Source organism: Pedobacter insulae (genome assembly GCF_900113525.1).
GTDB lineage: Bacteria > Bacteroidota > Bacteroidia > Sphingobacteriales > Sphingobacteriaceae > Pedobacter > Pedobacter insulae.
This window is the reverse complement of sequence record NZ_FOPP01000003.1, coordinates 115,343-230,685: the sequence shown is the minus strand read 5'-3', so window position 1 is coordinate 230,685 and position 115,343 is coordinate 115,343. Positions and strand designations below refer to the sequence as shown.

The 115,343-nt window shown below is 37.0% G+C and carries 104 protein-coding genes (2 of these 104 running past the window's edge); 56 read left to right on the top strand and 48 right to left on the bottom strand.

Annotated features, from left to right (window positions below):
- Together BM207_RS06315 and BM207_RS06310 are read left to right on the top strand one after the other, a co-directional pair.
- Positions 1–339: the end of an alpha-L-fucosidase gene (locus BM207_RS06315; RefSeq protein ID WP_090992727.1), read on the top strand. 1,140 nt of this gene lie to the left of the window's left edge; only the last 339 of its 1,479 coding nucleotides appear in the window; the start codon falls outside the window, past its left edge; it ends in the stop codon at positions 337–339.
- A 31-nt stretch (positions 340–370) separates the two neighbouring features.
- Positions 371–2,419, top strand: a complete 2,049-nt coding sequence (locus tag BM207_RS06310) for a glycoside hydrolase family 2 protein (RefSeq protein WP_090992960.1) — start codon at positions 371–373, stop codon at positions 2,417–2,419.
- A 209-nt stretch (positions 2,420–2,628) separates the two neighbouring features.
- Here the strand turns inward: BM207_RS06310 and BM207_RS06305 are convergent, their stop codons facing one another.
- Positions 2,629–3,195, bottom strand: coding sequence for an RNA polymerase sigma-70 factor (locus BM207_RS06305; RefSeq protein ID WP_090992726.1), 567 nt, complete (start codon positions 3,193–3,195; stop codon positions 2,629–2,631).
- A gap of 139 nt (positions 3,196–3,334) precedes the next feature.
- Here BM207_RS06305 and BM207_RS06300 point away from each other — a divergent pair, with 139 nt between their 5' ends.
- On the top strand, positions 3,335–5,704 hold the full coding sequence (locus BM207_RS06300) for a sensor histidine kinase (RefSeq protein WP_090992725.1): 2,370 nt from the start codon (positions 3,335–3,337) through the stop codon (positions 5,702–5,704).
- 2 nt (positions 5,705–5,706) lie between these two features.
- Positions 5,707–6,675 (top strand): GAF domain-containing sensor histidine kinase, encoded by a 969-nt coding sequence (locus BM207_RS06295; protein ID WP_090992724.1) that lies wholly within the window; start codon positions 5,707–5,709, stop codon positions 6,673–6,675.
- 5 nt (positions 6,676–6,680) lie between these two features.
- Here the strand turns inward: BM207_RS06295 and BM207_RS06290 are convergent, their stop codons facing one another.
- A complete protein-coding gene (locus tag BM207_RS06290; RefSeq protein WP_090992723.1) occupies positions 6,681–6,902 on the bottom strand; it encodes a hypothetical protein in 222 nt (73 codons plus the stop codon).
- Between the two features lie 506 nt (positions 6,903–7,408).
- Here BM207_RS06290 and BM207_RS06285 point away from each other — a divergent pair.
- Complete coding sequence (locus tag BM207_RS06285) at positions 7,409–7,939, top strand: hypothetical protein (RefSeq protein WP_090992722.1); 531 nt, start codon at positions 7,409–7,411, stop codon at positions 7,937–7,939.
- Positions 7,940–8,427: 488 nt separating this feature from the next.
- Here the strand turns inward: BM207_RS06285 and gap are convergent, their stop codons facing one another.
- From gap to pfkA, 3 genes are read right to left on the bottom strand one after another with little or no spacing between them, the layout of a single operon-like run.
- Positions 8,428–9,432 (bottom strand): type I glyceraldehyde-3-phosphate dehydrogenase, encoded by a 1,005-nt coding sequence (gene gap / locus BM207_RS06280; protein ID WP_090992721.1) that lies wholly within the window; start codon positions 9,430–9,432, stop codon positions 8,428–8,430.
- Between the two features lie 5 nt (positions 9,433–9,437).
- Positions 9,438–10,280: a hypothetical protein gene (locus BM207_RS06275; protein WP_090992720.1), complete on the bottom strand. Its 843-nt coding sequence runs from the start codon at positions 10,278–10,280 to the stop codon at positions 9,438–9,440.
- Entirely contained in the window at positions 10,277–11,263 is a 987-nt protein-coding gene (gene pfkA / locus BM207_RS06270) for a 6-phosphofructokinase (RefSeq protein WP_090992719.1), read from the bottom strand. The genes BM207_RS06275 and pfkA overlap by 4 nt, the downstream gene beginning before the upstream one ends.
- A 126-nt stretch (positions 11,264–11,389) precedes the next feature.
- Here pfkA and BM207_RS06265 point away from each other — a divergent pair, with 126 nt between their 5' ends.
- Positions 11,390–12,079 (top strand): NUDIX hydrolase, encoded by a 690-nt coding sequence (locus BM207_RS06265; RefSeq protein ID WP_090992718.1) that lies wholly within the window; start codon positions 11,390–11,392, stop codon positions 12,077–12,079.
- Positions 12,080–12,120: 41 nt separating this feature from the next.
- Here the strand turns inward: BM207_RS06265 and BM207_RS06260 are convergent, their stop codons facing one another.
- The 5 genes from BM207_RS06260 to BM207_RS06240 form a co-directional block, all read right to left on the bottom strand.
- Positions 12,121–12,972, bottom strand: a complete 852-nt coding sequence (locus BM207_RS06260; protein WP_090992717.1) for an N-acetylglucosamine kinase — start codon at positions 12,970–12,972, stop codon at positions 12,121–12,123.
- Positions 12,973–13,253: 281 nt separating this feature from the next.
- Positions 13,254–14,261, bottom strand: coding sequence for a SusE domain-containing protein (locus BM207_RS06255; RefSeq protein WP_090992716.1), 1,008 nt, complete (start codon positions 14,259–14,261; stop codon positions 13,254–13,256).
- A gap of 19 nt (positions 14,262–14,280) precedes the next feature.
- Entirely contained in the window at positions 14,281–15,864 is a 1,584-nt protein-coding gene (locus tag BM207_RS06250) for a RagB/SusD family nutrient uptake outer membrane protein (RefSeq protein ID WP_245768046.1), read from the bottom strand.
- 13 nt (positions 15,865–15,877) lie between these two features.
- Positions 15,878–18,835 carry a SusC/RagA family TonB-linked outer membrane protein gene (locus BM207_RS06245; protein ID WP_090992714.1) on the bottom strand — a complete coding sequence of 986 codons (2,958 nt, stop codon included), beginning with the start codon at positions 18,833–18,835 and terminating at the stop codon, positions 15,878–15,880.
- A 439-nt stretch (positions 18,836–19,274) separates the two neighbouring features.
- Positions 19,275–20,291, bottom strand: a complete 1,017-nt coding sequence (locus BM207_RS06240) for a LacI family DNA-binding transcriptional regulator (protein WP_090992713.1) — start codon at positions 20,289–20,291, stop codon at positions 19,275–19,277.
- A gap of 255 nt (positions 20,292–20,546) precedes the next feature.
- Between BM207_RS06240 and BM207_RS06235 the strand changes: the two genes are divergently transcribed.
- From BM207_RS06235 to BM207_RS06225, 3 genes are read left to right on the top strand one after another with little or no spacing between them, the layout of a single operon-like run.
- Positions 20,547–21,572: a threonine aldolase family protein gene (locus tag BM207_RS06235; protein ID WP_090992712.1), complete on the top strand. Its 1,026-nt coding sequence runs from the start codon at positions 20,547–20,549 to the stop codon at positions 21,570–21,572.
- 6 nt (positions 21,573–21,578) lie between these two features.
- On the top strand, positions 21,579–23,093 hold the full coding sequence (accC, locus tag BM207_RS06230; RefSeq protein ID WP_090992711.1) for an acetyl-CoA carboxylase biotin carboxylase subunit: 1,515 nt from the start codon (positions 21,579–21,581) through the stop codon (positions 23,091–23,093).
- Entirely contained in the window at positions 23,093–23,683 is a 591-nt protein-coding gene (locus tag BM207_RS06225) for a riboflavin synthase (protein WP_090992710.1), read from the top strand. Before accC ends, BM207_RS06225 begins: the two co-directional genes overlap by 1 nt.
- A gap of 40 nt (positions 23,684–23,723) precedes the next feature.
- On the opposite strand, the gene BM207_RS06220 is transcribed toward BM207_RS06225, so the two are convergent.
- Entirely contained in the window at positions 23,724–24,869 is a 1,146-nt protein-coding gene (locus tag BM207_RS06220; protein ID WP_090992709.1) for a tetratricopeptide repeat protein, read from the bottom strand.
- Between the two features lie 125 nt (positions 24,870–24,994).
- Here BM207_RS06220 and BM207_RS06215 point away from each other — a divergent pair, with 125 nt between their 5' ends.
- On the top strand, positions 24,995–25,303 hold the full coding sequence (locus BM207_RS06215) for a hypothetical protein (protein ID WP_090992708.1): 309 nt from the start codon (positions 24,995–24,997) through the stop codon (positions 25,301–25,303).
- On the opposite strand, the gene BM207_RS06210 is transcribed toward BM207_RS06215, so the two are convergent.
- Both BM207_RS06210 and BM207_RS06205 read right to left on the bottom strand, forming a co-directional pair.
- Positions 25,296–27,071, bottom strand: coding sequence for a sensor histidine kinase (locus BM207_RS06210; protein WP_090992707.1), 1,776 nt, complete (start codon positions 27,069–27,071; stop codon positions 25,296–25,298). The two genes, BM207_RS06215 and BM207_RS06210, sit on opposite strands and share 8 nt — an antisense overlap.
- Positions 27,072–27,162: 91 nt before the next feature.
- On the bottom strand, positions 27,163–28,932 hold the full coding sequence (locus tag BM207_RS06205) for a sensor histidine kinase (RefSeq protein ID WP_090992706.1): 1,770 nt from the start codon (positions 28,930–28,932) through the stop codon (positions 27,163–27,165).
- A 113-nt stretch (positions 28,933–29,045) separates the two neighbouring features.
- Between BM207_RS06205 and BM207_RS06200 the strand changes: the two genes are divergently transcribed.
- Positions 29,046–29,636, top strand: coding sequence for a porin family protein (locus tag BM207_RS06200; RefSeq protein WP_090992705.1), 591 nt, complete (start codon positions 29,046–29,048; stop codon positions 29,634–29,636).
- Positions 29,637–29,769: 133 nt separating this feature from the next.
- Positions 29,770–30,048: a hypothetical protein gene (locus tag BM207_RS06195; RefSeq protein WP_090992704.1), complete on the top strand. Its 279-nt coding sequence runs from the start codon at positions 29,770–29,772 to the stop codon at positions 30,046–30,048.
- Here the strand turns inward: BM207_RS06195 and BM207_RS06190 are convergent.
- From BM207_RS06190 to BM207_RS06180, 3 genes are all read right to left on the bottom strand, one after another.
- Positions 30,045–30,920, bottom strand: a complete 876-nt coding sequence (locus BM207_RS06190) for a YihY/virulence factor BrkB family protein (protein WP_245768045.1) — start codon at positions 30,918–30,920, stop codon at positions 30,045–30,047. The genes BM207_RS06195 and BM207_RS06190 overlap by 4 nt on opposite strands.
- A 367-nt stretch (positions 30,921–31,287) precedes the next feature.
- Positions 31,288–32,418, bottom strand: coding sequence for a 4-hydroxyphenylpyruvate dioxygenase (hppD, locus tag BM207_RS06185; RefSeq protein ID WP_090992702.1), 1,131 nt, complete (start codon positions 32,416–32,418; stop codon positions 31,288–31,290).
- 42 nt (positions 32,419–32,460) lie between these two features.
- A complete protein-coding gene (locus tag BM207_RS06180) occupies positions 32,461–33,627 on the bottom strand; it encodes a homogentisate 1,2-dioxygenase (RefSeq protein ID WP_090992701.1) in 1,167 nt (388 codons plus the stop codon).
- Positions 33,628–33,927: 300 nt separating this feature from the next.
- Here BM207_RS06180 and BM207_RS06175 point away from each other — a divergent pair, with 300 nt between their 5' ends.
- Both BM207_RS06175 and BM207_RS06170 read left to right on the top strand, forming a co-directional pair.
- The gene (locus BM207_RS06175; RefSeq protein ID WP_090992700.1) at positions 33,928–34,926 is read left to right on the top strand and encodes a fumarylacetoacetate hydrolase family protein; all 999 of its coding nucleotides are present in this window, start codon (positions 33,928–33,930) and stop codon (positions 34,924–34,926) included.
- Position 34,927: 1 nt separating this feature from the next.
- Positions 34,928–35,815, top strand: a complete 888-nt coding sequence (locus tag BM207_RS06170; protein ID WP_090992699.1) for a flavin reductase family protein — start codon at positions 34,928–34,930, stop codon at positions 35,813–35,815.
- Positions 35,816–35,821: 6 nt separating this feature from the next.
- Here the strand turns inward: BM207_RS06170 and BM207_RS06165 are convergent, their stop codons facing one another.
- The 6 genes from BM207_RS06165 to BM207_RS06140 form a co-directional block, all read right to left on the bottom strand.
- Complete coding sequence (locus tag BM207_RS06165; protein ID WP_090992698.1) at positions 35,822–36,352, bottom strand: C40 family peptidase; 531 nt, start codon at positions 36,350–36,352, stop codon at positions 35,822–35,824.
- Between the two features lie 54 nt (positions 36,353–36,406).
- Positions 36,407–37,108, bottom strand: a complete 702-nt coding sequence (locus tag BM207_RS06160; protein WP_090992697.1) for an SDR family NAD(P)-dependent oxidoreductase — start codon at positions 37,106–37,108, stop codon at positions 36,407–36,409.
- Between the two features lie 43 nt (positions 37,109–37,151).
- Positions 37,152–38,936, bottom strand: coding sequence for an aromatic amino acid hydroxylase (locus BM207_RS06155; protein WP_090992696.1), 1,785 nt, complete (start codon positions 38,934–38,936; stop codon positions 37,152–37,154).
- 94 nt (positions 38,937–39,030) lie between these two features.
- The gene (locus tag BM207_RS06150; RefSeq protein WP_090992695.1) at positions 39,031–39,357 is read right to left on the bottom strand and encodes a DMT family transporter; all 327 of its coding nucleotides are present in this window, start codon (positions 39,355–39,357) and stop codon (positions 39,031–39,033) included.
- Position 39,358: 1 nt separating this feature from the next.
- Entirely contained in the window at positions 39,359–39,844 is a 486-nt protein-coding gene (locus BM207_RS06145; RefSeq protein ID WP_090992694.1) for a GtrA family protein, read from the bottom strand.
- 2 nt (positions 39,845–39,846) lie between these two features.
- Entirely contained in the window at positions 39,847–41,778 is a 1,932-nt protein-coding gene (locus BM207_RS06140; protein ID WP_090992693.1) for an LTA synthase family protein, read from the bottom strand.
- A gap of 150 nt (positions 41,779–41,928) precedes the next feature.
- On the opposite strand from BM207_RS06140, the gene BM207_RS06135 reads away from it, so the two are divergent.
- Together BM207_RS06135 and BM207_RS06130 are read left to right on the top strand one after the other, a co-directional pair.
- Entirely contained in the window at positions 41,929–43,131 is a 1,203-nt protein-coding gene (locus BM207_RS06135; RefSeq protein WP_090992692.1) for a C40 family peptidase, read from the top strand.
- Entirely contained in the window at positions 43,124–43,498 is a 375-nt protein-coding gene (locus BM207_RS06130; protein ID WP_090992959.1) for an arsenate reductase family protein, read from the top strand. Before BM207_RS06135 ends, BM207_RS06130 begins: the two co-directional genes overlap by 8 nt.
- Here the strand turns inward: BM207_RS06130 and BM207_RS06125 are convergent.
- The 3 genes from BM207_RS06125 to BM207_RS06115 form a co-directional block, all read right to left on the bottom strand.
- Positions 43,471–43,833, bottom strand: coding sequence for a VOC family protein (locus BM207_RS06125; RefSeq protein ID WP_090992691.1), 363 nt, complete (start codon positions 43,831–43,833; stop codon positions 43,471–43,473). The genes BM207_RS06130 and BM207_RS06125 overlap by 28 nt on opposite strands.
- 87 nt (positions 43,834–43,920) lie before the next feature.
- A complete protein-coding gene (locus BM207_RS06120) occupies positions 43,921–45,750 on the bottom strand; it encodes an alpha-L-fucosidase (RefSeq protein ID WP_090992690.1) in 1,830 nt (609 codons plus the stop codon).
- A 66-nt stretch (positions 45,751–45,816) separates the two neighbouring features.
- Positions 45,817–47,295 (bottom strand): glycine--tRNA ligase, encoded by a 1,479-nt coding sequence (locus BM207_RS06115; RefSeq protein ID WP_090992689.1) that lies wholly within the window; start codon positions 47,293–47,295, stop codon positions 45,817–45,819.
- Between the two features lie 98 nt (positions 47,296–47,393).
- On the opposite strand from BM207_RS06115, the gene BM207_RS06110 reads away from it, so the two are divergent.
- The 7 genes from BM207_RS06110 to BM207_RS06080 all read left to right on the top strand — a co-directional run bounded on the left by BM207_RS06110 (position 47,394) and on the right by BM207_RS06080 (position 53,666).
- On the top strand, positions 47,394–48,104 hold the full coding sequence (locus BM207_RS06110; protein ID WP_090992688.1) for an ATP-binding cassette domain-containing protein: 711 nt from the start codon (positions 47,394–47,396) through the stop codon (positions 48,102–48,104).
- Position 48,105: 1 nt separating this feature from the next.
- A complete protein-coding gene (locus tag BM207_RS06105) occupies positions 48,106–48,645 on the top strand; it encodes a hypothetical protein (RefSeq protein ID WP_090992687.1) in 540 nt (179 codons plus the stop codon).
- Positions 48,646–48,662: 17 nt separating this feature from the next.
- Complete coding sequence (locus BM207_RS06100; protein ID WP_090992686.1) at positions 48,663–49,208, top strand: outer membrane beta-barrel protein; 546 nt, start codon at positions 48,663–48,665, stop codon at positions 49,206–49,208.
- Between the two features lie 47 nt (positions 49,209–49,255).
- Entirely contained in the window at positions 49,256–49,984 is a 729-nt protein-coding gene (gene gldF / locus BM207_RS06095; RefSeq protein WP_090992685.1) for a gliding motility-associated ABC transporter permease subunit GldF, read from the top strand.
- Positions 49,978–51,687 (top strand): gliding motility-associated ABC transporter substrate-binding protein GldG, encoded by a 1,710-nt coding sequence (gene gldG / locus BM207_RS06090; RefSeq protein ID WP_090992684.1) that lies wholly within the window; start codon positions 49,978–49,980, stop codon positions 51,685–51,687. The genes gldF and gldG overlap by 7 nt, the downstream gene beginning before the upstream one ends.
- A gap of 33 nt (positions 51,688–51,720) precedes the next feature.
- The gene (gene dnaN / locus BM207_RS06085) at positions 51,721–52,845 is read left to right on the top strand and encodes a DNA polymerase III subunit beta (RefSeq protein ID WP_090992683.1); all 1,125 of its coding nucleotides are present in this window, start codon (positions 51,721–51,723) and stop codon (positions 52,843–52,845) included.
- A 143-nt stretch (positions 52,846–52,988) separates the two neighbouring features.
- Entirely contained in the window at positions 52,989–53,666 is a 678-nt protein-coding gene (locus BM207_RS06080) for a DedA family protein (protein WP_090992682.1), read from the top strand.
- Here the strand turns inward: BM207_RS06080 and BM207_RS06075 are convergent.
- Both BM207_RS06075 and mazG read right to left on the bottom strand, forming a co-directional pair.
- Entirely contained in the window at positions 53,663–54,619 is a 957-nt protein-coding gene (locus tag BM207_RS06075; RefSeq protein WP_090992681.1) for a zinc dependent phospholipase C family protein, read from the bottom strand. The two genes, BM207_RS06080 and BM207_RS06075, sit on opposite strands and share 4 nt — an antisense overlap.
- Before the next feature lie 17 nt (positions 54,620–54,636).
- Positions 54,637–55,446, bottom strand: coding sequence for a nucleoside triphosphate pyrophosphohydrolase (gene mazG, locus BM207_RS06070; protein WP_090992680.1), 810 nt, complete (start codon positions 55,444–55,446; stop codon positions 54,637–54,639).
- Between the two features lie 190 nt (positions 55,447–55,636).
- Here mazG and BM207_RS06065 point away from each other — a divergent pair, with 190 nt between their 5' ends.
- The 5 genes from BM207_RS06065 (at position 55,637) to BM207_RS06045 (ending at position 63,893) form a co-directional block, all read left to right on the top strand.
- On the top strand, positions 55,637–56,170 hold the full coding sequence (locus BM207_RS06065) for an RNA polymerase sigma-70 factor (protein ID WP_090992679.1): 534 nt from the start codon (positions 55,637–55,639) through the stop codon (positions 56,168–56,170).
- A gap of 32 nt (positions 56,171–56,202) precedes the next feature.
- On the top strand, positions 56,203–57,264 hold the full coding sequence (locus tag BM207_RS06060) for a FecR family protein (protein WP_090992678.1): 1,062 nt from the start codon (positions 56,203–56,205) through the stop codon (positions 57,262–57,264).
- Between the two features lie 67 nt (positions 57,265–57,331).
- Complete coding sequence (locus tag BM207_RS06055) at positions 57,332–60,580, top strand: TonB-dependent receptor (protein ID WP_090992677.1); 3,249 nt, start codon at positions 57,332–57,334, stop codon at positions 60,578–60,580.
- A gap of 33 nt (positions 60,581–60,613) precedes the next feature.
- Positions 60,614–61,990, top strand: a complete 1,377-nt coding sequence (locus BM207_RS06050) for a RagB/SusD family nutrient uptake outer membrane protein (RefSeq protein WP_177217069.1) — start codon at positions 60,614–60,616, stop codon at positions 61,988–61,990.
- Entirely contained in the window at positions 61,983–63,893 is a 1,911-nt protein-coding gene (locus BM207_RS06045) for a TlpA disulfide reductase family protein (protein ID WP_090992675.1), read from the top strand. The genes BM207_RS06050 and BM207_RS06045 overlap by 8 nt, the downstream gene beginning before the upstream one ends.
- 55 nt (positions 63,894–63,948) lie before the next feature.
- Here the strand turns inward: BM207_RS06045 and mnmD are convergent, their stop codons facing one another.
- Complete coding sequence (gene mnmD, locus BM207_RS06040; RefSeq protein ID WP_090992674.1) at positions 63,949–64,620, bottom strand: tRNA (5-methylaminomethyl-2-thiouridine)(34)-methyltransferase MnmC2; 672 nt, start codon at positions 64,618–64,620, stop codon at positions 63,949–63,951.
- Between the two features lie 83 nt (positions 64,621–64,703).
- On the opposite strand from mnmD, the gene BM207_RS06035 reads away from it, so the two are divergent.
- A complete protein-coding gene (locus BM207_RS06035; protein WP_090992673.1) occupies positions 64,704–65,042 on the top strand; it encodes an MmcQ/YjbR family DNA-binding protein in 339 nt (112 codons plus the stop codon).
- 22 nt (positions 65,043–65,064) lie between these two features.
- Here BM207_RS06035 and BM207_RS06030 read toward each other — a convergent pair whose 3' ends face one another.
- Entirely contained in the window at positions 65,065–67,098 is a 2,034-nt protein-coding gene (locus BM207_RS06030) for a M13 family metallopeptidase (RefSeq protein WP_090992672.1), read from the bottom strand.
- Between the two features lie 258 nt (positions 67,099–67,356).
- Between BM207_RS06030 and BM207_RS06025 the strand changes: the two genes are divergently transcribed.
- From BM207_RS06025 to BM207_RS06005, 5 genes are all read left to right on the top strand, one after another.
- Positions 67,357–70,044, top strand: coding sequence for a valine--tRNA ligase (locus BM207_RS06025; protein ID WP_090992671.1), 2,688 nt, complete (start codon positions 67,357–67,359; stop codon positions 70,042–70,044).
- A 2-nt stretch (positions 70,045–70,046) separates the two neighbouring features.
- A complete protein-coding gene (locus BM207_RS06020) occupies positions 70,047–70,580 on the top strand; it encodes a hypothetical protein (protein ID WP_090992670.1) in 534 nt (177 codons plus the stop codon).
- 133 nt (positions 70,581–70,713) lie between these two features.
- Positions 70,714–72,069 carry a Gfo/Idh/MocA family protein gene (locus BM207_RS06015; RefSeq protein ID WP_090992669.1) on the top strand — a complete coding sequence of 452 codons (1,356 nt, stop codon included), beginning with the start codon at positions 70,714–70,716 and terminating at the stop codon, positions 72,067–72,069.
- Between the two features lie 21 nt (positions 72,070–72,090).
- Positions 72,091–73,461 (top strand): 3-keto-disaccharide hydrolase, encoded by a 1,371-nt coding sequence (locus tag BM207_RS06010; protein ID WP_090992668.1) that lies wholly within the window; start codon positions 72,091–72,093, stop codon positions 73,459–73,461.
- The gene (locus tag BM207_RS06005) at positions 73,461–74,648 is read left to right on the top strand and encodes a Gfo/Idh/MocA family protein (protein ID WP_090992667.1); all 1,188 of its coding nucleotides are present in this window, start codon (positions 73,461–73,463) and stop codon (positions 74,646–74,648) included. Before BM207_RS06010 ends, BM207_RS06005 begins: the two co-directional genes overlap by 1 nt.
- 1 nt (position 74,649) lies before the next feature.
- Here BM207_RS06005 and BM207_RS06000 read toward each other — a convergent pair whose 3' ends face one another.
- A complete protein-coding gene (locus BM207_RS06000) occupies positions 74,650–75,108 on the bottom strand; it encodes a type I restriction enzyme HsdR N-terminal domain-containing protein (RefSeq protein ID WP_090992666.1) in 459 nt (152 codons plus the stop codon).
- 57 nt (positions 75,109–75,165) lie between these two features.
- On the opposite strand from BM207_RS06000, the gene holA reads away from it, so the two are divergent.
- From holA to ychF, 3 genes are all read left to right on the top strand, one after another.
- A complete protein-coding gene (gene holA / locus BM207_RS05995) occupies positions 75,166–76,191 on the top strand; it encodes a DNA polymerase III subunit delta (RefSeq protein WP_090992665.1) in 1,026 nt (341 codons plus the stop codon).
- A gap of 129 nt (positions 76,192–76,320) precedes the next feature.
- Complete coding sequence (locus BM207_RS05990; RefSeq protein ID WP_090992664.1) at positions 76,321–78,873, top strand: zinc-dependent metalloprotease; 2,553 nt, start codon at positions 76,321–76,323, stop codon at positions 78,871–78,873.
- Positions 78,874–79,117: 244 nt separating this feature from the next.
- Positions 79,118–80,212: a redox-regulated ATPase YchF gene (gene ychF / locus BM207_RS05985; protein WP_090992663.1), complete on the top strand. Its 1,095-nt coding sequence runs from the start codon at positions 79,118–79,120 to the stop codon at positions 80,210–80,212.
- A gap of 54 nt (positions 80,213–80,266) precedes the next feature.
- Here the strand turns inward: ychF and hscA are convergent, their stop codons facing one another.
- The 5 genes from hscA to BM207_RS05960 all read right to left on the bottom strand — a co-directional run bounded on the left by hscA (position 80,267) and on the right by BM207_RS05960 (position 88,770).
- The gene (gene hscA / locus BM207_RS05980; RefSeq protein ID WP_090992662.1) at positions 80,267–82,129 is read right to left on the bottom strand and encodes a Fe-S protein assembly chaperone HscA; all 1,863 of its coding nucleotides are present in this window, start codon (positions 82,127–82,129) and stop codon (positions 80,267–80,269) included.
- A gap of 68 nt (positions 82,130–82,197) precedes the next feature.
- Positions 82,198–83,607: an efflux transporter outer membrane subunit gene (locus tag BM207_RS05975; protein WP_090992958.1), complete on the bottom strand. Its 1,410-nt coding sequence runs from the start codon at positions 83,605–83,607 to the stop codon at positions 82,198–82,200.
- Between the two features lie 102 nt (positions 83,608–83,709).
- Positions 83,710–86,853, bottom strand: coding sequence for an efflux RND transporter permease subunit (locus tag BM207_RS05970; RefSeq protein ID WP_090992661.1), 3,144 nt, complete (start codon positions 86,851–86,853; stop codon positions 83,710–83,712).
- 3 nt (positions 86,854–86,856) lie between these two features.
- Positions 86,857–88,050 (bottom strand): efflux RND transporter periplasmic adaptor subunit, encoded by a 1,194-nt coding sequence (locus BM207_RS05965; RefSeq protein WP_090992660.1) that lies wholly within the window; start codon positions 88,048–88,050, stop codon positions 86,857–86,859.
- Positions 88,051–88,170: 120 nt separating this feature from the next.
- Complete coding sequence (locus tag BM207_RS05960) at positions 88,171–88,770, bottom strand: TetR/AcrR family transcriptional regulator (protein ID WP_090992659.1); 600 nt, start codon at positions 88,768–88,770, stop codon at positions 88,171–88,173.
- Positions 88,771–88,978: 208 nt separating this feature from the next.
- Between BM207_RS05960 and miaE the strand changes: the two genes are divergently transcribed.
- Entirely contained in the window at positions 88,979–89,560 is a 582-nt protein-coding gene (gene miaE / locus BM207_RS05955) for a MiaE family protein (RefSeq protein ID WP_090992658.1), read from the top strand.
- Here miaE and BM207_RS05950 read toward each other — a convergent pair.
- Both BM207_RS05950 and BM207_RS05945 read right to left on the bottom strand, forming a co-directional pair.
- Positions 89,547–90,635 (bottom strand): DUF3810 domain-containing protein, encoded by a 1,089-nt coding sequence (locus BM207_RS05950; RefSeq protein WP_090992657.1) that lies wholly within the window; start codon positions 90,633–90,635, stop codon positions 89,547–89,549. The two genes, miaE and BM207_RS05950, sit on opposite strands and share 14 nt — an antisense overlap.
- Positions 90,636–90,658: 23 nt before the next feature.
- Positions 90,659–91,993 (bottom strand): dihydroorotase, encoded by a 1,335-nt coding sequence (locus BM207_RS05945; RefSeq protein ID WP_090992656.1) that lies wholly within the window; start codon positions 91,991–91,993, stop codon positions 90,659–90,661.
- 100 nt (positions 91,994–92,093) lie between these two features.
- Here BM207_RS05945 and BM207_RS05940 point away from each other — a divergent pair, with 100 nt between their 5' ends.
- From BM207_RS05940 to BM207_RS05925, 3 genes are all read left to right on the top strand, one after another.
- Positions 92,094–93,437 (top strand): DEAD/DEAH box helicase, encoded by a 1,344-nt coding sequence (locus BM207_RS05940; protein WP_090992655.1) that lies wholly within the window; start codon positions 92,094–92,096, stop codon positions 93,435–93,437.
- A gap of 397 nt (positions 93,438–93,834) precedes the next feature.
- Complete coding sequence (gene gldC / locus BM207_RS05930) at positions 93,835–94,170, top strand: gliding motility protein GldC (protein WP_090992653.1); 336 nt, start codon at positions 93,835–93,837, stop codon at positions 94,168–94,170.
- Between the two features lie 123 nt (positions 94,171–94,293).
- Positions 94,294–94,620: a hypothetical protein gene (locus BM207_RS05925; RefSeq protein WP_245768044.1), complete on the top strand. Its 327-nt coding sequence runs from the start codon at positions 94,294–94,296 to the stop codon at positions 94,618–94,620.
- A gap of 14 nt (positions 94,621–94,634) precedes the next feature.
- Here the strand turns inward: BM207_RS05925 and BM207_RS05920 are convergent, their stop codons facing one another.
- Complete coding sequence (locus BM207_RS05920) at positions 94,635–95,117, bottom strand: methylated-DNA--[protein]-cysteine S-methyltransferase (RefSeq protein WP_177217068.1); 483 nt, start codon at positions 95,115–95,117, stop codon at positions 94,635–94,637.
- A gap of 347 nt (positions 95,118–95,464) precedes the next feature.
- Between BM207_RS05920 and BM207_RS05910 the strand changes: the two genes are divergently transcribed.
- From BM207_RS05910 to BM207_RS05850, 13 genes are all read left to right on the top strand, one after another.
- On the top strand, positions 95,465–96,130 hold the full coding sequence (locus BM207_RS05910; protein ID WP_090992650.1) for a heme exporter protein CcmB: 666 nt from the start codon (positions 95,465–95,467) through the stop codon (positions 96,128–96,130).
- A 7-nt stretch (positions 96,131–96,137) separates the two neighbouring features.
- A complete protein-coding gene (gene ccsA / locus BM207_RS05905; protein WP_090992649.1) occupies positions 96,138–96,794 on the top strand; it encodes a cytochrome c biogenesis protein CcsA in 657 nt (218 codons plus the stop codon).
- A gap of 2 nt (positions 96,795–96,796) precedes the next feature.
- A complete protein-coding gene (locus BM207_RS05900) occupies positions 96,797–97,015 on the top strand; it encodes a CcmD family protein (RefSeq protein ID WP_090992648.1) in 219 nt (72 codons plus the stop codon).
- A gap of 144 nt (positions 97,016–97,159) precedes the next feature.
- Positions 97,160–98,581 carry a Glu/Leu/Phe/Val family dehydrogenase gene (locus tag BM207_RS05895; RefSeq protein ID WP_090992956.1) on the top strand — a complete coding sequence of 474 codons (1,422 nt, stop codon included), beginning with the start codon at positions 97,160–97,162 and terminating at the stop codon, positions 98,579–98,581.
- A 126-nt stretch (positions 98,582–98,707) separates the two neighbouring features.
- Positions 98,708–99,346, top strand: a complete 639-nt coding sequence (msrA, locus tag BM207_RS05890; RefSeq protein WP_090992647.1) for a peptide-methionine (S)-S-oxide reductase MsrA — start codon at positions 98,708–98,710, stop codon at positions 99,344–99,346.
- Positions 99,347–99,466: 120 nt separating this feature from the next.
- On the top strand, positions 99,467–99,883 hold the full coding sequence (locus BM207_RS05885) for a cytochrome c maturation protein CcmE domain-containing protein (protein ID WP_090992646.1): 417 nt from the start codon (positions 99,467–99,469) through the stop codon (positions 99,881–99,883).
- Positions 99,883–102,357, top strand: coding sequence for a heme lyase CcmF/NrfE family subunit (locus tag BM207_RS05880; protein ID WP_090992645.1), 2,475 nt, complete (start codon positions 99,883–99,885; stop codon positions 102,355–102,357). Before BM207_RS05885 ends, BM207_RS05880 begins: the two co-directional genes overlap by 1 nt.
- Positions 102,358–103,119 (top strand): Rossmann-like and DUF2520 domain-containing protein, encoded by a 762-nt coding sequence (locus BM207_RS05875; RefSeq protein WP_090992644.1) that lies wholly within the window; start codon positions 102,358–102,360, stop codon positions 103,117–103,119.
- A 39-nt stretch (positions 103,120–103,158) separates the two neighbouring features.
- Positions 103,159–103,491, top strand: coding sequence for a 2Fe-2S iron-sulfur cluster-binding protein (locus BM207_RS05870; RefSeq protein ID WP_090992643.1), 333 nt, complete (start codon positions 103,159–103,161; stop codon positions 103,489–103,491).
- A gap of 48 nt (positions 103,492–103,539) precedes the next feature.
- Complete coding sequence (gene iscX, locus BM207_RS05865) at positions 103,540–103,782, top strand: Fe-S cluster assembly protein IscX (RefSeq protein WP_090992642.1); 243 nt, start codon at positions 103,540–103,542, stop codon at positions 103,780–103,782.
- 3 nt (positions 103,783–103,785) lie between these two features.
- Positions 103,786–104,310, top strand: coding sequence for a KdsC family phosphatase (locus BM207_RS05860; protein ID WP_090992641.1), 525 nt, complete (start codon positions 103,786–103,788; stop codon positions 104,308–104,310).
- A 149-nt stretch (positions 104,311–104,459) separates the two neighbouring features.
- Positions 104,460–104,870 (top strand): Spy/CpxP family protein refolding chaperone, encoded by a 411-nt coding sequence (locus tag BM207_RS05855; protein WP_090992640.1) that lies wholly within the window; start codon positions 104,460–104,462, stop codon positions 104,868–104,870.
- A 93-nt stretch (positions 104,871–104,963) separates the two neighbouring features.
- The gene (locus tag BM207_RS05850; protein ID WP_090992639.1) at positions 104,964–105,533 is read left to right on the top strand and encodes a Maf family protein; all 570 of its coding nucleotides are present in this window, start codon (positions 104,964–104,966) and stop codon (positions 105,531–105,533) included.
- Positions 105,534–105,541: 8 nt separating this feature from the next.
- Here BM207_RS05850 and BM207_RS05845 read toward each other — a convergent pair whose 3' ends face one another.
- From BM207_RS05845 to BM207_RS05835, 3 genes are read right to left on the bottom strand one after another with little or no spacing between them, the layout of a single operon-like run.
- On the bottom strand, positions 105,542–106,441 hold the full coding sequence (locus BM207_RS05845; protein ID WP_090992638.1) for a Ppx/GppA phosphatase family protein: 900 nt from the start codon (positions 106,439–106,441) through the stop codon (positions 105,542–105,544).
- A 5-nt stretch (positions 106,442–106,446) separates the two neighbouring features.
- Positions 106,447–107,787 carry an ABC transporter permease gene (locus BM207_RS05840; protein WP_090992637.1) on the bottom strand — a complete coding sequence of 447 codons (1,341 nt, stop codon included), beginning with the start codon at positions 107,785–107,787 and terminating at the stop codon, positions 106,447–106,449.
- Positions 107,780–108,691, bottom strand: a complete 912-nt coding sequence (locus tag BM207_RS05835; RefSeq protein WP_090992636.1) for an ABC transporter ATP-binding protein — start codon at positions 108,689–108,691, stop codon at positions 107,780–107,782. The genes BM207_RS05840 and BM207_RS05835 overlap by 8 nt, the downstream gene beginning before the upstream one ends.
- Positions 108,692–108,843: 152 nt before the next feature.
- Here BM207_RS05835 and BM207_RS05830 point away from each other — a divergent pair, with 152 nt between their 5' ends.
- A complete protein-coding gene (locus BM207_RS05830; protein WP_090992635.1) occupies positions 108,844–109,350 on the top strand; it encodes a hypothetical protein in 507 nt (168 codons plus the stop codon).
- Between the two features lie 69 nt (positions 109,351–109,419).
- On the opposite strand, the gene dnaJ is transcribed toward BM207_RS05830, so the two are convergent.
- The 6 genes from dnaJ to BM207_RS05800 form a co-directional block, all read right to left on the bottom strand.
- Positions 109,420–110,589 carry a molecular chaperone DnaJ gene (gene dnaJ, locus BM207_RS05825; protein WP_090992634.1) on the bottom strand — a complete coding sequence of 390 codons (1,170 nt, stop codon included), beginning with the start codon at positions 110,587–110,589 and terminating at the stop codon, positions 109,420–109,422.
- 4 nt (positions 110,590–110,593) lie between these two features.
- Complete coding sequence (locus tag BM207_RS05820; protein WP_394332964.1) at positions 110,594–111,175, bottom strand: nucleotide exchange factor GrpE; 582 nt, start codon at positions 111,173–111,175, stop codon at positions 110,594–110,596.
- Positions 111,176–111,350: 175 nt separating this feature from the next.
- The gene (locus BM207_RS05815; RefSeq protein WP_090992633.1) at positions 111,351–112,034 is read right to left on the bottom strand and encodes a cell division ATP-binding protein FtsE; all 684 of its coding nucleotides are present in this window, start codon (positions 112,032–112,034) and stop codon (positions 111,351–111,353) included.
- 3 nt (positions 112,035–112,037) lie between these two features.
- Entirely contained in the window at positions 112,038–112,241 is a 204-nt protein-coding gene (locus tag BM207_RS05810; protein ID WP_090992632.1) for a fructose-6-phosphate aldolase, read from the bottom strand.
- A 21-nt stretch (positions 112,242–112,262) separates the two neighbouring features.
- The gene (locus BM207_RS05805) at positions 112,263–113,660 is read right to left on the bottom strand and encodes a T9SS type B sorting domain-containing protein (protein ID WP_090992631.1); all 1,398 of its coding nucleotides are present in this window, start codon (positions 113,658–113,660) and stop codon (positions 112,263–112,265) included.
- An 86-nt stretch (positions 113,661–113,746) separates the two neighbouring features.
- Complete coding sequence (locus BM207_RS05800) at positions 113,747–114,772, bottom strand: acyl-CoA reductase (protein WP_090992630.1); 1,026 nt, start codon at positions 114,770–114,772, stop codon at positions 113,747–113,749.
- Positions 114,773–114,850: 78 nt separating this feature from the next.
- Here BM207_RS05800 and BM207_RS05795 point away from each other — a divergent pair, with 78 nt between their 5' ends.
- Positions 114,851–115,201: a 4Fe-4S dicluster domain-containing protein gene (locus BM207_RS05795; protein WP_090992629.1), complete on the top strand. Its 351-nt coding sequence runs from the start codon at positions 114,851–114,853 to the stop codon at positions 115,199–115,201.
- 69 nt (positions 115,202–115,270) lie between these two features.
- Here the strand turns inward: BM207_RS05795 and BM207_RS05790 are convergent, their stop codons facing one another.
- Positions 115,271–115,343, bottom strand: the end of a protein-coding gene (locus tag BM207_RS05790; RefSeq protein ID WP_090992628.1) for a universal stress protein. It continues 371 nt past the right edge of the window; 73 of the gene's 444 nt are visible here — the last part of the coding sequence; its start codon lies beyond the right edge, outside the window; the stop codon is at positions 115,271–115,273.

The window sequence follows — 115,343 nt, the reverse complement described above, 5'->3', positions numbered from 1 at the left end:
TATGGTGCGAAATATGCAGGCCTTCCAAAGCCAGATTACGGCTATTATACCAAAAAAGACAATAAACTATTCCTTACGGTAATAAACAAACCTGTAAATGGAACGTTACGGCTAGCTATTCCCAGAAGTTATAAGCAAAAGCCAGCCAATGCAGTTTTGCTAATTGGAAATATAAAGCTTAATATAACCACTGTTGATATGGGTATGAGCGGAGATGGAAATATTTACTATGATATTCAGTTGCCAGCTAATTTAAATGCGACGTCGCCATTTGTGGTAAGCATCGAATTGATCAATGCAACAGGTAGAAGCAACAATTTTGGAGAGGCAAAAACCTAATCCGCACTTTAAGACACAACAACACATACGAATGAACACACGAATAATATATTCCACTTTTAGCCTTTTATTTATTTTGAACTGGCGTGCAAACACGGTTCTTGCACAATCGTTGCGACAAAACCTCGCTTTTAATACTGGGTGGACCTTTAAGAAGACGAATGATGCAAGCGCTCAGAAAGAATGGGAAAAAGTAACGCTGCCACACACATGGAATGCCACAGATATGCAGCTATCGAAGGACTTTTATGAAGGAGAGGGGCAATATAAAAAGGAAATCACCTTTGGGAACGAGTATAAAGATAAGCGCTTGTTCTTGCGTTTTGAGGGGGTGGGTCAGGTAGCTCAAGTATATGTAAACAATAAATTGATAGGCACCCATAAAGGAGGTTATAGTGCATTCTGTTTTGATATTACCTATGCAGTGCAATTAGGTAAAATGAATACCATCTTAGTTAAGGCAAACAATAAGGCCCGAAAAGATGTGATCCCAGTAAATCATTTTCTTTTTGGTATATATGGAGGTATTTATAGACCTGTTAGTTTAATTGTAACTGATAAGATTAATATTACTACCACCGACTACGCATCGCCAGGTATTTATATTTCTCAAAAAAACGTAAGTGCCAGCAGCGCCGATGTGAGCATTGCGGTGAAAGTAGAAAACGTAAGTAAACAAGCTGAAAACATAATCATTAGTAGCACTATTTACAATAAAAAAGGAGAAAAGATTTTAGAGAAGCTAAGTACACATCATGTCACCACGCAAGGTAGGCAACAGTTTGTACAAGATCTCAAAGTGGTTGATCCTATACTGTGGGACGGTTTTAACAATCCTTATTTATATAAGGTAGTAACCAGGCTCATTAAAGCTGATGTGGTGATAGATGAAGTTACACAACCTTTAGGCTTGCGCAAGTTCGAATTGGTAGCGGGTAAAGGGATGATGTTGAACGACAAACCCTATACCATGAATGGAGTATGCAGGCATCAGGATAGGTGGGGCTATGGCAGCGCACTAAGTGATAGTCAGCATCAAGAAGATCTAGGGATTATTAAAGAAATGGGTGCCACTACCATTCGTTTTGCCCATTACCAGCAAGCGGAATATTTGTATGCACAATGTGATACCATGGGTTTTGTAATCTGGGCCGAGATTCCGTTTGTAAATGCCTATACAGGGGAAGAGGCAGACAATGCCAAGCAACAATTGGAAGAATTGATTAAACAGAACTACAACCACCCTGCAATTTATGTGTGGGGCTTACACAATGAAGTATATGGAAAAACACCTGCAGATTTCCCTGCAGTGTTAACGCGTGAGTTAAATGATTTAGCAAAAACGTTAGATCCCTATCGTTATACCGTAGCTGTAAGCGGTTATGGCGAAATGGATAGACCAACCAATCTAAATGCAGATATCCAGGGTATGAATCGTTATTACGGCTGGTATGAGGGTAAAATTGGAGACCTCGAAAAGTGGGCCACTGGTTTGGAACAAAAATATCCTAACAATTTAATCATGCTCTCTGAGTACGGTGCTGATGCCAATATATTTCAACAACAAGAACAGGCTACCCTAAAAGAAAGCTGGAATTACACTTTACCACAATATCCAGAGAATTTTGCGACTAAAACCCATGAAATTCAATGGCCGATCATAGCAAAAAATCCAATCATAGCAGCATCTTACCTTTGGAATACATTCGATTTTGCCACGCCCATGTGGAATAGGGGAAGTATGCCTGCCAGAAATATGAAGGGTTTGGTTACTTTTGACCGTAAAATAAAAAAAGATAGTTTTTATTGGTACAAAGCGAATTGGAGTAAAGAACCAGTGTTATATCTTACAGAGCGCCGGACTACGGAGCGTGTAAACGCAGTGACACCAGTAACAGTTTATTCCAATGTTGGTGAACCCATTCTCTATGTAAATGGGAAAAAAATTGCAGCTAAACCGTCGGTAGTAAGTGTTCCTGTTCATTACGTTTTTGAGAACATTCAACTGAAAAAGGGGAAGAACGTGCTTAAAGTGGTTTCTAAAAATTACAGTGATGAAATTACCTGGAACCTAAAATAACGTAGGAAGTTTCATTGCGAGCGCAGCCCCTCCAAACGAAGTAGCCCCTCCAAACGAAGTAGCCCGTCATTGCGAGCGCAGCGAAGCAATCTCTAATCAGATTGCTTCGTGCCTCGCAATGACGCTTCCTACCTCGCAATGACGCTTCGTGCCTCGCAATGACGCTTCGTGCCTCGCAATGACGCTTTCTACCTTCTTTCACAAAATTCTTAAAAACTTAGAAAAAGCATGGTGCCTAACTTTACGCGTAATATTTTCAACGCGTTGTTAACCTGCTTTTTCACTGTTTGTTCTGAGAGGTTGAGCTTTTCGGCAATTTCTTTATGCGTTAACTTATGTTTGCGACTTAGTTCAAAAACTTCTTTCATTTTCGGCGGTAAGTCTGCAATTCCTCTTTCAATAAGGGCAGCTAATTGCTTTTCACGGATTCCATGATCGGTAATGCAAAAACCCTGCGTCATATAATTCTGCAAGGAACTCATGTATTTTGATTCAACCTGTTGATGGGAAATTAAATCGAGGACCTTATTGCGTACTGCGCTATACAAATAGGATGCGAGGCTAGTTTTGATTTCAATTATGTCTCTTTTTGTCCATAATTGCGTAAAAAGCTCATGAATAACATCTTGTGCTTCCTCTTTATGATTTAGTTTTCGGTAAGCGTGTATATAAAGCACATCAAAATAACGGTTATAAATGATGGTATATGCCGCAGCATCGCCACTTTTTAATAACTCAGTTAATTCAACATCAGAGAGTGTGCCATAAGAGAACATTGTTCAAATTGTTAATTTGCTTGACACTACCAAAACTAACACAATTCAACTAATAATCAAACATCTATTGTAGTCAACCGTTTTAGTTTTAATCAATTTTACTATATTTATAGCACTCATTTCCTTAATCAATATTTTCTTGGCTCATTCAAAGGTTACGAAAGATTTCAATAACACGGCTAACTGGTTTTTAACAAAGCCAAGAATAACTGGTTTTTTGTTTTTTTTATTTCTACTCACCTTTGTGGCATTAATTGTTTATCAGCGTTATGAACTGTACATCGAAGATCAAAACAAGGAAGTTACGGGGATATTGAATGAGTTAGAAGAAAATATTGAGCAGTCCCTTAAAAATAATTATACTGTTTCCCTTACATTGGCATTAACCATTGATGACAAAGGAGAACCTAAAAATTTTAACACAGTTGCAGAAAAGCTGATTCAATCAAATCCACATTTGCAGGCTGTACAATTAGTTCCAAATGGGGTAATCAAATATATATATCCTTTAAAAGGCAACGAGGGGGCATTAAACTTAGATCTTTTTAAGAGCGTTCCCAGAACAGTTTCGGAAGCCAAAAAAGCCATTGAGACTAAGAAAATGTATTACCAGGGCCCTGTAAAACTTCATCAAGGAGGTGTGGGTCTGGTTGGTCGCTTACCTGTGTTTATCAATGATCAATTTTGGGGCTTTTCAGCAATAGTCATAAAATTAGATACTTTCTTTAAGAGTTCAGGAATTAACAATAACAAGTATAAGAATTACAGGTTTCAGTTCTCTAAGATCAATTCGGAAAGTAAACAAGAAGAGTTCTTTCTTGACTCAAAGGAAGCATATGATTTTGATCAGTCGAAGTCCATTATTTTTCCTGATGGTGATTGGAAGTTATATGTAACCTATCTCAATAAATCTGACGTATGGGTTCAATTAATCAGTACGATACTTTTTGGATTGAGTTTGGCGATCTTATCAAGCTACCTGCTTACAAGATTGATCATTAAACAAGCCGATTTGCAACAGATGTTCACTAAGCAGGGGGAAATGCTTATAAATACCGAAAGTAAATTTAAAGGAATTTTTGACAATGCGGCCGTTGGCATAGCCAGAGTAAACACTAAAACCGGGGCTTTATTGGAGGTTAACAAATATTTATGTGATTTTTTAGAGTTTACGGAAGAAGAGCTTATCGACAAGAAAATAAAGTCGTTAATCCACCCAGATGATGTAGTTGAAGACTCCCGGTTGTTTAAATTGTTTTTGAACGGCGACGTTCGACAAGTTAATACCGAAAAAAGGTATATCGGTAAAAGTGGCCAAGTTAAGTGGGGTAACGTAACGATAACTGCTCTTTGGAATGTTGGTGAAGAGCCTACCAACCATATTGTTATTCTAGAAGATTCGACCGAAAGAAAGGCCGCTGCTCTTGTACTAATCGAATCAGAACAGCGGATACAATCGCTGATCAATACTATTGATGGCATTGTGTGGGAAAGCTATATGGAAGAACATATTCCCATTTTTGTAAGCCAAAAAGTAAAGGATATTTTGGGCTATACCGTTAAAGAATGGATGAGTAGTAACAGTTTTTGGTTCGACCACTTACATCCTGATGATAAAACGAGGCTGGTTGAGTATTTGGAACTAAATCTGCAGAAAAAGAAACAGCTTGATGCCTCTTATAGGATGATTGCAAAAGACGGTTCGATTGTATGGATCCGCGATATTGTGACGGTAATTGAAGAACAAGGACAGCCCTTGAAACTTAGAGGGATCATGATTGATATCACTACTCAGAAGCAAGCAGAGGTTGCGCTCAATAACTCCTTTAACTTGGTAACAGAACAAAATAAACGGTTGCTGAATTTTTCATATATAGTTTCTCATAATTTGAGATCCCATGCCAGTAACATGCAAGGTATTATTAGCCTGATAGAAAATGCAAGTACGGCGGATGAAAGAAATGAGATGGTTCAATTATTGAAAACAGTGGCAGAAAATCTTAACGAAACGTTGCTTAATTTAAATAACGTAGTTAATATTCAAAGCAGCCTTAATATCATTGTAGAGGCCCTAAATTTAAATGATTATATCGAAAGGACTTTAGCTAATTTAAATGCGCATATTTTAAATAAGCAGGTGTCAATTATCAATAAAGTGCCCGAAAACGTGCTGGTTAATTATAATCGTGCCTATTTGGAAAGTGTTTTGTTAAACCTTATTTCCAATGCAATTCGCTATAGCCGTCACGATACGCCACCCATCATAACTTTAACCTGCACAGCTGAAAACGGGCAGCAGGTGCTTGCCGTTGCTGACAATGGCATTGGCATAGATTTGAAAAAATACGGCGATAAAATATTTGGTATGCATCAAACTTTTAACGGTAATCCCGACGCAAGGGGCTATGGGTTATTTATTACCAAAAATCAGATCGAAGCTTTGGGTGGGAAAATTGAAGTAACAAGCCAACTTAATCAAGGAACGACCTTTAAAGTGTATTTTAAGTAGCAATGATGGGTAGCCAAAGCGAAGGAATTAACCAAAATAATTTAGCCGCTATGCTAACAGCAATTGGCAAAGCCACCGGTATGGGTTTTGCTGCCATTGTGCAGTTAACCAACAATCGTAATATCCTATATCTGGTTAAAGATGACATTCAATTAGGTTTATTGCCGGGTGATGAAATGGTGGGTGAGGCTGGTTTTGCGAGCTATTTAGCTACTCCTATTGTTAAAAAAGACGGACAAGTGTTCGGATCCCTCTGTGTTATAGATTCAAAGCCTGTTGCCCATAACAAAACCGCGATTACCCATATGCTCGAGCTATTTGCAGCGCTCATTGCTTATCATTTACAGGAACAACACGAGCTAGAACTGGCAGCACGGAGAGACAAGTTTATCGCAGCTATGGGGCACGATATACGAAACCCTGTTGCGGCTGTATTAAATGTTGCAGAGCTCTTATTAAGGTTGCCGGGCGAAGAAAGAGTTCAAAAAATGGGTACGATTATTCAGCGTTCAACAAATAGGATGAAGGGGCTAATTGAAAATATGCTCGATTTTGCAAGAGGGCATCTGGGAAATGGTATTAAATTAGAATGGAGTGAAGAACCATTAGCTGAAAGCTTTACAAAGCTCGTTGAAGAACTCCGGGCCTCCTCACCAAGTTATCAAATTGAATTTGCAATTAATTTAGAAACGACTTTTAGCTGTGATGGACGACGTATGGTTCAGCTTTTAAGCAATTTAATAAGTAACGCAATACGTCATGGTATAGACGGTGAACCCGTTCAAGTACAGGTTAGCGCTGATGCGAAAGAGTTTTTAATGCGCATAACCAGTAAGGGTGAAAAAATTGATGTTGATCTTTTAAGCTTAGATTTATACGTAGCTTCTCAGATTGCAGAGGCACACCAAGGTCAACTCGAAGTAACTTCAACTGATGAATTTATTTGTTTTACCTTTAAGATGCCTATCTAGAACTTTTAAGTTTCTACGTGGTTTTCCCAATCGTCGGCCTTTTGATGTTCTTCTTTACGATAATTTTCAGCCTCCTGGTGAATTGGGGGCTTCGCCACACTGTTTGGCATCATATCTAAATTTTCGGCAGCTGGCTTAGCCTCGCTCTGTTTTTTTGCGATATCATGGTCACGGGCTGCTTGGTCATGATTCTTACCAAGTCCGGCAATGTTTTCTTCAATGTCCATAGTCTTAGCTTTAAAATTTAAACTATAAACAAGGTTAGATGGAAAAAGGTTTTTAATCCGCTTTTTTTGTATCTTTGGTACTGTTCACAACGCAGCTAGTCATGGTATCTTGCCGGGAATAAATACTTCCTTAGCTCACTCTCTTATCTTTTGTTTTAGGTGTTTTCGTACCACATTATTACCAGCGCTGGGATTGATCAACCATGTTTAACAGGTGTGGCTGAGTAACATCCCGATAGAGTCCCAGTTTTTTGGCCAAAAGTGGGTGTCAACTGGGACTCAAGTGGGACTCAACTGGGACTCACCCTTTTTAAAGTACCTGTAAGGGTAGGAGTGGATACCTCGTTTTACCGAAGGATTACCGAAAAAATTAAATTAAAATGTTTTTGGTGGTTTTATTGCGCCAGATAAAGTGCAACGCTCGAACTCAAATTTAATTAAATTAGTTGACAGATGCAAAACTCATATGATGAATAATGGGTATATTGTGGCATTGAATTCATGAGATGAACAGTCAAGAATTTATAAACGAAATTGCGAAATTGAAACCTTCTGCAGAAGAATTAAGTCCAACTCATAGTGATGAGCTGGTAAACCTTTTGTTAAATTCTTTTGTCATTCAACATAATTCTTTACAAGGAAGTTCTGATAACCCAATTATAGACCTTATTAAAGCAAATGATATTAGTTTATTGAATATTAATGATATAACATTTGACCCAGATTTATATGAAGATGAAGAATTTATATTTTTTGGATGGGATATTAATGACCGATTGGGGATATTGAAATCAAATGGGAAAATAGTTGCTTATGATGGTTTTTCAGGGAGAATAATGTTCTGGTGCGCTGATAACTCAAGTAAATTTCTCGATGCTCTGGTTGAAATCATGAAGTTCTTTAGAGAAATGATTGTTAAAGATTACGAAGAAGATGAGAGAGATAAACGTGCTGTAGATGTTGCCTATATTGCTGCTTTAAAAGCTGGTGGAGAACAATATGAGGATTATTATAAATCTGTTCTCGGAATAGATTAAAAATTATCCTAAAGTAGAATTCCTCTTTAAACAAGAAAAGAGATCATCCATCCAGACTGATCTCTTTTTCTAACCAAATATAAACCTGTATGAACGGGTTATTCTTTTATTCCTTAAAGCGGAATGTATTTTCTTTCTTTTAGCGCCTCATTGCTTTAGCACAATTTGATGATGCAAATATATAAATAATATCTAATGGTGTATAATTTACACTAAGTATTTTTTAAAATATTTTTATTTTCTGTTATTCAAATGACAAAACTGCTTTTATGATGCTTAAAACTGTTATTTACAAACGTAAAGGTAAGCTGATTGTTTTAACTAGTTTGATTTTTTCTGTTAAATTTTTGTTAAATAAATGTTTTTCCGACTATTATCTTTATGAATACTAATAAATTTTGAATTTATATATGAATTAATTTGGCGTAGACATAAAAAAAGCTACGGGTAATTTACCTGTAGCTTTTTAGCAAATATTTTACGCTTACCTATTTTAATGTGCCATAATATTCAACAAATTTGGCTAGTGCTGATGAATAGCCCCACTCATTATCGTACCATGAAACAACTTTCACAAAGTTATCGTTCAATGAAATACCAGCACCAGCATCAAAGATTGAAGCGTGGTCATTGCCGATAAAGTCTGAAGAAACAACCTCATCCTCAGTATAGCCTAAAACACCTTTTAGATCGCCTTCTTCTGAAGCTGCTTTCATCGCTGCTTTAATTTGCTCGTATGTAGCTGGTTTTTCTAAACGTGCGGTTAAATCTACCACAGATACATCGGCTACCGGAACACGGAACGACATACCGGTTAGTTTACCTTTCAACTCAGGGAGCACCATACCTACTGCTTTTGCAGCACCTGTTGACGAAGGGATGATGTTAGAGAAACCACCACGGCCACCTCTCCAATCTTTAGCCGAAGGGCCATCAACTGTTTTTTGAGTTGCTGTTACCGCATGGATAGTACTCATTAACCCTTCAACAATACCAAAATTGTCGTTTAATACTTTAGCGATAGGAGCCAGGCAGTTTGTAGTACATGATGCGTTGGAAACGATCGTTTGATCTGCGGTTAGTTTGTGATGGTTAACACCCATTACATAAGTAGGGATGTCGCTGTCCTTAGCAGGGGCAGAAAATACCACTTTTTTAGCCCCAGCTGCGATGTGTTTTTCTGCATCAGCACGGGTTAAAAATAAACCGGTCGACTCGATTACAATTTCTACACCGGCCTCATTCCATTTTAAGTTAGCCGGATCACGCTCTGCCGTGATGCGAATCGTTTTTCCGTTAACAACCAAATGTCCGTCTTTTACTTCGATAGTACCATCGAAACGGCCATGGGTAGTATCATATTTAAGCATATATGCCATGTAATCTGGCTCAATTAAATCATTGATCGCAACAATATCAAGTCCTCTTTTCAATGCAGCTCTAAATACTAGTCTGCCAATACGGCCAAAACCGTTTATTCCTACTTTAGTCATTTTATTTAATTTGAATAATAATTTAGTAAATTATAGATGGGTTCTTTCGTTATTGATATAATATTAACATCATGCTTTTGCGCAGTGTTTCTCAATCTGTCTTGAAAAGTTCCAGCAACAGTACCTACAAAATGAACTTCTTGGTCGGGGTGTTTTGTAGTGGTTGGTAGCAAGTAGATTTTGAAATAACTCTCAAAAGCCTGGTCAATTAGTTGTATAATATATTTGTCTGTTCTGTTTTCGATGTAAAAATCTAGGAAGGAACTCAAATACTGTTGTACTCCTGGCTTTTTATAAACTTTTTCTAATACAAACGGACGATCAACATTATATTTCTCTTCCAATTTTAGCTTCAGGTTGGTTGGCAATTTATCTTCCAGATACTTCTTTAATAGTAGTCTTCCCAAGTGGTTTGCCGAGCCTTCATCGCCCAGAATAAAACCTAAGCCATAATTATTTTGCATTGGATTTTTACCATCGTAATAAGCACAGTTTGATCCACTTCCTAAAATACCTACAATTCCGGTTTCGTTATAACAAGCGGCAATAGAAGCTCCATATAGATCGTCTTTTACAGTGATTTTACTGTTCTTGAAAAAGATCCCCAAGGTATCAGCTAATTCTTTTTGCTTAGCGGAAGCAGATGCGCCGGCGGCAAAAACATAGATTCGCTTAACTTGTTCTGCGTAATTTATAAGCGCAATATTTTTACCTAACAGGTAAAGTATATGTTTTGGATCATTAAAGCATGGGTTGATGCCAGGCATGGTACACTCGGCAACTGTTTTCCCATTACTGGCAATCTTCCAAAAAGCACTCTTCGAACCACTGTAAACTACGGCTATCATATGGATAATACTTTAGTCATTTCTAATAAATCGTCTTCCAATTTGTAGCTATGCATATGCAAAGCAACATCTAAGCTAGTCAATTTAATCTCATTACCGCGCAAACCAACCATTTGCATCGTTGCTCCTTTTAGCATTTCATTTACTGCGGCAAAACCTAAACGACTTCCTAAAATGCGATCAAAGCCACTCGGACTCCCACCTCGTTGTAAATGTCCTAAAATAGTAACCTTGGTATCGTAATGGTTAAACTTACGTTTTACGCTTTTCGCAATATCCCAAGCTCCACCATATTTATTTCCTTCGGAGACTATCACAATACTCGATGATTTTTTGGTGTTAACACCTTCCTTTAACTTAATGATCAAATCCTTAAGCGACGTTTCTTTTTCGGGTAATAAAACTGCTTCGGCACCACTTGCAACTGCAGTACGCAAAGCGATGCAACCCGAATCACGACCCATCACTTCAATAAAGAACAAACGATCATGTGAATCGGCCGTATCTCTAATCTTGTCTATGGCTTCGATAATGGTATTTACAGCGGTATCATAACCTAGTGTAAAATCAGACCCATACAAATCATTATCAATTGTGCCTGGGATACCCATGACATTAACACCGTATTTTTTGCCAAAACGTTGCGCTCCAGTAAAGGTTCCATCGCCACCAATTACAATTAAGCCATCGATTTCTTTTTCCTTTAAATTTTTGAAGGCTTTTTCCATACCCTCGTCTTCTTTAAATTCTAAACAACGAGCCGTTTTTAAGATAGTGCCTCCTAAATGTAAAATATTACTTACAGAGCGGGCGTTCATAGGGATAATGTGGTTATTGATCAATCCTTGATAACCCTGCATTACCCCAAACATATTTTTACCGTGATAAATTCCAGTACGAACAACAGCCCTGATGCATGCATTCATGCCCGGAGCGTCTCCTCCTGAAGTTAATACGGCAATATTTCTAATATTTGGTTCCATTTTGCTATACGAATATAGTGTGTATTTTTTACACTAAGTAATTTTTTTTCATTATTTTTACGAAATAAGAGCATAAGTGTATTTATTTTGTTCTAAAATTGTAAATATTTTAAAAACGATATTGTTTTGAAAGAAGTATTACCTGTGTTTAATTCTGCAGTTTCGATAGATTGTGTATTATTTGGCTTTGACGGCGGAGAACTGAAAATTTTGTTAATAGAACGAAATGAAGAACCGTTTAAAGATTGGTGGGCCTTACCGGGTAATTTGGTAGGAGAGGATGAGAGCGTAGATCAGTCGGCCTCACGTATTTTGCACGAGCTTACCGGTTTGAGCGATGTGTATATGGAGCAATATTATACGTTCGGTGACGTAGGCAGGCACCCACAAGGAAGAGTAATATCAGTTGCTTATTACGCGATGTTGCGTTTAGGGGGAGATAAAGCGCTTAAACCGCTTACTACTTATGCTAAAAAAGCACAGTGGATCAATGTTCGCGAATTACCCAAATTAGGCTTTGATCACCAACACATTTTCGATAAAGGTTTAGAGAAAATTAAACGTCGCATTAAGCATTTGCCGATCGCTTTTGAATTATTGCCGGAAAAATTTACGTTAACTCAAGTACAAAATGTGTACGAGTTAATTTTAGGAAAAAAACTAGATAAAAGAAACTTCCGTAAAAAGATATTGAGTTTCGGTGTGCTTAAAGAACTTGATGAAAAACAAAAAGGTGTTTCGTTCAGAGCAGCAACACTTTATAAATTCGACAAAAGAAAATATGCCAAGTTGTTTGGTAAGGAGATCTCCTTTTAACTTTGACAAAGTTTAGAACTTTGTCAAAGTAAGATTAAGTATTATTTTTTGCTTAAATGATAATCTACCAGGTCATCTATTGGTGAACGGATAATTTTTCCAACACCCATTTCATATCTGTCTGCTACTAAACTTAAAATATCTCTGAAGCTATACCCAACTGAGCCAACGCAATTTAGCTCATAATTTTTATAGTTAGGGTAATGGACAACCAAATTTTCAAAGAATGCGGTAAAGCCATAATCTACTACCGAATTGGTGTAGTCCTCATAGTTCTCCTTAAAATCGTAAATGAATTTGCTAAAGCTTGCGCAGAAACGGTTTGGTAATGGCTTATTATAGATATGGTCTAGAATATCTTCATTGGTGAGGGCATAATTGTCATAAAAGCTTTCTCTTAAACCTTTAGGCATATAACCTTTCATATAATCGGCCAATATCCTTTTACCCATAAAACCTCCACTACCTTCATCACCTAAAAAGTAACCTAATGAATCGATATTAAGGGTAATATCGTTACCGTCATATAAACAAGTGTTGGTTCCGGTTCCTAAAATGGCAGCAAAGCCTTCGTTGTCGCCTAATAAAGCACGACAAGATGCTAAAAGATCGTGTCCAATATTAATTTTAGCGTTCACAAATACTCTTTGCATTGCATCTTCCACAATTTTGCGCTTTGCATCTGTTGAACAACCTGCACCATAATAATAAACTTCAGTTAATTTATCAGCCTCCAGATGATCTGGTAGCGAACTCTTCAACGAGCTTTCTATATAGTCACTATCCGAAAAATATGGATTATATCCCTCTGTATTAAAATGGATTTTTCTGCCTGCCTCATTTATGAGGCACCAGTTTGTTTTAGTTGATCCACCATCTGCAATAACAATCATTTTTGGTTTTTTATTTAGGTTTTAATTAAAAAGTCCACCAATATATGTGGGTTTTTTCAAATAAAAAATTAATTTTCAGTTTTTTATTGCTTAACATCCAATTTATATCAGACAATAAGATAAACGTAGAAAAACATAAGTTTTTAGAAAGTGTATTTTATACACCAAGAGGGAAGAAATAAGACCAATTAGACAATCGGTATAGGAAGATTGTATGAGATAAAAATATCCTCACCGGAAGCGCGTGATTTTCTTGAATGCTTCCGGTGAGGAGTTTAGTTTTAATTTTTTACCATGATGTATTTGTTGTTTGGAATATCTAAAGTGATGGTGTAATTACCTGCTGTACTTACATTAATGTCATCGCCTGTTAACGTTCCACTTGCATTGCCCCCGAAGTTAGTTCCCCAATCGTGGTTTTTCCTGAACTTGAATGCGCCCGGTACCATATTGATCGTTATTTTCCAAGTCCCCTTTCCGTCGTTGATAAATTTCATATCCGAGTCTACCGACCAGTTACTGCCTGGAATTGAATTTCCAATAAGGCCCCAAACCAGCGGAGTGATGGTAATGGTGTTGGCATTTAGATCAACAACTAATTCTTTCGAACCTGCAGAGATTGAACTAATGTCACCACCCGACGTACTGATCTTTCCACCCCCAGCGTCTCCATAAGCGATATCCCATTTTTTAGCAGGAGTTACTTTAAAGTTGCCTCCGTCAAACGCGATAACACCGGTGTAAACACCATTTCCTGTTAACGAAACCAAACTATCTGCTGTTGCAGGATTCCAGCCCTGATAATTACCTGGTACGTATATCCAGGCAGTGAGGGGGAATGGTTTAGCGCTTAATGAAACTACATTGCTAAATACCGGAGGTACCGCAGTAGAAATGGAAGATTTAACACGTATTTCTACATCAGAATTTGCGGTGGTGGGTAAATTTAATGACAATAAAAGGTTGTTGAAATCTAAGCCGTTATAGGCTTTGGCAGTTGCATTGGCGGGTAAAATAGCTTCTTTGGGATTAGCAAAGTTTGTTCCCTTAACAGCCAATTGAAGCACATTGGTTACCGCTGCTGCATAACCAAAATCTGCGTTAGTTAAGTTAAAAGTGATGACGTTACTGGTAAGCATCGACTTATCTAACACTACGCTAGTTGCCGATGAGCTTAAGGTGCCCCCAGTGCCCGAATTTGCAACTGACCGGGTTTCGTCTTTTTTGCAAGACCATAGCGATAAAGCAATAAAGCCTATAGCTAATGATTTTAAAAGTATTGCTTTCATTCTTTATATATCTTAATGATTAATAACCTGTGTTTTGTTTTAAGTTAGGGTTAGCAATTAAATCTGCTGCCGGAATTGGAAAGATATTTCTGAAAGTAGGGATTGCCGTTCCTGCTTTAACTCCACCTTTAAATGGCCATAAGTAAGTGCCTTCAGTAAATTTATTATAACGTACCAAGTCTGTACGTCGGTGACCTTCCCAATATAATTCCCTACCTCTTTCGTCTAAAAAGAAATCAATATTTATGGTGCTTACATTGCCACTGGCATTTCCGTATGCACGCTGACGTAAAGCATTTATATAAGTTACTGCCTGCGCTATTGAACCTCCCGTGCCACCACGCATTACGGCTTCCCCGTAAATTAAATATTGCTCGGCTAAACGGAACAAAGGAAAATCTAAGGAACTGAATGTGCCATTGAGCGATGCAGGGGTTGTACCGGTAGAAGTTACATTTTTGAACTTCGTCACTCTTAATCCATCTGTAAATACGCCAACCTCGTCTACATTGTTTTTTGTGCCAAAGAAAGTACCGCGCTTATCTGCGTTTCCATTGGGATCTGGAAATAAGGCTGGTAAATTCTGACGGGTTCTGTTACCTCCCCATCCGCCGTTTGGCACACCATAAGAGGTTGGGTTCATATCGCCATTTATGGCGGCGTTGATAAGGAAGGTTGTCCCTCCATAATTAGTACCTTTTGAACCATCGTAGTTAATGGTTAAGATTGTTTCCAGGTTATTCACATTATTATCAGCAAGGAAAAGATCTTTGTAATTTGCTTTAAGCGCATAACCCGCGCTAATTACTTTGCTTGAATAAGTGATCGCTTCTGTATATTTTGGGGTTCCAGTGTAAACCTGCGCATTTAAGTATAACCTTGCCAACAAAGCCCAAGCAGCACCTTGATCTGCGCGACCGTATTCGTTGGTTCTTGGAGCAGCCAATGTTGATTCTATTGCTTTTAGCTCACTTTCTATATAAGCAAATAATGCGGCTCTGGTAGTCTGTTTGGGTGCTACTTTACCAATTTCATCATCTTCTGTGATAAAGGGTGGGTTCCCGAAACCATCTAATAGCACCCAATACTGATAAGCACGTAAGAAGCGTGCTTCGGCACGGTATTTTTCGATATCTGTAGCAGCGGAGCCTGTAATTCCCCTTCCAGCTAATTTTTCTGGTGTGCTTTCTCGAAGAAACTCATTACATACGGTAATTTGTAGAATGCTTCTCGAATATAATCCTCGTAAAAATACATTGTCTACCGCCCAGGTACCATTATTTAATTCTGGAATACCTACGTCGCCCCACGCACAAATCGCTTCATCAGTAGTTAACTCCTGAGAAGTCCAAAATAGTCTTAAGAAATCGGCAAAGCCTGAGTTGATTCCACCGATATCGCTTACGTCAGATCCTTGTGAACTTGTTAAGGCATAACTTGCGTATAATTTCACCAAACCTTGTTTGTAACCTGCGGCGTTTGCATAAACCGTTTCTGAAGTAACGTCATTTACAGGCTTCAGGTTAAGATCGCTTTTTTTGCATGAATTTAATGACAACAGTAAAGTTGCAGTTGCCAATATTGTTTTAAATGAGTGTTTCATCTTCCTATTATTTTTAAAAGCCAACATTTAAACCTAAGGTATAAGTTCTTGGTCTTGGATATAAGTTATAATCTATACCTGATGATAATTCTGGGTCTAAGCCATCAAACTTAGTTAGCACAAATACGTTCTGACAGTTTGCTGAAATACGTAAAGTGCTGTTGTTAACTTTCGATAAGCGGCCAACGTTATAGCTAATACCAATGTTATCCATCTTTAAGAAGGATGCGTTTTTTATATAGTAATCGCTTAAATATTGGTTAGTTTGAAAATTGGTATTCAAGAAATCTGCCCCTGTATTGTTGATAATGCCACTTGGACTTAAGATGTTGGTTCGGATACCAAAGTTTGAGGAAACATTTTCGTAGGCATAGTTGCCAATGTTTGCTCTTAATACGGTATTCACTGACCATTTTTTGTAGTTAAAATTGGTGTTGAAACCAAAGGTTAAATTTGGATCAGGTGATTTGTAAAAATACTGATCGCCCGTACTAATAATGCCATCGCCGTTTAAATCTTCGAAAACCCCTTCTAAAGGTGCTCCGCCAGCATTGTAAACTTGCTTGTATACAAAGAAAGCCCCGGGTATCTGGTTAACCGAATTATATTTCAATGTTGTTCCCGTTCCGCCAGCAATATCCCCCGCTCCAATTTTTGAAGCTGGATCTGGATTTAAAGTTAAATTGGTAATTTTGCGTTTATTGTAAGCAACATTAAACCCGAAATCCCAAGTGGTGTTTTCACTTTGTATAACTGCAAAATTGATGCTTCCTTCTATACCTCTTACTTCCATGTTTCCGACGTTGGTAGTTAATAGGTTGCTAAAGTTTGTACCAACCGGAATATTAACAGTACTTAAAAGGTCTTTTGTTTTTTTGTAATAAGCATCAACGCTACCATAAATCCTACCTTTTGCAAATCCGTAATCTAAGCCTGCATTATAGGTAGTGGTAGTTTCCCATCTTAGATCTGGGTCGTAAGCAGCCGGGCTGTAATAGTTATAGAACGTATCACCAATTTGGTATTGACCGGTATTGCTGTTTGCATAATATTTGGACAAGTAGTCGTAATTTCCAATCCCGTCTTTATTACCTGTTTCACCGTAACTAAGTCTTAGTTTTAAATCAGAAAATGTGTTACTGGCTTTCATAAAGTCTTCGCCAATAATTCTCCAGGTAAAGCCGGCTGATGGAAAATAGCCCCAACGGTTGTCTTCGGAAAATTTAGAAGAAGCATCTGCTCTCATAGTTCCAGATAGAATGTATTTTTCGGCTAGGGTGTAAACAACTCTTCCGTAATAAGATAGCAATTTGTTTTGTTCAAGCGAATATGGAAACACCGGGGTGGTTAATAGCTCTCCTGTTCCTTTATAGGTGCTGAAATTATAGCCTTTGGCAGTGTTATCATAATAACCATATCCCAGTGTTGCATCGAATCTGCTATTAATGCTGGATACATTTTTTGCATAGTTTAAGTAAAATTCAGAGACGATGTTACTTTCACTGTTTTTACGGTTGCCAAAGAAACCACTTGTGGAAGCGCTTTGTGCTGCGAAATTTGGTACTCTGGTAAATCCATAACCGGTATTGTTATCATAGCCTAAGTTTAAGTTGGCATGAAGTTCAGGCAGAAAGTGGAATGAATAGTCGAATTTGATATTACCAAAACTCCTGGCTGCTTTTCCATTATTGTCCTGCAAACGAATTAAAGCGACAGGGTTGCGCGGTGCATTTGGATTTGGAACAGCTCCTTGGGTCCACTCGAAGTAGTTGCCGAAAGAGTTGGTTGCATGCACAGGTTGGGTAGGGTCAAACTGGATTGCACTAGATATTGCACCATCATTCGCAAAATGAGATTCAGTTAGCGCACCTTTTAAGTTAAGTTCCACTTTTAAATGGTTTGATAAAAAGTTTGGCGAGATGCTTAATGCGCCAGAAGCTCGGGTTAACTTATCCGTAATCAGCAATCCTTGTTGATCTAAATATCCTGCAGAAAAACGATAAGGCACATTGTGGAATGAGCCACCTACACTAAAATTATTATCGCTCGTGAATGCATTCTGAAAGATCTCATCCTGCCAGTTTGTATTAGCGTTGCCTAGTAAAGCCTTTTGAGCAGTGGTGCCGTTGGCATTTACATAACTTCTAATTTGGTCTGCACTCAATACGTCTACATTTTTAATGACAGTGGCGATGCTGTTATTAGTGCTGAAATTAAAGACAGGTGCACCAGAACCTCCTTTTTTAGTGGTAATTAAGATTACTCCATTTGAAGCTCTTGACCCATAAATAGCCGTTGCATTTGCATCTTTTAGCACTGTGAAGGTTTCGAAATCATTCGGATTGAGCAATGCAAGAGGATTGGGAGCGTTCCCGATACTGCTGCCACTAAAAGGAACACCATCTACTACAATCAAAGGATCGTTGCTCGCATTCAATGAAGCGCCTCCGCGAATACGTATTACACTGCCTCCTCCTGGTCGGCCGCCATTATTGACAATGGTGACACCGGCAACTTTACCTTGGATAAGTTGTTCGGGTGTGGTAATGGTACCTTTTTGAAAATCTTTTGAATTAACCGTGGCTATAGAGCCAGTTAAATTTTTCTTCTCGGCAGTACCGTAACCAATCACTACTACTTCGCTTAAGTTTTGTAGATCTGGTTTTAAGCTAAAATTTAAAACTACATTTCCTGAGCCTACGGTTGCTGTTAACGATTGAGCAGTAAAACCAAGGTACCTTGCTGAGATGGTATAAGTTCCACTAGCCAGGTTAGAGAATTTGTAATTTCCATTAGCGTCGGTAGGCATCACCATTTGGGTACCAACAACCTGTACTGTTGCTCCCGGAATTGGCATGTTAGCGTCGTCAAAGATTTTGCCGGAAACGCTTCCGGTCTGTGCAGCTACTGTTAATGCGCCGAGTGCAAAAAGCAGCAACATACAAAGCTTAATAGGGTAGAATACTTTCATAAAAAAAGCCCGTTTTAAAGGTGAAATATTTGATTAGTGTTAGTTGTATATTATGTTATGGTAAATTTAGTACTGTACGTTATAATTCAAAATTTAATGTCATATTTATTTTCAGCGCAATATTTTATAGATGTAAAACATTAAAAAAAGCAAATAAATTACGGTAAACTAATTTTTAAAAATAAATACTAAATTTTTTATATTATTGAATTTCAATTACTTATAAATTGAAAATAGTTTTTAAAGTGTAACTTAGACACTAAGGCTCTTTTTGGTTAGTTTTCGGGAACGTTTTCGGGAACGTTCCCGAGAATTCAGAAAGAAAATGCAACCGTGTTGCGAAAACTAAGGACGGATTCGGCGTGTTTTTAGAAAATCGCTAAATTTTTTGATGAAAACTAGTGCGTTTTTATGGTTGCAAAATGGAAGGATTTAACTCCTAATTTTCGGTCGAAGTAGAACGTCTTTTGATCAACTTCGAATTTAGAATTACCGCTGAAGTTGCCGGTGTAGTTGTTGGATTTTCTAATAGCTTAAAAAGCAAAGACGCGGCGGCTTTGCCTAGTTCTAGTGCGGGTTGCGTAACCGTTGAAAGTGCTGGGTTTAACAGCGGTGCAATTTCCAAACTAGAAAAGCCGATTACCTTTAAATCATTTGGGATAGAAATGTTTAAGTCGTAACAAGCATAGTAGGTAGCAAAGGCTAGACGCTCCACAGAAGTAAATACACCATCGGGTTTAAGCTGAGAAAATGATTGTTTTAAATGATCAATATTCTCCTTATAGTTATTGGTACAATCAATTATAAGCTCCTCTTGAAAAGGGATTTTGTATTTTTTTAAGGCATCGATATAACCTTGCATCCGGGTCTTGCCAATGGATAATGTTTTATTTACGGCTAAATAGGCAATACGTTTACATCCCTGCTCTATCAAATGTTTGGTGGCCGAAAAGCTGCTTTCATAATCATTGGTCGTCACCCTGGGCGTAATGATGTCTTCATAAACCCGGTCAAAAAACACCAATGGCAATCGTTTTTTGGAGAGCTCATTTAAATAATTGTGGTCATTTGCTTCTCCGGTAACCGACATAATAATGCCATCGGCTCTGCCATTGTGTAAGTGTTTAATAAATGAAACTTCTTTCTCAAATTGATCATTAGTAGAGTAAACCAAAATATGATAGCCTTTTTCACTTGCTATGCGCTCAATTCCTTGGACTGCCAAAGAAAAATAATTATTGCCAAGCTCGGGTACAATTACCGCAATTGTTTTACTTTTTTGTTCTCTTAAATTACTTGCATAGTGGTTGGGCTGATAATTCATTTGCTTAGCCATTGCCAATATGCGTTCTTTAGTTGAAGCATTAATGTCGCTGTTATCCCTAAATGCCCTCGAAACAGTAGATGTTGAAAGTTTAAGTGCTTCCGCTAATTTTTTAATATTGACGTTATCCATTCTACGCGCCGGCTGTTAAGTATTTTTTTTCGGTGTAAATATAAATGGAAAAAAAAGCAAATATTTCTATTTTTTATTAAAAGATTAATAATTTGATTTATATATAGTGAAATTTACTGGCTAAAGCGGGGCTGAAATGATTCTGACCTGAAATAATAGGAGATTAGAAAGTAATTTAGTGAATAGGCAGACTAAAAATGTATTTTAGCAAATGAATTTTGTGAATTTGAATTGTTCACGCAAAACTGACATAAAATGAGTAAAATAGATTTTAGAAGTGATACTGTTACGAAGCCAACAGCGGAAATGCTCGAAGCTATGATGGGCGCCAAGGTGGGGGATGATGTTTTTGGCGAGGATGAAACGGTAAATGCTCTAGAAGAAAAGCTTGCTGCCTTATTTAACATGGAGGCTGCAATGTTTTGTCCCTCCGGTACGATGAGCAATCAGATAGCTATTAAATGTTATACTCAACCAATGGATGAGGTAATCTGCGATCAAACCGCACACGTGTATCGATATGAGGGTGGGGGGATTGCTTATAATTCCCTGGCTTCAGTGCGGCTGTTGTATGGCGACCGGGGCATTTTAACTCCAGAGTTGATTGAACCTGAAATTAATGCCGATAATATCCACTACCCAAATTCTAGTTTGGTTGTTTTAGAAAATACAGTGAACAAGGGTGGGGGAAAATGTTATAGGTTGACCGATATTGAGCCAATTCATCATCTCTGTGCTATAAAGGGTTTAAATTTGCACTTGGATGGCGCAAGGATCTTCAATGCGCTAGTTGCAACTGGCGATAAAGCTGCAGCCTATGGAAAATACTTTGATGGAATCTCGGTATGTTTATCGAAAGGCCTGGGAGCCCCGGTTGGTTCGGTTTTTTTAGCGTCGCGGGAAACGATTAAGAAAGCGCGGAGAATAAGGAAAGTTTTTGGAGGCGGAATGCGTCAGGCAGGCTTTTTAGCGGCTGCGGGAATTTATGCTCTTGATCATCATGTTAATCGGTTAGCCGTAGATCACGCACATGCTAAAGCGCTGGGCGACTCATTAAAAAGTGCAAATTTTGTCAGCGCCGTAATGCCTGTAGAAACAAATATTGTACTTTTCGATGTAGCTGAAGGCCTAAAGGCAGAAAGTGTTGTAAAACAACTCGAGCAGAAAGGAATTCTGTGTAATACGACTTCCGAACAAACAATTAGATTTGTAACGCATTTAGATATTTCATCTGGTATGATTGATCAAACAATGAATGCAATTTCAACTTTACACTTATAGTCAGATATGTCTAATAGCCCAAATTTCACATTTCCCATTTCAAAGATCTTAGTTGCCAATCGAGGAGAAATTGCTTTAAGAATAATGAGGTCGGCCCGGGAAATGGGTATCAAAACCGTAGCTGTTTTTTCTGAAGCTGATAGAACAGCGTTGCATGTACGGTATGCGGATGAAGCTATCTGTATTGGTCCGGCGCCATCCAATCAATCCTATTTGGTAGGGAGTAAGATTATTGAAGCTTGTAAGCAAACTGGAGCAGAAGCAATTCATCCGGGATATGGATTTTTATCGGAGAACGCAGCTTTTGCGAGAGCAGTAAAGGCTGCAGGACTGATACTTATTGGTCCAACTCCAGAAGCTATGGAGGTGATGGGTAATAAATTATCGGCCAAAGCTGCAGCCTTAAAATATGGCATTCCGATGGTTCCCGGCACAGAAGATGCCATAACGGATATTGAGGAAGCTAAACGGCGGGCAATTGAAGTTGGATTTCCAATTTTGATCAAAGCAGCAGCAGGTGGTGGTGGAAAAGGAATGAGGATAGTTGAGAAATCCGAAGATTTCGAAGAGCAAATGCATCTGGCAGTGAGTGAAGCTACTTCTGCCTTTGGCGATGGGGCTGTATTTATTGAACGCTATGTGACCTCTCCTCGTCATATAGAAATACAGGTTTTGGGAGATACCCATGGAAATATCGTGCATCTTTTTGAACGGGAATGTTCAATACAGCGCAGACATCAAAAAGTAATTGAAGAGGCTCCATCGGCGGTGCTAACAGATAAAATTAGGGCAGAAATGGGTAAATGCGCTATTGATGTGGCCCGCGCAGTAAATTACGTTGGAGCAGGAACAGTGGAGTTTATCCTGGATGAGAACCTTAATTTTTTCTTCCTGGAGATGAATACCCGTTTACAGGTTGAACATCCTGTTACAGAAATGATTACTGGGTTGGATTTGGTTAAGGAACAAATTAAAGTTGCCCGGGGAGAGGCACTCTCTATAAAACAGGAGGCCTTAAAAATAAATGGCCATGCTGTTGAACTGAGGGTTTATGCTGAAGATCCATTGAACAATTTTTTACCCGATATCGGTACATTACAAACCTATAAAACCCCGAAGGGGAGTGGCGTAAGGGTAGATGACGGCTTTGAAGAAGGAATGGAAATACCGATCTATTATGACCCAATGATTGCCAAATTAATTACTTATGGCGCAAATAGGGACGAAGCCATTGAAAGAATGATCAGAGCTATTGATGAATATGACATTACAGGCATACAAACTACTTTAAGCTTTGGTAAATTTGTAATGCAGCACGAGGCCTTTACATCCGGAAAATTTGATACACATTTTGTTGGTAAATATTTTAATGCCGATAGTTTAAAGAATGGTAGGGAAGAAGAAGCTATGTTAGCCGCAATTGCCGGGGTATTTTTATTGAAAGATCAAAAAGCATCCTCAATCAATGTGGTTACTATGCAGGAAAGCAAATGGTTAAAAAATAGAAAAAACTATAATTAATGTTTACAGGGATTATTGAAACGCTTGGCGAAATTAGTAAAATTGAAACTGAAGGAAGCAATGTTCATTTCACAATAGCTTCCGCAATGAGTTCAGCTTTAAAAATCGATCAAAGTGTAGCCCATAATGGCGTTTGTTTAACTGTTGTTAACGTGGACGAAACTACGCATACTGTTACGGCAATTGCAGAAACTTTAGCGAAAACTAATCTCGCTCATTTAAAGGTAGCCGATAAAATTAATCTGGAACGGTGCATGCAAATGAATGCTCGTTTAGATGGTCACATAGTTCAGGGGCACGTTGATCAAACTGCCACTTGTATTTTGGTTAAAGAATTAGATGGGAGCTGGGAGTATCGTTTTAAATACGATTCTTCACTTGGAAATGTGACCGTTGAAAAGGGATCTATTTGTATTAATGGAATTAGTTTGACGGTAGTGAACGCTACAATTGACGAATTTTCGGTGTTTATTATCCCCTACACTTACGATCATACTAATTTGCATCAGGTACGAGTTAGTGATGAAGTTAATCTTGAATTTGATATTATTGGAAAATATGTTGCCCGGCTAATGGGAATAAAGGATTAGCGAGTATTATTGTATTGGATAAGTTTTGGGTTGTTACGTGTTACTTTTTTAGTTCGGCTAATCTTGCTCGCGCATAACTAATCTGCTCTTTGTCGGCTGCAGTGTCGGGTTTGCTTTTTAAGTAGCGATTGTAATAGGTCAACGCACTTTTCTTTTGATTTAGTTTAAAATCATATAAAATGCCCAGACGGTAATAAATATTTCCATTTTCTTTAAAAGTTAATCCCCTTTTATATGCGGTTACTGCGCTTGTTGACTTGTTATTAATTTCGTAAATACCTCCCAATAAGAGATAATAGCTGGATGTATTGGGTGATATTCCTTCTTCGATGGTTTTTTTTGCATATTCAGCAGCTAATAGATAATTATTTAGATTTCGATAGGATAAGGAAGTGTAGTATAAAGTGCTTTCAGTTTGAGCGGTGATCATTTCAAGCATTTTAAAATAAGAAATCGCTTTTTCATAATTTTTAAGGTAAAAATAAGCCATTCCGACGTCTTTTGCTACATTGGCATCAAATCCTGCAGTTAAGAGTTTTTCCCCAGTTTCGATAACTTCTCTATATTTTTTAAGCTGTATGGCAATTGGTAATTTTGCTTGTTGTAGAATTAGATGGCCAGTATCGGCAGCTATTGCTTTTAACAGTATGTCATAGGCAGGTTCATATTTTTTTAACTTTTGATAAGCTTTCGCCAAATCTAACGCTACATCAGCCTCTATGGGATTAATTTGGTTAGCTTTAATAAGGTAAATAACTTTTTGACTGTCGGTAGCATTCTCATATAAATCGGCGAGTTTTTTATATGCGTTAAAGTTTGTACTGTCTAGTTGGATGATGCTTTCAAAATAACTCTTTGCCTTTATACCATTTCCTCTCCGTAAATTTATGTTCGCTAAGTTAAAAAGCACTGGTACCGAAGTAGGTGTTTGAGCAACTAGTTTAAGGTAATTTTTTTCGGCTTCGGGTAATTTGCCTGCCATCATAAAGCAATAAGCTATTTGGTTCAGGGCCTTCGTATCTTGTGTATCTTCTGGATAAACTGTTTGGAGGTACTGAGCAGCTTCTGCATAGCGCTGTGATTGATAATATTCTAATAATTTCTCTTTATCATAATTCAGCGCATTTTGAGCATACAAATGGTGGGAAAAGATAGTTAATAAGAGGAGGGAAAAAATGTATTTCATATCAAGTTATTTATTAACTAATATATTAGTTATTCCCTTAGTTTCCAAATGAAATCCAAACTATTTAAAACTTTTCGGTAGTATAACTCGTTCTTAAACTGAAACACTATTTAAATTAAAAGTTTATGGATACCTTAAAGAAGTTTGAATTAATGGAAAAGATTGTAAGAGAATTAGAAGACTTACAACACTCACAACAGGCAATTATTCAAAAGATAGGAAAAATTGAGGTCGATAATATTGATCTTGGTGATAAAAAACTTGATAAAGATTTGCCGGATATGCATCAAAGGGTTGCCGATAATTTGGATTCAATACGTGATATTTTAGCTTATTTCGCTGAAAAAACACAAAATTTCGGGAACAAAAATAATGTCGATGCCTTAAAGGAGCAACAGGCCATTGATGGTGTAACTGGGAATAATACTAATTAACCTTTTCTTTGTGAGTAGGTAGTAATAAAGAGCATATAGTGCCCTTGCCTTCGGTGCTTTCTACATGAATGGAGCCGTTGTTTCGCTCCATGAAATCCTTGCAGATCAATAAACCTAATCCGGTTCCTTTTTCGTTTAATGTTCCTCTTGTAGAAATGTTTTCGTCTTTAAAGAGTTTCTCAAAAATCGGTTGAGATATACCTATACCATTGTCTTTTATCATTATCAATAACTGGTTATGCTTTAAATATGAGGTCTGTATATCGATCTCGCAGTTTTGATGACAATATTTTATCCCATTGCTAATAAGATTTCTGATAACCATTTGAACCATAATGATATCTGCATACACCATTTCGGCGGGGAAGGAACCATAGTTTATTTTAACCTTTTTGAAATTAGCCGCAGGTAAGTGGTAATTGATTTCATTGATAATTAAGTTTTTTAGGTTAAAGGGTTCTTTTTTAATTCCAAATCCGATCAATTGGCTTCTAGACCAATGCAAGATATTTTCTAAAAGTTCGGTTGTGTAAATGATATCTTTATTAAAATTAGGGGCTATCGCTTTAAATTCATCAATGGTGATTTGGTTATTGCCTACCATTTTTAAAATTTCAGAGATATTTACTAAAGGAGCCCTTAAATCATGGGCAATGATGGAGAAAATCCTATCCTTTAGTTGATTCAGTCTATTTAGCTCGTTTGCTTGCTCTGCAGCTTTAATCGCATCTTTTTTGAATGTGGTGAGATCTTGCAATTTGATAATGCTGAAGTCATTATTTATTTTATTGTCGTTCAAAAAAAGTATGTCTGCTATCAAATAAATATGATTTCCATTTAAAATGATATCCAATTCTATTTTTCCAGATTCATGTTTTTTAATTCGATCAAAGAATGTGTGCTGATTTGGAAATAACTCTTCTAAATTTGATCCATTCAACTTTTTGCCGGTAGGAAGATGAATGTATTTTAAGGTTGATTTGTTATAATCAATAATTCTATGTTGTTGATCCAACACAAAAAATCCATCCTGCATTAATTCTAAAACTTTTTCTCTTGCAATGGGCAAAATATCAAATAGCTTAAATCTATAAATCCCCAATAAGATTAAAGAGGTAGTAACCATAAAGGCATATGGTGTTCCATCTATCTCACCCAATGGCTTAAAACCCAATAGAAAAGTAAAATTGGTTAACCAAGGTATAAGGATAGCTATGACAATGGCATAATTCTGCTTTTGAAATATCGGGTCTGCATTTTTAAACTTTATAAATATTAAGTAACACCCAAATGTTAAAAGGGAATAAAAATAAAGGGTAAAAATGAAATACCATACTCCGGGTTCTGTATTGGCTATTGGAAAAGGACCTGTAGTTCCAATAACGATCTGCTTATAGTGTAAATGATGGTAAGCATTAGTCCAAACCATAAGCAAAGTAATGATTGGGAAAGCCACAAGTAAGATCACATTCCTACGTTTCTCAAGCCAGGCTTCTTTGCCACAAAAGTTTAGGCAGAAAATAAACCAGCAAATCGGAAGTGTCCCAATTCCAATATACTCCAAGCATATGAAGAATTTAATCTGCTTAAGCGATGTGCTGGCAAGTTCTAGGCCATAAGGAATAGACCAGATGGCATTTGATAGCATCATCAAAATGAACCACTTAAATGCGTTTCCTCCCCGCTTATAGATAAAGCCTGATAATATACAGGTGGCCATCCCGAAAAATATCAGTATAAACGCGTAAGGATTAAAAGAAAGCGCCATTTGAGAGGTTATATACTAAGCAATAAATAAACTTACTATAAAATACGTTTTTAACAAGTTAAATTGTAGAAAATGAACAACTTGATCAACCTTAGTTGAGCTCTCCCACAGGTAAAATTAGACAGAATTTTGCCCCCTTTCCTTCCACGCTAGTTACGGTAATATTTCCATCGTTGCGTATCATGAAATCCCTACATACGATCAATCCTAACCCTGTGCCCTTTTCATTTAAAGTTCCTCTTGTCGTTATATTCTCATCTTTGAAAAGTCTGCCCAATACTTCTTTTTTAATTCCCATACCATTATCCTCTATACAAACTAACATGGTTTTGTTTTTCTGATAGTTGGCAGTTATATGTATTTCGTTCCCCGGATTACAAAATTTAATAGCATTATTGAGGAGGTTTCTAACGACAATTTGGATCATTAAGATATCAGCATAGGCCATCTCCCCGGGAAAAACGTCATGGATGATTTTAATTTTTTTAAGTTCTGCAGCTGGCAAATGGTAATTGATCTCGTTGATAATTAGATTTCTGATATTGAAAACCTCTTTATTGACCCCATATCCTTTTAGCTGACTTCTAGACCAATGCAAGATGTTTTCCAGCAAATCAGTGGTATAAATAATGTCCTTGCTTAATGTAGGAGAGATATTCCTAAACTCATCATTGCTAATCTGGTTATTCGCAATCATTTTTAGCACTTCGGAGAGATTAACCAATGGGCCTCTCAGATCATGGGCTATAATGGAAAATATCCTGTCCTTAAGTTGATTTAACCGCTCTAATTCGTTGGATTGTTCCTTAGAGCGAATAGCTTCTTTTTTGTACGCAGTGAGGTCCTGTAACTTGATGATAATAAAATCATTGTTTATTTTATTATCATCTAGAAATATGATGTCAGCCTCTAACGATAAAATTTCACCATCAACGGGCACATCTAATTCAATTTTTCCCGGAGCATGGCGATTCAACATTTCCAGAAAGTTGGGCTGGTCTGGTAACAATTGTTCTAAACTACTTCCTATCAATTTGAGGTTGGGAGTATAATTGATATATCTTTTTATGGATTGGTTATAGTCAATTATTCTGTAGTCCTTATCAAGGACAAAAAATCCATCCTGCATTAGTTCTAATACTTTTTCTCTAGCTAAGGGGATTATGTCAAATAATTTGAATTTATAGATGCCCAATAAAATTAAGAAACTTGTTATCACAAAAGCAAATGGTGTTACATCTACATAGCCTAATGGCCTTATTCCAAGAAGATAGGCGATATTTGCAATCCAAGGAATTGCTGCGGCAACGATTAAGCTGTAGTTCTGTTTTCTAAAAATCGGATCGGACTTACGGAATTTTATGGCTAACAAAAAACAACCACAAGCCATTATCAAATAAAAGTAAATAGTGAAAATCTGATACCAAATTCCCGGAGTGAGATCGATCATTGGAAATGGGGTGCCAGTAGCCATTTTTGCACTTGCGTAATGCAAATGGTGGTAGGAGTTTGTCCAAACCATGAGGACGGTGACAACCGGAATAAAAAGAAGAGAAACTATATTTAATGGCTTTTTATACCAACATTCTTTTCCACTAAAATGCAGACAAAATAAAAACCAGTTCAGAGGTACAGTAGCAATGCCGATATATTCAATATCCAATAAAATTTTGATTTGAGAAATATCTGCACTTGCCAACTCAAAACCATATGCAATAGACCAGATGGCGTTCGAAAACATCATTAAGCTAAACCATCGAACAGCGTTTCCTCCTTTTCTATAAATAAAAAACGCTAATGCAATGGTTACCGACCCAAAGAGAATTAAAAGGATGGCATAAATATTGAATGTAAAAGTCATTAGGGCATAATGGTATATTGCTAATATGGCTTATCTAATAGGGAGATGTATAAAACTACATAATTTAGCTTTCAATTAAAAATATAGTTATTTTTAAATACAATTATCATGTTATGAAAAAGATCAGTTTATCATTATTATTCATGCTATCAAGCTATTATGCTTTTAGCCAAGGTTTGCCAACTTTTCAGTTAGGAATAAAAGGTGGTATGAATTTATCAAAATTTAAGACAAAAGATACCTTTAGCAGCGATAATCAGGCTGGTTATTATGGCGGTATTTGGGCTAGAATTGGAGGAGCTGGAATACACCTGCAGCCTGAAGCCTATTTGTCTGGTAAGAAGTCCAATTTAGTTACTGCTAATGGACTGGAAAACGGGGTAAGATTTACCAGTTTAGATGTTCCAGTGCTAATTGGGACTAAGTTTGGTGCTGCCGGAATTGGACTTCGTTTAAATACGGGACCAGTCTTCACTTTAATGCTAGATGAAGAACAGAATTTTGGTCAAGCTGCATCTTCTGCTTTCAATGGCGACTTTAAAGAGAATTCAATTGGTTGGCAATTTGGAGTTGGTCTAGACATTGGAAAGTTGAATGTTGATGCAAGGTATGAATCTGGCTTGTCTGAAATTAATTCAGCAGGGGGTTATCCTACGACAAAACTAAACCTCTATACAATTGGAGTAGGGTTTAGAATTTTCTAGAGCGAAGCACCAGTTTTTTAAATGAAAAATCTGTTTGAACTAGCGCCTTAAGTGACTAGGGTAAAGCGGATTTCTCATTTTCTTTTTGGCTTAAGATTTGATATATGATTTTTGTAATTTAATCCTAAACCATATGAATCTTAAAGAATTACTCTTAAACGGGCAGAGTTTTTTGGCGCTCTTAAAGGAATTTGCAATTGAGGCAAAAGATATAATAATACAGGACGAAAGTGTATTGTTAAATGACCCAAATTTAGCACAGCGAGAAATTCTTAAAGAAACCATTTGCATTGAAGCAAAAGGAAAAAATGGGGTTTTTAATTTCTTTGGAATTTTACATTTTAATATATTGAATAAGCTAGCTGTTTTCGAAATGCAAGGCTTTGAACAGGTAGACCGACCTGTCAATTAAATTTTATCGTCTTTTATGATTTCTTTTAACTCATAAAGGAATGCCCCCTTTATTGGTCTGATTGGTTTTTTGCTAGATTCACTTAATACCTTTACGAAGCAAGCCCCGAAGTAGAAGATCAACGAGGAGTAAAATACGAATAGCATAATCAATACGATAGATCCTGAAGCACCATAAATATTACCTATGTTACTTAGTGGTAGCATAATCCGTAGAATATATTTACCTAAAGTAAATAAAATACCAGTCAATAAACCGCCCTTTACAGCAGTTTTCCAATTAGGTCTGCCATTGGTTAAAAATCTGAACAACACAGCAAACCATGTGGTCACTATTAAGATAAATAAAATTTCATTTAAGATTGACAAAAAAATCTTTCCAAATGTTGGTGCTGCATTGTTAATGTAGCCTCCTATAAATGCCTGTACACTATCGGTCAGCAAACCAACAAAAAATAATATTCCCGCTAATAAGATAATGACCATAGATCGTCCTCTGAGCTTAAGATTAAATATGATTCCCATTTTTCCCTTTAATCCAATGCTCCATATTTGATCTAAGGAGCTCTTTATAACACTAAATAAGGTGGTAGCTACAAATACGAAAAACACAAAACTTATAATCGTTGCCCACCAATTGTAATCCACCCCTCTGATGTTTCTCAAGACCTGACGAATCTGCGTGATGCTACTGTCATCTAAAATGCTTGCTAAGCGATCAAAAAGTCTCGTTGCAAAATTTCTTCTATCAACAAAAAAACCGAATAGCCTAATCAATATCAGTAGGATAGGAGGAAGTGCAAAGTTGGTAAAAAATGCTGTGGCACCTGCTAAACGTAAAGGATCATTTTTTTGGAACAGCTTAAATGCCATTCTTAAATGCTTTAGAAATAATTTAGATCTTTTAAATGCGATAGCGTACATGTTTGAGCTTAACTAGCCCAAAATTAATAAATTTATATAATAATCATTCTTTAATTAAACCTGGCTTAAATAATAAGGTGCTGCTGAAAGAAAATAGGCGCACAAGCGAGGACGCTTTGAGTAAACTTTTTTCGTTTTTAACGGTTATATATTAAACCTTATATTATGAACAGTTTTTTTAGAACAATATTGGCCGGTTACGGAGCCAAAAAATTAGGCGGAGGCTGCTTATCGACAATTATCATATTTGTAATTATCTATTACGCTTTGGGGCATTGTTAATTGGTCGGCGATTACCCGCCGACCAATCGTAATATTAAAGGTTTCCTCGCAATTCCTGTTCTCGTTCAAGGGACTCGAATAATGCTTTAAAGTTCCCGGCACCAAAGGATTGGGCACCTTTACGCTGAATAATTTCAAAGAAAAGCGTAGGCCTATCTTCAACAGGCTTTGTAAATATCTGAAGTAAATAACCTTCTTCATCACAATCAACCAAGATTCCCAAACTTTTTAACAATTCAATTTCTTCATCGATTTTGCCAACTCTATTCGGCATCATTTCGTAGTAAGCTTCTGGAGGTGGACTTAAAAACTCAACACCCCTGGCTTTTAATGCTTTTACTGTTTTAACGATATCTTTTGTCGCTACCGCTATATGTTGAACACCCTCACCTTCATAAAATTCTAAATATTCTTCAATCTGGGATTTCTTCTTGCCTTCTGCAGGTTCATTAATCGGGAATTTTGAAAAGCCATTGCCATTACTCATTACTTTGCTCATTAAAGCAGAGTACTCCGTATTAATTTGCTTATCATCAAACGATAAAATATTTACGAAGCCCATTACGTCTTCGTACCATTTTACTGTTTCATTCATCCTGTTCCAACCTACATTGCCAACACAGTGATCAATATAAAGTAATCCGGCGTCTTCAGGGTTGTAATCGCTTACCCACTCCCGATAACCCGGCATAAAAATACCGTTATAATTTTTCCGTTCCACAAACATATGGATCGTTTCTCCATAGGTATAAATTCCGGACATTTTAACTTCCCCGTGTTCGTCAGTTAAAGTCTGGGGTTCTAAATAAGGTTTCGCACCTCTTTTGGTAGTCTCTTCAAATGCACTATATGCGTCATCTACCCAAAGGGCTAAAACCTTTACGCCGTCACCATGCTTTTTAACATGCGCTGCAATCAAATGGTCCGACTTTAAAGCAGTTGTTAAGATTAATCTAATTTTGCCTTGTTTTAAAACATACGAAGCTCTATCTCTTACACCTGTTTCAGGTCCGGCATATGCTAAAGATTGAAAGCCAAATGCGGTTTTATAATAATGTGCAGCTTGCTTAGCATTTCCCACATAAAACTCTATATAGTCTGTTCCGTTGATAGGAAGGAAATCTTGCGCTTTTGCTATTTTTTCTGCGAATGTTTGTGTTGACATTGTGTGGTATATTTTAAATATATTAATCCTATTAATCCTAGTCTATTCTACGTTAATTTGCCAGCTTGTATGATAGCTTTCATCTTCAATGTCGACAGCATCTTGTGTTAACATTAAAGGCCTAAATGGATCTATCATCACTGCCAGTTCCTCTGTTTTTTCTTGCCCGATTGATTTTTCAACTGTTCCGGGGTGAGGGCCATGAGGTATTCCACCTGGATGTAAAGTAATTTGTCCTTTTACCACGCTTTTGCGGCTCATAAAGTCTCCATCAACATAATACAGCACTTCATCGCTATCTACATTGCTATGGTTGTAAGGGGCAGGGATAGATAAAGGGTGATAATCATATTTACGAGGTACAAATGAGCAAATCACAAAATTGTGTCCTTCAAATGTCTGATGAACTGGCGGAGGTTGATGTAAACGGCCGGTTATTGGCTCAAAATCATGGATTGAAAATGCCCATGGATAATGAAATCCATCCCATCCTACAAAATCAAAAGGATGTGTTCCGTATGTATAAGGATAAATGATCCCTTGCTTTTTGATCAGGACTTTAAAATCTCCAATTTCGTCAATTGTTTCTAAGTCCGTTGGTCTTTTGATATCTCTCTCGCAAAAAGGTGAATGTTCTTCTAATTGTCCGAAAGCGTTGCGATAACGTTTTGGTGTACGGATAGGGCTGAAACTTTCAATAATAAACAATCGGTTTTTTTCATCATTGAAGGTTAACTGATAAATTGTGCCCCGAGGAATAACCAAATAATCGCCATACTCGAATTTAATCTTGCCGAAGCCAGTGTTTAAAATTCCGCTACCCTCATGTATAAAGATTACTTCGTCTGCCTGACTATTTTTATAAAAATAATCAGTCATTGATTTCTTTGGCGCTGCTAGTGAAATGTGTAAATCACTATTGACCAATACAGGTTTACGGCTTTGTAGGTAATCGTCTTCAGGCTTAATATTAAAGCCAATTAAACTCGTATGACGTAAATGTTTTTCGCGGGCAATTTTAGGTTCAACTGAGTAAGGTTCACCTAATGATTTTACAATTGTGGGTGGGTGACAATGGTAAACGAGGGAGTATAAACTCGAGAAACCCTCGGTAGAAACCAATTCTTCAGCGTAAAGCTCACCATTAGGTTTACGGAAAACAGTGTGTCTTTTAGCAGGAATTGTTCCTAATGTATGATATATAGGCATAGCGTTAGGTAATTTGGTTAGTATATTATTTTATAACGAAAAGAACGTGAAAACGTTTCTTGTAAAGCAGATAAAAGTAGAACTCAGCTAAGAATATTGCGCAAAAATGATTTTAGAAAGCATGGCATATCTAAATGCTGCAAGAACCTCATGAGCATTGTGATTTTGATATGTTAAATGACTGATCATTGTGAGCGCTAAATTATGCTTTTTTATCGCTATATTCAAATTTAATAATTTAAATAACCATCTAAGTGCTCAAATTATTTTTTTAGCTTTGACCCCGTAAACCAAATAATTATGAAGCTAGTTTCTTATAAAACCGAAGATAGAGAGCACTTAGGTGTTTTCGTGAATGGCCATATCTATAATCTAAATTCTTGTAATAAGCTAATCCCCGATGAAATGAATGCTTTTCTGCAGGGAGGTGATGCTTTAATGGAAAGAGCAAAAAAGATAAACCAAGAAATCATTGATGGTTCCTTAAAACCTAAAGAAGAGGTTTTTTATGAGTTATTAGCTCCTGTTCCGCACCCAACCTCTTGCAGAGATGGTTATGCTTTTCGGCAACACGTTGCAGCTGCCAGACGCAATCGGAAAGTAGACATGATAGCGGAATTTGATCAATACCCTATTTTTTATTTTACCAATCATAATGCTATTCAAGGTCCTGGAGAAATTGCCTGTATGCCAGATCATTTTCAAAAACTTGATTTTGAATTAGAAGTTGCCATTGTAATCGGAAAAAAAGGGAGGAATATTAAGGCAGCAGAGGCTGATAATTATATAGCTGGTTTTATGATCATGAATGATATGAGTGCCAGGACCTTGCAAATGGAAGAAATGTTATTAAGCCTGGGTCCAGCAAAAGGTAAAGATTTTTCAACGGTGATTGGTCCATGGCTAGTTACACCAGATGAATTGGAGCCTTTTAAAGTCGATGCGAAACCAAATCATGTTGGTAATGCTTACAATTTAAAAATGACTTGCAGTGTAAATGGTCAGCAAGTTTCAGCAGGGAATATGGCAGATATGGATTGGACATTTGCAGAAATCATAGAACGTTGTGCGTATGGTGTAGATGTTTTGCCGGGCGACGTGATAGGCTCGGGAACAGTAGGGACAGGATGCTTTTTGGAGCTGAATGGTACAGGTTTACTTAATGATGCTAATTATAAACCACAATGGCTACAAGCAGGTGATGATGTAGAGATGGAAATTACGGGATTGGGTGTCTTGACCAATATCATTACCAAAGTGGACACAGATTTCTCTTTATTGGGGTTGAAGAAAAATTAACATGTTGACCTTAAATACAGCGGATCTTTCACCAGTACAACTTCAAAATTACCTGCAGTATGCTATTGCGCCCAGACCAATTTGCTTTGCGTCTACAATTGATTTAGCTGGTAATATCAATTTAAGTCCTTTTAGCTTTTTTAATTTATTTAGTACCAATCCGCCGGTTTGTATTTTTTCGCCAGCGAGACGCGTACGTGATAACACTACTAAGCATACCCTAGAAAATGTTCTCGAGGTTAAAGAATGTGTGATTAATATCATCGATTATGCGATGGTACAACAGACTAGCTTGGCCAGTACAGAATATGCAAAAGGTGTAAATGAATTTGAAAAGGCCGGCTTTACTATGCTGCAATCGGCATTGGTGAGGCCTCCAAGGGTGGCTGAAGCTCCTGTTCAGTTAGAATGTATGGTTACAGACGTTATCCCTTTAGGCGATAAAAATGGTGCGGGAAATTTAGTTTTAGCGGAGATTAAACTCATACATCTTAAAGAAGAAATTTTGGATGAAGAAGGGAAGATTGATCAGGCAAAAATTGATTTGGTGGCCCGTTTAGGTGGCGATTGGTATTGCAGAGTTACACCTGATAATCTGTTTAAGGTTGCAAAACCACTAACTACATTAGGAATTGGAATTGATAATTTACCGGTTGCAGTTAGGAACTCTGTTGTGCTCACTGGTAATGACTTAGGAATGTTGGGTAATATTGAAAATCTACCAAGTGCTGAGGAGATTGACGAAATACAATGGAATGCAAATGTTAAGGATATTCTAGATGCTACTATAGGTGATGCTCAACAAAGAGAACGAGAATTGCATGAACTTGCCCGTCAGTTTTTAGCCATTGGTAATGTTGCAGATGCGCTGAAAGTGGTGCTATTATAGTTAAATCTATTCAATGATACTTACAGCCTTGATAAATCTACTTTTGTAGTAACCGTCAAAATCTGTGATTGTAACTCCATGAGCTTTACCAGAGGTTGAATGGATAAATTTAATCTCTCCATCTTCAATAGAGGATATAATGCCGACATGTCCAATTTTTCTTACCCTTGGATTACTACCGGTAAAAATAAGCACATCACCTACTTTAGCTTCATTTAGTTTAACAGGCACTCCTGCGCGCGCAAATTCTGGAGAGGAACGGGGTACACTAAACCCGAAGTTTTTAAAAACATAATTGACAAAGCCAGAGCAATCAAAACCCTTGTCGGGATTGCTAGATGCGTAACGATAGGGAGTTCCGATCATTGATTTCGCAAAATCCAATAGCTGAACGGCAGGATTTGCCACCTCTGGGATTTTGTCGAAGATTTTTCCCATCATTTTTTGATACTGCCGCGGTAAAGACGTGTTATCTTGGGCTCTACTGGTTAAAGTAAAGAAAGCAAGCAGACAAAAAGTGAGGAGAGTTCTCTTCATACGATCAACCAAAGGTAATAAAAAAATGAAATTTAAGGTAAATGTGGAAAACTTCTATGGCGTGGTAACTGCAACGGGCAATACTTTTCCATTGAAGAATTTATGTCCTGTTCTTGCAAAATCAGCAATGTATTTTCCCATTTCAAATGCCATTACAGGACTTTCATAGCCTGGGAATGCTGCTTCAAGCATTTCGGTTTGTGCTGAGCCTAAGGCCAAGCAATTTATTTTAATACCGGTTTCCCTAAGTTCAAAAGCGAGGCATTCACTCAAAGTATGCAATGCTGCTTTACTGGCCGAATAAGCCGCCAAACCTGGGAATTTCACGCTACCTTGAAAGCCACCCATACTTCCTACATTTACAATATGACTACCACTTTTTAACAAGGGAAGTGCATGCTGGATCATTTTAAAGTGACTGATTACATTACTTTCTAGCATATCGAATAGGTCGGCTGTACTAGTTTCGGTAAATGGTTTATTGATTAAACTCCCTGCATTATTAATTAAAATATCGATTGTTCCTAAACGCTCGGTGAGAAAGGGAATTAGCGCAGCGTAGTCGTCATTCACTAAATCAAATTCAACAGGCAAAAGTGTGCAGTCTGGGTTAATCCCCTTCGCGATTTCTAAAAGTTTACGAAGTTTATCTGCCGATCTCGCTATGCAAACTATTTTGTTTTTAGGATCTAAAGCAAATTCCAAGGCAGTTTCGAAGCCTATGCCACTGCTTGCTCCTGTGATAACGATGTTCATATTGTTAGTTTGTTATTTGTTATTCAATGACGATTCTCTACCATTAGTCGTTCTCCGTAATCAATTGGCTCACTGGGTTCGCAATAACGTGCAAACCATCATTGATTAATTTAGCAAGGTCGGGGTCATTTGCTGCTTTCATCTCTAAATAAATTCTCAATTCTTTCTCAAAATCTTGATCAATTTTTTGATGATGTACAATTTCTAAAATTTCAAGTGCGCATAGCCAATCAAACCTATGTGCAGTTTTTAACTGATTGAATATACTTGCTAATTCTTCATATCCAACTTGGTTTTCCCTTACAGTACGTACTTTCTGATATAAGGTATGTAACTGTTGGGTATGATTGTCGTAGGCAATTTTATGTGTTTCCTGCTTGCTTACAAAAGTAATTTCTTCATAGGCATCTTTATCGGCAGCACCATTGAACACCGAAATTATTTTCTCCCCAATAGCCATATCGTAAGTTCCCCAGTCGGGCTGGAATAAAATATTTCCATTGCTTTCTTTTACTGTACATTCTTCGAAAGCTATAAGAATTACTTTATTATCCTGAACGATAATTTCTTTAACGGAACCATTCACATTAATCCCGCTTTCAAAAGTAAGATTTGCTTGTTGGTTAACAGCAATTCCTAAACTCTCAAGTTCGGTTAAATTATGATCTTCAAGGGGTTTAGTTATATCTTTTAATTTACCAACAGGCGATGAAAAACCATCGGCATGGTACGTTTTTCCATGTCCAGATAATTGCTTTCCTTTATAAGCCAAAGCAGATGGGCCAGTAGTTTTGATAAAAGTTAACTCGTCGTTTTTGGCAATTCCCACATCAGTAAAAACTCCAGTGAGCTGCAAGCCGGAACTATATACTGCAGTACTCGGATTTTTACATTCTATTGCTTTTAAAATACTTTCAGTTCCTCCACGTCTAAACGCCATGGTATTTGCAAAAGCCTCTAAAACATCAATTAAATTTTGGAAAGTTTCCGTTACAAAAAGCTGCGGTTGTGTTTGAGTAATGTCGTACTGATAATTAATCGTATCTAAATTATACCATAGCTTGGTTACTTTTGGGTCCATACAGCTTGCACTTTCTCCAATTGATGAAAGCAAACCAGCACCATAAATTTTTGGATTTTCTAAAGTTCCGATTAGGCCGTATTCTACAGTCCACCAATGCAAACGACCCAATAGTGCCATCTCAGAAGGTTCTCCCATGTTATCCGCAATATTGCGTAATGTTTTTTCGGCGAGAGCGATCTCCTTTTCGTCAGAATCAACAGCTTCTTTTAGAATAGAAAGTTTACGGATCGCTTCGTAAAGCTCAAAATCTTTACTCGAAAACATTGCTTTTGCTCCGATTGAACCAAAGTAACTGAGGTAATTGTTGTAATCGGTATCCGCAATAATAGGAGCATGGCCTGCACTTTCGTGAATGATATCAGGGGCAGGAGTGTACTCGATATGGTTAATCTGACGAATGTCGGCCGCAATAACCAATACCCGATAAGCTTGATATTCCATAAATGCTGCTGGTGGGATAAATCCATCAACAGTTACCGCACCCCAGCCAATTTTACCTAAATTATCATTCATGGTTTGAAGGTTCGGAATGTACTCTATGCTTAATCCAGCACGTTGCAAGCCTTTAATATAAGGATAGTAGGCCACATGCTTAAGATAACTGTAATTTTGACGCATTACATAACGCCAAACTGCTTGATCAATTGGCGTATATTTTTCGTAATGCTGCTCAACAATGAACTGTCTTAAATGTTTGGGAAGTTTCGCTACTTGCTCGTTGTTAAAATCATTAAAATCACTCATAGTGGTGCTGTAGATTGATAATGGCTAAAGTAGCTTGTTTTGAGTACTAATCCAAAAAAACACGGTTCTTTTACGGTAATATGATGGGTTGTAGTTAATGAGATACGGCTTTTAATCCAATAATCGAACCGATTAAAGTGACTATAAAGAACATTCTCCAAAACGTGGCAGGCTCTTTGAAAATAAAAATGCCTACTAAAACTGTACCAACAGCTCCAATACCGGTCCAAACGGCGTATGCGGTTCCGATAGGAAGGTTTTGCGTGGCTTTAATGAGTAGTGACATGCTGATTGTTAAGGCAACCAAAAAGCCGCCATACCAAAAATAAGTATCATTTCCCGTTGTTTCTTTAGCCTTTCCTAAGCAGAATGCAAAAGCCACTTCAAATAATCCAGCAATAATTAAAATAATCCAATTCATGTTAGGGCGTTTTAGGTTTTTTTACTTTGAACGAAAAATACTTTTGGGAAAAATAACTGGATATAGCTAGCACAATTGTAATCAGCGCTTTTGCTACGGAAGGGAAAAATTGAAAACCTTCCACTAAAATTTTCATCAATGCATAATTGAGTAAGATGTTTGTGCCATAAACAGTTGCATATCGAAAAAGTTGTATTCTGCCAACCAAAGTAGACTGGGTAAATACCAGGTATTTATTAAGCATGAACCCCACAGCAAAGGTAAAGCCAGATTCAATAAATAGCGCAGCAATGTGCGCAGTGATTAAATAATCACCTATTTTAACATCCTGCTGATGTAAAATGTAATTAAAAATAATAAAGTAGCCCACTATGCCGGTAGAAACAGTTATCCCACCCGAGGCTAAGTATCGAAAAGTATGCAGGCTAAACCACCTTCGAAAAGGTGGGTAAAAAAAATCAATGACCTTTAACGCGAATTTCCTCATGCTTAATCATTAACTGTTAACTCATTGTTAATCATTCTATTGTTGTATTGTTGAATAAAAGCTTTTAAATATTTTTCCATCTCGTTTTGTACCCCAGGTTCATCACCCAAGATATTATTTTTGGTTAAGCGATCTGTTTTTAAGTTAAATAAAGCAGTCGATTTTTGTCCGTCGTTTTGCAATAAGTAATCACCTTGATATAAACTAAAATTTCCGTCATTGTTATTTACTACAAAGTTGTTGTTTTTTGAGTTAAAAGCATCAAAGCCGAAAGCAAAATAAGGTTTATCATAATTTAAATAATTTAATACAGTAGGCATAATATCAGCTTGCTGAATTAATTTGTCAGTTTTTCCTTTCAGGTCTCCACCTGGATAATAGAATAGGATTGGAATAGAGAAATAACCCGGCAAAGTTTGATACTCAGATAAATAAGAAACAGTTGCATGATCTGCGCAGATGACAAATAAGGTGTTTTGGTACCAGGGCATTTTTGAGGCGGTAGCAAAGAAATTTCTTATAGCTAAATCCGTATACCCTATTGGTTCTTGAACGGGTAATGGACCTTTTGGAAATTTTCCTATATATTTTTCAGGCACTTTAAATGGGTGGTGAGAAGATACTGAAAAAAAGGCCGAGAAAAAAGGTTGCTTAAAAGTATTGATGGTTTTTGCCATGTATTGCATGAACGGTTCGTCCCATATTCCCCAAATACCATCAAAATCATTGTCATTTGCATACTCGGTTTTCCCAAAATAGTTTTTAATTCCAGCTAAATTTGCATAGGCTGAAAAACCCATCGAGCCGTTTGGTGCTCCATGAAAAAATGCGGTTTCATAGCCTTTATCATTCAGTAGTTTAGCAATACTTGTTGTTTTATTGCCAGAGTAACTTGACAATACAAAGGGTTCGCGTATTGATGGAATTCCAGAAATGATAGAAGGAAGCGCGTCAATAGATTTTCGTCCGTTGGCATAAGTATGCGAAGAAGTAAAACTTTGGTCGACTAAGCTATCTAAAAAAGGAGTGTAGCCTTTATATTTGCCCCCTAATAAGTCTTTGTTTAATGCCCCAATATGCTCCTTACCCAAGCTCTCGATAATTAAAAAAACAATATTTAAGTTTTTAAAAGGGTCTTTGTTTAAGGGCTGGTGTATGGGGTTGTAAATTGATTTCAGCGTTTGCTCGTCATAGTAATTTATAGGCTTTAATGCAGCTCGTTTTAATGTTTTTATAATGGTAAAGGGTGTGTTCAATACTAATCCCATATCACTTGGCTGCTTAACAAAATCGCCAGCATTACTCATGGTAATTGGACGGGTACTATGTCTCCATCCACCACGCATACCAATTACCGCCAAACCCGCAATAGCTATTAGGATTAAAGTATGGGTTAAGTAGATTTTCCAAGTGAACGTAGGCGCTTTAGTGATGCGAATTATTTGGTACAACTTGATAAACACATAGGTGAATACGGCAAAAAGGATTACCAGATACCAATAATCACTCAAGAAATCTAAAAACAACTTTAACTTGTTTTGTTCATTGCTAAATTGCGAAAATACACTTGCTGTAGTGTGCTTCAACGTGTATTTGTAATAGGCGAAATCAATAAAATTCGCTAGAAAGCCGATACTGTTTGTAGTAATAAACAACCACTTGCAGAAAACCTGATAGGCCTCCTTATATCTGAAAGTAAATGGAATTGTTTGTAAAACAATGTAAAGTGAGTTAATATAAAGTAGCGCAACTAGGTCAAACTTAATTCCTCCGGCAAAAATATAAGCTAAATCTGCCAGACTTAAATGGTTAAAAAAAGTTTGATTTGCCAGGTAAAAACACAATCTGCAAATAGTATATAAAAGCATTACCAGTAGAAACCGGTAAAGTAACGCAGTATAAATAGATTGTTTTTTGTTAATATTTAGACGCATTTTGTTTAAAAGTGTGCAATTTAAGGAAAGATTTCGAATTCCGACTTCGTAAGTCGGCCCTTTAGGTGCCGACTTACGAAGTCGGCAGAGCGAGTCGGCAGAGCGGGAGGAAGTTAAAAATTTCGTAGCTTAGTTAAACAATTTAATACAATGAAGCAATTTTCTCTTTTTTTTATTTTCAGTTTTTTCGCAATCACCTTAAACGCTCAATCAGATACAGCAACATATCGTGCAATTGCTACCCAAATTCAGAAAAAATTTGCTCCTGATATGCGGGATATTTATTTCAATATACGGTTTAAAGGGGATTCTGTTAAATTAGAAAGCACATCAGAAATAGTTATAAAAGAATTTGAAAAAGCAAGACCGAAAGAGGGAACAAATAAATTTTCTTCAACTTTATTGCCTGCAAAATCGCTAAACGGATTAATTTATGGAGTTGCCAATATTTCTGTTGGTAATAATCGAAGTAATCCACAACACGGTGCTGAATTAATGACCCAAATGTTATTGGGGACACCAGTTCAAGTTTTTAAAAAACAGGGTGGATTTTATTTGGTTAAAACACCAGATAATTATTTAGCGTGGACAGATGGGGGAGCCTTAAAGTTAATGGACGAGCAAACTTTTAAAGTTTGGCAAGCCAGTGAGAAGGTCATTTTCCAGGCCGACTACGGACATGCCTTTAGTAAAGCAGATGAAAATTCACTCAGGGTTTCGGATTTAGTAAAGGGAAATATATTACAATTTTTAGGACAAGAAAAAGGCTATTATAAAGTATGTTTCCCAGATCAACGCATCGGATATATTCAAAAATCCCTTGCAGCTTCTTATCAAAACTGGGTAAAAAAACCAAACCCAAAAGCAAGTGCAATACTGTCCGAAGCAATTACTTTGTTAGGAGTGCCTTACTTGTGGGGTGGTACATCTATTAAGGGCGTAGATTGTAGCGGCTTTACTAAGACTGCTTATTTCTTGAATGGGATTATCATCCCAAGAGATGCTTCACAACAAGCATTGGTTGGTGATGCCATCGATGTATTAGAAAATGATTCTATCAGTGTTAGCAAATGCTTGAAAAATTTGCAACCTGGCGATTTATTATTCTTCTCGGCAGCCAAACGAAAGGGTATTAATGGAGGTAGGGTAAGCCATACCGCAATTTATATGGGCGAAGGGGAATTTATCCAGTCGGCGGGAATGGTGAAAATTAGTAGCCTAATACCCAATAAAACTAACTATGATGGTGGACAAGCTACTACTTTAGTTGGTGCGAGAAGAATATTAACAGCAATTGGGAGGCCGCAAATTACGAGAGTTGATCATCACAATTGGTATGGGGAAAATGAATAAGCTTACAATTTATCACAATAATAACTGCAGTAAAAGTTGTACTGCGTTATCGGCCCTTAAACAATCTGGAGAAGAATTTGAGCTGATCGAATATTTAAAGAAGGTGCCTACCATAGCTGATTTAACCAAGATTGTGGAAAAATTAAACTGCAAACCGCACGACCTGATTAGAAAAACTGAAAAGATTTATATTGAAAAATTTAAAGGTAAGGAACTAAGCGATCAAGATTGGGTCAATGCGATGCACGAATACCCGATACTCATTCAAAGACCAATTTTAATCAAGGGCAACCATGCTGTTATAGCAAGATCCTCTGAAACATTACAGGAATCAATTAATTATTTAAGCCAATCGGGTGATGATTGACTAGGCTGATTTACCCTGATCCAGTTTCCATTTGGATCTTTAAACTCAATGCTCGTCATTCCCAAATGCGATGGTTTTGGTCCTTCAAACTTTATTGAATTTGAAGTTAATCGCTCCATAATCTCTTGCAAATCATCAGTTAAAAAACAAGCGCGCATAGACTGAGCAGGCACGTGAGTAGAAATATTGAAATCAATAGCATTTGTAGGTAGAGTAAAAACCGTTAAGTTTTGGTGGTCTACCGTCGCCTCCATACCAAAGATGGACTGATAGAAGTTTTTTGTTTGCTCTACCGCATTCGACCCGAATTCTATTTCTTGAAGCCTTACTTTCATTTCTAACCATTTTTTATCAATTCCGACTTCGTAAGTCGGCGCATAAAGGGTCGACTTGCGAAGTCGGGAGTTTAGTCGGGAGTTTACTTAATTACTTTCTATTGCCGTAACTTTCTCTCTGTAAAGCTCAATTGGGCTATCCAATAAAACCGAAATTACGGTTAAGTTTGCGTCTAGTCGGTCCTTAGGAATGTCAATGTAAATAATTCCTGGGACTTTACTCCAATATAGTTTATTATAAATGGAGTGATCAAGCATGGTTCCTTCACCAACAACCCTAATTCTGCTGATGCCATTTTTTAAACCCTTGATCGCAATTGGTCCATTAGGTTTGCCTTCCACGAAAAGAAACAATGTCTGAAGATCTGCAGACAATGCAGTTTTACCTTCGAAATGACCTTGTTCAATGCCTTTCCTTGTTTTATGTAAAGCTTCTACATTTTTAACTACCCAATCGTTAACTTGTTGATCGAGCGGGTTAACGCCGGTGTTGAAGTTTAAACCGTCTACCGTTAGCGGACTATCTTTGAATGGGTTTAAACCTTTTTGACAAGCGGCAGCAATTCTCTTTATTTTTAGCGAAGCTGGCTCAGTCGATTTCGTAAGTGCATCTTGATAACTTATATCGCCCAAAATTGGGTCGCTCAACTCTATCGCCTCGTTTAGCTTAACTTTAATTACGGTAACATCTTTATCATAGGCTAAATCGGGTATTGAAATCAAATAATTATCATTTTCCAAGCGCCAATGACTAATTTTTCCAGCATAACCCAATACCGAAATTTGGGTTATTTTAGAACGTATTCCCTGTAATAACACGCCGCTTTTATCTTGATGGTTTAAATATAAATAGAGCGTTTTTCCATCCTTTGAAAGTGCAGTTTTTCCGATAAAATGACCTTTAGGAAGACCCGCTATCGTTCCATAAATTGCTTCGGCGTGCTTTTTAGTCCACCTTCCGAGTCCTTTTAAAATAGCTAATTGTTCAGGTACAATGGTTCCATCAGCCTTTGGTCCGATATCCAATAACAAATTTCCACCCATAGCTAAACATTCAACAAGTGTTTGAATAATCATATTGGTCGACTTATATTTTTTGTCATAAGGTTGATATCCCCATGAATCATTCATTGTATAACATAACTCCCAATACTTGCCTTCAGGTTTTACAATGGGTACGCCTTGTTCGGGAGTTTCATAATCGCCGTGTTCATCTAACCTTGAGTTAATAATTAAATCAGGATTATAGCTCAGTAAGGACTTGCGTGTTTGATCAGTATGCCACTCGGTTGATGAATGTTCCCAATTGCCATCGAACCAAAGCAAATCAGGCTTAAATTGAGCAGATAGTTCATTCAGTTGTGTTTGGTAGTAGTTAACAAATTTATCCCATCGCTTTGGTTCTTTATTGATATCATATCGCTTCGTTTCTCTGGTGAAAACATTATAGTCTTGATAACTCCAATCGGGTAGAGAATAATAAAGCCCGGTTTTTAAGCCTACATTCTTTAAAGCGCTCACAAATGGAGAAATAAGGTCGAGTTTAGCTGCACTGTGCTTTATAGTTGTGGTAGCATTAACTGCTTTACTGTCCCATAAAGCAACGCCGTCATGATGTTTAGTTGTAATTATCGCATATTTTGCACCACTTTCCTTAATGAGCTGTACCCATTGCTGAGGGTTATATTTAGCAGCATTAAACCCATTTAACTGCTTCATATAAGCGTCGTGATTAAGGTAGTTATTATAAAATGCCCATGACTCGGAAATGCCATTTACGGAATAGATGCCCCAGTGGATAAAAATACCGAATTTTGCGTCAGCAAACCATTGCATCTTCTGAGTTTGGTTAGACTGGGCGCCTGCCTTTAAACCGCAAAGGACGAGGATAATAACTATAATTTTTTTATGGAGCATGTAGAAAAACTGTATGTAAAGTTGTTAAAAAAACCGCTGATTTTTGGTCAGCGGTTTCTATGTTATTTAAGCCAACAAATTCCTCCAGCTTACCTTACCTTCAATAATGGTATGCAACTCTTTGATTTCAATTCTTTGTTGCTCCATGGTATCCCGGTGACGAATTGTAACGGTGTTATCCTCTAGCGTTTGGTGATCCACCGTTACACAGAAGGGAGTGCCAATCGCATCCATACGGCGATAACGCTTTCCAATGGCATCTTTTTCTTCATAGACACAATTAAAGTCGAATTTTAAAGTGTTCATTATGTCACGCGCTTTTTCAGGTAGTCCATCTTTTTTAGTTAAAGGGAATACGGCCACCTTAACTGGAGCCAAGGCTGGATGTAGGCGCAATAAAGTGCGGCTATCTTGTTTATCTGCTGTGCTCAAATCTTCTTCTTGAAAAGCATTGATCATCGTTAACAAGAACATACGATCTAAACCGATTGAAGTTTCGATTACATAGGGAACATAATTTCCATAAGGTTTACCGTTTTCGTCTAAATCATTGTCGAAATACTGCATTTTTTTACCCGAAAACTCTTGGTGTTGGGTAAGGTCAAAATCAGTTCTACTGTGAATTCCTTCAACCTCTTTAAACCCAAATGGGAATTCAAATTCGATGTCGGTAGCAGCATTCGCATAGTGGGCCAACTTTACATGGTCATGAAAACGGTATTTGTCGGCCGAAGTACCTAATGCTTTATGCCATTTTAAGCGGGCTTCTTTCCAATAGGCAAACCATTTCTTGTCCTCACCCGGACGAACAAAGAATTGCATTTCCATTTGCTCAAATTCACGCATGCGCATGATGAATTGCCTTGCAATAACTTCGTTTCTAAAGGCTTTTCCAATTTGTGCAATTCCGAAAGGGATTTTCATTCTTCCAGACTTCTGCACATTTAAAAAGTTAACAAATATACCTTGTGCTGTCTCAGGGCGAAGATATACCTCGTCACTTCCTTCAGCCATGGCGCCAAATTGGGTGCTGAACATTAAGTTAAACTGACGTACATCAGTCCAATTTTTTGTGCCACTTACTGGGCAGGCAATTTCTTGTTCTTCAATTAATACTTTTAATCGGGGAAGGTCTTCAGCAGTTAAAGCGGCATCCATATCAGCTTGCAATTTAGCTGCTTTATCGGTTTTGCCATCTTTTTCGTATTTCGCAATTTTGTCTTCTAATAACTGATCGGCGCGGTAACGTTTCTTTGAATCTTTGTTGTCGATCATTGGGTCATTAAAACCATCAACATGACCACTTGCTTTCCATACCTTCGGATGCATAAATATTGCAGAGTCAATACCCACAATATTTTCATGCATTTGTACCATGGCTTTCCACCAATATGTTTTGATATTGTTTTTTAACTCTGCACCTAATTGTCCGTAGTCATAAACGGCGCTTAAGCCATCATATATTTCACTGCTTTGAAATACAAAACCATATTCCTTAGCATGAGAGATTACATTTTTAAATTGTTCGTCGTTCGATTTAGCCATAGTGAAGCAAAGGTAATATTTTAACTGTTAGATGTAAAGTGGTATTTTACCGTAGGAATGTAAAAGATATTTCAAATTTAAACCTATTTTTGAACCACATGAGCATCAAGGTAAAAGAACTAGCTAAGCATTATGGTCGACAAAAAGCAGTTGATTCTATCAGTTTTGAAGCAAGGGAAGGGAAGATTTTAGGCTTTCTTGGTCCGAATGGCGCTGGTAAATCTACAACCATGCGTATGATTACTGGGTATTTAGCGCCAACATCTGGAAATGCTGAAATTAATGGACGACCAATAAATCCAAAAGCGACCGAGGTTAAGAGAGATATAGGTTATTTACCTGAAAATACACCGCTTTATGCTGACATGTATGTGAGGGAGTTTTTAAGTTTCGTAGGAGAAACCTATAAACTTAAAAATTTAAAGAGTAGGGTAGCTGAGGTGATTAAGCAAGTGGGTTTGGAGCCAGAGCAACATAAAAAAATTGGAATGCTCTCTAAGGGGTATAAACAAAGAGTGGGGATTGCACAGGCAATTATCCATAATCCCAAAGTTTTAATTTTAGACGAACCCACCTCAGGATTAGACCCTAATCAACTAGCGGATATTAGGTTATTGATTAAGGAATTGGGAAAGGAAAAAACCATTATCATTTCTACTCACATCATGCAAGAAGTTGATGCTATCTGTGATGATATAATTATAATTAATAAAGGCAAAATTGTAGCGGATGAGTCACTTTTATCGTTAAAGAAGAAGTATGCACCGCAGTCTTTGGAAGAAATTTTCAAAAAACTCACAAACACCTAATATGGATCTTAAAAGTTTAAAAGTTTTCTCAATTTTAATGTTTGTCTTTTTCGGAGTAAATGCGCAACGATCAAACATTGTTATCGGACCAGAGTTAAATTTGCCCACCGGCAATGCTACAAATGAGAGCCCTATTGGTTTTGGAGGCTATTTAAAAGGAGAGGTTGGTCTTTCAGAGAAATTCTCAATAACCGCAAGTGTGGCAATAACAAGTTTCTTGGGAAAAAAAATAATTGGCCCTAGACAACCAACTGTTTCTTATCTTCCCGTAAAAGCGGGGTTAAAATATTATACCGACAGGAATTTTTATTTTGAGGGGCAGCTTGGAACAAGATTTAAAATTGACGGTAATGCAAACACAACCTTTGTATGGTCTCCAGGCGTTGGTTCGTTAATCAAAAGTAGAAATAGTAACAATCAATTTGATATCGGATTGAGGTATGAAGGATGGACTAGCTCAAGAACAATTAACACAATAGAAAAAAATTATACTACATTTAGTTTTTTTAGTTTAAGAGCAGGTTATGCATTTAATTTATAAAAAATAACAAAACACACATGAAAAAAATTCTATTATCGTTCTCGTTAATCGCAGGCTTAACTCTTTCTGTATTTGCACAACAGCAAAATCAAAAAATTAAAGTAGGTATCGGAGGCGAATTTTTATATGCTTTAGGCAGCACTGCTGAATTTTATAACCTGGGTTACGGCGTATCTGCGCAGGGCGAATACTTGTTTTCTCCTAAACTAAGTGCTACCCTTTCAGGCGGTTATATGGTTCTTACTATCAATAAGCTTTTCAAGGAAATATATGAAGAATGGGATGTTAAGATCGATAGTAAAACTTTTTACCCGGTAAAGGCAGGACTTAAGTACAATCTTAACAAAACTTTCTATGCGGCTGCGGAGGCGGGTGCTTCTATTTCAAAGGACAAGACGGCAAGGGGTAATTCTTTTGCTTATGCCGGGGGCTTGGGTAGTTCATTTGAAGTTTCTTCCAAAGCGAGCTTAGATTTTGGTTTAAGGTATGAAGAATGGGCAGTTAGCGCTAAAGATAGATTATCATTTATAGGTTTTAGAGCTGCTTATAGTTTCGGACTGTAGGGCCAACATTTAGGTTATACTTTGTTAACTAATTCCTAATACCTCCTATGTATCCGGTTTTTAAGAGAGAATTATTTAGTTATTTAAATTCATTAATGGCCTATATAACCATTGGTGTTTTTTTATTGGCTTGCACATTATTGTTATGGTTCTTTCCTGATACCTCTATTCTAGATTATGGCTATGCAGAGATGAATAGTTTTTTTAGTTTAGTGCCATTTCTATTTATTTTTCTTATTCCTGCACTTACGATGCGCTCATTTGCAGAAGAAAGAAAGGAAGGTACTTATGTGTTGCTGGCAACGCGACCCATAAGTGACTGGCAAATTATTGTTGCAAAATACCTGGCAGCCGTTATCTTGCTGCTTTTTGCTTTATTACCAACATTGGTTTACTATTACAGCATTTACCAGTTAGGTTTGCCAAAAGGTAATATCGATACGGGTGCGGTTATAGGTTCTTACCTCGGCTTATATTTACTTGGAAGTGCCTTTACCGCAATTGGGATTTTTGCTTCTTCACTTACTAAAAACCAAGTAATTGCCTTCGCAATCTCGGTATTCCTTTGCTTTTTTACTTTTAGTGGATTTGAATCGCTTAGCAAGCTCTTTGAATTGGATAAGATTGGTGCAATACTATTAATCCTGGGAATCTCGGAACATTACCAATCGATGAGTAGAGGCGTTTTAGATACCAGAGATCTGGTTTATTTCCTAACTTTTATTGCATTATTTTTAGGGTTAACGAAGTATATGATAGGGGGAAGAAGATGGTAGGGAGAAAAGGCAAAGCGCATGGAACACAAAGGATTAAACATCTGAAAACCTTGGCGTTTATCGTTGTGCTGACGTTGATCAACGTTTTTGCTAATTATTTTTATACACGTTTTGACTTTACAAAGGAGAAGCGGTACACGTTAACCGAACGAACTAAAGAAATTTTAAAGCAAACTAAAAAGGACATTACTATTACAGTGTTTTTAGCCGGAGAAATGCCCTCTGCTTTTAAGCGCTTGCAAAATGCGACTAAAGACTTATTGGTTGATTATAAAAGTTATGCAAATGCTAGTGTTAAGCTTATTTATATAGACCCAATTTCAGGTTTGTCTGTTGGAGAACAAGAAAATGTGCTGACTGATCTTGATGAGATCGGTATCAAACCTGTTGCAGTAAATATCAAAAGTGATGCAGGTTTATCCCAAAAAATAATTTTTCCAATGGCTTTGGTTGAAATTGATGGTAAGCCAATGCCGGTTAGTCTTCTACAGAAATCTGGGGGACCAGCAACCAATTATGAGGAAAACATTACCAATTCAATTCAAAATCTTGAATATACTTTTTCCTCGGCTATTCAAACATTGCTTAGTGGTCAAAATCCGAGAATTGGGTTTACTGAAGGGAATGGAGAGCCAACTAACCTACAACTTTATGATGCGATAACAAGTCTTAGTCAGCGTTTTTATGTGGGCCGAGTTGACTTGAAATTAATTAACAAGGAAGGCTTGGATAGTTTGAAACTGCTTTTTGTTGGCAATCCTAAGGTTGCCCTTACCGAAACTGAAAAATATAAGCTCAACTATTTTGTGATGAAAGGCGGAAGACTGGTTTGGATAATTGATCAGGTTCGCGCCAATCTGGACGATTTGCAAACTGGAACCCCCCGTTTGGCCACAAACAGTCAGCTGAACATCGATGATATGCTTTTTGAGTATGGCGTAAGAATTAATTATAATTTGATAGCAGACCTAAATTCTGCACTTATACCTGTTTCTTCCGGGCCCTTGGGGCAGGGGCAAATTCAATTAGTGCCTTGGCAGTATTACCCTGTGTTGATGCCCGACAGTTCACATAATGTAGTGAAAAATATTGATGGCATCCGAACTGAGTTTGCAAGTAGCTTAGATACGATAGGAGTGCCGGGTATAAATAAGAAGATTATACTCACTACTTCGCCTTATCATCAGATTTATACCACCCCTAAAATGCTATCATTACAATTGCTTAGCGAGCAGCCTGATCCTAAAGAGTTTCAGAATAGACCAAAGCCAGCTGGTGTATTACTTGAAGGTACCTTTAAGTCTGTATTTCTAAATAGACCTATTCCTGAAGGAATAAAGGAGGTATATGATGTGCCTGCAAGGAGTAAACCCACTAAAATGATAGTAATTGGAGATGGAGATGTTTTCACGAACCAGGTAAGTAAATCAGATAACATGCCTTTTCCATTGGGATTTGATCGCTACTCGCAACAGAATTATGGAAATAAGGCATTGTTGTTAAATATTGCCGATTATTTTACCGATGATCATCATTTGATCGCCCTTCGTAATAAAGAAATTAAGGTTAGGTTACTAGATAAAATGAAACTTAAGGTCGATAAAACAAAATGGCAAGCCATTAATGCGGCTTTTCCGATTTTATTGTTAATATTGTTCGCAACTTTTCAACATTATTACCGTAAGCGTAAGTATACAAAGTAATTTTTATATTTTTGAGAACAGATAAAATATACAATGAGATTTATAGTATCAACATCGACCTTATTAAAACATTTACAAACGGTAAACGGCGCTTCAAGCAGCAGTACTGTTTTGCCTATATTAGAGAATTTTTTGTTCGAAATTAAAGAAGGGAACTTAACCATTTCTGCCACTGATCTGCAGACCAGCATGACTACCTCTTTACCAGTTGAATCTAAAGAGGAGGGTAAGGTTGCTGTGCCATCTAGGATATTGTTAGATACGCTTAAAACGTTACCAGATCAACCTATTTCATTTAATATTGATGATGCTACATTTTCTATAGAGATTAGTGCGGGAGATGGTAAATACAAATTAAGTGGTGAAAATGGGGATGATTTTCCAAAAATCCCTGTTGTAGAAAACGCATCTTCTGTAAACTTGCCGGCTTCTGTATTAACAGAAGCTATTACTAAAACCATTTTTGCGGTAAGTAACGACGAACTTCGCCCTGCTATGACCGGGGTATATTGCCAGCTTTCTGCACAACACATTACTTTTGTTGCAACGGATGCACATAAATTAGTTAGATATAGACGTATGGATAGCAAAGCAGATAAGGCGTCTTCGTTTATTTTACCTAAGAAGGCATTAACCTTGCTTAAAGCTGCTTTACCTAGTACAGATGTGAATGTGTCTGTAGATTATAATGCTACAAGTGCTTTCTTTAAATTCGAAAATATTAATTTGGTTTGTCGTTTAATTGATGAACGTTATCCAGACTATGAAGCGGTAATTCCTGCAAATAATCCAAACAAATTAGTGATTGACAGGGCATTGTTTTTAAACACGTTGCGTAGGGTTGTCATTTTTGCGAATAAAACGACACACCAAGTTCGTTTAAAAATTAACGGAAGTGAATTGAACATTTCTTCTGAAGATTTAGATTTTGCAAATGAGGCACATGAGCGTTTAAGTTGTCAATACGAAGGTGAAGATTTAGAAATTGGCTTTAACGCTAGATTTTTAATTGAAATGTTGAGTAATTTAAGTGGAGAAGAAGTTACTTTAGAACTTTCTACCCCAAATAGGGCTGGCTTATTAATTCCTCAAACAAATGACGAAAATGAGGATGTTTTAATGCTTGTAATGCCCGTAATGCTTAATAATAGTTATTAGAAAATATTTACATCACAGCTAAATGGCTTGGTCAAAACCAAGCCATTTCTTTTTTAATAAAATTACTTACAGTTAACATCAAATTTTTAAATTAAATAGACTAATCGAAATGATATGTCTATTTTTGTGAAAAAAACATAACCTTGGAATTACTAGAACAACTCATAGATTTTATTCTTCATATTGATAGGCATCTCGCAGAAATTGTTAATGAATATCATACTTTAACCTACCTTATTTTATTTCTTATAATTTTTGCTGAAACAGGCTTTGTGGTAACTCCATTCTTACCTGGTGATTCTTTGCTCTTTGCAACTGGTGCCTTAATAGCAGGCGATAAAACGGACCTGAATATTTGGTTGATGTGCGTAATTTTAATTGCTGCTGCAATTTTAGGAAATACCTTAAACTATAAATTGGGCAGTTTTTTTGGCGCGGGAGTTTTTAAGGAAAAAAACAAAATTTTAAAGCTCGAATATTACCATCAATCTCACCAGTTTTTTGAAAAACATGGTGGCAAAGCTATTATTTTTAGTCGTTTCTTGCCCATATTTAGAACAATCGCACCTTTTGTGGCAGGTATTGCTAAAATGCCTTTTGGTAGGTACACTACATTTAATGTTATTGGTGGGATAACTTGGATCTCTAGTTTGTTATTTGCAGGTTACTTATTGGGTCAAATTCAATGGTTTAAAGATAACTTTGATATTGTAATCGTATTAATTGCAGTAGTTACTTTTGTTCCTGCAATTTATGCAGCTATTGCGAGTCGATTCAGGAAAAAAGTGATCGAGGACGTTGTTGCTTCTAAGGAGGATTAATTTTCCCTGCCTATAATTTTCCCTTGTGAATACTTTTTTTCTTCTAGGGCGATTTGTTTCTTTTCTTCTGGGGTTAATGCAATTTTAACGAGGTTTCTTAACTGAGGTTGTCCAGCATCAATCCAAGCCGAATACCAAAATGAACCTGTTGCTAAGATTGCGCTGCGCATTCTCTTTTCAACCATTCCCCTCATTTTGTCTTGATACGCCTTTGAGTATGCTGCAGAATACTGCTTTAAGATTGTGTTGCCTCGTTTGGAAAAGCTATACTTTTGGTCGGCAGGAAAGGAACGGTTCAATTCTGCCTCAAATTGGAGTACGGTATCAACGGATGCATGAGATTTTTTCACTATAACCCAAGCTGCCTTTAATGGGCTTTCAAGATAAACAGCCTTACCAATAATCAGATTATAGTTTCCTGCAAAAAGTTCTGGGATCCTACTTTCCCAGAAAGCATGAATTCCAGCCTGATTAGTTAATTGACCATTGTGATTATGTGTGGTATGTAATGGAACATGGGCATCGCCTATATAGTGACCTAAGTCTGCAGAATGTTTTAATATCTTTATAGAATCCCTATTCTTAAACGCTTTGACCAAACTATAATACGTTCGCTCGATTTGCCATGGAACTATACCACTTGAATTTAATTTTTTCTGGCCGTATTTATGTAGTGCGGTAGACCACTTTTCTGGAATGCTATCAATGTGCTTTTCATAGTTTTCCACATCCAGATAGTGTCGAGGTGCTTCAAGTGTATCGATATATCTTCGCTTATCAGGATCTACGGCATGTTCGATGATATAGTTGCTTCCCGCTTTATAAAAGCAAAGCATTTCCATAGGCAACGTAAATATTGCCAATTGATTAATCCGTTTATGGGCAAAAAAGCCCCAGGAGGTAGAAAGTAGTAGGGGGATGATTAACAAAAGTATAATTGTTAATCGTTTCATAATTGAAGGTAATTAAATTATTTTAATTTCTTTGCTTGGTTCCAATAAACATCCATCTCTGCCAAGGTCATATCTTGCAAAGCTTTGCCATTTTCTTTGGCTTTATTTTCAAGAAATTGAAAACGCTTAATAAATTTTTTATTTGTTTTTTCTAATGCGTTTTCGGGGTTAATATCAATGAATCTCGCATAGTTGATTAACGAAAAAAGTAAATCCCCAAATTCTCCTTCCGCCTTTTCCTGGTCAATATTTTCCTTGTTGGCAACGTTAAATTCGTTTTTGAACTCTTGTAGTTCTTCTTCAACTTTTGCCCAAACCTGTTCTTTTTGATCCCAATCAAAACCTACTCCCCGAGCCTTCTCTTGAATTCGACTTGCTTTTACTAGTGCTGGCAGCGATGTGGGAACTCCACCTAATACTGATTTGTTTCCTTCCTTTAGTTTTAGTTGCTCCCAATTTCTTTTCACATCCTCTTCATTGCTTACTACCACATCACCATAAATATGAGGGTGTCGACTAATTAACTTATCGCATACACCGTTCAAAACATCGGTCACATTAAAATCATTCGTTTCACTTCCAATACGAGCATAAAAAACCAAATGCATCATGATGTCGCCAAGTTCTTTTTTAATCTCATTCATGTCGCCTTCCAAAATTGCATCCGAAAGTTCATAGGTTTCTTCAATCGTAAGGTGTCGCAATGTTTCCATTGTTTGCTTTTTATCCCAAGGGCATTGTGTACGCAGTGTGTCTAGTACCGTTAACAATCTTAAAAATGCGGTATCGGGAGCTGATGTTGGTGGTGGTGGAGTATTATTGGACATCCTCAAGTTTTATTTTTTTAGTAATTCTATAGTTTCTTCTTTTTTGTAGATTTAGAACATCTACTTTTACAAAAGGTAATTTTAACTGCATACTACAATTTAATTATCGTTGTAAAGTTACTATTAATGGGATATTGTTTATTATCGTACCCTCTTTTTTAGTTGTTCTATTAAAATAGTAGATTTATAGATGAATAAAGAAGCGCTTAAAAAAAAGTTATTCACAGAAATTTATGATACGCACTGGCTTAAGCTCTATCTGCATTTGCTGAAAATGCTGGATGATGAGGACGATGCAAAAGATGTAGTTCAAGAGGTCTTTGCCAGTTTGTGGAACAATTTTGATGCGATTAGCATTCATACTTCATTTACTTCTTATTTATATTCTTCTGTAAGAAATAGAGCCATAAATTACCTTGCCCATAAAAAGGTTGTTATCTCCTACGAAAAGGCAGAAGAACTCAGGGATGTTAATTTTTCAAATGCTCCAGATATATTTCTTATCGAAAAAGAATTAGCATTTCAAATAAATAGCGAGATTGATAATCTTCCTCCGAAAATGGCAGCTATTTTTAAAAAGAGTCGGTTAGAAAATAAATCATATAGAGAAATTGCCGAGGAACTAGATATTGCCGAGAATACAGTTAAAAAACAGATTAGTAGGGCATTACATCTACTAAGACAAAAATTTATTCATATCAAGTACTACCTTTTCTTTTTATAACTGTCTTATTATTGTTTTTACCCAACAATAATATGTCTATAAAAATTTCTAGTGAATTACTAAAGAAATATGCCGAAAATCGATGTAGTGCGGAAGAGAAAATCTACATTGAGCTATGGTATAATGAATATGCTTCGAAGAAGCAATCTCAACTTCCAGATATAAAAAAATTAGGTGCTGCAAATGAAGAAATTTGGAAGGGCATTAGTCGTAAAATAGGACAAAACACCAATGTTAAGTTTTCTTTTATTAAAGTAGCGGCAGCAATTTTAATCCTGGCGAGTATTTCATTTATTATTTATAAGGCAAGTAATCAAATTAATAGTTCTCAAAAAGAGATACAGACAAATTTCGTAACCGGTAAAGTTAAGGCAGAAGTCTATGCTTCTTCACATCGCTCTATTGTTTATGGTAATTCAGACATCAAAAAAATAATGTCGGAATTAAGAGGTGATCAAGAAATAAAAATTAGTACTCAAGTTGGCGAAGAATATCATGCTGTTTTACCAGATGGCAGCGAAATTTGGTTAAATGCGAATAGCGAAATAGTTATTCCTGCAAGTTTTAACAAAGCCTATCGCGATTTAAACCTTCAAAAGGGAGAAGCATATTTTAAAGTTGCAAAAAATAAGTTTAAACCATTTAGGGTGTTTGCTGCCAAAACAAAGATAGAAGCGCTCGGTACCGAATTTAATGTAAGGTATGATAACGAAAGTAAAGATCTTAAAGCATTCTTGGTAGAGGGTTCAATCAGTGTATCAAAGAAGAATGAGCAATCTGTCATAAGGCCTAATCAACTTTATCAAGGAGATGATTTGACAGGGCTCTCTTCTATTAGTGAAATGCAAAATCCTACTACACAGTATGCCTGGAAATCTGGTTATTTCGAGTATGCTAATACCCCCTTGCCAGAAATTCTCAAAGACCTTTCGAGATGGTATAATTTCAACTTTGAAATTCATCAGAAATATAGAAATAAAACGTTAACAGGGAAAATAGCCAGGAAACAGCCCTTTAATGAGGTGCTGGCAATTTTAGAATTTTCTGGAATTAAATATAGAAAGGAGGGATCGAATTTAATATTGGAACCTTAAACAACCTCTACGCAACCAAATTCTATGTAAATAACCACAAAACCCATTAAAAAAACAAACTATACTGATGAGAATAAAAATCTACTTATTGCTTTGTTTGCTTGCCAACTTTGGTCAGGCAGCAGCGGCTCAAAATCTAACACTCAACGTCACGAATGTAAAATTTCAGCAAGTGGTTAGAGAAATTGAAGGACATTCTAAATATAGATTTGTCTATGACCCAAATGAGATTGATAATGGTGCTCTTTATACCATTAATGTAACAGAAGAAAGCATAGATGTAGTACTAAAACAGCTTTTTAAGAATGGCAATCTGAAATATCAAACATTCGAAAATACAATTGTCGTTAAGCGAAAGGACGGTGACATCAACAATGTGCCACAGGAAAATATTATCGTTACCATATTGGATGAAAATAGTAAGCCAATGCCTGGAGTAACACTAAGAATAAAAAACAAACCTAATGTATTTGGTACTAATGATGAAGGAAAAGCCACCCTTGCAGGTGTAGCTGTAGGAGATATATTAATTGTAAATTACATCGGCTATAAAACAAAAGAAATTAAGCTAGATGGGGCAAATGTGAATTTACGTTTAGAACCAGATTTAAGTAATCTTGATGAAATAGTGATAGTGGGTTACGGTACCTCTACGAATAGAAATAATGTAGGTTCAATTTCAAGTATAACTTCGAAAGATTTAGAAAATCAACCTGTAATAGACCCGTTGGCGGCTTTACAGGGGCGTTCTACTGGTTTAATGATTTCTTCTAATAGCGGTTTACCAGGTGGGGGATATAATGTACAGCTACGTGGAGCTAATTCGTTAACCAATGGTAATAATCCTCTTTATATTATTGATGGAGTTCCTTTTGCCGATGACAACATGAACCAATTTATTGCTGCTAACGGGCGTCAAAGCGCCTTGGCTTTAATTAATCCAAAAGATATCGAGCGAGTGGATATTTTAAAAGATGCAGACGCTACAGCAATTTATGGTTCGCGCGGAGCAAACGGTGTGATCTTAATCACTACTAAAAAAGGACAATCTGGAAGTTTAAAGGTCGATTTTGGTACTAGTTTAGGTGTTTCAACGGCGGTAAAAACATTAGAGATGTTAAATACACAACAGTTTTTAGCATTAAGAACTGAAGCATTTGCAAATGATAACAATACACCTACTTTAACTAATGCGCCGGATTTACTGACTTGGAAATCAACAGATTACACAGATTGGCAAGATAAATTATTTGGTCACTCTGCACCTTTTGGTAATTACCAATTATCAGTAGCCGGAGGTACAGATCAAATTAAATATCTTTTTAGTGGTAATTACACTAATCAAGGAGAACCTTTACCTGGTAACAAGGCTTACAATAGGGTAAATGGATTGTTCAATATCACTAGCCAGTCTAAAAATAGTAAGTTTAAATTAAACGCCAGCGTCAATTACGCATTGGATAAAAATAATACTGTCCCTACAGATTTAGCGCAGTATTATAATTTGGCACCAAACTATTATTTGCATAATCCAGATGGTAGCTATTATTGGTTTGGTACTTCATTGCAAAACCCGTATGCCTACATGGAAAGGACTTCAATTTCTAAATCAAAATCACTTTTAGCAAATACCACAGCTTCTTACCAGATAATCCCAGAGTTGGAAGCAAAAGTTAGCTTTGGTTATAATTTAAAAAAGATGGATCAGTTACAGATGCTACCTTCCACAGGATTTAATCCAGCTTTAGCTACGGGCCCGCAAGCAGCTTACGGCTTTTCAGATTACAACTCTTTCATTGTAGAGCCGCAATTGAATTATAATAAGTCTTTTGGAAGACATGATGTAAAAGTACTGTTGGGAGGAACATGGCAAAGGAGTGAAAATGAAGGGCATTATTTGTTCGGAACGAACTACGCAAGTGATTCGCAACTGGAGAATATGGCCGCCGCAGGAACCTTGAGAGTAAACAGCTTCAGCTTTGCAGATTATAGATACCAATCGTTTTTTGGCAGAATAAACTATGCTTTTGACAATAAGTATCTGTTAAATCTTTCAGCGCGTAGGGATGGTTCTTCTAGATTTGGGCCGGAAAACAAATATGGTAATTTTGGAGCAATAGGTGCTGGTTGGATTTTCTCAAACGAAGACTTCCTGAAAGATCATAAAATACTCAGTTTTGGTAAGTTAAGGGCAAGTATCGGTTTAACCGGAAGTGATCAGATAGGTAATTATAGTTATTTAGACACTTGGAATTCAAGTAGTTTTCCTTATCAAACTATTGTAGGGCTTACCCCCGCTAGAGTATTTAATCCATTTTATGGTTGGGAGGAGAATACAAAACGAGAAATCGGGTTGGAATTGGGCTTTCTAAAAGATAAATTATTCTTAAATACCACCTATTATAATAATCGCTCGGGAAACCAGCTCGTAGATATCACTTTGTCGCCGCAAACAGGCTACTCTTCTTATACTGGAAACATGCCAGCATTAATTCAAAATTCGGGATGGGAATTTGATGTGACTTCAACTAATATCAATCAGAAGGATTTTAAGTGGACTTCTAGTATTAACTTGTCTATTCCTACAAACAAATTGCTCGAGTACCCAAATTTAGCTCAATCGGTAGATGCTAATAAATATATTATAGGAGAATCTACTAGGATAGCAAGAGGGTTTCAGTTTACCGGAGTTGACCCAGCAACGGGTGTTGCACAATTTTTAGATAAAAATGGAGACAATGCTTTAACTACAGCTGATTATGTTACACTCGGTAATATAATGCCTGAACTTTATGGAGGGATAAACAACAATTTCTCTTATAAAGGATTATCATTTAATTTCTTGTTTCAATTTGTTAAGCAAGAAGGTCCTGGTTTAGCCTATGGACCATTAGCAGGTAATCTAGGTGGGCTTACAAATTTTGATGTTTCTGTTTTAAATCGTTGGAAAAAACCTGGTGATATTACAGATATCCCACGAGCATCTACATTAACATCGTCATTAGCCTATGCAAGATATGTTAGCAATTACAGATATTCTACAGCTGCCTGGGAAGACGCCTCTTTTATTAGGTTAAAGAATGTTTCATTGTCTTACGACATTTCTAAATGGACTGAAAAAATTAGTATCAAAAGGGCCAGTATAAACTTTAATGCACAGAATTTGTTCACTTGGACATCGTTTAGAGGTTTAGATCCAGAAATTCAAGGCTTTGATAGAACATTTGTTTCTGGAGTTAATCCTTATGGGTCGGTAAAGACATCTAGTACACCCACAATGAGGACATTTACTTTTGGCTTACAGGCAACCTTTTAAACACAACCAATCTATCAACAAAAAAATATGACAATGAAAGCTAAATTTATTACTCTATATATTGCCGCACTTAGTTTAACCAATTTATCGTGCGAAAAATTTTTGGAAGCTGATCCTCCCAAAAACCAAACTGCTGCTGAAGCAGCTTTTCAAGATGATAAGATTGCTACCTCAACCGTGTTAGGGATTTATACAAGCATGAATGGATTCAATGGTCAATTTGCCAGTAGTCTATTATCCACGCTAATGTCTATCGCCGCCGACGACTATTATTATTCATTAACTTCCTATGATGCCTATAAGCAAAATGCACTGCTACCAAGCACTGACTACCTAGATCGATTGTGGAGTCAGCCATACGTGTACATTAACCAATGTAACAACGTGATAGAGGGTGTAGCTGGCTCTACATTAAGTACACAAGTTAAGGCGCAACTAACTGGGGAGGCAAAGTTCATTAGGGCATTCTGCTACTTTTATCTGGTAAATACCTTTAATAAGGTCCCATTGGTAAAAGATACCGAAGTATTTAAGAATAACCTCTTAGGTCAATCTACCAAGCAGGAGATTTACGATTTTATTACCCAAGACTTAACAGATGCAGTTGCTGGTCTAAGTGACGCCTATCAAGGACCTGAACGTGTAAGACCTAATAAAAAAGCCGCACAAGCTTTATTGGCAAGGGTATATTTGTATAATCAAAAATGGGCTTTAGCGGAAGCAACTGCTACTGCAGTTATTGGCGATACGAGATATAAAATTCCTACAGATTTAAATTCGGTATTTCTAAAAACCAGTGAAGAAGCAATTTGGCAACTACAAACCGTAAACACCTCTACCGCTGGTGTGAATACGTGGGAGGGCTTTAGTATTATCCCTACTACCTCTACAGGTAGCTCATTTTATAGAGTTTATGACGCTACGGTAGCGAAGTTCGAAATAGGAGATAAACGTAAGACGGACTGGTTAAAAACTTATACTACTGGGGGAGTTACCTATTACTATCCCGCAAAGTATAAAATTAGAACTGCTACACCTGTAACAGAATATAATACCGTTTTACGTTTGGCAGAGCAGTATTTAATTAGAGCAGAAGCGAGGGCAAATCAAGATAATCCAGCTAAATTAGTCCAAGCCATTAATGACCTTAACATGATTAGGGATAGAGCCGATATACCGGATTTAAGTGCTAACTTGCCAAAGGCCGCGGTATTGCTAGCTATTGAAAAAGAGAGACACTTAGAGTTATTGGGTGAATGGGGACACAGATGGTACGACTTAGTTCGTACTAATCGTGCTGTACCAGTACTGTCAGTAACTAAAGCTAACGGATTTAATGCTGCCGATCAGCTCATTCCAATTTCGGAAGTAATTTTGAATACTAACCCTAACTTAAAACCAAATGACTAAGTTAAAGACATATGTTTTAGTGTTTACTTTGTTCTTGTTCGTGAAAGCTCATGCACAAGATCTGGTAAAAGTAGAACCAGAAAAACCACAAGCTGGTGAACTGTTAACCGTAACTTTTAATCAGAAAGGAAGTAAAATTCCCGATACGGTTAAAAAGGTGTTTATTAACTTTACGTATTCAAATTTTTATGAAATGCCCAATAGGTTGCCTATGCAAAAGGTAAAAGGCTTGTGGAATGTTTCCTTCAAATTGCCGTTTTATTCAAAGTATGGGTCTTTTACCATTTCCGATGCTGATAAGATTTTTGTACAGCAACCTACTGATACATCGCATTATGAGTTTTTCGTCTATAAAGACGGAAAGTTAATTGAGGGCAATTATTTAGCTAAAGGGTACAGTTTATCCGCACAGAATAGAAAGTCTGCTACCTATGAGCAGCAGCAGCAAGAGTGGTTTAAGAAAGAGCTTTCACTTTATCCAAATAATTATGAATCTCAATTAAGGATACAGAACTATAAGATGAAGACTGAAAGTGGGAAAGCAAAATGGGATGCTCGTGATAAAGCCTTAGCTGTAATTGAAAAGAAATTTAGGAGTAATCCAACGTTTGGTGGAAATATCAATTCTACCACTATGGGCTATTTAATAATTGGCGAGAACCAAAAGGTAGATTCCATTAGGAAAGTAGTAGCTAAAGAATTTCCAACTGCTACTATTTCTATTGAATACAACCTAAATTATCTGCTGCAACATAAGAATGCAGCACAGGTAGTGGATAGTCTTCAAACGCTTTTGAAGAAGGTGAACAAAGAAAATGAAAACGCTTATTCCGATGCGTATGATTATCTTTTTAGACATTACGTTACAAAAAGGGATAGGGCCAAAGCCTTAGCGTACTACAGCCGTGCTATTAAAGGAGATACTAGTCCATACCACTGGAGAACCTATCATAATTACGTGAAATTTTTTGAGGAAAATGACATGCTTTTAGATTCTGCCAAGAAACTGAATACATACATTTTAAAGAACGTAGATAAATATCCAACCTCGGTAATTCGTTATTTCCCCGAAACAGGTTATTTAATTGGGTTCGACGAGAAAAAGGCGGAAAATCTTAAGCAAGTGGAAAGCGAATTGAAAGCCATGCAAGGGATTTTGAGTTATAAACTTGGCGATAAAATCGAAGCGCTTAAATGGCTGGACGAAGTAAGGAATACATTGCAATCGAAAGAACTGCTATTGAAAGTCTCGGATACTTACAAACAAATTGGAAATAAAGCGATGGCAGAAGAAACGTTAGCTAGGGCCTATAAAGTAGCGCCTTTCGATGCAAATATTGAAAGGTTGTTAAAGGAAAGTGTGATAGCTTCTGGGGGCAGCAAAGCTGATGTTAAATTGAAGTTAGCTATGTTAGATAAAGAGTGGAAAGCCACTCATTTCAATGATCTTGAGAAGATCTTACTTCATAAACCATTTCCCGATTTTCAAATTGTGGATAGGAATAGGAAGCCATTAACTGCGGCGGATTTAAAAGGTAAAATTGTGTTGATTGATTTATGGGCAACTTGGTGCAAACCATGTATTGCTTTCTTCCCGTATTTACAGGTGATTTACGATAAGTATAAAGACGACAAAGATGTGATGTTCGTAATCCTAAATACGGCAAGTGGCAATACTTTCGAAGACGCTTTTACCTGGGTAGACCAAAATAAGAATTTCACTTTTCCCTTCTATTTTAATGAAGATAAAAAGTTAAGTGCAAAACTTGATGTGAATACTATTCCTACAACATTCCTTTTAGACAAGGACAGTAAAATAAGATTCAAAAAAGTGGGAAATGAAGGAGAAAAAGCGATGCCTCAATTAGATGCTATGATAGAATTTTTAAAGCAAAAAAAATAAGTTTAGTTAGTATGGTTTCAAGCTGGGCCGACTTTAATAGTTGGCTCAATTTGTTTTAAGCTATTTTTATAGCTCTTAACATCTCTCTTTTACCGGGAGCTCCAGGAAGTTTCTCTATTGCAAAGCCACATTTCTTAACTGCTCTTTTTAAATCGCCTGTAATGGCGTAGGTGACAAAAATACCACCTTGCTTTAAGAAGCTACAAGTGTGGGCAATAATTTCATCTGTCCACATTTCAGGCTGATGACGCACTGAAAATGCATCGTAGTAAACGATGTCAAATTGTGCTCCGCTTTTCACTTGGGCAAGTTCGGAGGTTAGAATCTGTAAGTTGCAAAAGGCTGATAGGCTTTGTGTTTCTTGAAGCGATTTTTCGTATCCCGCTGTAAAATTTTGCCATATTGGCATTGGCACATATTTGCTATAGGCTGTTTGTTGGATAACGTCTATCGTTAAGGGAAATGCTTCAATGCCAGTATAATTTAACTTAACCTGTTGTTTTTCTGCTTCCAAAAAACTCAAGATAAAGTTTAAGCCAGTGCCGAAGCCAACTTCTAAAACATTAATTTCTGGACCTTTTAATTGCTCAATAGCATATTTTAATCCAGCAGCAATGAATACGTGTTTACTCTCTTGCAAGGCACCATGGGAAGAATGGTAGTGCTCTCCAATGGTTTCATTAAATAAGGTGTTCGAACCATCTGCTGTTTGCGTTAAAATATTCATGTTTCAAAAATAAGTTTTTAAATTAGTAATATCTTTGTTCGACCTAAGCTTTCATCTTTTGCTATGGTCTTTAAGCATAAAAAATGGATATTGAAAATTTCAGAGAATTTTGCCTTAGTTTACCTGGTACTACAGAAGGAATGAAATGGGAGCACCTATGCTTCATGATTGAGGAGAAGCTTTTTGTGATTATCGCTATAGACGAGGGAAATAGTTTCTCTACTAAATGTACACCAGAAGAGTTCGACGAGTTAACGGCTAGAGATGGTATTCAGCAGGCCTCGCATATGGCCAAAAGACAATGGGTGAGAATCGACAATTTAAATGTGCTTAGCGAAGCTGATTTGAAGAGAAGAGTATTAACTTCTAGAGCACTCGTACTTTCTAAATTGTCGAAAAAGATACAAGAAAAATACAGCTAGCTAATTAGCTAGCTGATAATAACTACCACAATCTAATTCGATCTTCAGGTTTTTTGTAAAGTTTATCTCCTGGTTTAACATCGAATGCATTATACCAAGCATCCATATTTACAGGCGCACCAATGGTTCTATAGGGGCCAGGTGAATGTGAATCTGTTTTAATTAACTGCGCTGCGGCTTCATCCAAAATATTTCCTCTCCACACTTGTGCCCACGACAAAAAGAATCTTTGGTCTGGCGTAAAGCCATCAATTTTTTCATTGCTTTGGCCTTGTTTGGTCATTTTAAATGCGGTATAAGCCGCGTTTAGACCTCCTAAATCGCCAATGTTTTCACCCATCGTTAATTTGCCTAACACGTGAATCGTATCGACTACTGTATAGGCACTAAACTGTTCACCTAATGCTTTTGTTTTTTCGTTAAATTTTGCACGATCCTCATCAGTCCACCAGTTTTTAAGATTACCATCTTTATCATATTGACTTCCAGAATCGTCAAATCCATGGCTCATTTCGTGGCCTATTACAGCGCCAATACCACCATAATTCACGGCATCGTCGGCATTCGGATCAAAAAATGGAAACTGTAAAATTCCGGCAGGAAAAACAATTTCATTCATGGTAGCGCTATAAGACGCATTCACTGTTGGAGGTGTCATACCAAAACGCGTACGATCAACAGGCTTGCCCAACTGTTTAATGTTTTCATTATAACTCCACATGCTTGCGTTTCTGAGATTCTGAAAATAAGTCCCTCTGTTAATTACTAAACCATCATATGTTTTCCACTTTGTAGTATATCCAACTTTGGGTGTAAAGGCATGTAGTTTTTCAAGCGCTCTTTTCTTGGTTACATCACTCATCCATTCAAGTCCATTAATTCTGATTTCAAATGCTTTCCTCAGGTTTTCGATCATGGCATCCATTCGGACTTTTGCATCAGGTTTAAAATATTTTGCAACGTAAAGCTGACCCAATAGTTCACCAATGGTACGGTCGGTTAATGAGGACATAGTTTGCCAACGAGGAGTTTGAACTTTTTGTCCAGTTTGAGCTTGTGTAAAAGCAAAACTAGCATTAATAAAGGGCTTACTTAAGTTGCCGGCTGACCCTTTTAAAATATTCCATTCAAGATATGTTCTCCAGTCGGCGATTGGAACAGCGGTTAACATATTATTTAAACTTTTGAAGAATGTTAATGAATTAACTAACACTGTATCTTGTCCGGTAATCTTAAATTTAGGCATTAAAGTACTCCAGTTGATATTTGGCGTTAATTTATTTAAATCAGCAACAGTCAATTTATTATAAGTTTTATAGGGGTCACGCATTTCGATACGACTCATCTGCGCTTCTGCTAGCAATTTTTCTAGATTGAAAACAGTAATTGCTTTTTGTTTGGCTTCTGCATCAGAACTACCTGTTAGCGTAAAAAGTTTGGTTATGTAAGTGTGGTATGCAGCTCTAATTCGTTGACTTTGAGGGTCGTCTTTTAAGTAGTAATCCCGATCACCTAAGGTTGTTCCGCCTTGTGAAATATTGACCACATATTTCGTTACATTTTTGCGGTCTTGTCCCACGCCTAACCCAAACATCGGAGAGGCGATACCCGAAGTTCGCATGTAAGCGACATGATCTAAAAGGTTAGTAAGAGTTTTTATTTGTTTAACTTTTTCGAGATCAGGTTTTATTGGGGTATAACCCATTTTTTCGATTGTTAAACTATCCATTGCAGCAGCGTAGAAGTCGCCTACACGCTTGGTCACAGATCCGGGTAATGCCGTCTTATTGGCTGCAGCTTGTTCAACTAATCCCCTCACTGCTTGTGCATTAAATTCTCTTAGCTGATTAAATGAGCCCCATCTCGTTTCCTTTGGTGGTACAGGGTTTTTCTTAATCCACGTTCCACTGGCATATTGGTAAAAATCGTCTCCAGGCTTAACGCTAAGATCCATGTTAGCGGGATCAATATATTTTTTAGGGCCTGTTTGTGCGAATGAAGTCAAGCTACTTGCTATGATGCCAAAGGCAGCAAGGTAATTTTTGATTTGGTTCATGAAATATAGATTAGATTTTGATTCAATATTTAAGGATGAAATTAAATATTAAAGATCTAATTAAAACAACATCATAGAAATATTACTTGTTAAACCAGTTATAGATTTTACGTAACATTTGGAAATTGAATAGGGATAACCTGAAAGATTTCATCTGTTAAGGATTTATATAGCTATAAACATCTTTTTGCCGAATTTATTGTGAGGGGATAAAATTTTCACCTTATTTACTTATTTTTGTAATCCACACAATTTTTCATGAGCATATCTACTAAATACAATCCTGCCGAAACCGAAGATAAATGGTATAGTTACTGGCTTTCTAAAAAATTTTTCCATTCTGAACCTGATGAGCGCGAGCCATATACAATTGTAATTCCTCCGCCAAATGTTACTGGTGTATTGCATATGGGCCATATGCTCAACAATACCATTCAAGATGTACTGATTCGCAAAGCTCGAATGCAAGGGAAAAATGCTTGTTGGGTTCCAGGTACCGATCATGCGTCGATTGCTACCGAGGCAAAGGTAGTTGCCATGCTTAAGGAAAGGGGAATTAGTAAAAAGGACCTTAGCCGTGAGGAGTTTTTAGCCTATGCATGGGAGTGGAAAGAAAAATATGGAGGTATAATTTTAGAGCAGTTAAAAAAACTTGGGGCAAGTTGCGATTGGGATAGAACACGTTTTACGATGGATGAAAATTTGTCGGATGCTGTAATTGATAGTTTTATCCATTTATATAAAAAGGGAAATATTTACCGGGGTATACGCATGGTAAACTGGGATCCTTCAGCAAAATCGGCGGTTTCTGATGAGGAAGTAATTAGAAAAGAAGTTAATTCGAAATTATATTATATTAAGTATCGAGTATCAAGTAGCGGGTATCAAGAGGAGGAAGCTAAAAACTTTCTAACTATCGCAACTACACGTCCAGAAACAATCATGGCTGATAGTGCGATATGCATCAATCCAAATGATGAACGCTACCTTCATTTGCACGGCAAGAAAGTATATGTGCCATTAATTAATCGTGAAATTCCGGTGATCTTGGACGATTATGTGACCATGGATTTTGGTACAGGGTGCTTGAAAGTTACTCCAGCACACGATTTAAATGACTATGAATTGGGCATTAAACATCAATTACCGGTAATTGATATTTTAAATGACGATGGTAGTTTGAATGATAAAGCACAGATTTTAATTGGTGAGGATCGTTTTATAGCTAGAAAAAAAATAGCTAAAATGCTTGAGGAAAGTGGGCATTTAGAGAAAGTTGAAGATTATAAGTCTCAGGTAGGCTACTCTGAGCGCACCGATGCTGTTATTGAGCCTAAGTTGTCATTGCAGTGGTTTAGTAAAATGGATGAGTTGGCAAAGCCTGCCTTAGCCGATGTATTGAATGGCGACGTAAAGTTAATTCCTGAGAAATTTGTGAATACTTATCGTCATTGGATGGAGAATGTGAAGGATTGGTGTATAAGTAGACAATTGTGGTGGGGTCAAAGAATTCCTGCATGGTATTTTCAGCATGAAGCTCCGGTGGTTGCTAAAACAAAGGAAGAAGCAATTGAAGAATTGATTAACCGTTCTGCGGAACGAATTGCGTTTTCTGAGGAGGAAAAAGCAGGGTTTAGGATCCAAGCAAGTGAATTTATTACGCAAGACGAGGACGTGATGGATACCTGGTTTTCTTCTTGGTTATGGCCAATTTCCGTTTTTGATGGATTTAAAAATCCTGATAATCCCGAAATTAACTATTATTACCCTACAAATGATTTAGTTACTGCGCCGGAAATTTTGTTTTTTTGGGTGGCGAGAATGATTATGGCCGGTCACGAATTTAGAGGTCAGAAACCGTTTACCAATGTTTATCTTACGGGAATTGTAAGGGATAAATTGGGTAGAAAGATGTCTAAGTCACTAGGTAACTCTCCCGATCCAATTGGTTTGATTGAAAAGTATGGAGCAGACGGAGTAAGAGTTGGTATGTTGATGTCGTCACCGGCAGGAAATGACTTGATGTTTGACGAAGCTTATTGTGAACAAGGAAGGAATTTTGCCAATAAAATTTGGAATGCCTTCCGTTTGGTAAAGGGTTGGGAAGTTGATAGAAATTTGGCGAGTCCAAATCAACAAGCCATTTCATGGTTTGAAAACCGCTTAAACGAAGCGTTGAGTGATATTGAAGCTAATTTTAAGCAGTACCGTTTGTCTGAGGCTTTAATGGCAACCTATAAATTGGTATGGGATGATTTTTGCGCATGGTATTTAGAAATGGTTAAGCCCGCTTATTTGCAGCCTATTGATGCGGAAACAAAGCAAATAACTATCCATTATTTTGAACAACTTTTGAAGTTGTTACATCCGTTTATGCCGTTCATAACAGAAGAGTTATATCATGATGAGCTTTTTGGAGAGCGTAAAGAAATGGATTGCTGTATCGTTGCTGATTATCCACAAATTGGAAATATTGCAGAATCTTTGCTTAAAGATGCTGAATCCATTAAAGGATTGATCTCCGAGATTAGGAATGTGAGGAATGTTCGTCAGATTTCTCCAAAGGAAACCTTGCCATTAAGTGTTAAGATAAATTCGGAAGTAGACTACGAAAGATGGTCGAACATTATATTTAAATTGGCAAATATCAGTGGACTTGCTATAGTGAATGAGAAAATTACTGGAGCTGCTAGCTTTATGGTAGGTAAAGATGAATTTTTTATCGTTCTAAATGAGAATATTGATTTAGAAGCAGAGCGAGAGCGCCTAACCAAGGAGTTAAGCTACTTGCAGGGCTTTTTGAAATCTGTTGACGCAAAATTAAATAATGAGCGATTTGTTCAAAATGCGAAGCCGGAAATTATTACAAATGAACGTAATAAGAAGGAAGACGCAGAATCAAAAATTAAAATAATTACAGAAAGCTTAGCGATTTTAGCGAGATAGATATGAAGAAATTGATGTTATTATATGGAATTGCCTTGCTAGTTTCTTGTGGGCCTAAAAAAGAAGAAAAAGTAAAACCTCAAATATTTCTGGAACAAAAGCTTAGCGATTTTATTACCAGCAATCCGGATTGGACCAAAGATGAAGCCACTGAAAAGGAAACTACAGAGAAGTTTAAACATAAACTTATTAATTTAAGTAATGAGGCAGAATTTTTAAAAGACATGCCCTTGCAGGTGAAGGAAATCAAAGACACCTCCATTAACGAAATTCGTACAAAGATTGCCACCTTTAAGGCATTTGGCGATACAAGTAGAAACGCAGCTTCGCTGCTAAATTACATGCAACTGCAGATTACTGGTATTGTCTCAGAAGCCCAAGCAAATGAGCTTGTCGTTGATAAAAAATATACCATTACTGGCTCCTTGCATAAACAAGGCAAAAGAAGTGATGTAAAGTTTATCCATGTAAGTGATTTTAGAGGCTATGATTTAGGTAAGTACACATTTTTAATAAATGGATTTAAATCCCTTTAATTATTTCAGGAACGTTTGCGTAAAAATTTTACCTTCTTAGTTATTAATTACGAGTTAAAAGTCATATTATTGGAATTAGTAACCCTTTACAGGGTAACTGAAAAATTCTAACCGTATATAAATAGCTTCAAAAATGGGTAATTCAAGAAGAATTTTCATTCAGCAGTCAAGTTTACTGGCGGCAGCAGCTTTTACCGGTACATTAAGCACCAGCGCTAAAAGCTATAGTCGTATAATAGGAGCCAATGACCGCGTTCGTGTCGGCGTTGCAGCATTTTCTGATCGTTTTAAGGATACGCTTCTGCCTTGTTTTTTAAACCATCATAAGGAATTGAATTTCGATATAGTTGGGCTGTCAGACTTATGGAGCTATCGTCGAGATCTTGGTGTTGCTCATCTAAAGCAAAAAATTGGACATGATATAAAAAGCTGCCGAAACAATGATGAACTCTTAGCCATAAAAGATTTGGACGCTGTTATCATAAGCACGGCCGATTTTCAACATGCCCTTCATACAATTGACGCTGTAAAGGCGGGATGCGATGCGTATGTGGAAAAACCTTTTGCCGAAACAATGGCTGATGCGAGAGCGGCTTTTAAAGCAGTGAAAGAAACGAATAAGATTGTACAGATTGGCTCCCAGCGCAGAAGTGGAGAAAATTATAAAGCTGCTGCAAATTATATTCAGGAAGGCAAATTTGGTCCTATTTCTGCAGTAGATCTTGTTTGGAATGTAAATCAGCCTGGCAGGTGGAGGAGACCAGCACTAGTAGCTAAACTAAAACAGGAAGACACCGATTGGAAACGTTACTTGTTAAATCGCCCATTTGAGGAATGGGATCCGAGAAAATATTTGGAATATCGTTTGTTCTGGCCTTATTCATCAGGAATGCCGGGTCAATGGATGTCGCACCAGATCGATACAGTGCATTGGTTCACGAAGTTAAAACATCCACGAAGTGTAGTGGCCAATGGAGGCATTTATACGTGGAAAGATGGTCGCAAAAATTGGGACTCAATGGTTGCTGTATTTGATTATGGTGAAGTAAATAAAACAGATGGTTTTCAAGTTACTTTTACTTCTAGGATGCAAAATAGTGTGGGAGATGTAGGGGAAGTTTATTATTCAAACGGGGGAGAGTTAAACCTTATAACCAATAAAGTTTCTCCAAAAGGAGGACTCGGAGAGAAGGAAGCCGCTGCTATGGGAATGAAAGCCAATTTATTGCCAAATTTTGATTTGTCAAGCACCGAAATCAAAATTGAAACTAGCGCCAATACTGGAGGAGATCCTTTAACATCTGCGCATATGCGTAATTGGATGGAGTGTGTTAGAAGCAGGAAAACGCCTAATGCCCCTGTCGAGGCCGGTTATTCTCATTCTATAGCGAATATCATGACCAACGCTGCTGTTCGTACCGGAGCTAAGGCAACATTCGACGAGAAGACACAAGAAGTTATGGCCAATGGAAAAATATTTAAATATTAATCAAATATAATAGCATTACAAATGTTTACAAAATTCAAAAAATATAGCTTATTAAGTCTTTCGTTAACTTTTTTAGTATCTTCAGCTTATGCCCAAAAAATACCTTTATTTGATGGGAAAACCTTGAATGGTTGGAAGGCAGTTGCTGGAAAGGCGTCCTATTCGGTGGAAAATGGGTCGATTGTAGGTACGATGAAGTCGGGCACGCCGAATTCATTTTTGATTACCGAGAAAGAGTATGGCAATTTTATCTTGGAACTTGACGTTAAATTGGAAGGCTCGACAACTAATAGTGGTGTCCAAACTAGAAGTCATTATGATCCCTCAGGAAATAAGGGAAATGGGTTGGTATTTGGGAGACAGATGGAAATAGATCCAACCCCTAGAGCGTGGACAGGTGGTATTTATGATGAGGCTAGAAGATTGTGGTTATATCCGGTTGAACTGAATACGGCAGCGAAATCTGCTTATAAGACGGAAGAGTTTAATCACTATAAAATTGAATGTATTGGAAATGAAACTAAAACCTGGGTAAATGGAGTGCCGGTTGCTTATGTTGTTGATACACTTGATAAAGCTGGTATTATAGGCTTGCAGGTGCATGGGATTGGAAATAACCATGATCTTGAAGGTAAAAAAGTATATTTTAAGAACATTACAATCCAAACTGAAAACTTGAAACCTCAAGCATTTCCAAAATCGAACTATGTAGTTAATTTGACAGCTAATGCTTTATCGGCCCAAGAAAAAAGTAACGGATATAAACTGCTTTTCGACGGGAAAACAGATGCCGGGTGGATTGGTGCAAAAACTGGTGCTTTTCCTAAAAAGGGATGGGAAATTGTAAATGGATTAGTTAGTGTTTTGCCTTCTGGTGGAGCAGAATCTACAAATGGTGGAGACATAGTGACCCAAGAGCAGTTCTCTGCATTTGACTTATCGTTTGAGTTTAAGTTAAGTGAAGGTGCAAACAGTGGAGTCAAATATTTTGTAACCTTGGCCGAGCAAACTTCTGGATCTGCAATTGGCTTGGAATATCAGGTATTAGATGATGCAAAACACCCTGATGCAAAATTGGGTAAAGATGGGAATAGAACCTTGGCATCGCTGTATGATTTGATTACTGCTAAAAAGATTTTAAACTGCACAAGACCGATTGGTACGTGGAATAGAGGAAGAGTGGTTGTACATCCAGATAATAAAGTTGAACACTATTTGAATGGGATTAAAGTATTGGAATATATAAGAGGGAATGATGACTTTAAAAAGCTGGTTGCTGGCAGTAAATATAAAGACTGGAAAAATTTTGGGGAAGCTCCGAAAGGAAGAATTTTATTGCAGGATCATGGTGATAAGGTTAGCTTCAGATCTATAAAAATTAAAACACTATAATGTTACGCCGTTCTTTCGTAAAAAAATCTGCTTTATTGAGCTCAAGCTTCTTGTTTGCAGATCAGCTATATGCTGGCCTCGCATTAGCCCCCATTAACATCGCCATGATTGGTTGCGGCGATAGAGGGAAAGGTGTGCTTTCGGTGATAAAGAGTATGCCTGATAAATTTAATATTATCGCTTATTGTGATGTATTAGATTTCAGGTTAGCGGAAACAAAAAAATATGTATCGTCTCACTCGAAGCCCATTAAGGATTATAAAAAGGTATTGGACGATAAGAGCGTTTCCGCAGTTTTTATTGCGACTCCCTTAAGCGAACATTACCAAATCGCTGCCGATGCTGTTCGTGCTGGTAAGCATGTGTATGTAGAAAAAACAATGACTTACTCTATTGCTGAAGCCCTTCAGTTAAGAAAGTTAGTTAACGAGTATCCCAAGCAGATTTTTCAAGTAGGCTATCAATATCGCTATTCTCCATTATACTTTAAAGTTAAAGAGATGGTTCAGACAGGGTATCTCGGCAAAGTATCGCAGATAGATTGTCGGTGGGATAGAAATGGGAATTGGCGTAGAGCAGTACCAAATCCAAGTCTTGAAAGACAGATTAATTGGAGAATGTATAAAGAATATTCAGGTGGATTAGCGGCCGAACTTTTATCCCATCAAATTGATTTTATCAATTGGGCATTTGAAACTCAGCCCGACGAAATTTTTGGTACTGGAGGTATTGATATATTTAAGGATGGTAGAGAAACCTATGATAATATCCAAGCTACTTTAAGATATAATAAAGCAGGAATGATTGGTAATTTTGGCGCAACCTGTGGTAATGCCCATGATGGTTATTTGTTTAAAATCAAGGGAACAAAAGGTTCGGTGTCATTATATCCAAATACCGGTATTTTTTATCCAGAAAGAGAAGCCGCAAAAGAACTTGGAATAGTAGACGGCGTTACCAGTGCCACCAAAATTGTAGTGAATACTGATGGAGGAATTCCCATTTTGGAAAAACCCACTCGTGACGGCACGAATTATGCTCTTGAAGAATTTTACTCCGCAATTGTAGAAAATAAAACACCAGTTTCGAACATCAAAACAGGCACACAAGCTGCCATATGCGTAGGAATGTGTAATGAAGCTATTTATACAGGGAAAAGCCAGTTTTGGAAAACAGCATATTCTTAGATTACAAATCCTTGTAATCAGGCAACTCTTCTACGAATAGAAATCGCTCTTTGATGTGGTCAATTTTAGCATAATAATGATGCAAGCCATTTGTAACAGCTAGCCAATGCGCCTTATAAATTGAATTATAGCGCGCAGCCTGATCAAAGGTTGCTTGCGTAATTGGCACTGAAGGAGCTTTACATTCGATAACCATAATTTTTTCGCCAACATTGTTATAAACTAATATGTCGCTTCTTTTTTTGGTCTGATTTAAATTTAGACCTCCCTCAATCTGAAGCAAGGAAGAGGGGAAATTTTTCTCCCCTGTTAAATAACGGATAAAATGTTGCCTAACCCATTCTTCAGGAGTTAGCACCAGGTGCTTTCTCCTAATTTCGTCAAAAATAAAATGTAAACCATCTTTTTGTGTGATTTTAAAAGGGTAATTGGGAAGGTTTAAAGCAGCAGGATTAAACATTGAAGTGTTGATTAGTTGGAGTGTGTAAATCTAATTAAAATTGTAATTTTACCAGCAATGAGTGCTGTAGAGATTATCAAAGATTTAAAAGCTAGAAAGTTTAAACCCTTGTATTTATTGCAAGGAGAAGAACCCTATTATATCGATCAAGTAGTTGATTATATGGAAAGCCATGTTTTAAGTGATGGTGAAAAGGGGTTTAACCAAACTGTGCTGTATGGAAAAGACACAGACATGTCTACTATTTTAAATGCCGCTAAACGTTATCCAATGATGGCGGAACATCAGCTTATCATTGTAAAGGAAGCACAAGACTTAAAATGGGCAAAAGAAACAGAGGGTAACGGTAAAGAAGCAGAGGTTATCCTTAATTATTTTGAAAAGCCTTTACCCAGTACAATACTAGTTTTGGCTTATAAATATGCAAATTTCGATAAGCGCAAAAAAATTTATAAAGCAATTGCTAAAAATGGACTAATTTTTCAGTCAGATCCAGTGCGCGATTATAAATTAATGCCGTGGATTGAGGAACATATTAAAGAAAAAGGGTATAAAATAGCGCCACAAGCTGCTGCACTAATGGCCGAATACTTAGGCGCCGACTTAGCTAAAATTGCTAATGAAGTAGAAAAGCTCTGCTTAAATATTAACAAGGAAACCCTCATACAGACTGATCATATTCAAAAGAACATAGGGATAAGTAAAGAATATAATGTTTTTGAATTGCAAAAGGCTTTGGCTAGTAGAAATGTATTCAAATGCAATCAAATTATCAATTACTTTGCTGATAATCCAAAGGCGAACCCGATGGTGATGGTAATGGCAAATCTAAGTGGTTATTTCACTAAAATATTGAAGTATCATTATTTACCAAATAAGAACGACGCTGCAAAAGAGCTGGGGGTAAGTCCTTATTTTATTAAAGATTATGAAAACGCAGCAAGAACATTTAGTCACGCTAAAACTTTTGATATTATCAGCTTATTAAGGGAATACGACTTAAAAAGTAAGGGACTGGACAGTACAGGAAACACAACAGATGGAGAGTTGTTAAAGGAACTTCTCTTTAAAATGATCCATTAAATTCTTTTGTGCTAAAGCACTTTTCAGTATTACTTACAAAGCCCTATGTAACTATAAAGTTATAGGCTGTTGGTTAATTATCCTAACATTCTCCTCTATATTTGCTTAACTGTTAACTTATTAAAACTGATGAAAAGAAAATTACTTACCATCTTATTGGCTGTAGGTGCTATTGCCTTCGCTAATGCTCAAACAAGACCTGGTGGAGCGACCGATTCGACGCGCAGGGCCCCTGGGGTGATGCCCGGCACCGTTGGAAGGGCGCAGCCTCGACCTTATAATTCGGTCATTACAGATAAAGCGATCACTCGCAAAGGAATGATTACCACTCATAAAATTGAAGACAAGTACTTCTTTGAGATAGCAGACACTACTTTAGGTAGAGATATCTTAGTTGTAAGCCGGATTTCTAAATCTGGTGCTGATGTACGTGCTGCGCAAGGTTACGCAGGTGACCAAATCGGAAGTTCTGTAATCCGCTTTGAAAAAGGACCAAACAACAGGATTTTTATGCGTAAAGTAAGTTATCGGACTTACGGACCGGACAGTACAACATCCATGTACCAATCCTTAAAAAATTCGAATATTCAACCAATTGCTGCGGCATTTAATATTGCTGCTTACAGTCCAGATAAGAATGGAAGTGTGATTGATATGACTGAATATATCAATAGTGATAATGATATATTCTATTTCAGTTCGGCTACTGCAAAATCGCGTTTCAGGTTGGGTACTCAGGCGGCCGATAGAAGTTATATTTTAGGGGTGCGTAGTTTTCCAACGAATGTTGAAATCACCGCTGTTAAAACTTATGCACTAACCGCACCAACAGCGGGACCTGGAGGAGCTCCGTCATCTGTTCGTGGAGGCGCTGGTGGAGGCTCAGCTACGGTAGAATTAAATGCTTCGCTAGTTATTTTGCCTAAAGTGCCTATGAAATCACGTTATTTTGATCCGCGTGTTGGTTATTTCGCAGTAGGCTATACAGACTTTGATCTCAACCCACAGGGTGTAAAAGAAATTCAGTTGGTGAAGAGATGGCGTTTAGAGCCAAAACCAGCTGATATGGCTAAGTATAAAAGGGGTGAGTTGGTAGAGCCTCAGAAGCCTATAATTTTTTATATCGATCCAGCTACTCCGAAAAAATGGGTTCCATATTTAATCGCTGGTGTGAATGATTGGGCAAAAGCTTTCGAAAAAGCTGGATTTAAGAATGCAGTGATGGGTAAAGTTGCTCCTACGAAAGAACAAGATTCTACTTGGAGTTTAGATGATGCCCGTAACTCAGCTATCGTATACAAGCCTTCAGAAATTGCTAACGCAAGTGGACCTAGTATTTCCGATCCAAGGAGTGGTGAAATTATGGAAAGTCATATCAATTGGTTTCATAATGTTCAAAAATTGGTACATGATTGGTATATGATTCAAACAGCTGCCGTTGATTCGAGAGCTCGTAAAATGACTTTCAGTGATGAATTGATGGGTGATTTGATTCGGTTTGTGTCTTCTCATGAAGTGGGGCATACATTGGGCTTACGTCATAATTATGGCTCAAGTTCAACTGTTCCAACAGAGAATTTACGGAATAAAAAATGGGTTGAAGAACATGGTCACACACCTTCAATTATGGATTATGCACGTTTTAACTATGTGGCACAACCAGAAGATAAAATTTCGGCTAAAGGATTATATCCTCGCATTGGTGATTATGATAATTGGGCAATTGAATGGGGTTATAGATATTTTCCTGAGAGCAAATCTGTTCTATCCGACATGGCTATTTTGGATAAAATGACTACAGAAGCAGCGAAGAATAGACGCTTATGGTTTGGTACCGAAACAAATCCAGACGATCCACATTCACAAAATGAAGATCTAAGTGACAACGCGATGAAAGCTAGTGATTATGGCATCAAAAACCTAAAAGTAATTTTAGCAGGTTTACCAGAATGGACCAAAGAAAAGGGGGAAGGTTATGAGAATTTGACAACAATGTATGGTCAATTGACTACCCAGTTTGGTCGTTACATGGGGCATGTTGCGAAAAACATTGGGGGTATTTATGAAAATCCAAAAACTGTCGATCAGGCGGGACCAATTTATGAGCGAACCCCTGCCGCTACCCAGAAAGAAGCCATTGATTTCTTGAACAGAAATTTATTTACTACTCCTAAATGGTTGTTAAATCAGGCCATTATGGATAATATTGAGGGGAATCCTTTGGAGATAGTTGCTAGGCTTCAAGGGAGTACTTTAACTCGTTTGTTAAGTAATAGCACTTTGAGTAAATTAGTTGCGGCTGAAGCAACTGATGGTGCTACAGCTTATAAGATTACCGATTTATTTACGGATTTAAATGGGGCAATTTTCGCGGAGTTAAAAGCTAATACGGCAATCGATGTGTACCGTCGTAATTTACAAAAGGCCTATATAGAAAAATTAATTACCATTGTGAAACCGGCTCCAAGTCCAACAGCGATTAATGCTTTGCTAGTGAGAGGCTCTGGTAGCAGCGGTTTAACTGCAGCGCAAAGCGATGTGCTCTCAGTAGTTAAAGGTCAGTTAAAAGAATTGCAAGGTTCAATCAAATCAGCCTCGAATAATCAGGCTGATACCTTGAGTAAATATCATTTAGCTGATTTGAATGACCGTATCGAAGCGGCTTTAAGTGTAAAAGATTAACAAAAAATATAGTTTTATTCAAGCGCTCAGAATTTTATTTCTGAGCGCTTTTTTTATGGAGTTAACTTATCCACATTTTTTACCTACTTTTTCAAAGTACCCAATGCATAATCCCTGGAATTGATTATGTTGGGCATATTCCTCTTTACCACTCCACCTACTACTTTGACAAAGTGATAGGGAGGAATATATTTTCCTAGGCAAAGGGTTTAAAAATTAATATCTTTGCGCAAAATATAAAAACATGGCATTACAATGTGGTATAGTAGGTTTACCAAATGTGGGTAAATCAACCTTATTCAACTGTTTATCTAACGCAAAAGCACAAGCTGCAAATTTTCCATTCTGTACAATAGAGCCAAATGTTGGGGTAATTACCGTTCCTGATGATCGCTTAACAAAATTGGCAGAGTTGGTGAAGCCAAATAAAGTTCAACCTAATACAATTGAAATTGTAGATATTGCAGGTTTAGTAAAGGGTGCGTCGAAAGGAGAGGGACTTGGAAATCAATTTTTAGGAAATATCAGGGCTACTAACGCAATTATTCATGTATTACGTTGCTTTGATGACGGAAATGTAATTCATGTAGATGGTTCAGTTGACCCTATTCGAGATAAAGAAATCATTGATACTGAATTGCAATTAAAAGATTTAGATACAGTTGGAAAAAGAATACAAAAAGTAGAAAAAATGGCTAAAACTGATAAGGAAGCCAAAAGAACTTTTGATATTCTAACTATTATTAAAGCACATTTAGAAACTGGTAGTTCTGTTCGTTCGGCAGCTTTACAGACAGAGGATTTCGATTTCATCGAAGATTTAGGGCTGTTAACTCAAAAACCAGTGATGTATGTGTGTAATGTTGATGAAAATTCTGTGTTAACTGGAAATGCTTATACGGAGAAAGTACAGGCAGCAGTTAAAAATGAAAATGCTGAGGTATTGATCATTTCTGCAAAAATTGAATCAGAAATTGCAGAATTGGATTCGTATGAAGAAAGACAAGAGTTTTTAGCGGATTTGGGTTTGACAGAATCTGGCGTTAATAAATTAATTAGGGCAGCTTATCGTTTGCTTGATTTATATACTTACTTTACTGCTGGTGTGCAAGAGGTGAGAGCTTGGACGATCACTAAAGGTTTTACTGCACCACAAGCTGCTGGTGTAATTCATACGGATTTTGAAAAAGGCTTTATCCGTGCTGAGGTTATAAAATATAATGATTTTGTAACATTGGGTTCAGAAAATGCTTGTAAAGAAGCCGGAAAGTTAGGTGTGGAAGGAAAGACCTATGTAGTGGAAGATGGCGATATCATGCACTTCAGATTTAACGTATAAAGAATCATAGATTTTTAGACTTACGAAGTTTTAAACTTTGTAAGTCTAAAAAAACTATTCCTCATCAATCCTTTTCCCCTTCATTGCCTGGCCAACTGCCATATCCATTAAGCGTTCTGCAAACGGACGGGTAAATTCATTTAATTCATCTGCTTTTTTAAGGATACGATCTTTATCTCCGCTATCTAACGCATCTTTCAATTCGGCTATGATAACAATGGTTAGAGTTAATTCTTGCTCATTTAAAATATTACCGTTTTTCTTGATAAATCGTTCAGCAGTATAAACGAGCTGTTCACCTTCACTTTTAGCCTCAATTAACATCCGCTGTTCTACGTCAGATTTTGCATTTTCGATGCTATCAATCAACATTTTTTCTACCGTATCATCATTTAATCCATAACTCGGAACAATATCTATTTCTTGTTTTACGCCAGAACGCAATTCAATTGCCTGTACAGTCAAAATACCATCAGCATTTAATAAAAAGTTAATGTCGACTTTAGGTAAACCTGCTGGCATAGCTGGAATACCTTTCAAATCAAATTCGGCCAATTTGCGGTTCTCTTTTACCAAATCACGTTCGCCCTGATAAACAGAGATCTTCATATTCACCTGCCCATCAATTGAAGTAGTATATTGGCGACCAGCCTTAGTAGGTACCTTGCTATTTCGAGCAATAATTACATCCATTAATCCACCCATTGTTTCAATTCCTAATGAAAGTGGGGTAACATCTAGTAATAGAATATCTGATCTATTCCCCGCCAATATATCAGCCTGGATTGCTGCGCCAAGTGCTACAACTTCGTCAGGATTAAGCTGGTCATGAGGTTGACGTTTAAAAAATGTACTTACGGCCTGTTTTACGTAAGGTGTACGTGTTGAACCGCCTACCAAAACGACTTCATCAATAGCCTCTATAGTTAGGTCAGAGTCAGTTAAGGCTTGTTTGCAGCAGGCTAAGGTTTCATTAACTTTATCGGCAATTAGTTGCTCAAATGTTTGCTTATCTAAAGTGCACCAAATTTCACCGACTTTTTCATTGTATAAGTTTTGGGTAGACAAAGCTTTTTTTGCTGATTCAGCCTGTAAACGAAGTGTTTGCATCAAAATGTTATCGTTGGCAACCATACTGAAATCAAGTTTGTTTTTTTCTATCCAGTAGTTCAAAATTACACGGTCAAAATCATCACCACCTAAGAACGTATTTCCATTGGTAGCCAATACTTCGAAAATCCCATTTTGGATCTGAAGGATAGAAACATCAAAAGTGCCTCCCCCTAAGTCGTAAACTGCAATTGTTTTTTGCTGTGTAGGGTCTAAGCCAATTCCATAAGCTAAACTTGCGGCTGTTGGTTCATTTACAATACGCAATACATCTAGCCCTGCTAATTTACCAGCGTCACGGGTTGCCTGTCGCTGACTATCGTTAAAATAAGCCGGTACCGTGATAACAGCTCTGTTTACTGGTGTTTTTAAGGCATGTTCAGCTCTCGCTTTTAACTCTTTTAAAATTTCGGCCGAAAGTTCTATTGGCGTATAAAATTTATCTCCTGCTTTAATTTTAACTAGTGAATCGCTATCATCATCGATAATTTTATAGCTAAAAATATCTTTATGACTAGCCACATCTTTATAGGAACGCCCTAATAAGCGTTTTACCGAAAAAATGGTATTAGTTGGATCCGTTGTTAAAAAATCCTTTGCTTCATTACCTACTTCCGCATCTCCCTGTGCATTGAAATGTACTACAGAGGGGACTAAGACTCCTTTTCCAGTATCATTTATTACTTGTGGGTTTTTATCGGGATTGATAAAGGCCACTAAGCTATTTGTGGTGCCTAAGTCAATGCCAACAATGATTTCTTCTTTCTGAAATGAGCCTGTAGCTAGGTTGATGGATATTTTTGCCATAAGACTGCAAATTTACATAGTTTATTGCTCACTATTGTTGAAATGTTGTAAAGACTGCGTGGATTTACTTATTGCCAACCTCCTCCAAGCGCTCTATATAAACCAACACTTGCATTTAGTTGCGCTGTTTTAAGGCTGGTTAGATCCAATTCTCCTTGCAACAGATTCCCTTGGGCAGTAATTACTTCCAAATAATTAGCCATGCCGCTTCTAAAAAGTAGATCTGAATTTTGTACCGCGAGCTGTAAGGTTTTCACTCGCTGTTGTGCAATGATATATTCATTCTTTAGGTTTACGAGTTTTGCTTGCTCATTAGAAACCTCCACTACGGCTGCGATGATGGTTTGCCTGAACCTCAAAACAGTTTGTTCTCTTTCTATCTGCGCTAATTTAAATTGAGTTTTTAAAGCACCACGCTGAAAAATGGGTTGGGTGATACCTCCGCCAACAACACCGAAAAGTGACGCAGGGATATTAAACCAGCTACTCGCTTTGAATGCATTTAACCCGCCACTTGCTGAAATTACCAGGCTAGGATATAATTTGGCATTTGCAATCCCCACATTGGCATTTGAAATAGTGAGATCAAGTTCTACATTTTTAACATCAGGTCTAATACTGAGCATTGTTGCCGGTATACCAAGAGTTAACTGTTCTGGTATGTTTAGCTGCGAAAGGGTGGTAGATCGCTCTATAGCGGTAGGAAACCGTCCAGTTAACATACTCAAAGCATTTTCCTGAATATTGATTTCTTGATTAAGTTGCGGGAGCAATTGCGAGACTTTTAATAGTTGTGCTTCGGCTTGTTGAACGGCTAGAGAAGTGACCTGCCCAGCGTTAAACTGCATTTTAATCATTTTTAAGGTGTTTTTATTTAGCTCAACACTTCGTTCTGCCACATTTAATTGCGCATCCAACATTAGAAGTCTATAAAAGCCGCTGGCGATGGAAGCAACAATGTGTGTTTGAATAGCTTTCTTAGCTTCAGCAGATTGCAAATAACTGGCATAGGCAATATCTTTTTGCCTACTGATTTTGCCCCAGATATCAGCTTCCCAGCTTAATGTTAGATTTGCGTTAAAATCTTCGATATGCCGGGTCTTTAAAAATTGTGAAGCACTTAGGCCGTTCAAACTATTATCTGAGGGTCGGTTTGAGTTTGCTGTTACCTGCAAATTCAGCTCTGGTAAATTAACCAATTTTGTCCTTTTTAATATTAGCTCAGCAGCATCAATATTTTTAAGCGCTAGTTGCAGATCAATATTTCTAATTAAAGCGCTATCGATCAAATTGCGTATTGCCATGGTACTAAAAAACTCATTAACAGGTAACTTACCTATGCTATTACTATCTATTTTAAAAATCTCCCTAAAGTTGTTGGGAATATCTTTAGTTGGAAGTAAAATCTCTTTTGAAATGCCGCAACTGCTTAATAGTAAAAGCAAAATGACAAAAGTGTTATTAATATATGTTTTCATTTTAATATTATTTAATTGAACCATTTGTTTAACCACATAGTTATTAAGGGTACAAATTCTTTTAAAACTGGATCTTCATTAATTTTCATGATAATTTAATTTTTATTCGGCATGCGCTACAGCTGCTGGCGCGCCGGTGACTTTTTCTTGTAAAAATTGAAAGAGGATAAATAGTACTGGAATAATAAATATTCCAATTACCACACCGAAAATCATCCCGCCGGCTGCTGCAATACTGATGGAATGGTTACCCAAAGCAGAGGGGCCAACTGCCGTCATCATTGGTATCATGCCGACGATAAAGGCTAAAGATGTCATAATAATTGGGCGTAACCTTAATTTTGCAGCCTCCAATGAAGCGGATAGCAATGATTTACCAGCTCGTCTTCGCTGAATAGCAAATTCTACTATTAGGATTGCATTTTTTGCCAGTAATCCGATGAGCATTACCAATGCAACTTGGACATAAATATTATTTGATATTCCTGTTAATCCAATTGCAGCAAAAACACCAAATATTCCGGTAGGGATTGATAAAATTACTGCCCATGGTAGGATATAGCTTTCGTATTGTGCAGACAACAAGAAGTAAACGAATAGGAGACATAAAATAAAAATGATAGTAGATTGTCCGCCAGAAGAAAGTTCCTCTTTAGTCATGCCCGAAAATTCATAACTATAGCCACCAGGTAAATGTTTGGCGGCTACTTCTTCCACTGCCTTGATTGCATCGCCAGAACTAAAGCCTGGTTTGGCCATTGCATTTAACCCTATGGAATTAAATAAATTATATCGAGATGCTGTTTCTGGACCATAAACTCTATCTAATTTTACGAGTGTGTTCATCGGAACCATTTCTCCTTTTGCGTTTTTTACAAATACACCATTCATAGCCGAAGGATTTGCCCGATCAGTTTGATCTGCTTGGATAACAACTCGGTAATATTTACCGAAGCGATTAAAGTCTGATGCTTGTGCACTACCAAAATAAGCTTGCATAGTCTGCAAGATGTCTTTTACGCTTACACCTAATTGAGCAGCTTTTACCTCGTCTAATTTCATTTCCAATTGCGGATAGTCGGATTTAAATGATGTAAATGCGAATGCAATTTCTGGCCTTTTCATCATTTCCGCAATGAAGTTGTTGGAAACGGCACTAAACTTGTCAAGAGAACCCCCAGTTTTATCCTGCAAAACCATATCCAGTCCATCGATATTACTAAACCCGGGTACCGTTGGAAACGTAAACACAAAGAAATTGGCGCCTTTAATTGCTGCTAGCTTAGTCCTCACCTCGTTCATAATGCCATCTATATCTTTTATTTTTCCCCGTTGATCTGTAAATTTTAGCAGCACAAATAGTACTCCTGATGAAGGGCTAGAAGATTGTGTAAGCATATTAAAGCCAGAAAGTCCCATTAAGGTCTGTTTTGATTCCATGGAACCTAATAAGGTTTCTGCTTGTTTAATTACTTCTGTTGTACGATCTAGTGATGCACCTGCAGGCATAGATAGAGAAATCGCCAAAAATCCTTGATCTTCTGAAGGGATAAACCCCGAAGGTGTGCGTTTGATCATCACTCCAGTTGCAATCATCATTACAATTAAACCTGCCAATGTTGCCCAACGAAAACGAATTAAGAATTTTAATGCGCCAGTGTATTGGTTGGTTATTTTTTCAAAACTTGAGTTAAATCCAACGAAGAATTTCTCCTTAAAGCTCTTCGTTTTTGAGTCTGCAGGATGATTTTCCTTTAGAAATAATGCGGCTAAAGCGGGACTCAAGGTCAATGCATTTACTGCCGAGATAACAATAGCGATTGCAAGGGTAAAAGCAAATTGCCTGTAGAATAGTCCGGTTGATCCTTCCATGAATCCTACAGGTAAAAATACAGCCGACATAACTAAAGTAATTGAAATGATGGCTCCTGTAATTTCGCTCATGGCTGCTGCTGTTGCAACTTTTGGAGCCAAGTGGCGATGTTCCATTTTAGCATGCACAGCTTCGACGACGACGATTGCATCATCAACTACGATACCTATTGCCAAAACCAATGCAAACAAAGTAAGTAGGTTGATAGAAAAACCAAAGATCCACATGAAAAAGAAGGTGCCTAAAATAGCAACTGGTACAGCAATAGCAGGAATAAGTGTAGAACGGAAGTCTTGCAAGAAGATAAATACAACAATAAATACGAGTATAAATGCCTCAATTAAAGTGTGGATAACCTGATTGATAGATTGATCTAACGAATTCTTGGTATTGTATAAAATTAAATGTTTTACGCCTTTAGGGAAATTTCTCGCAGATTTATCCATTAACTTTGCAATAGCGATCTGAATTTCGTTAGAATTGGAACCTGCTAATTGAATAATGCCAATATTTACACCAGGTTTTCCGTTTACTCTGGTGAAGTTGGTGTATGAGTATGCGCCAAATTCAATTCTTGCCAAATCCTTTAATCTTAAAATAGAGCCATCAGGGTTAGCCTTGATAACCATTTCACCGTATTGTTCAGGTTTATTAAGTTTTCCTTTGTAAGTAATTACATATTCAAACGATTCTTTACTGCTCTCCCCAAATTTTCCAGGGGCCGCTTCCAAGTTTTTATCTTGAATGATCGCCATGACCTCTTTTGGCGTGAGACCATAGCTAGCCATTTTAGATGGATTTAGCCAAATCCTCATTGAATAATCCTTGTTTCCACCGAAAATAGTTGCAGAACCTACGCCAGGTATTCTTTTGATATCTGGTATGATGTTGATTTGCGCATAATTTGCAAGAAAGGTTTGGTCATAATTTTTTTCATCATCCGTGAAAAGATCGACCACCATGATTAAGCTATTTTGTTGCTTAACAGTTGTAATTCCTGCTTGCACAACTTCTGACGGGAGTTGGCTGGTAGCTTGTGCAACTCTATTTTGAACATTTACAGCAGCTTGATCTGGATTGGTGCCCAGTTTGAAGTATACAGTAATTACCAGCGAACCATCATTGCTTGCTGTTGAGCTCATATAGCTCATGTTTTCTACTCCATTAATTGATTCTTCTAGGGAAGGCGCAACAGATCGAAGTACGGTTTCTGCATTTGCACCTGGATAAAAAGCCATAACCTGAACTGCAGGTGGTGCAATATCTGGAAATTGTTGTAGCGGTAATTTTGTTAGTCCAAGCACGCCTAGAATAACCAGTAGAATTGAGATAACCGTTGCTAGTACCGGTCTGTTTAGAAATATTTTGAACATTTTTTATTTATTTGAGGCGTTATACGCCGTAATTGTTTTTCCTTTTTCTGGTTGGATTGAATCACCCTCTTTTAAACTTTCGAAACCCTTAGAAACAATTTGGTCTCCTGATTTCAGACCGTCCTCTACAAGATAATTTGTGCCGCTAGCCCCTAATACTTTAATAGGCTGCTTACTTATTTTGTTGTCTTTATTCACTGCAAATACGAATACCTTATCTTGGATTTCAATTGTTGAAGCTTGAGGTACTAAAAGGATATTGTTATGCTTGAGAGTTAACCTCACTTTTCCAGTATTGCCAGATCTTAATAGGCCATCTGCATTTGCAAAACTTGCTCTAAGTGTGATAGAACCGGTTGTTTTGTTAAACTGGCCATCTATCATATCAATTTTACCTTGTGAGGCGTAAATAGTTTGATCGGCCAATACTAGAGATACCGGTGGTAAATGCTTTATTTGGTCGGCAACAGAGTTACCTCCGTGTTTAGCATTAAAGGCAATAAAGTCTGTTTCTGCCAAAGAGAAATATACATGAACTTCATGGGCATCCGAAAGCCCAGTTAAGGCTTCCATGTCTGTTGGAGAAACTAAACTTCCCTGTTTTTTAGGCAGGCGCCCGATATATCCTGTTGTAGGTGCTTTAATCTGGGTATAGTTGAGATTTATTTGAGCACTATTTACACCAGATTTAGCTTGTTCTACATTGGCTAAAGCGATTTGGTGGGTAGCTTTTGCTGTTTCCAGCTGGAAAGGGGATACCACTTTTGCCTGCACAAGCGGCGTTAATTTATCGATTTCTAATTGAGCATTCATAACAGCTGCTTTAGCTGCATTTAAAGCCGCTATTGCATTGTTTAACTGGGCTCTAAATGGTAGTTCGGAAATTTTAAAAAGCAATTGTCCCTTGGTAACTAATTGGCCTTCGTTTACATAGATCTTATCTATAGTGCCTGCAATTTGTGGTCTAATTTCTAGATCTGCCGTTCCCTGTATAGCAGCTGGGTACTCTACAAAAGTTTGTTCGGAACTTTCGTTGACTGTAATAACTGGTAAGGTTAAAATTGGAGATGCCATTTGCATAGGCTTTTCTGAGCAACTTGCAAGAAACAAGGCAATAGTAATGAAAAGCAAGATCGTCCATTCGTTAAATAATTTAACATTGTTAGATAATAGGCTGTGTTTGGAGTTATGTTTCATGATTTATGGATTTTAATAGGTGTAATTAATGGTGATGACTTATATAATATTGGTAATCTCTATTTCTTATTTTACGATTGTAATTTATTTAACACTGTTAGATGGAAGGTTAAAAAAAAGTTAATCGTTTATAGTTTTAATAATTGCCTTAATGGCACTTCTTAAAATTTGCTGGTTAATTTCATCATTAGCTCCTTTTTGAACGAGATTGATAGAAATCAAACCGTGTATTAAAGACCAGAAAGTATAATATTTTAAACAAGAGGTATCTTCCGATATAGGATGCTTCGTGAGGAGTTTTTCGATTGCGTCATAAAATAAATCTGTCGTGTATTCTGCTTCTGGCATCTTCGTATAAAGCTCGCAGCAATTTACTTGTACGCCATACATCAATTGATAAAATTCTTTTTCTTCAAAAGCAAAGTCCCAATAAGCAAGCCACATTGCTTCTAATTGTTCTTCCGGGTCTTCCTTACTATCTCTCGCAGCTTTAACCTTAACTCCTAAATGCATAAAGCCTTGTCTGGTTAATTCAAACAAAATACCTTCTTTGTTTGAAAAATATTCATAGATAATAGGGGCGGTATATTCAATTACATCTGCGATTTTGCGCATGCTTAGTGCAGCCCAACCTTCTTGTTTTACAATTTGTAAAGCCGCGGCTAAGATACTTTTTCGGGTATCTTCTTTTTGTCGCTGAATTCTTTCTTTACTTCCCATATTCTGGTTAAGTGCTATAAAATAATCTAACACCGTTAAGCAAATGTAGAAACTGTTTTAAATTTATATATCATCCATTTGTCAGATAATTATAGATGCTCGTTTATAGAGTTTAAATGGGCTTTTTTGGTTTTATTTTTTTGCAAGTCCGTTCTTAATAGTGACGATATGCTATCATGTAAGTTCAAGAATTTGTTTAATTTTGAAAATGTTAGGATTAAAACTATTGACCGATCCCCGATGGGCAAATATTGCTGAGGCTAATTTAGCGGAAATTTTAACAGACCATGCTTGGTGTGAGCAAAAGGCTGCCACGAATGCGATTACGTTGATCGCAAATAATTCAGAACATCATGACTTAGTCGAAGAACTTACCGCGATTGCTATTGAAGAAATGGAACACTTTCAACAGGTAGTTGCCATTATCAAGAAAAAGGGATATGTACTTGGGCGCGAACGAAAGGATGACTACGTAGGCCAACTCGTTAAATTTAGTAAGAAAGATGGAAGTAGAAACACAGCGTTTATCGACCGATTATTATTTGCGGCGATGATTGAAGCAAGGAGCTGTGAACGCTTTCGTGTGTTATCTTTAAATATAAAAGATAAAGAACTAGCTAAATTTTATCATGAGTTAATGGTTTCCGAAGCTGGGCACTACACCACATTCTTAAACTTCGCTCGCAAGTATACAATAGACGTAGATGTAGATAAGCGATGGAAAGAATGGCTTGATTTCGAAGGGAAATTAATCCGAAGTTTTGGAAACAAGGAAGCTATCCACGGTTAGGACTTAAGGTTTCTAGTTCCTTTTTATGGTAATTCCATAACCAAATTACAATATCCTGGTAACTGTCAATCCCTTTTTGTTGATTGTTAAATTTTAAAAACTTATCAAAGGCAACACTCATATAACTGGACATTTCACTATTATAGCTCTGCCAAAACTCACTTTCGGCTTTAAAATTTGCTAACACACCAGGCACTATACGCTTATACATGGCTTCGTAGTTTTCCGGCGATTTTATCCGCACTTCAATTAAAAGATACCTGAGCATATTATAGTTGGCAGAATATTGAAAATTGATATCATCACTATTTACGGCAGTTAAATAGCCTATTAAATTGGCTTCATCTTCACGCGCAATTCCTAGCTGATGAGAAATTTCGTGACATGCTACAAAAGGCAAAACCCATGAAGGCAGCAGCATATTTAAATTGGCTTCACCTGATAAAGGATTGTAATATCCTTCAATACCTATTTTACTCATCATCCATCCGCTTATAGCTGGTTTAAATGACGGATGTTTATAAGTGAAAAATGGATTTGTCAAGCTCATTTTTTGATAAGCGAGAATAGATTTTTCTCTAATATCTTTTAGCCTATAGCTTTGTGTTGAGTTAATTTTTGGTTGAAGTTTGTTTAACCTTTCTATAAAGAAATTGGTCAGCTGTAAAAGCTCTTTTGTATTGTATTTTTCATTGCTAATTGATAACTGCGTACTAATACTTGGTCTAGCATAATTTAAGCCCCACAGTAATTTAAAACTTATGTATAAGATTAAAATGATATTAATTACCTTGAGAAGAACTATGAACCAGTCGCTTTTTTGGAGTACCCTTCTTTTCTTAAAAAGCAAATAGATACCGCGTAATGCTAAAAAAATTAATGTACCATATGCTATATCGCCTATTGCAAACGGTAATATAGAAGAGATCCATCTTAAACAGTTCGAAATTAGCGGATATAAACCTGTAGAATAATAGCTAAGGACTAATTTCGGACTTAAACCCAAAAGAAAAACTAATACAGACGCGAAAAACAGAGCTATAAAAGTTAAGATTGAGTTCCGAGAGAACGGCATAAGTATTTAATAAATTTTTGAAACTATCTGTTGAAGTTTATCCTTTTACCAATTTCACTTGTCATAAATTTACCATTTTGATAGGCTAAATTGCCCGAAACGAAAGTATGAGTGATGCTAGCAGTAAATGTTTCTCCATCAAATGGCGACCAACCGCACTTATAAAATACATTTAGAGGTGTTACTTTAAATGGATCATTTAAATTTACCAAAACTAGATCAGCCCAATAACCCTCTCTAATATATCCGCGTTTATTGATGTCGAAGCAAATGGCTAGGTTATGAGCGGTTTTTTCAACAATCTTTTCTAAAGAAATTTTCCCCTGTAAATGCATTTCTAATAAGGCTGGTAATGCGTGCTGAACTAAAGGCCCTCCAGAAGGCGCTTGTGAGTAACTTTGATTCTTTTCAGTTAAAGTATGTGGTGCGTGATCAGTAGCAATAACATCAATGTGGTCTGTGAGTAAGCCTTGCAAAATTCCTGCTTGGTCTGCCGCCGTTTTTACTGCAGGGTTCCACTTAATAAAATTTCCTTTGGTAGCATAATCCTGATCATTAAACCAAAGATGATGAACACAAGCTTCAGCGGTTATTTTTTTGTCCTTTAACGGAGTTATATTGTCGAATAAAGCAATCTCTTTTGCAGTAGAGATGTGTAAGATATGCAATCGGGTAGCATAGCGTTTAGCTAATTCTACTGCCAGGGAAGAGGATTTATAACATGCTTCAGCACTGCGGATGAGTGGATGCATTTCTATAGTTAAATCTTCACCATATTTTGCCTTAAAAGCAGCTAAATTTTCCCGAATAGTTTGTTCATCTTCACAATGGGTAGCCACTAGCATAGGCGACTTGCTAAAGATATTTTCTAACGTACGCTCATTGTCTACCAACATATTGCCGGTAGATGAGCCCATGAATACTTTAATTCCGCACACATTTTTTGGATCTGTTTTTAAAACTTCTTCCAAATTGTCATTGCTTGCTCCCATGTAAAAAGAGTAGTTAGCCAATGAAGTTTGTGCTGCGATAGCATATTTATCTGCTAATAAATCTTGTGTTAAAGTATTGGGAACTGTATTTGGCATTTCCATAAACGAAGTAATACCTCCAGCAACAGCAGCCATACTTTCCGTAAAAATATCAGCTTTATGTGTTAATCCCGGTTCACGAAAATGAACCTGATCATCAATCATGCCCGGCAGTAGATATAAACCTTCCGCATTGATTTCTTGTGCTTCGGTTGCCGATAAATTAGTGCCGATTTTTTCAATCAGCCCATTTTTTATTAAAACATCTGCAATAATTTGTTGCCCTTCATTTACCAATGTGGCGCCTTTAATCAGGTAATTATTCATGTTTCAAAGGTAGTTTTTTTAGTCTTGAGTCCAAACTCATGAGTCGAGAGTTCAGACTTTGGACTGTGGACTAAAGACTTAATGCGTATCTTTGCGCTCTATGGCAAAATCATTTGAAGAATTTAATTTAAATAGGCAAATATTAAATGCGGTTGCCGATGCAGGTTATACTGTTGCTACACCTATACAGGAGAAAGCAATCGCACCAGTATTATCTGGTCAGGATATTTGTGGCATAGCAGAAACGGGGACTGGTAAAACAGCTGCCTATGTTTTGCCTATGTTGATGAAATTAAAGTACGCACAAGGTGATGCTGCACGAGCTTTAATTTTAGCGCCTACACGTGAGTTAGCGATGCAAATTGCCGAAGAAGTTAAGCGTTTTAGTACTTATACTGATTTGCGTTCGGTCGTTATATTTGGTGGAATTGGCCCTAAAGCTCAAAAAGAACAAATAAAAGCAGGTGTTGATATTATCATTGCAACTCCTGGTCGCTTTTTAGATATCTATCTATCTGGAGAAATTAATACTAAATATTTGCAGTTCTTGGTTTTAGATGAAGCCGATAAAATGATGGATATGGGTTTTATAGGTTCTATTCATAGAATTTTAGAAGTTGTACCTCGTAAGCGTCAAAATTTGCTTTTCTCTGCAACAATGAGTTCATTGGTTCAAAAAATTGCTGGCGATTTTTTAAAGCACCCAACAATTATTGAGGCATCTGAGCAAGCAACTCCTGCCCAAACAGTAACACAGGTTTTGTATGATGTCCCAAATTTTAAAACGAAAATTAATCTCCTGCAACATCTATTAAAAGACGTTGAGGTTTTCAATAGGTTAATCATTTTCTGTAAAACGAAAGCAGTTGCCGATAATATCTACAGTTTTGTAGTTCGGAGGTTTGGAGAAGAATCGGTTCGTGTTATCCACGCTAATAAAGGTCAAAACACGAGAATAAACTCTATCAATAGTTTTAAAGAAGGGAATATCAGGGTTTTGGTAGCAACCGATGTAGCGTCCAGAGGAATTGACGTGTCCGAAGTTAGTCACGTTATTAACTTCGATGTGCCTATTATTATTGAAGATTATGTGCATAGAATCGGAAGGACCGGAAGAGCATTTTCTACAGGTGATGCCATTACTTTCTGTACAGAAGCAGAGAAATATTATGTTCGTAAAATTGAAAAATTAATCCGTCAGTATATCCCTGTTGAGCTAATTCCGGAAGGCGTTTTTATTGAAGAAACCCCTTATGAAGAAAGACAACAAATTGCAAAAGAGATAGATTTGCAGAAACGTAAAGAAGATCCCGATTTCAAAGGGGCATTTCATGAAAAGAAAAATGCCAAACAAATTGAGGAGCGAGAAAGGGAAAAGGCTAGAGCAAAAGCACAAAAAACCAAAGTGTTTAAGAATAAAAAGCGTTTCGATAAGAAAAAATAGCAAGCCTTACGATAGTGAGAATTGTAGCATTAAAATTGAATAATGAATAAAAAATGAAGTTCAGATTAACTCCGTTAAACATTGTCACAGCATTGGGATTTGCGATGCTTGCTTTTTTGGTGATACAACCCTCTGAAACAGTTAAGGGGCAACCTGATCTAACGAGCTTTTATTTATTAATATTGGGTTGCCTAGTGTTAATAACTTTTGTAACGGATATGATTTTTAGGTTTACTTTAAAGGATTTGAAAAAAATCTGGATTGTCGAATTAGTTTTTATTGTTCTCACAGCAGTTTTAATAGTATTATTACAAAAGTAAAACCGTTGTCATTTAAATATACTTTGCAAAATCAGCATATTTGTGCCAGAAAATAATTAAGTGAAACCACTTTTAACATGAGACAAGCAGAAATAAAAATTACAGTAGAATTAGACGACCATAATATGCCCGAAAATATTCTTTGGGAGAGTACAGACGCAGAAACAAAAGACCAGGTTCCTGTTAAATCAATGATTCTGGCTCTTTGGGATCATAATTATAAAAATTCTATGCGTATCGATTTGTGGACGAAAGATATGCCTGTTGATGAGATGAAAAGGTTTTTTTATGAAACCCTTCAGACGATGGGTGACAGTTTTTTAAAGGCTACCGGCGAAGAAAATATCGTGGAAGATTTAAGAGATTACTGCGCTCATTTTGCAGAAAAAATGGGGATAGACCCTAAGAAATAACTCGTTTAACAGTTTTTAACTTCCTACACTTAATGCTCAATTTGTAACACTATGCTAATCATCAACAAAATAAACGCTTATATAGGACTTCTTTTAACAGTAATTGCAATTAGCATTTGTCCAATGATTAAAGTGCCTTTTAAAGGGAGTTGGAATTTATACCAAACTGATGAACGCTTGTTTTTTATTAGCATCGCACTTATTGCGATTACCTCACTTTGCCTGTTTGTTAGACAACTGAGGATGTTCAGATTGTTATCTTTTGTCTTGTTTGTTTGGGGGTTACTAATGGCCGCTGCGGTTTATTTCAAAACCAACCACTATTTTGATTCTAAGTTTTTTGATAAGGTACTAGCTAAAACGATCCATTACCAATGGGGATGGATCGTGCTATTGGTCGCTTGTTTGCTATTGCTAACGAGTGTGAAAAAAGAGAGACTCCAAGTGTGATCCGTCGACTGAGGTCAAAATTTCAATTCCGTTTGTCCTTTTTGTGCCATGTCCCTTTCATGTTGTAAGAGCCATTTTTTGCGCCATAACTCCCCAGCATAGCCCACTAGTTTACCATCACTTCCTATTACTCGGTGACAAGGAACAGCGATAGCAATATTATTTTTTCCGTTAGCTGCTGCTATAGCTCTTATGGCTAAGGGCTTGTGTGCAGCAAACTTGGCGTATGAAAGAGTTTCTGCATAAGGTATTTTTAATAGATTTTGCCAAACTTCTTGCTGAAATTCAGTTCCATGTTGCGCTATCGGAAAAGTAAAGTTCTTAAGTGTACCCTCAAAATAGTCTGCAAGTTGTTGGGCGGCCAACTTGCTGATCGCGTTTTCTGTTAAACTTTTAGTATCTTTTTCGCCAAAAGAAACTACTGAAACGGCAACTTCATCTGCAATCACGGTAATATCGCCTATCGGACTTTTAACAATGCTGCAATATTTAATCATTACGCAATTTACAGTTTAATGTGAAGATTCTACCTATACTTAGGTTTTGTAAGATATTTTTCGTATATTTAATATAGGATTAATCAATCCTATATCCCTTAATCTAACTCTTTTAAAATCCCTGGTTTTGCTGTATTGGAGTCCACCCTAAGTCCACCCCATATCCATGGTAAGTCCGCATAAAGTCCAGGGTAGTAGGCTTGTTCCTTAGTCGTTCCTTAGTTGTTCCTATATCATCCCCCTGGGGTTCCCTTTTCCTTTTGTCATCCCTCTTTAATCTTTTCTCCTTCTCCACAGCTTTTAGCCTGGATCTTTCTGCTTTAATCTCAAAAAACTATCTTTGCCAAATGCACTTAGCAAATCAGGTTAAACAACTTATTAAAAAGGAAATGCAATTGGAGTGGCGATCTAAATACGCGCTCAACGGAGTGTTGCTTTATGTTGTTTCCACCGTTTTTGTTTGCTATATGTCGTTCATCTCCATGCCCGAGAAACTAACTTGGAATGCGTTATTTTGGATTATTATGCTGTTTGCATCAATTAATGCAGTGGCAAAAAGCTTTCTTCAAGAAAGTAAAGGCCGCCACTTATATATTTACACGTTGGTGAGTCCCCTCGCTTTAATCATTGCCAAAACACTCTATAATAGCTTATTGATGATCGGTTTAACATTAGTTGCGCTGGCGTTTTATTGCCTGGTGTTCGAGCCACCGGCAGATATCGATTATCTGATGTATTTGGTTGCTGTTATCTTAGGAAGTTTAAGTTTCGCCACAATATTTACGATGGTTTCTGCAATTGCTTCAAAAGCAGGGAATGGTGGTATGTTGATGGCTATCTTAAGTTTCCCAATAATCATCCCCGTATTGATTGTTTTGGTAAAATTGGCTAAAAATGCAATCGATGGATTGGATCGTAGTGTAAGTTTAGATGATATCGGACTTTTGTTGGTGATAAATGCCATGGTAATGAGTGTGTCGTTAATTTTATTCCCATATTTGTGGAGAGATTAAATAAGTTATGAAGAAAAATTGGTGGAAAATTTTAGGCGCTTTATTGGTGCTTTACTCAACAATTGCAGGTTTGTTAATGGGAGTACCTCGACTGCCTATTTTACATGAATCAATTCGAAACCTTTATTTTCATGTTCCAATGTGGTTTGCAATGATTGTATTGTTTTCAAATTCAATTTATTTTGGAGTTAAATCATTGCTTAGTCGCAGTCAATACGACGATCTCAAAGCTGTTGAAAGCGTAAATGTTGGCGTAGTTTTTGGTGTTTTAGGTTTGTTAACTGGAATGGTTTGGGCAAAGTTTGCCTGGGGTGAATTCTGGAGCTTTGATCCAAAGCAGAACTTTTCAGCAATCTCATTATTATTGTATTTCGCCTATCTTATTCTAAGAAATGCCATCGACGAAGAGCAGAAAAGGGCTAAAATATCTGCTATTTATAACATTTTTGCCTTTCCAATGATGATTGTGCTCATTTTTGTGCTTCCAAGATTAAAAGATTCTCTACATCCCGGAAATGGAGGGAACCCGGGTTTTAACATGTACGACTTGGATAGTAGAATGCGCATGGTATTTTATCCCGCATGCTTAGGCTGGATTTTAATAGGATATTGGATTTACACTATTCGTTTCAGAATAAGTTCATTAACTTATAAACAACAATAATTATGAAGAAGATCGTTTTTACTTTAATCATGCTAATCACATCAATGAATTTATTCGCCCAAGCAAGCGAAATCGAAATGGCTGATGCGTTGCGTAGCAATGGAAAAATCTATATTGTTGTCATCAGTATTGTCATTATACTACTTGGTTTATTGACGTATCTTTTTGCAATTGAAAAAAGATTGAAAATGTTAGAAAAAAAATCTGGCGACAAAAACTAATTTTAAACTATCTAATCCCAATCTTTTATCCCTTTATATATGGTGTTGTTCTTACACTAAGCAAATTTGCACTTGCATTAATGGTTTATTTTAATGCAATTTTGCACCCGTAAAAGAAAAACTACATTTATAAAACTACAAATAATGGCTAATACAGCAAACGAAACAAGTTTCTTTCAAGATGTTTGTAAGAACTTTGATAGTGCCGCACAATTCACCAACCATCCGGAAGGTTTATTGGCTCAGATAAAAGCATGTAACAGTGTATACCGTTTCCAATTTCCAATTCGCAGAGGTAACGGTTTCGAAGTAATTGATGCATGGCGTGTAGAGCATTCTCATCACATGAGCCCAACAAAAGGTGGTATTCGTTACAGTGATATGGTTAACGAAGACGAAGTAATGGCGCTTGCGGCGTTGATGACTTTTAAGTGTGCGATTGTAAACGTTCCCTTTGGTGGCGCTAAGGGTGGAATTTGCATTAATCCAAAAAATTATACGGTTGCCGAGTTGGAAACGATTACCCGTCGTTATACTACAGAGTTGATAAAAAAGAATTTCATTGGTCCTGGTATTGATGTTCCAGCTCCTGATTATGGTTCTGGTGAACGTGAAATGAGCTGGATTGCAGATACTTATATGACAATGAACCCTGGCTCGTTAGACGCATTGGGTTGTGTAACAGGTAAACCAATTGCCTTACACGGAATTCGTGGTCGTAAAGAAGCAACAGGAAGAGGTGTGGCTTACGCAGTACGTGAATGTGTGTCGTTTGCAGATGATATGGCTAAAGTTGGTTTAACGGCTGGCTTAGATGGTAAAAGAGTAATTGTTCAGGGATTAGGTAATGTAGGCTATCATTCAGCTAAATTCTTGGCAGAGTTTGGAGCTACAATTGTTGGTGTTTGTGAGTTTGAAGGAGCAATTTACAACGCAAATGGTTTAAATATTGATGAGGTTTTTGCTCATAGAAAAAATACAGGCTCGATCTTAGGATTTGCAGGGGCTAAGGACTTCAAAAATTCATTGGAAGGCCTGGAACAAGATTGTGATATTTTGGTTCCAGCAGCATTGGAAAATCAAATCACCGACGCAAACATCCGTAACATCAAAGCGAAAATTATTGCTGAAGGTGCAAATGGTCCTTGTACACCCGAAGCTGAGGAGATTTTCACCGAAATGGGAGGAATGATTATTCCAGATATGTATTGTAATGCTGGTGGAGTAACAGTTTCGTATTTCGAATGGTTAAAAAATCTTTCACACGTGGCTTTTGGTCGTATGGAAAGTCGTTATGCAGAAAATTCTAATGCTAACTTGATCAATACTTTAGAGAATTTAACAGGTAAGAAAATCCCTGCAGAAAATCGTTTAATGATCGTTAAAGGTGCCTCTGAGATGGAACTTGTGAATTCAGGTTTAGAAGATACCATGATCCATTCTTATCGCGAAATAAGAGAAACCTGGATTACTAAGCCACAAGTTAAAACATTAAGAACAGCTGCATTTGTAAATTCAATTGATAAAATAGCCGTGTCTTACATGAATTTGGGTATTTGGCCATAGGTCAGTAAACAGGTTTCAGTAAATAATATCACAGGGGTCCAAATTTATTTGGGCCCCTTTTTGTAACTTAATATATGTGTCAAAACTTTTTTCAATTTTCAAACGTATATTGAATAAATTTATAATATGAAATCTTTCAGTTTATTTATCGTTATCGTTACCTTATTTTTACTCGGATCCTGCGGTTCTTCAGAGAATAATCATACCAAAGCTAAATTGCCAGAAGTTAAATCGACCGAACGTACTGCAGTGTTTGCTGGAGGTTGTTTTTGGGGTATTCAAGAAGGATTTAGCCAGCTAAAGGGCGTTGTCAAAGCTACTAGTGGCTATGCCGGAGGAACTACTGAAAATCCAACTTACGAAGAAGTTGGAGCCGAGCGAACTGGTCACGCAGAAGCTGTTCAAGTTATTTATGACCCAAGTATGATCACTTTCAAACAACTTACGCATGCTTTTTTTGTAATGCATAATCCAACAGAACTTAATAGACAAGGTCCGGATGTTGGAACCAGTTATCGTTCTATAGCCTTTTATGATAATGCGGAAGAAAAGAAGATTGTAGAGGCCGAAATCAAAAACCTTAATGAAACAAAATATATCGGCCTTGATGTTGTAACAGAGGTTGAGCCTCTACCTACATTTTACCCAGCTGAGAACTATCACCAAAATTATGTTCGTTTGCATCCGAATGATGCCTACGTGCAGGGGGTGTGTGGACCAAAAATTGAAAAATTGAGAACCGCAATGCCCGAACTGCTTAAGTAAGCGTTGGAGTGTTCGTTAATATCAACCAATTGTCATGATATGCAATAGAGCGTATTCAATATGCTCCAGCTAAGTATGTTTTTTTATCTTTGTAATCGAAGATTTAATTTAACAACTTAAATGAGGAAAAGTGCAATTGTTGGTTTAATCACTATAGCTATCTGTATCGGATTTTTAGTGAGCTTAAACGCAGATACTGATACCTATTCTAATTTTACTGAAGCGGCTTCTTCCAACAAAGAAGAGCACGTAATGGGCTACTGGGAGAAGAGTAAAGGAATGCACTACGATGCAGTAAAAGATCCCAATCATTTTTCTTTTTTCATGAAAGATGAAAAAGGAAAAGTTAAAAAAGTGGTTTTAAGCGGAACAAAGCCTCAGGATTTCGAACGATCTGAAAAAATAGTATTAATAGGTAAAATGAATAATGATACATTTTACGCTTCTAAAATACTGATGAAGTGCCCTTCTAAATATAATGATAACTTGGTCGAAGTGCAAAAAGATGGCCAGGTAAAACCTTACAACAAATCTTAATGGATTCCGTAAAATTTATAGGTGAAAGCCTTCTTCCCGGTCAAATCGGACAACTTTTTATTGTGCTTGCCTTTGTAGGCTCGTTACTTTCCACCATTGCCTATTTCTTTGGCGTAAAAAACCAAAATAAACAAGATCTTTCGTGGACAAAAATAGGACGAGCGGGCTTTCTAATTAATGTGGCAAGCATTATCGGAATTGGAGTTACACTATTCTATTTGATTTTAAATCAAAAGAATGAGTATTATTACGTATATGACCATTCATCTAAGGCCCTGCCTATATATTATATTATTTCAGCTTTTTGGGAGGGGCAGGAAGGAAGCTTTTGGCTGTGGGCATTTTGGCAATCACTGCTGGGAGTAATATTAATTTGGAGGGCTAAAACGTGGGAAAATGGCGTGATGACTGTAATTGCATTTTCACAAGTTTTTTTAACCTCTATGTTATTAGGGGTTGAAATATTTGGCGAACGAATTGGTAGTTCTCCATTTATTCTTTTTAGGGAAGTTATAAACTTAAAAGAATGGGCACCAGTAGTTTTCAATGACCCTAGTAATTATGCAAATTATCTTAAATTTATTACTGATGGTCAGGGTCTAAATCCATTATTGCAAAATTACTGGATGGTAATTCACCCACCCACCTTATTCTTGGGTTTTGCGAGTATGGTAGTCCCATTTGCATATGGTATAGCTGCTTTATGGGAAAGACGCTACAAAGAGTGGATTAAACCCGTATTGCCTTGGGCTTTATTTGCGGTGATGATATTAGGCGCGGGTATTATTATGGGTTCATTTTGGGCTTATGAAGCACTAAATTTTGGCGGCTTTTGGGCGTGGGATCCGGTAGAAAATGCTTCAATTATTCCTTGGTTAACACTCATTGCTGGAGTACACGTAATGATTGCTTTTAAAAATACAGGGCATGCTTATTTTACGGCAATTGCTTTGGTTTTCATTAGTTTTATCTTGGTATTATATGCTTCTTTTTTAACGAGAAGCGGTATTTTAGGGGATACTTCAGTTCACTCTTTTACAGACATGGGAATGTTTGGGCATTTGATACTGTATAATGTTGCGTTTTTGGTCATCGCTATTTATTTTATTGCCACACGCTGGAAGGAACTGCCTATCACACAAAAGGATGAAGAAACTTATTCGAGAGAGTTTTGGATGTTCATAGGGGCGCTAGTTTTAACTGTAGCCTGTTTACAGGTCATATTTACAACTTCTGTGCCCGTATTTAATAAAGCTTTTGGCACCACATTTACTCCTCCGGTAGATGTAATCAAATATTATAACAAATGGCAGGCACCCTTTGCAGTCCTAGTAACGCTAGTTTCGGGCTTTTCACAATTCTTAAAGTATAAAAGAACCGACCCGAGGAAGTTTTACAGTAGCCTGATTTCATCTATTGTTTTTGCATTGGTGATTACTGGTGGTTTTGTTTACCTCACAGAAATTTATAGCAATTTAATGTATATCATCCTTACATTTAGTTGTGTGTTTGCCATTCTCTCCAATGCACGTTTACTTACAGGAGCATTCGCGGGTAAAATAAATAAGCTAGCAGGCTCTGCGGTTGCTCACATTGGCTTTGCATTATTGCTATTAGGAGCCCTAGTTGCCGCAGCTACAAGCAATCCGATTTCTATAAATGAGGAGAAAGATATCCCGGTAAGAGATTTTGAAAAAGCTGCAGACCCTGGCGAAAATATCATGCTATTTAAGAACGAGCCTAAGAAGATGGGCAAGTACACTGTTACTTATATAAGCGATACTACCATTGCACCAAACACTTTTTATAAGCTTAACTTTAAGCGAATTGATGAAAAAACGGGTAAAGTAAAAGAAGATTTTGAGTTAAATCCAAGTATACAGGCAAATGAAAGTATGGGGCTGATCGCTTCTCCAGACACCAAACATTATTTAACATCTGATATTTATACACACATTACCAGTGCTCCCGACAAAAAGGAAGAACACGCCGAACATGAAGGTCATTCGGAAGAGGAAAATTATAAGGTCCCACGTATTTTAAACTTAGCTGTAGGAGATACATTGCATACAAGTAGCGGTGTTTTAACGGTTAAAGCCATGAATACAGCTCCAGTAGTTAAAGATTTAAAGTTAGCACCTGGAGATTTAGCAGTTAGTTTAACTTTGGAGGTTAACGTAAGCGGGAAAATATACAATGCGGAGCCGTTATTTTTAGTTAAAGGAAATAACATTTTCGATTTTGCCCGTAATATTGAAGAACTAGGTTTGAGATTTAGGTTTACTAAAATTATCCCCGAACAGGATAAGGTTGAACTACAGGTATATGAGAAGCCGCAGCAGTCTAAGGATTGGGTAGTTTTTAAATCCATTGAATTTCCTTACATCAATTTATATTGGATAGGAACCATCGTAATGGTGATTGGCTTTATCATGTCTATTCTAAGAAGAAGAAAAGAAGTGACGACTAAGTAGATGAAAGTTATACTTATTGGATCTGGAAACGTAGCCACTCATATTGGTTTAGCGCTTAAAGACGCCGGAGTTTTGGTGACACAAGTTTGGAGTAAGCAATATGACCATGCACAAGCACTAGCAACATTAGTATCAGCAGATGCTATCGAAAATCTAAATAAGCTGGATCAGACCGCAGATTTTTGTATAATCGCTATCAAAGATGATGCGATACTAAGCATGGCTAAAGAGTTGACCACTTTTAAAGGCATTATCGTTCACACCTCTGGTGCGGTAGATTTGACAGTTTTTGAGGGATTTGAGAAATATGGTGTCTTTTATCCGTTGCAGACTTTCTCTATCGCGAAAGAAATTGATTTTTCGACTGTCCCGATTTGCATTGAGGCTAATACAGGTGTTGTTTTAACCTGTATTGAAGAGCTAGCAAAGAAGCTAAGTAGGTATGTAGTTGAAATTGGGAGCGATAAACGTAAAATTTTGCATTTGGCCGCAGTATTTGCTTGCAATTTCACCAATCATCTATACGCAATATCCGCAGATCTGCTAAGTAGTCATGGATTAGATTTCAATTTAATACGGCCATTGATTTTAGAAACAGCTGAAAAAGTACAGCTCACATCGCCAAAGAATGTACAGACCGGGCCTGCTGTAAGAAACGATGAACGGACCATGAAAAAGCACGAAGAATTGTTGCTAGAACAGCCACAATTAATAAATATATATCAAATATTAAGTGAGAGCATTAAAAAAACAAAGAAATAACACATTTTCCGTTTTGGCTGCTTACTTTTGCAAATAGCTATGAGTATTTTTAAATTAAAAATAAATTTTGAAGAGGGGGGAAGAGAATCTATTGAGCTTCCTATTGCTGCTGGAGAAGATGTATTAGATATTGTTTTAGACAATGGCATTGAGTTACAACATAATTGCGGAGGTGTTTGTGGTTGCAGTACTTGTCATATCTATGTGAATAAAGGCATGGATAATATTCAAGAAATATCAGATAAAGAAGAAGATTTTATTGATCGAGCAGTTAGACCAAAAATTACTTCTCGACTTGCTTGCCAATGTATTGTATTAGATGGAGATATAGAGGTTACGATTCCAGACCAGTCTGAATTCTTAGGGCACTAAATTAGCTAACAATTAATCAATTCAACAATTAACCCGTTAAACAATAAAATGAACAACGATAAATTTGCATTACCGATATACTGGAACGATCATGAAGACATAGCGCAAGAGCTTTATGAAAAATTTGGCGATGAGTTTAATGAAGCCAAAATATATCGTATTCGTTTTACTGAATTGATTGAATGGGTACTCTCTCTACCAAATTTTAAAGGAACAAGAGAAGAGAGCAACGAAGGACATTTGGAACAAATTCAATCTGCTTGGGTATATGAGTGGAGAGATAATCAGTAATATATGTTAGAAAGGCTTAAAGACATTACCACGTTCATTTTTGATGTAGATGGCGTTTTAACAGACGGAACTGCCATAGCATCTGAATCCGGAGATCTTTTACGTACATTCAATATTAAAGATGGTTATGCCTTGCAATTAGCGCTAAAAAAGGGTTATCACATTTGTATTATATCTGGAAGTGGTGGTCCGGCCACAACCAAACGCTTCGAGAATTTGGGATTGCCCGATGTTTTTCTTAGAGTTGGCGACAAAGTCAAAGTCTTTCAAAATTATCTAACAGAAAAGGACATTTCTCCAGCTCAAGTTTTATATATGGGCGATGATATGCCTGATTATGAAGTGATGAAGTTGGTTGGTATTGCAACCTGTCCCATTGATGCAGTAGATGAGATCAAACAGATTGCACATTATATTTCGCCACGAAAAGGTGGAGACACGGCAGTGCGAGATGTGATCGAAAAAGTACTCAAAGTACAACTTAATTGGTTCGATTTAAATCCAATGGCTTCTGATTCAGCTAAATAAATTACCACACTATTTTGTAATAATTAAGTTACGCTTAGCGATTAAACTTAATCCTATTTTTAGGTTCTAAGAACCATAAATCACAGAACCAAAATGGAGTTCTAAATTAAAATTAGCGCTTCATAGCAATTAAAACAAAAAGAAAAAACATGAAAAAATTATTAATTATCTGCGGATTATTATTCAGTGTGGTAACATTCGCTAATGCACAACAAGGTGGTGGACAAGGCCGTGGTGGTACGCCAGAAGAAAGAATTAAAAGACAAACTGATCAATTGGTTGAGAAATTGAAATTAACTGACGATCAAAAAGCTAAGGCAACTGTGATCTTTACTGCACAAGTTGCTGCACAGACAAAAATGCGTGAAGAAATGCAAGGTGGAGGTGGCGATATGGCAGCAATGAGAGAGAAAATGACCAAAATGCAAACTGAAACTCAAACTAAAATCAAAGAAATTTTAACTGATGATCAGAAAAAAGCTTATCAAACTATGTTAGATGAGCAAAAAGCAGCGATGGAAAAAAGAATGAAAGAAAGACAAGAAGGTGGCGGTCAATAATTAAAGCTCCTTTCTTTATAATATAACAGAAGCGACTTATAGTCGCTTTTGTTGTTTATATTGCTTTTTGCTATTTTCGTGGAAATTTACAAAATGTATCAACAAAAGCTCCCTATTGTTTTAGCCTCTAAATCTCCCCGGAGACATGAATTATTAAAATTGATGGGCCTAGATTTCAGTGTCGACCTTAAGGATGTTGATGAAAGCTATCCTGAGAATTTAAGCCCTGCAGAAATAGCAGTTTATGTTGCCGAACAAAAAGCAACAGCATTTGGAGATGTTTCGGGTAAGATAGTCATTACTGCCGATACGATTGTTGCTTTAGATGGAGAAATTTTAGGTAAGCCGAGAGATAAAGTCCATGCCTACGAAATGTTGAAAGCATTAGCAGCTAACAAACACGAGGTCTATACGGGAGTAGCTTTGGTTAAAGACAATAAAATGCATTCCTTTTATGATGTTACAGAGGTGTTCTGTAGAGCGGTAAGCGAAGAGGAAATCAACTTTTATATTGACAATTTTAAGCCGTTTGATAAAGCTGGAAGCTATGGTATTCAAGATTACTGGGGTTTGGTAGTTGTGACACGTATGTTAGGGTCTTATACCAATGTTATGGGATTACCTACCGAGCGGTTATATGATGAACTAAAGAGCTTATCATAGGATTACAGTTAATGCTCCACACTTTTAGCCAACACACCCATTTTTAAATCAAAAGTAGATAAAGTTATTTCCTTGATATTTAATTTTGTTAACACATAATTAGTTAATAAAGCAGCCATTACAATCATATCTACTCTTAAGGGGATTAAGCCATCCATGTTTGCCCGTTGCAAGTGATTGGCGTTGATTAGCTTAGATGAAAGTTCCTGATAAGCATTGTAATCAATAGTGGCAGTATAATTTTCCAATTTAGGATTAATCATCGTGTCAAATGTCTCGAAAGCCCCAGCTGAACCAATTAATGTTTTTGGTTTATGTATTTGGCAAAGTGTGATAAGTTCTGTTAGCTGAGCATCCAAATGGGCAATTATAGCCAATTGATCCTTTAAAGAAATTGGATCGGACTTAAAAAATGATTGCATCAGTCTGGCCGCTCCAATGTTATAGCTCTTTTTCCAGATGACATTTTCCTGATCGCAAAGAATAAATTCAGTGCTTCCACCTCCTATATCCATAATTAAAGAGGATTGGGTAATTGCACCACTCCATTTTACTCCTTCATAAATATAAGTTGCCTCTTCATCGCCATCAATTATATCAATGGCAATACCTGCGACTTCTTTTGCTGCAGTTACAAAGTCGTTGCCATTCCTAGCACTTCGTACACCCGATGTAGCCACAGCTTTTATTGTTTTAATTTTATAAAAGTCAATAGTTTTCCTGAATTCCTGCAAACAAGAAATTCCACGATTAAAGGCTAAAGGGATAATTGAATTTTCTTTAGTGATGTCTTCACCTAACCTAACCGGTACATTAGTTTTGTAAATTATAAAAGGTTCACCAAACCTAACCGCTGCGATTAAGAGATGAAAGGTATTGGTTCCAAGATCAATTATTGCAATTTTCATTGCCCCTAACCTTTATAGCTAAACCATTTAAACATTTCTTTAAAGGTTGTTTTTTTACCATACATTAAAATACCAACTCGGTAAATTCTTCCTGCAACCCAAACTGTACCTATAAAACCGACTACTAAAATGAACATTGATAGTGCTAACTCCCAATTGGGAACTCCATAGGGCAGGCGTACTACCATGGCAATAGGAGAGGTAAAAGGAATCATGGAAAGCCAAAAAGCAACAGGACCATAAGGATCATTGGTCACAACACTTAACGAAAGTGCGTAGCCTAATAACAGCGGCATCATCACGGGCATCATAAATTGTTGGGTCTCTGTTTCACTATCCACAGCCGACCCTATAGCAGCGTATAAAGCACTGTAAAATAAATATCCTGCTAAAAAGAAAAATATAAACACCGTTACAATTTTTCCAATTGGTAACCCCGCTAAGCTTTTTTGTATATCGACCATTGGGCCTTGCTGCATTGCAATAGCAGAACTCCCATGTGATAATTGAGTACCCGCTTGTCCAGCTTTCGCAACTGCCACAGTTTTTTCAATATCATCTTTGTTCGCAAAGAAACTAACTACGGCGGTCGATATTGTTAAGGTAAGTACAATCCACAAAATAAACTGCGTTAAGCCCACCATAGCAATGCCGATAATTTTACCCATCATCAGTTGAAAAGGTTTAACCGAGGAGATCATTACTTCAATGATACGGCTGGTTTTTTCTTCAATCACTCCGCGCATCACCTGAATGCCGTATAGCATGATGAACATAAACATCAATATCCCAGCAATAAAAGCTATGATGGTACTTGCTCCAGCACTCGAATCCTCTTCCTGACCGGTTTCAGCAATTTTTTTGGTGGATATATCAACGTTAGTTTTCAATTGATCAAGGTCACTTTGAGCAATCCCGGATTCTTTTAATTTTTGATTGCGAATTAGCTCTTCTATGTCATTGGATATTCTTCTGTTTAATGATAATCCTGCTTGTTTCGCGCCGTAAAGCTGAATGTTATTAGGTGCCTGCAATGTGAAATTGGGAAGATATAGTACATAATCATAATCACTTTTTTTGAGTGACGTTTTCATCTCATCCAAATTTCTATTTACATACTCATATTTAATGTTTTTATCAGATATTAATTTCTCTGTTAAGATTTTATTGTCATTAACTACTGCAACCTTATCGTAGGTGTCATTAATCCCTTTGTAGGTAAAGTAGCCAATTAAGGCATAAATTCCAGCAATTAACAAGGGTGTTAAAAAAGTCATAACAATGAACGACTTTTTCTTTACCCGTGATAAATATTCTCTACGTATAATTAATAAAATTTTATTCATGATGTTGTCCTTTAACTTTATCTATAAAAATATCGTTCATCGTTGGAATTACTTCATCCAACTTAGTAATTGAAACATGGGGGAGTAAGATAGAAAGTACCTCATTTACTGTTTTTTCGGGGCGCAATTGAAGCTTGATCAGGGTTTTTTCTTTCACTTGCTCAGTTTGTAATACGTCAAAAATGCCGTTAGTACTTTGTACATTATAGGTGCCTTCATATTCGAGCCAATAGGTGTTGTTGCGGTAAGTCCCCTTGATTTCGTCTACGCTGCCATCCAAGATTTTTTTAGATTGATGGATCAACGCAATATGGTCACAAAGTTCCTCGACACTTTCCATTCTATGGGTTGAAAAAATAAATGTCGCCCCTTGTCTATTCAGTTCAAGTATTTCGTTTTTAATAATATCTGCGTTTACTGGGTCGAAGCCAGAGAATGGTTCGTCAAGAATAATTAACTCAGGTTGATGGAGTACCGTAGCTACAAACTGAACTTTTTGCTGCATCCCCTTGCTCAAATCTTCTACTTTTTTATTCCACCAACTTCCCATTTCAAGTTTCTCAAACCAGAATTTAATACGTTTAGTTGCTTCGGCTGTGCTCAATCCCTTTAATTTCGAGAGGTATAGAATCTGCTCGCCAATTTCCATCTTCTTGTACAAACCCCGTTCTTCCGGTAGATATCCAATTTGCGAGATATGATCAGTATTTAAACGTTTGCCATTAAATATTACTTCACCGCTATCTGGTGCCGTTATTTGCGTAATGATACGGATGAGAGAAGTTTTACCAGCGCCATTTGGTCCCAGGAGTCCAAATATTTTACCTTTTTCTACTTCCAGACTTACATTGTCCAAAGCGCGGTGAGCTGCATATTGTTTAACAATATTTTTTACACTTAACATTTTCTATAATTTAGTTTCGTGCTGTTAAGATAATTAAAACCTTTTATTGTTACATGATGAATATTAAGTAAAAGATGTAACATATCATATTAAAACTCCGTATCAGTGAATAACGGCTAACGCAGGTCGCTACTAACTTTAACTAAGAAAAAATGAAGAAATTTTTGATCGCATTCGCAATTATTATTGTTGCACATCTAGGCTGTAAAAAACAAGAGATAGGGGAAAGAGGACCCTGTGCTTGTTCGCCGTTAAGCTATCCATATTTAAGCTTAGTAATAAAAAACGCAGCAGGAGAAGATTTATTAAATTTGAAAACCAACAATTCCTTTACCGTTAATCATATTAAACTTTATGTATTAGACGCAAATGGGCAGACTAAAAATGTCGATTTCGGCATACGACCGCCTTTTTCTTATGGATCAAACCAATTTACTTTTCATCAACTTCACGCTCAAAATATTGTAGCTTTAACTGCATCAACAAATGGCACCTTTTATCTCCAGTTAGGAGATAGGACTCCCTATAAGTTAAATCTTAAACTTAATACAACGACTTCTAAAATAGAGAAATTACTAGTTAACGAGGTAGAGGCACCAATTGAAAATGGTTCACTTCAAGGCTATACAGACGGGAATATATTTTATCTTGAGTTTTAGCAAAATTTAGTTAAAAAGCAGTAGAGAAAAAGCCGATACATTATTAACGTATCGGCTTTTTAATAGTTTTTATTCGAAATATTCTTTCATCTTGTCGAAGAAACTCTTGTCATGTTTCCCAGGTTGAGGCTTGAAATTTGGAGACTCTCTTAATTTCTCCAACATAGTCCTTTCTTCACTATTTAAGACTTTTGGAGTCCATATATTTACATGTATAATCTCATCTCCACGATGGTAAGAATTAATCTCAGGAATACCTTTGCCTTTTAAGCGTAATAATTTTCCACTTTGTGTTCCAGCATCAATTTTAATTTTTGCCTTTCCATCAATCGTTGGAACCTCGGCGCTAATTCCCAATGCTGCGTCAATAATGCTTAAATGTAGATCATATACAATATTATTGCCCTCACGTTTTAATGTCTCATGTGGTAATTCCTCAATTAATATAATCAGGTCTCCAGGCACACCACCATTAGCAGCTGCATTACCTTTTCCTGCCATACTTAACTGCATACCATCGCTAACGCCTGCGGGAATATTAATGTTGATGGTTTCTTCGCCACGTACAATTCCGTCGCCATGGCAAGCACCGCATTTTGCCGTAATTTGTTGACCGTTACCGTGACACGTAGGACAAGTTGCAGTGGTTTGCATTTGTCCCAAAATTGTATTGGTTACCCTCCGCACTGCTCCACTACCGCCGCAGGTGCTACATGTGCTTACGGATGATTTATCCTTAGCTCCGCTGCCATCGCAGGTTTTACAGGTAACCTGTTTGTTTACTTTAATTTTTTTCTCTGAGCCATTCGCTATTTCTTCCAGCGTTAATTTAACCTTTATGCGGAGATTAGTGCCTTTTGTAACTCGTCTTCCGCTGCTTCTAGATTGACCGCCGCCACCGAAAAAGCTATCGAAAGGACTTCCGCCACCGCCGCCAAAGATATCGCCAAATTGGCTAAAGATATCTTCCATGTTCATACCACCGCCACCGTAACCACCGCCTCCTGCAGCACCTCCAACACCAGCGTGACCATATTGGTCATAACGTTGCTTTTTCTCCGGGTTACTTAAAACCTCATAGGCTTCTGCCGCTTCTTTAAATTTCTCCTCAGCAGCTTTATCATCCGGGTTCTTGTCAGGATGATATTTGATAGCCAGCTTACGGTAAGCTTTTTTTATTTCTTCTGCAGATGCGTTTTTGGCTATGCCAAGAATGTCGTAAAAATCTCTTTTGCTCATTTTTTTATGCTCCAACAACTACTTTCGCAAAACGGATAACTTTATCATTTAAAGTATAACCCTTTTCAAGCTCATCCACTACTTTCCCTTTTAAATCGTCGGTAGGCGCAGGAATTTTTGTAATAGCCTCGTGAATATCTGTATCGAAAGTGGCATGTAAACTTTCCATTTCCTTTAATCCTTTTTGCGTTAAAATGCTTTTCAACTTATTTTGAACAAGCATGATACCTTCACGAATAGCGGTAACCTCTGTCGCTGTCTCCGTTGCTTTTAACGCACGGTCGAAATCATCTAAAACGGGTAATAGCGAAACCACAACGTCTTTTCCAGCAGTTTGTAAAAGTTCAATGCGCTCTTTTTGTGTCCTGCGCTTATAATTATCAAACTCTGCAAACAGACGAAGGTATTTGTCATTTAACACACCATTTTCTTGTTGTAATTTTTCTTCGACAGACAACTCTATAACAGGTTCAGGGGCGATGTTTTCTTCAACGTTATTTTCGTTGGTTTCTTGATTCATTGCTTCTTGTGCTGCCAAATCTTCATCAGTCATGGGCTCTTCGTTCTTTTTCTTCTTATTAAACATGTTATATACTCGTGCTTTTTGGGTTTAAACTCAAAAGTTTTGCCAATAACAAAAATCAGCCATGCTGTCAGTTTTACAAGAGCATTACTGCACAGAATGACTGATTTATTTTATTTTGTCAGAACTGACTTAGTTGTTAACACCAAGATAATCGTGAGAAAGGACAATGTTAAATTTAGGAAATCTGTGCGTCCTCGTGCATCCTACCACCTTCACATTTGATAATTCTAGAAGGGAAGGTTCTGATGATATGGTAATCATGTGTGGCCATTAATACTGCCGTACCACTCTGACTAATTTGTTTCAATAACAAAACGATTTCTTCGGAGGTTTCAGGATCCAAATTCCCTGTAGGTTCATCGGCAAGAATAATTTCAGGATTATTTAATAAAGCTCTTGCAATTACTATACGCTGTTGTTCGCCACCAGAAATTTCATGGGGCATTTTCTTGATTTTTGAACGTAAACCCACTTTATCTAATACGTCTTTAATCCGCTCGTTAATTAAATTTTCGTCATTCCAGCCGGTAGCCTTTAACACGAATTCTAAATTCTTTTCGATAGTTCTATCACTTAAAAGCTGGAAGTCTTGAAAAACAATTCCCAATTTACGTCTTAAATAGGGTACCTCTTTATCGGCCAAATTTTTAAGATCAAAATCTGCAACTTTTCCATTGCCATTTCCGATATGTAAATCGCCGTAAATAATCTTAAGCAAACTACTCTTTCCCGATCCGGTTTGTCCGATTAAGAAAACAAATTCACCTTTTTCAATATTCAAATTTACATTAGCTAAAACAAGATGTTTCTGTTGATAAACATCTACGTTTTGTAAGTTAATAACTGAGTGTCCTGCCATGTTCTATAAATCAATTTTAGCAATTTGTCCAAAAGGCAAATCATTAATGAAACTCATAATATAGGCTTGTTTATCGCCAAATCCTAATTTTTCTAATGATTTATCAGGTCTATCTACCCTAAAATAAGCCAATAAAGTGAATTTTTCATCTCTTAACTGAACATAATCGGGTATTTTGGCAATGCCTTTTACTTTTATGATATACATTTCTTCAAAAATAGCATTTCTTTACCTTACCACAAACACCCAGCCACTTAAAGTATCGAAATCTTCATTTAGATAGATGGTATAATAGTAAGTACCTACTGGAACATCTTTTTGATTAAATTTACCATCCCAGGGTTTATACGAGCCTTTATTATTAAAAACAGTAAGGCCGTTTCTATTTACTATTTTTATCGTGTGCTTGGGGAATGCCTCCAGCGCTGGAATATGCCAGTTGTCATTTGTTCCATCTGCATTCGGCGTAAATGTATTTGGAATCTCTATTTTTGGATAAACCTTTACAAAAACATCATCAGTTGTAATGCCACAAGCCGATTGAACTGTTAATGTATAAGTTATATCTTGCGTGGGAGAGGCAATAGGGTTTAGTTTCCGAGGATCGTCTAATCCTGTTTCTGGACTCCAATGGTATGTAGCATTGTTGTTGTGAATTAGACCGCCTAATTTAACACTTTTGCCAAAATGAACTTGTTTGTCGAGCCCTGCGTCAGCTTTTGCATCTACTCTAACAGTAAGCGGAGATGAAGCGATTCTACAATTAGGAGAAGCAATATTTGCATTCTCAGCAACCAATAGTTGATAGGCATAAATTCCAGCCTTTGCATTGGTATATTTTATGGTGAGCCTAGTTGTTTGAGCATCAATTGAAGTTAGATCACTCCATCCAGAACCTGTATTTATTTGCCATTGATAGGCTGGATCAGCATAAACCTGCGATACCACTGCGGCCAAATTAATTGTTTCAGACTTTCCTTCACAGATATTAATGTCACTCGAACTTGTGTTTACAATGACTGGAGAAATTTTTGGGCCACATGCCCGAAATGTGATGTCATCTAACGCTAAGTCATTTCCATCGCCACCTGGATTTTCATTGGTCATAATTAAGGTAATTATTCCGACATTTGGTGGAGTTTTGAATGTTTTTCCGTATTGCTCCCATTTGGTAACTGCATGTCGAGGGATATCGCCTGTTGAAAACTCATCTATTGTTTGTCCGTTGTTTTGGATAGTGAATTTGATACTGGGGTTGTTTCCTGATTTATTCAATATGTTAATTACCCAAGCCGCAAATTCATAAGTAACATTCGGGCAAAGACCAGTTACAGTGGTTTGATAAAAAATACCTGGAGTATACGATGCATTGACCACCATCATATAACCATTTGGATCGTTCGTATGATTGATAATGTTTTGATGCCAGCCGTTGTTTAAGTTGGCGGTTGATTTAACGATGGTATAGGAACCATCTTCAGGGGTTCCACGAACAAAGTTGTAATTGGTAGACGAACCTAAAGGATTTCCAAAGGTTGTTGTTCCAGACCCAAAATCAGTTCCAGCAGTCGCAATAGGTGCGCCTAAATCGCCCTCACATACTTGTGCTTTTATTTCATTGGTCATAAATAAAACAATGAAGAAAAAATAAAACGATTTAGGTGTTGCGCTCAACTAAAATGATTATGCAGGCAAAATAGCTATTGTTTTTGTTATTTTACTAGGTTTAATAAAAAATCAACGGTATTAATGTCATCAGCGTAGTCCCAAAGTCGCGGATGTTGACTTTCACCGAAACTGATCGTTTCTTTCTTAATACTTAAATTTATATTTGATACTACACATTGAATGTTATCATGTGCATTGTCCAATAATTTTTCGATATTGTTAATGGAATCATATTCCTCATAATATAGTACCGCTAATGGCGAAGTAAAAGAAAGATCTTCTTTAACGAGCAGAAAGCCATTATCGTAATGCTTAACAGCATTCACTAAGTAAATAGATTTATTATAGTCGTAATTGTTATTGTATTTAAAATGATTGATAATTGGCTGGTATTTTTCTAAAGGTTCGAAGAAGTTTTTTATTTCGTAACCTTTAGGTATATAGATTTTTGACACATTTCTACAACCTAAACCAAAGTAATCAAAAATATCGTGACCTAAATCTTCAATTTCAACTGTCGTTTCATTGCCGCTTAGCACAGCCACACTATTTCTGTTTTTTCTAATGATGTTGGGTACTTTCCCAAAATAATAATCAAAATAACGAGAAGAATTGTTGCTGCCTGTCGCTATAATTGCATCAAAATCTTTTAACCGTTCAACATATTGGATCCGATCGGCTAATGAAGGTTCCAAATTGACTAATTGCGCTAATAAAGTAGGGATTAATTTATCGTCGGAAGAAGACATTTTAATCAAAGCCGTGTTTCCCGTTGCCAGTACGCAAATTACATCATGAAACCCAACTAATGGAATATTTCCCGCTAAAATCAATCCTACTTTTTTTGGGGTGGTAGTCAGGCATATTGTACTGAACCACTGCTCAAGATCGGATTCATTTAGCATTTCTCCCAGGGAGGAAAGCGATTTCTTAACCTCAGTAGGTGTAAACCAAGCATTATGATGTTGAGCATTCTGTATAATGGCGGCAAGTTCATTATCAGGGTCGCACATTAACTCACCTAATTTTTTTAGGGCATTAATTAACAATTTAGTAGTATGTAATGACATATTTAGCACTATTATAAATCGATTATTGTTATATTTGCAGCTGCAAAGGTAAACTTAGCAATAGATATAGACGAACACATGGCAATTAAAATAACAGATGAGTGTATTAATTGTGGAGCATGCGAGCCAGAATGCCCAAATAATGCAATATATGACGCAGGTACAGCCTGGAGATTTTCTGATGGTACAAATTTAGATGGTATCATCGATTTTGGTGGACAACAAATTGATGCAGGAGCTTCTCAAGATGCAGTTTCTGATGAAGTATATTATATTGTATCGGATAAATGTACGGAATGTAAAGGTTTTCATGATGAGCCACAATGCGCTGCGGTTTGCCCTGTAGACTGTTGTGTAGATGATGAAGATGTACGCGAAACAGAAGAAGAATTATTAGCTAAAAAAGCCTGGTTGCATCAAGAAGGTTAACTTTTAGTAAGTTGAAGATATAAAGAGATACGATAGCATCTCTTTTTTTTATGCGCATCGGTTCATAAATTAATCCTTATTGGGTATAATCATTACTGGGCAAGCAGATTTTCTTGCAACATGTTCAGCAACACTTCCCATC

Bases quoted from the DNA above. Each gene is read 5' to 3' on its own strand.
- BM207_RS06310 (WP_090992960.1), top strand. From the start codon at position 371: ATGAACACACGAATAATATATTCCACTTTTAGCCTTTTATTTATTTTG.
- BM207_RS06305 (WP_090992726.1), bottom strand. From the start codon at position 3,195: ATGTTCTCTTATGGCACACTCTCTGATGTTGAATTAACTGAGTTATTA.
- BM207_RS06295 (WP_090992724.1), top strand. From the start codon at position 5,707: ATGATGGGTAGCCAAAGCGAAGGAATTAACCAAAATAATTTAGCCGCT.
- BM207_RS06290 (WP_090992723.1), bottom strand. From the start codon at position 6,902: ATGGACATTGAAGAAAACATTGCCGGACTTGGTAAGAATCATGACCAA.
- BM207_RS06285 (WP_090992722.1), top strand. From the start codon at position 7,409: ATGAACAGTCAAGAATTTATAAACGAAATTGCGAAATTGAAACCTTCT.
- gap (WP_090992721.1), bottom strand. From the start codon at position 9,432: ATGACTAAAGTAGGAATAAACGGTTTTGGCCGTATTGGCAGACTAGTA.
- BM207_RS06275 (WP_090992720.1), bottom strand. From the start codon at position 10,280: ATGATAGCCGTAGTTTACAGTGGTTCGAAGAGTGCTTTTTGGAAGATT.
- pfkA (WP_090992719.1), bottom strand. From the start codon at position 11,263: ATGGAACCAAATATTAGAAATATTGCCGTATTAACTTCAGGAGGAGAC.
- BM207_RS06260 (WP_090992717.1), bottom strand. From the start codon at position 12,972: ATGATTGTTATTGCAGATGGTGGATCAACTAAAACAAACTGGTGCCTC.
- BM207_RS06255 (WP_090992716.1), bottom strand. From the start codon at position 14,261: ATGAAAGCAATACTTTTAAAATCATTAGCTATAGGCTTTATTGCTTTA.
- BM207_RS06250 (WP_245768046.1), bottom strand. From the start codon at position 15,864: ATGAAACACTCATTTAAAACAATATTGGCAACTGCAACTTTACTGTTG.
- BM207_RS06245 (WP_090992714.1), bottom strand. From the start codon at position 18,835: ATGAAAGTATTCTACCCTATTAAGCTTTGTATGTTGCTGCTTTTTGCA.
- BM207_RS06240 (WP_090992713.1), bottom strand. From the start codon at position 20,291: ATGGATAACGTCAATATTAAAAAATTAGCGGAAGCACTTAAACTTTCA.
- BM207_RS06235 (WP_090992712.1), top strand. From the start codon at position 20,547: ATGAGTAAAATAGATTTTAGAAGTGATACTGTTACGAAGCCAACAGCG.
- accC (WP_090992711.1), top strand. From the start codon at position 21,579: ATGTCTAATAGCCCAAATTTCACATTTCCCATTTCAAAGATCTTAGTT.
- BM207_RS06225 (WP_090992710.1), top strand. From the start codon at position 23,093: ATGTTTACAGGGATTATTGAAACGCTTGGCGAAATTAGTAAAATTGAA.
- BM207_RS06220 (WP_090992709.1), bottom strand. From the start codon at position 24,869: ATGAAATACATTTTTTCCCTCCTCTTATTAACTATCTTTTCCCACCAT.
- BM207_RS06215 (WP_090992708.1), top strand. From the start codon at position 24,995: ATGGATACCTTAAAGAAGTTTGAATTAATGGAAAAGATTGTAAGAGAA.
- BM207_RS06210 (WP_090992707.1), bottom strand. From the start codon at position 27,071: ATGGCGCTTTCTTTTAATCCTTACGCGTTTATACTGATATTTTTCGGG.
- BM207_RS06205 (WP_090992706.1), bottom strand. From the start codon at position 28,932: ATGACTTTTACATTCAATATTTATGCCATCCTTTTAATTCTCTTTGGG.
- BM207_RS06200 (WP_090992705.1), top strand. From the start codon at position 29,046: ATGAAAAAGATCAGTTTATCATTATTATTCATGCTATCAAGCTATTAT.
- BM207_RS06195 (WP_090992704.1), top strand. From the start codon at position 29,770: ATGAATCTTAAAGAATTACTCTTAAACGGGCAGAGTTTTTTGGCGCTC.
- BM207_RS06190 (WP_245768045.1), bottom strand. From the start codon at position 30,920: ATGGCATTTAAGCTGTTCCAAAAAAATGATCCTTTACGTTTAGCAGGT.
- hppD (WP_090992702.1), bottom strand. From the start codon at position 32,418: ATGTCAACACAAACATTCGCAGAAAAAATAGCAAAAGCGCAAGATTTC.
- BM207_RS06180 (WP_090992701.1), bottom strand. From the start codon at position 33,627: ATGCCTATATATCATACATTAGGAACAATTCCTGCTAAAAGACACACT.
- BM207_RS06175 (WP_090992700.1), top strand. From the start codon at position 33,928: ATGAAGCTAGTTTCTTATAAAACCGAAGATAGAGAGCACTTAGGTGTT.
- BM207_RS06170 (WP_090992699.1), top strand. From the start codon at position 34,928: ATGTTGACCTTAAATACAGCGGATCTTTCACCAGTACAACTTCAAAAT.
- BM207_RS06165 (WP_090992698.1), bottom strand. From the start codon at position 36,352: ATGAAGAGAACTCTCCTCACTTTTTGTCTGCTTGCTTTCTTTACTTTA.
- BM207_RS06160 (WP_090992697.1), bottom strand. From the start codon at position 37,108: ATGAACATCGTTATCACAGGAGCAAGCAGTGGCATAGGCTTCGAAACT.
- BM207_RS06155 (WP_090992696.1), bottom strand. From the start codon at position 38,936: ATGAGTGATTTTAATGATTTTAACAACGAGCAAGTAGCGAAACTTCCC.
- BM207_RS06150 (WP_090992695.1), bottom strand. From the start codon at position 39,357: ATGAATTGGATTATTTTAATTATTGCTGGATTATTTGAAGTGGCTTTT.
- BM207_RS06145 (WP_090992694.1), bottom strand. From the start codon at position 39,844: ATGAGGAAATTCGCGTTAAAGGTCATTGATTTTTTTTACCCACCTTTT.
- BM207_RS06140 (WP_090992693.1), bottom strand. From the start codon at position 41,778: ATGCGTCTAAATATTAACAAAAAACAATCTATTTATACTGCGTTACTT.
- BM207_RS06135 (WP_090992692.1), top strand. From the start codon at position 41,929: ATGAAGCAATTTTCTCTTTTTTTTATTTTCAGTTTTTTCGCAATCACC.
- BM207_RS06130 (WP_090992959.1), top strand. From the start codon at position 43,124: ATGAATAAGCTTACAATTTATCACAATAATAACTGCAGTAAAAGTTGT.
- BM207_RS06125 (WP_090992691.1), bottom strand. From the start codon at position 43,833: ATGAAAGTAAGGCTTCAAGAAATAGAATTCGGGTCGAATGCGGTAGAG.
- BM207_RS06120 (WP_090992690.1), bottom strand. From the start codon at position 45,750: ATGCTCCATAAAAAAATTATAGTTATTATCCTCGTCCTTTGCGGTTTA.
- BM207_RS06115 (WP_090992689.1), bottom strand. From the start codon at position 47,295: ATGGCTAAATCGAACGACGAACAATTTAAAAATGTAATCTCTCATGCT.
- BM207_RS06110 (WP_090992688.1), top strand. From the start codon at position 47,394: ATGAGCATCAAGGTAAAAGAACTAGCTAAGCATTATGGTCGACAAAAA.
- BM207_RS06105 (WP_090992687.1), top strand. From the start codon at position 48,106: ATGGATCTTAAAAGTTTAAAAGTTTTCTCAATTTTAATGTTTGTCTTT.
- BM207_RS06100 (WP_090992686.1), top strand. From the start codon at position 48,663: ATGAAAAAAATTCTATTATCGTTCTCGTTAATCGCAGGCTTAACTCTT.
- gldF (WP_090992685.1), top strand. From the start codon at position 49,256: ATGTATCCGGTTTTTAAGAGAGAATTATTTAGTTATTTAAATTCATTA.
- gldG (WP_090992684.1), top strand. From the start codon at position 49,978: ATGGTAGGGAGAAAAGGCAAAGCGCATGGAACACAAAGGATTAAACAT.
- dnaN (WP_090992683.1), top strand. From the start codon at position 51,721: ATGAGATTTATAGTATCAACATCGACCTTATTAAAACATTTACAAACG.
- BM207_RS06075 (WP_090992681.1), bottom strand. From the start codon at position 54,619: ATGAAACGATTAACAATTATACTTTTGTTAATCATCCCCCTACTACTT.
- mazG (WP_090992680.1), bottom strand. From the start codon at position 55,446: ATGTCCAATAATACTCCACCACCACCAACATCAGCTCCCGATACCGCA.
- BM207_RS06065 (WP_090992679.1), top strand. From the start codon at position 55,637: ATGAATAAAGAAGCGCTTAAAAAAAAGTTATTCACAGAAATTTATGAT.
- BM207_RS06060 (WP_090992678.1), top strand. From the start codon at position 56,203: ATGTCTATAAAAATTTCTAGTGAATTACTAAAGAAATATGCCGAAAAT.
- BM207_RS06055 (WP_090992677.1), top strand. From the start codon at position 57,332: ATGAGAATAAAAATCTACTTATTGCTTTGTTTGCTTGCCAACTTTGGT.
- BM207_RS06050 (WP_177217069.1), top strand. From the start codon at position 60,614: ATGAAAGCTAAATTTATTACTCTATATATTGCCGCACTTAGTTTAACC.
- BM207_RS06045 (WP_090992675.1), top strand. From the start codon at position 61,983: ATGACTAAGTTAAAGACATATGTTTTAGTGTTTACTTTGTTCTTGTTC.
- mnmD (WP_090992674.1), bottom strand. From the start codon at position 64,620: ATGAATATTTTAACGCAAACAGCAGATGGTTCGAACACCTTATTTAAT.
- BM207_RS06035 (WP_090992673.1), top strand. From the start codon at position 64,704: ATGGATATTGAAAATTTCAGAGAATTTTGCCTTAGTTTACCTGGTACT.
- BM207_RS06030 (WP_090992672.1), bottom strand. From the start codon at position 67,098: ATGAACCAAATCAAAAATTACCTTGCTGCCTTTGGCATCATAGCAAGT.
- BM207_RS06025 (WP_090992671.1), top strand. From the start codon at position 67,357: ATGAGCATATCTACTAAATACAATCCTGCCGAAACCGAAGATAAATGG.
- BM207_RS06020 (WP_090992670.1), top strand. From the start codon at position 70,047: ATGAAGAAATTGATGTTATTATATGGAATTGCCTTGCTAGTTTCTTGT.
- BM207_RS06015 (WP_090992669.1), top strand. From the start codon at position 70,714: ATGGGTAATTCAAGAAGAATTTTCATTCAGCAGTCAAGTTTACTGGCG.
- BM207_RS06010 (WP_090992668.1), top strand. From the start codon at position 72,091: ATGTTTACAAAATTCAAAAAATATAGCTTATTAAGTCTTTCGTTAACT.
- BM207_RS06005 (WP_090992667.1), top strand. From the start codon at position 73,461: ATGTTACGCCGTTCTTTCGTAAAAAAATCTGCTTTATTGAGCTCAAGC.
- BM207_RS06000 (WP_090992666.1), bottom strand. From the start codon at position 75,108: ATGTTTAATCCTGCTGCTTTAAACCTTCCCAATTACCCTTTTAAAATC.
- holA (WP_090992665.1), top strand. From the start codon at position 75,166: ATGAGTGCTGTAGAGATTATCAAAGATTTAAAAGCTAGAAAGTTTAAA.
- BM207_RS05990 (WP_090992664.1), top strand. From the start codon at position 76,321: ATGAAAAGAAAATTACTTACCATCTTATTGGCTGTAGGTGCTATTGCC.
- ychF (WP_090992663.1), top strand. From the start codon at position 79,118: ATGGCATTACAATGTGGTATAGTAGGTTTACCAAATGTGGGTAAATCA.
- hscA (WP_090992662.1), bottom strand. From the start codon at position 82,129: ATGGCAAAAATATCCATCAACCTAGCTACAGGCTCATTTCAGAAAGAA.
- BM207_RS05975 (WP_090992958.1), bottom strand. From the start codon at position 83,607: ATGAAAACATATATTAATAACACTTTTGTCATTTTGCTTTTACTATTA.
- BM207_RS05970 (WP_090992661.1), bottom strand. From the start codon at position 86,853: ATGTTCAAAATATTTCTAAACAGACCGGTACTAGCAACGGTTATCTCA.
- BM207_RS05965 (WP_090992660.1), bottom strand. From the start codon at position 88,050: ATGAAACATAACTCCAAACACAGCCTATTATCTAACAATGTTAAATTA.
- BM207_RS05960 (WP_090992659.1), bottom strand. From the start codon at position 88,770: ATGGGAAGTAAAGAAAGAATTCAGCGACAAAAAGAAGATACCCGAAAA.
- miaE (WP_090992658.1), top strand. From the start codon at position 88,979: ATGTTAGGATTAAAACTATTGACCGATCCCCGATGGGCAAATATTGCT.
- BM207_RS05950 (WP_090992657.1), bottom strand. From the start codon at position 90,635: ATGCCGTTCTCTCGGAACTCAATCTTAACTTTTATAGCTCTGTTTTTC.
- BM207_RS05945 (WP_090992656.1), bottom strand. From the start codon at position 91,993: ATGAATAATTACCTGATTAAAGGCGCCACATTGGTAAATGAAGGGCAA.
- BM207_RS05940 (WP_090992655.1), top strand. From the start codon at position 92,094: ATGGCAAAATCATTTGAAGAATTTAATTTAAATAGGCAAATATTAAAT.
- gldC (WP_090992653.1), top strand. From the start codon at position 93,835: ATGAGACAAGCAGAAATAAAAATTACAGTAGAATTAGACGACCATAAT.
- BM207_RS05925 (WP_245768044.1), top strand. From the start codon at position 94,294: ATGATTAAAGTGCCTTTTAAAGGGAGTTGGAATTTATACCAAACTGAT.
- BM207_RS05920 (WP_177217068.1), bottom strand. From the start codon at position 95,117: ATGATTAAATATTGCAGCATTGTTAAAAGTCCGATAGGCGATATTACC.
- BM207_RS05910 (WP_090992650.1), top strand. From the start codon at position 95,465: ATGCACTTAGCAAATCAGGTTAAACAACTTATTAAAAAGGAAATGCAA.
- ccsA (WP_090992649.1), top strand. From the start codon at position 96,138: ATGAAGAAAAATTGGTGGAAAATTTTAGGCGCTTTATTGGTGCTTTAC.
- BM207_RS05900 (WP_090992648.1), top strand. From the start codon at position 96,797: ATGAAGAAGATCGTTTTTACTTTAATCATGCTAATCACATCAATGAAT.
- BM207_RS05895 (WP_090992956.1), top strand. From the start codon at position 97,160: ATGGCTAATACAGCAAACGAAACAAGTTTCTTTCAAGATGTTTGTAAG.
- msrA (WP_090992647.1), top strand. From the start codon at position 98,708: ATGAAATCTTTCAGTTTATTTATCGTTATCGTTACCTTATTTTTACTC.
- BM207_RS05885 (WP_090992646.1), top strand. From the start codon at position 99,467: ATGAGGAAAAGTGCAATTGTTGGTTTAATCACTATAGCTATCTGTATC.
- BM207_RS05880 (WP_090992645.1), top strand. From the start codon at position 99,883: ATGGATTCCGTAAAATTTATAGGTGAAAGCCTTCTTCCCGGTCAAATC.
- BM207_RS05875 (WP_090992644.1), top strand. From the start codon at position 102,358: ATGAAAGTTATACTTATTGGATCTGGAAACGTAGCCACTCATATTGGT.
- BM207_RS05870 (WP_090992643.1), top strand. From the start codon at position 103,159: ATGAGTATTTTTAAATTAAAAATAAATTTTGAAGAGGGGGGAAGAGAA.
- iscX (WP_090992642.1), top strand. From the start codon at position 103,540: ATGAACAACGATAAATTTGCATTACCGATATACTGGAACGATCATGAA.
- BM207_RS05860 (WP_090992641.1), top strand. From the start codon at position 103,786: ATGTTAGAAAGGCTTAAAGACATTACCACGTTCATTTTTGATGTAGAT.
- BM207_RS05855 (WP_090992640.1), top strand. From the start codon at position 104,460: ATGAAAAAATTATTAATTATCTGCGGATTATTATTCAGTGTGGTAACA.
- BM207_RS05850 (WP_090992639.1), top strand. From the start codon at position 104,964: ATGTATCAACAAAAGCTCCCTATTGTTTTAGCCTCTAAATCTCCCCGG.
- BM207_RS05845 (WP_090992638.1), bottom strand. From the start codon at position 106,441: ATGAAAATTGCAATAATTGATCTTGGAACCAATACCTTTCATCTCTTA.
- BM207_RS05840 (WP_090992637.1), bottom strand. From the start codon at position 107,787: ATGAATAAAATTTTATTAATTATACGTAGAGAATATTTATCACGGGTA.
- BM207_RS05835 (WP_090992636.1), bottom strand. From the start codon at position 108,691: ATGTTAAGTGTAAAAAATATTGTTAAACAATATGCAGCTCACCGCGCT.
- BM207_RS05830 (WP_090992635.1), top strand. From the start codon at position 108,844: ATGAAGAAATTTTTGATCGCATTCGCAATTATTATTGTTGCACATCTA.
- dnaJ (WP_090992634.1), bottom strand. From the start codon at position 110,589: ATGAGCAAAAGAGATTTTTACGACATTCTTGGCATAGCCAAAAACGCA.
- BM207_RS05820 (WP_394332964.1), bottom strand. From the start codon at position 111,175: ATGTTTAATAAGAAGAAAAAGAACGAAGAGCCCATGACTGATGAAGAT.
- BM207_RS05815 (WP_090992633.1), bottom strand. From the start codon at position 112,034: ATGGCAGGACACTCAGTTATTAACTTACAAAACGTAGATGTTTATCAA.
- BM207_RS05810 (WP_090992632.1), bottom strand. From the start codon at position 112,241: ATGTATATCATAAAAGTAAAAGGCATTGCCAAAATACCCGATTATGTT.
- BM207_RS05805 (WP_090992631.1), bottom strand. From the start codon at position 113,660: ATGACCAATGAAATAAAAGCACAAGTATGTGAGGGCGATTTAGGCGCA.
- BM207_RS05800 (WP_090992630.1), bottom strand. From the start codon at position 114,772: ATGTCATTACATACTACTAAATTGTTAATTAATGCCCTAAAAAAATTA.
- BM207_RS05795 (WP_090992629.1), top strand. From the start codon at position 114,851: ATGGCAATTAAAATAACAGATGAGTGTATTAATTGTGGAGCATGCGAG.